Raw genomic sequence first — 107,416 nt, forward strand, 5'->3', positions numbered from 1 at the left:
GCGGCAACCTGTCATAGTGAGCAGTACAATAAAATCATGTAGATCGTTATTGTCTGTCTCCAATGCAGACTTTAAAAGCCTTTCATATTGTGACCTATTCAGGTAATTAGCAATATAATCATCTTCGATAAATTTAACATTTTCAAAAGGGTTATTAATTTTTAACTCGTAATCTTCATTCACTCGATTAATCGCAGCACGAGCAAAAGAACATTCACGGTTAATGGTGGCATTGGAGACAGTGACACGCCTAAATTGTGCATATTGTTTTACGTCTTTTTTCCTTAAATCCTTTAAATTATAGGCATCAAAAAAGCGGAGGTTATCCGCTCGATATTGATACTTGTTTTTGGTCAGATGATATTCTTGATAATACTCGATGACTTCTGATAATTTACTAAACATCGTTAAAACTCCTATATGCAAAATTGCGGCGGAATTTTAACTATTGTTTGGTAATGGGGGAGGTGGGTTGTTTACATAATCAGTATTTTGATTGTTAGCATTGACATTATTATTTGTGCTAGCGGTATTACTATTATTATTTGCAGCCATTGAAGAAGAACGCTTATGCGGTCTATTGTCAGGATTGGCGAGCATATCAAAACATTTCTCTTGTGTGATATTTAAACCATCACCATACATATTATAAGCCCGACAAGTGCCGTTCATTGACATGATGCTATCAGGTCGGATCAGGTCATGCTTGCCAACTTCGACCGTATAATCATTGAGATATTTTTTATATAACTCATCTAATTGGGCTTGCGTAAGCTCATCAGGATTGACCATAGCAGGGTTATTAAAACCACTGGCAGCACTGCCACCACTTGTTATCGTTTCGGTATTGTCTTTGGTACTACCTAGCATTTCTTCGCTACGTTCCTCAGCACCACCAATAAAGGCGTAAACTTTACCAACACCCCAAATACCGACAGGAATACCAATTAAGATAATAGCGATGACAAAGCCAATCATATACAAAACGCGCTTTGGTATCTTGCGCTTTTGGTCATGATTAGCACCATCTTCGACAGACTTATAAAGTTTGGTTGTTTCTTTATCTAGCTTATGCGTGAACGACTCGACAGCGTGAGCTTTCCATGCACCCTTATCATCAATGGTACTCATTGCGCCAGCGAACTGGAAAACTTTGGGTTTACCATCTTTGAAAGGGTGACTAATATGATAATGAACGTCAACGAGTTTACGTAGGGCAGAGTGTACGAAGGTCGGGTCTTGGGTCATGACAACGATGTTTAAGTTAGCATGGCGTATCATAGTCATATTTTTAATACGACTATCAGAGCTGATTTTGGTATTTGAGTTATCAGCCCATTCTAATAACTGGGCTTCGTCATAAAAGACGGTAGCGTTAGCGATACCATCTTCATTTAAAAGCGTTTGCCAGTCATCTGGTGACTTCTCGACACCTTCGATATTCAGACCAGCAATATCAGCATAGACAGGGTGGTCAGGGAAGTTATCAACGATATACTTTATTTGAGCGGTGGCAAAGTGCGATTTACCAGCACCTTTTTTGCCAGTAATCAGTACAAGCCCTTGACCCTTGATTAGGCCGTTGCTAACCGTAGCCATTATTTAGCAGCCCTAGATAGTGATATTTTAGTCGCTCCGATAGTAGCGCGAACGATGACAGCACCGATCACAATAGAGACAGCCGCGTCCATACCTGCAAGATGTAGAATTGCAGCCATATCACCAAGCGCACCAGCACTAACAACAATTTTATTTACATAGTAATTAATGACAGCAAAAACGATTGCGCCCGATGCTAAACCTAAGCCCATACCAAGCAAAACACGCTTACCCAATCCGCCAAACGTGCTAGTAATTGCCCCAGCTATAATTTTCCACATAGTAAAGCCCTCGATTATTTAGCCGACACAGCGCAAACAATCGGAGATTGCCCTTGCGCTTGTGTCGGCATTATTTATTCTCTACCTCTACCACCTGAGATAATAAGTAAGCCGCTAATCCATGCGCCCAATATGACAGCAGGGTTTATCAGACTGGCAAAATGACAAAATGGGGCATAACTGATATTTAGATTTTGAGACGCACCCATAAGACTAACTGGTATCAATACATTGTCAGGACATTGAGATTGAAAAGAGACATAACCAGCATTAACTTTGTCCTGCCAACCGTCCTCTATTGTTTCAGTTATAGATACGTTGTCATCTACTGACTCGACAGCTTCAAGCGTTAGCCACTCTTTCATTCCTGAATATTCCTGTTTAACCCATGTCATATAATCACACACAGGCGTAGCCCATGAGCAGAAAGCAGGGAGTTCAAAAGGCTTTGTCGCTTCGGCTTTGGCTTTTTCGGCAGCTTTTTCAGCAGCAGCTTGCTTTTCTTTGGCAGCAGCAACAGCAGCATCAGCAGCTTCTTTGGCAGCTTCGGCAGCAGCTTGTGCAGCAGTATCACCAGAGGCTTTTGCAGCAGCAACATCAGCGGCAGCTTTATCAGCGGCAGCTTGTGCGGCTTGTGTAGCAGCATCGGCAGCACGTTCAGCAGCAGCAGCGCGATCATTCGCAGCGGCAACGGCAGCATCAGAAACAGCTTTGGCATCAGCGGCGGCTTTTTCAGCAGCGGCAGCTTTAGCATTGGCGGCATCTATAGCAGCAGTATCAGCACCCGAATTGACTAAATCAGCAGCAGCATCAGCAGCATCAGAAGCAGCATTTGCAGCATCTTTTGCAGCATCAACAGCAGCTTGACCCGCTTTTTTTGCAGCATCGGCAGCATCTTTTGCAGCATCAGCTTGATCGCCAGGACTAGCACCAGACATACCACTATCACCAACGCCAATATCAGAACCGTGAGTTACGTTACCATTACCGGAGATTGGAACAGAAGGAACAAGAGGCTTGTTATCAGAAGTGGGAACAGCACCGGACAATAAATCAGCATCAAATTGACCACCGATAACCATTTCAGTCGCAGTTTCTAACGTGGCAGACTTAGAGGAAGCATGACCGGAATCAGCATTTTTAATAACTTGAGCAGCAGCAGCAGGGATAGAGATATATTCGGTTTTTGCTGGGATTTGTTCATCAAGTATCTGCCCGTTTGTGGGAATAATAGAACCATCTAAAACAAAATAACATGAAAAAGAATTTGAAGAAGTTTGGGAAACCTTATTATAAGTGGCGCGTGGGTACTTAATGGAAATGTAATACTTACAAGAGTCTTCCATGCTTACATAACTTTTACCCGCACTTGTTACATAAGCTCTTTTAATTTGTGGTTTAAGATCATAAGCAACTCTATCTTGTGCGTATTCAGGTCTAAAAGAATCAATATCAGCGAGGTCAGGGGCAAGCTGTATAGCAGCATAAACAAGAGCAGCCCAGTTAGCACCTTTACCAAGTTTTAAAGCAAGACGACCAGCAGTGGGAGCAATGTTAACAGCAGATTTATAACCAGCTTTTGAGGCAGAGACAACGGTACGAGAACCAGCAGAGACAGCGCTAGTGACAGACCAAGAGGAGGCAGCGAAAGCCGTTTGTGTGTTTGCAAAGACGATCAGTAACGATAAAAACACATAAAGAACTTTTCGATACAGTAGGTTAATGTGCATGAAAAGTCCTTTATATATTCTATTGGTTGATTTAGTTATAAATTGAGCGCGTCCCTAATTGCGACGATGATACAAACCATCGCAATTATTTGTAGGACGAATTCGGGCGAGAAGCTCATTAGAACGCAGCTTTAACCCATTTGAATACGCGACCAGTTGCGTAAACAGATAGAACAGCCATACCGACAGAAGCAACAACGGCGACCATACCAGTAATCATGGTAACAATATCAGTCATTGCAGGGATTTCGATAGCTTCGGCATGAGCACTAGACAACGTGAGAGCGTAAGCAGTGGTTGCACCCACTACAGTCGCAAACTTAGTTACGTTGCTTGGTGCTTTAGCATCAGTTACTTGTACGATTTGATTTTCTGACATGGTTAATTCCTTTTGTTTAAAAAAATGTACGTCTGACAATCTTTATCGCTGCTACGGTGGCGAAAAGTGCTGCGATTGAAAAAATAAAGGTCATCATCTGTTCATTGGTGAGTTTATAGCCACCGTAATCGGGTACAGCCTGCCATTGGACGCACTCGCTAGACTCTGAAAGCTCGACACATTGGTAAACCGTATTCATTATTTAAGCCTTAGCTTGTATTTGTGATGTAATCGGAGTGACTTCGAGAACAACAATTTTAGAGCTTTTACCAGAGGTGATAAGTTCCATATCAACATCAGCCTGAATAGGGAATTTAAGGCCAAGCAACTTGTCAAAGTTATCAGACAAGCCCCAGTTATATTCAGTAGTAGCAAAGCCCATCATATCGCCGCTATCGACGTTCATTTTGGTTTGTACATAAATTTTAGTGCTGTCGTATGGACGACCTTCCATTTCGCCTTTAGAGCGTTTAGCACCAGTTATCGTTACTCGTTGTTGCATGGGTTATACTCCTAGAATGGTATAGCGCACTTTTGATGATTGTCCGACCACGGCGCGTATGTTGGCGGATTTTTAATAAACTTTTCATGGACTCTTAGACGTTTTGGATAAAAATCCTTTTTTTCAGTTTGGAGAAGGTCAAGGATCAACGTATCATCAGGTATTAAATTGCCTTGACTGTCTTTTTTAACAAACAATTCACGATAGGCAGCGATGTAACGACCCGCTTGATGTTTCCAAATCTGAATAGATTTATTTAAACTGATTTCAGCTTCTTTTTTGGTACAGGGAACACGACTAACCGTGTCGAATATTTCACCTTTTGCGTGCTCTACAAGCTCCAAGCAGAAAGGGTAAGCACCTGCAAAATATTGAGTAGGGGCTATAAGCATTTCAAAGGGTAGGTGACGGCCCGCAGTACCAAACTCGACTTCACTACGAAACCAAAGACTGTCAACATCACCAAACTTTTTGCCTTTCTCATAACCTCGATATAGCTTGCCGTTTTCGCGTTTACCTACTTGGAGAGTACGACCCGCACCAGTGGGACGTTTCCAGTCGCCTAGATGCTGGACTGTAGGCATACGATTAGTTAGGGCAAACATACCTTGACTGTCAGCCTCATCGGCAATTTCAGGTGACGAGTAAATGCCTTCAAAGTCGTCATGTGCTAGGTCAATGCGTGTGAGCTTTGGATTAGTAGCGTCACACTTTAAAAAGTTGTATAGGTTATGCTCCCAATAGTTATCGGCATATTGGCAGCCAGTACCAGTTATCATGATTAGTACCGTATTGTTTTGACCACCTATTGCTATTGTGCCGAGCTTGGCATCGTTGTTGCCAATGCTAAAACCATACTTATAAAAGTGAATGCCTTTACCGTTATAGGTTGCATCTGAGAAATCAGAGCCGAAAATATCAGATAAAACCGTTGTTATCTCAAAGACAAATTCTTTGACAAGTTCTAGCCTTTCGGCTTCTGACATTTCTGTGTCGTTCAATACTTGGTCAAATTCTCCGAAGGTTTCTACAGAAGTAACAAAGTTAACAGCATCAATAATGACTTGCTCAGTACCTACAGGCATACGGATTGGCACTAATTCAACACCCTTAGCGGTGCGAATGGTAAGCTCTTGCTTAGATGCTATGTCAGAGATCTGTTTTCTGTAGTTAAGTGTCGTTTTCATGTCAGCCATCCTTCGTTACCCCCGTGTTACAAGTGGGGGTTTTTCGTTCCCACGATTTAACAGTCATTATTACTAAGTTTAAATATGCCCCCGCCGCCTTTCTTGACTCTCCGATATTTACGGCTTCGTGCATACGCTACCAATCACTACATTAAGTCGACTACATTCTCTGCGGTCATTCGTTCTTTGTTAACTTCACTCTTTATCACTTACATTTTCTACACCTGCAAACACCCTCAATTCTTCGGCGGCGGCGGGGGCGTTAAACTAAAGCAACAAGCCCTGTCAAAGCTACTCACCAAAGAACCTACTTATAAGCTCGTTCTCACTGCGAATTATTTCCAAGTAAGCCGAAACTGTCACTGGCGACAACTGATTTTCGACCGTCACTTCTTCCAAGTAGCCTAAGCATTCTTCTCCGATGTCAGCGACATTACCTGTCGCTATAACCTTACTGGCTTTATCGGAAACAAGACGCGCTACAAGATTAAAAGCGGCTTGCTTAAATTCGGTTTCAGTCGCATAAAAAATCATCAGCTAACGCCCTTCGGTTGTTGGGTCAATCATTAATCATTGATAACAGAAAAGACTGTTATCAATGATTAATAATTCGACCGTCTGTAAAACGGTTAAATTATTAATTCTTATCAACTCTTAGAACGTACCGAGATAAAAAGAGTTACAACACATACAACGGTTAGAACGACAGTAAGGAAAAATATAAACTTAAACATTAAACCTAATACTTTTGAGCGCTGCCGCTGATGCCAATAATAGGACAATGATTAAATACTAAAAATGTAATTTACTAATGCGATCTCTAAAAATCAAAAGAGCAATAGAAAGAAAAACAACTAAAAGAAATATAAAAAAAGCCTTAATGAATAACAATAATTCATCAGACAACAAGACATGCATTTCTAAGAAAGGCTGATAGTTCATAGCCATTACTCCAAGTTGGAAGGAACAGACGTTCCATTAACTGGATAAGCATTAGAACCATAAGAGAAAGCTAGTTTTTCAAGGTGCGAAATATTAAAGATGCCCCCGCCCACTTCATCAAGATCACATTTGACAGCGCATGACGAAGTTTCTGGAGGACAGGAGCAAAGGGTTAAGACCTCGACAGGACTATCAGAGATAGGCTGGACGGACTCAGAAAGACTTTTATATAATTGATACATAGTTGACACTCCAGAATAGTGTAAGATTGAATTAACGAAAACAACTATCTGTTCTCATTTTGAAATTTATAACAATTATGAGAATTATGCAAGCGGAGTAAATGACATGAAATTAGAAATGCTAATTGCAAGAGCTAAATATTTCGAGAAGTCACAAAAGAAAATGGCTGAAAAACTAGGTACATCACCTAGTCGTTTTAGCGACTGGAAAACAGGAAGAATAAAGCCAACAGCATTTGAGATATTTCAAATAGCAGAGATGGCAAGGCTTGAGCCTGAAAATACGTTCTATGATGTGATGACAGAAGTTGACAAGGATAATGCGGATTATTGGTGCGCTCGGCGGGAATCGAACCCACGACCCTCGGCTTCGGAGACCTACCGAGCACAATTATCAGTTACAATAAATTACATTGTTAATCTAATAAATCGACCGCTTCGACATATTGAGCATAATCAAGATGGGCGTAACGCATCGTACTCTCTATATCACCATGCCCCAATAAATCCTTAATTGTATAAATCCCAACGCCTTTTTGAATAAGCCATGACGCGTAAGTATGGCGCAAATCATACATAGTACAATTAACGCCAGCTCTTTTTTTGCATAATTGAAAACCTTTGCTATAACTTTTCACCCTGTCGCCAGTCTTACAGTTAGCAAAAACATAATCACTTTTTGCTTGCTCGTGTCTCTCCAATAGCACCATCAAAGCGGTATTATTCAAGTATTTATACATGGTGCGCTTAGACTTACTATAATGATTTCTAACAATAAATTGATGTTTGTCTAAGTGTACGTTTGACCATTTCAGAGTTAATAGCTCAATAGGGCGGCAACCTGTCATAGTGAGCAGTACAATAAAATCATGTAGATCGTTATTGTCTGTCTCCAATGCAGACTTTAAAAGCCTTTCATATTGTGACCTATTCAGGTAATTAGCAATATAATCATCTTCGATAAATTTAACATTTTCAAAAGGGTTATTAATTTTTAACTCGTAATCTTCATTCACTCGATTAATCGCAGCACGAGCAAAAGAACATTCACGGTTAATGGTGGCATTGGAGACAGTGACACGCCTAAATTGTGCATATTGTTTTACGTCTTTTTTCCTTAAATCCTTTAAATTATAGGCATCAAAAAAGCGGAGGTTATCCGCTCGATATTGATACTTGTTTTTGGTCAGATGATATTCTTGATAATACTCGATGACTTCTGATAATTTACTAAACATCGTTAAAACTCCTATATGCAAAATTGCGGCGGAATTTTAACTATTGTTTGGTAATGGGGGAGGTGGGTTGTTTACATAATCAGTATTTTGATTGTTAGCATTGACATTATTATTTGTGCTAGCGGTATTACTATTATTATTTGCAGCCATTGAAGAAGAACGCTTATGCGGTCTATTGTCAGGATTGGCGAGCATATCAAAACATTTCTCTTGTGTGATATTTAAACCATCACCATACATATTATAAGCCCGACAAGTGCCGTTCATTGACATGATGCTATCAGGTCGGATCAGGTCATGCTTGCCAACTTCGACCGTATAATCATTGAGATATTTTTTATATAACTCATCTAATTGGGCTTGCGTAAGCTCATCAGGATTGACCATAGCAGGGTTATTAAAACCACTGGCAGCACTGCCACCACTTGTTATCGTTTCGGTATTGTCTTTGGTACTACCTAGCATTTCTTCGCTACGTTCCTCAGCACCACCAATAAAGGCGTAAACTTTACCAACACCCCAAATACCGACAGGAATACCAATTAAGATAATAGCGATGACAAAGCCAATCATATACAAAACGCGCTTTGGTATCTTGCGCTTTTGGTCATGATTAGCACCATCTTCGACAGACTTATAAAGTTTGGTTGTTTCTTTATCTAGCTTATGCGTGAACGACTCGACAGCGTGAGCTTTCCATGCACCCTTATCATCAATGGTACTCATTGCGCCAGCGAACTGGAAAACTTTGGGTTTACCATCTTTGAAAGGGTGACTAATATGATAATGAACGTCAACGAGTTTACGTAGGGCAGAGTGTACGAAGGTCGGGTCTTGGGTCATGACAACGATGTTTAAGTTAGCATGGCGTATCATAGTCATATTTTTAATACGACTATCAGAGCTGATTTTGGTATTTGAGTTATCAGCCCATTCTAATAACTGGGCTTCGTCATAAAAGACGGTAGCGTTAGCGATACCATCTTCATTTAAAAGCGTTTGCCAGTCATCTGGTGACTTCTCGACACCTTCGATATTCAGACCAGCAATATCAGCATAGACAGGGTGGTCAGGGAAGTTATCAACGATATACTTTATTTGAGCGGTGGCAAAGTGCGATTTACCAGCACCTTTTTTGCCAGTAATCAGTACAAGCCCTTGACCCTTGATTAGGCCGTTGCTAACCGTAGCCATTATTTAGCAGCCCTAGATAGTGATATTTTAGTCGCTCCGATAGTAGCGCGAACGATGACAGCACCGATCACAATAGAGACAGCCGCGTCCATACCTGCAAGATGTAGAATTGCAGCCATATCACCAAGCGCACCAGCACTAACAACAATTTTATTTACATAGTAATTAATGACAGCAAAAACGATTGCGCCCGATGCTAAACCTAAGCCCATACCAAGCAAAACACGCTTACCCAATCCGCCAAACGTGCTAGTAATTGCCCCAGCTATAATTTTCCACATAGTAAAGCCCTCGATTATTTAGCCGACACAGCGCAAACAATCGGAGATTGCCCTTGCGCTTGTGTCGGCATTATTTATTCTCTACCTCTACCACCTGAGATAATAAGTAAGCCGCTAATCCATGCGCCCAATATGACAGCAGGGTTTATCAGACTGGCAAAATGACAAAATGGGGCATAACTGATATTTAGATTTTGAGACGCACCCATAAGACTAACTGGTATCAATACATTGTCAGGACATTGAGATTGAAAAGAGACATAACCAGCATTAACTTTGTCCTGCCAACCGTCCTCTATTGTTTCAGTTATAGATACGTTGTCATCTACTGACTCGACAGCTTCAAGCGTTAGCCACTCTTTCATTCCTGAATATTCCTGTTTAACCCATGTCATATAATCACACACAGGCGTAGCCCATGAGCAGAAAGCAGGGAGTTCAAAAGGCTTTGTCGCTTCGGCTTTGGCTTTTTCGGCAGCTTTTTCAGCAGCAGCTTGCTTTTCTTTGGCAGCAGCAACAGCAGCATCAGCAGCTTCTTTGGCAGCTTCGGCAGCAGCTTGTGCAGCAGTATCACCAGAGGCTTTTGCAGCAGCAACATCAGCGGCAGCTTTATCAGCGGCAGCTTGTGCGGCTTGTGTAGCAGCATCGGCAGCACGTTCAGCAGCAGCAGCGCGATCATTCGCAGCGGCAACGGCAGCATCAGAAACAGCTTTGGCATCAGCGGCGGCTTTTTCAGCAGCGGCAGCTTTAGCATTGGCGGCATCTATAGCAGCAGTATCAGCACCCGAATTGACTAAATCAGCAGCAGCATCAGCAGCATCAGAAGCAGCATTTGCAGCATCTTTTGCAGCATCAACAGCAGCTTGACCCGCTTTTTTTGCAGCATCGGCAGCATCTTTTGCAGCATCAGCTTGATCGCCAGGACTAGCACCAGACATACCACTATCACCAACGCCAATATCAGAACCGTGAGTTACGTTACCATTACCGGAGATTGGAACAGAAGGAACAAGAGGCTTGTTATCAGAAGTGGGAACAGCACCGGACAATAAATCAGCATCAAATTGACCACCGATAACCATTTCAGTCGCAGTTTCTAACGTGGCAGACTTAGAGGAAGCATGACCGGAATCAGCATTTTTAATAACTTGAGCAGCAGCAGCAGGGATAGAGATATATTCGGTTTTTGCTGGGATTTGTTCATCAAGTATCTGCCCGTTTGTGGGAATAATAGAACCATCTAAAACAAAATAACATGAAAAAGAATTTGAAGAAGTTTGGGAAACCTTATTATAAGTGGCGCGTGGGTACTTAATGGAAATGTAATACTTACAAGAGTCTTCCATGCTTACATAACTTTTACCCGCACTTGTTACATAAGCTCTTTTAATTTGTGGTTTAAGATCATAAGCAACTCTATCTTGTGCGTATTCAGGTCTAAAAGAATCAATATCAGCGAGGTCAGGGGCAAGCTGTATAGCAGCATAAACAAGAGCAGCCCAGTTAGCACCTTTACCAAGTTTTAAAGCAAGACGACCAGCAGTGGGAGCAATGTTAACAGCAGATTTATAACCAGCTTTTGAGGCAGAGACAACGGTACGAGAACCAGCAGAGACAGCGCTAGTGACAGACCAAGAGGAGGCAGCGAAAGCCGTTTGTGTGTTTGCAAAGACGATCAGTAACGATAAAAACACATAAAGAACTTTTCGATACAGTAGGTTAATGTGCATGAAAAGTCCTTTATATATTCTATTGGTTGATTTAGTTATAAATTGAGCGCGTCCCTAATTGCGACGATGATACAAACCATCGCAATTATTTGTAGGACGAATTCGGGCGAGAAGCTCATTAGAACGCAGCTTTAACCCATTTGAATACGCGACCAGTTGCGTAAACAGATAGAACAGCCATACCGACAGAAGCAACAACGGCGACCATACCAGTAATCATGGTAACAATATCAGTCATTGCAGGGATTTCGATAGCTTCGGCATGAGCACTAGACAACGTGAGAGCGTAAGCAGTGGTTGCACCCACTACAGTCGCAAACTTAGTTACGTTGCTTGGTGCTTTAGCATCAGTTACTTGTACGATTTGATTTTCTGACATGGTTAATTCCTTTTGTTTAAAAAAATGTACGTCTGACAATCTTTATCGCTGCTACGGTGGCGAAAAGTGCTGCGATTGAAAAAATAAAGGTCATCATCTGTTCATTGGTGAGTTTATAGCCACCGTAATCGGGTACAGCCTGCCATTGGACGCACTCGCTAGACTCTGAAAGCTCGACACATTGGTAAACCGTATTCATTATTTAAGCCTTAGCTTGTATTTGTGATGTAATCGGAGTGACTTCGAGAACAACAATTTTAGAGCTTTTACCAGAGGTGATAAGTTCCATATCAACATCAGCCTGAATAGGGAATTTAAGGCCAAGCAACTTGTCAAAGTTATCAGACAAGCCCCAGTTATATTCAGTAGTAGCAAAGCCCATCATATCGCCGCTATCGACGTTCATTTTGGTTTGTACATAAATTTTAGTGCTGTCGTATGGACGACCTTCCATTTCGCCTTTAGAGCGTTTAGCACCAGTTATCGTTACTCGTTGTTGCATGGGTTATACTCCTAGAATGGTATAGCGCACTTTTGATGATTGTCCGACCACGGCGCGTATGTTGGCGGATTTTTAATAAACTTTTCATGGACTCTTAGACGTTTTGGATAAAAATCCTTTTTTTCAGTTTGGAGAAGGTCAAGGATCAACGTATCATCAGGTATTAAATTGCCTTGACTGTCTTTTTTAACAAACAATTCACGATAGGCAGCGATGTAACGACCCGCTTGATGTTTCCAAATCTGAATAGATTTATTTAAACTGATTTCAGCTTCTTTTTTGGTACAGGGAACACGACTAACCGTGTCGAATATTTCACCTTTTGCGTGCTCTACAAGCTCCAAGCAGAAAGGGTAAGCACCTGCAAAATATTGAGTAGGGGCTATAAGCATTTCAAAGGGTAGGTGACGGCCCGCAGTACCAAACTCGACTTCACTACGAAACCAAAGACTGTCAACATCACCAAACTTTTTGCCTTTCTCATAACCTCGATATAGCTTGCCGTTTTCGCGTTTACCTACTTGGAGAGTACGACCCGCACCAGTGGGACGTTTCCAGTCGCCTAGATGCTGGACTGTAGGCATACGATTAGTTAGGGCAAACATACCTTGACTGTCAGCCTCATCGGCAATTTCAGGTGACGAGTAAATGCCTTCAAAGTCGTCATGTGCTAGGTCAATGCGTGTGAGCTTTGGATTAGTAGCGTCACACTTTAAAAAGTTGTATAGGTTATGCTCCCAATAGTTATCGGCATATTGGCAGCCAGTACCAGTTATCATGATTAGTACCGTATTGTTTTGACCACCTATTGCTATTGTGCCGAGCTTGGCATCGTTGTTGCCAATGCTAAAACCATACTTATAAAAGTGAATGCCTTTACCGTTATAGGTTGCATCTGAGAAATCAGAGCCGAAAATATCAGATAAAACCGTTGTTATCTCAAAGACAAATTCTTTGACAAGTTCTAGCCTTTCGGCTTCTGACATTTCTGTGTCGTTCAATACTTGGTCAAATTCTCCGAAGGTTTCTACAGAAGTAACAAAGTTAACAGCATCAATAATGACTTGCTCAGTACCTACAGGCATACGGATTGGCACTAATTCAACACCCTTAGCGGTGCGAATGGTAAGCTCTTGCTTAGATGCTATGTCAGAGATCTGTTTTCTGTAGTTAAGTGTCGTTTTCATGTCAGCCATCCTTCGTTACCCCCGTGTTACAAGTGGGGGTTTTTCGTTCCCACGATTTAACAGTCATTATTACTAAGTTTAAATATGCCCCCGCCGCCTTTCTTGACTCTCCGATATTTACGGCTTCGTGCATACGCTACCAATCACTACATTAAGTCGACTACATTCTCTGCGGTCATTCGTTCTTTGTTAACTTCACTCTTTATCACTTACATTTTCTACACCTGCAAACACCCTCAATTCTTCGGCGGCGGCGGGGGCGTTAAACTAAAGCAACAAGCCCTGTCAAAGCTACTCACCAAAGAACCTACTTATAAGCTCGTTCTCACTGCGAATTATTTCCAAGTAAGCCGAAACTGTCACTGGCGACAACTGATTTTCGACCGTCACTTCTTCCAAGTAGCCTAAGCATTCTTCTCCGATGTCAGCGACATTACCTGTCGCTATAACCTTACTGGCTTTATCGGAAACAAGACGCGCTACAAGATTAAAAGCGGCTTGCTTAAATTCGGTTTCAGTCGCATAAAAAATCATCAGCTAACGCCCTTCGGTTGTTGGGTCAATCATTAATCATTGATAACAGAAAAGACTGTTATCAATGATTAATAATTCGACCGTCTGTAAAACGGTTAAATTATTAATTCTTATCAACTCTTAGAACGTACCGAGATAAAAAGAGTTACAACACATACAACGGTTAGAACGACAGTAAGGAAAAATATAAACTTAAACATTAAACCTAATACTTTTGAGCGCTGCCGCTGATGCCAATAATAGGACAATGATTAAATACTAAAAATGTAATTTACTAATGCGATCTCTAAAAATCAAAAGAGCAATAGAAAGAAAAACAACTAAAAGAAATATAAAAAAAGCCTTAATGAATAACAATAATTCATCAGACAACAAGACATGCATTTCTAAGAAAGGCTGATAGTTCATAGCCATTACTCCAAGTTGGAAGGAACAGACGTTCCATTAACTGGATAAGCATTAGAACCATAAGAGAAAGCTAGTTTTTCAAGGTGCGAAATATTAAAGATGCCCCCGCCCACTTCATCAAGATCACATTTGACAGCGCATGACGAAGTTTCTGGAGGACAGGAGCAAAGGGTTAAGACCTCGACAGGACTATCAGAGATAGGCTGGACGGACTCAGAAAGACTTTTATATAATTGATACATAGTTGACACTCCAGAATAGTGTAAGATTGAATTAACGAAAACAACTATCTGTTCTCATTTTGAGAATTTATAACAATTATGAGAATTATGCAAGCGGAGTAAATGACATGAAATTAGAAATGCTAATTGCAAGAGCTAAATATTTCGAGAAGTCACAAAAGAAAATGGCTGAAAAACTAGGTACATCACCTAGTCGTTTTAGCGACTGGAAAACAGGAAGAATAAAGCCAACAGCATTTGAGATATTTCAAATAGCAGAGATGGCAAGGCTTGAGCCTGAAAATACGTTCTATGATGTGATGACAGAAGTTGACAAGGATAATGCGGATTATTGGTGCGCTCGGCGGGAATCGAACCCACGACCCTCGGCTTCGGAGACCGATACTCTATCCAACTGAGCTACGAGCGCATATAACGACTGAATGCTGTACTGATAAAACCATGCTGAGAAGCATGAATAAAAAGTACGAGGTGTCGATAAATTAAGACCGCCTAGTCTATCAAATAAAAACCATAAAGCCAATAAATGACGCTCATGATTGATGTTTTTTGAGAAAAAACAGCCAAGTCATTAAACAAGCATGGCAATTTACCTGCCTTTTCCCTTATAATGTTGGGGAGAATTCATATTTATAATCACCGATTGCAAGTGTGCTAGCACGCGGGATGGCTGTCTGCTATTGATGACTTAGAGGTCATCGAACGAGGACAGACAGAATGTCTGAGCCGTGCAAGCCATTGTATACGTAATAAGAGAACGTGACGAATGAGAAAAGTAGTTATGTTATCGGCAGCTGCCATTCTAGGAATCGCTAGTATCGCGGTGAGCCAAGCTGAAGATGTTGTAGAGACTCCTGTAACTGTATCAGATGTGGCAGAAGGCCAAGAAGCTGCAGAGGCCGCACCTCAAATGCTAGGTGACGAGACTCAAGCTGCCGCAGATACGACTGATGGCGAAGCGCCTGCTGATGACGCCGCCGTAGCAAAGGATGGAGAAGCAACCGCAGCAGCAGCCCCTGCCCCTGCCGCTGAAGAAGTACCAATCCCACAAGATACGCCGCAAGTACAAAAGCTGATTGCTTTGTATCCCAATTTGATCGCTCGTATTCAACCTGTTGCGACCATTTGTTTTGAAGACGATGAAGTCTGTGATGTGACAGCACGTTCATCTGGCCCAGCAGCTGGTGACGGTCCTCGTGAAGGTAAAGATGTATACAACGCGGTCTGTCATACTTGTCACGCAGCTGGTCTGCTTGGCTCGCCTATCTTTGGTGATGCAGGTGCTTGGGGTCCACGTATAGCAAAAGGTAAAGATACTCTTTATACTCATGCTATCAATGGCTTTAACGCGATGCCTGCCAAAGGTGGTGCTGACATCCCTGATGAAGAAGTCCAAAATGCTGTCGATTATATGGTTGCAGAAGCAAGCTAATGGTTATTTAGTATTTTGTGAAGCTTTGCTTTGACCATAATTATCCAAAAAGCGCCTATTTCAGTGATGAGATAGGCGCTTTTGCATGATGAGTATTATTAATATGGTACTTCGAATATGATGCAGTTGAAATCTGCCATCAGCAGCCTCACTTTATGAGATTACACCGCCGATTGTTTCAAAGAGTAGAGTGTGTTGAACATTTTTATACTGTTACATCCTTATAGGGTCTCTGTCAGTATGATCGTTGAATGTTCAACACGGCCTATTATTCCAAAATCGCTTTTTATAAATATTTATGACAAACAAAGAGGTCTTCATGTCTGATGTGCCAGCACTTACGATAAAAAACTTGTCTAAGACCTATGATAATGGGTTTTCGGCATTAAAAGGGGTTGATTTAACCGTTCCTCAAGGTGGGTTCTTTGCGCTACTCGGTCCCAATGGTGCTGGTAAATCAACCATGATTGGCATTATCAGCTCGTTATTTAAGCCGACCACAGGCAGCGTGCATATTTTTGGGACGGATTTATTAGAGAATCCATCGATTGCCAAGCAATATCTTGGCATAGTGCCGCAAGAGTTTAATTTCAATATGTTCGAAAAAGTCGAAGATATCTTGATTACCCAAGCGGGTTATTTCGGTATTCCGGCCAAAGAAGCTAAACCTCGGGCAAAACGGTTATTAACAGCACTTGGACTATGGGATAAGCGCGATAGTAAGTCACGTGAGCTATCTGGCGGTATGAAGCGCCGTTTGATGATTGCCCGTGCGCTGATTCATAAGCCAAAATTATTGATTTTGGATGAACCAACAGCAGGTGTAGATATTGAACTGCGCCGCTCTATGTGGGAGTTTATGCAGCAGATTAATATTGAAGAAAACACCACCATTATTCTGACGACGCATTATCTCGAAGAAGCTGAGCAACTGTGTAAGCGTATCGCTATCTTGGATCATGGTGAGATTCGTATCAATACAGAAATGAAAGACTTGCTCGCACAGCTGTCTGTTGAAACGTTTGTCTTTGATTTGGAAACACCGCTTACTCATCAATTGGTTTTGGACGGGGTAACAGGGGTCGCGCAACCTGATGATCAGACAATTGAGGTAACCTTGACAGAAGGTGAGTCAATGAATAATGTCTTTACTCAATTATCGAAGCAGGGTATTACCGTAGGCAGCATGCGTAACAAAGCCAATCGATTAGAAGAATTGTTTATGCGCTTAGTAGATAAAAATATTCAGAGTGCAGACAGTATGAAGGAGGCGGGATTATGAGTCAGGACATGATAGATCCTAATAAAACCATGTCATGGAGCAAAAAGTGGATTGCTTTTCGCACCATCTTATTAAAAGAAGTGCGCCGGATAATACGAATTTGGCCACAGACATTGCTGCCACCAGTTATCACGATGAGCTTGTACTTTGTCATCTTTGGTAAAATGATCGGCTCACGTGTGGGTGAGATGGGCGGGGTGCCGTACATGCAGTTTATTGTACCTGGCCTGATTATGATGTCGATCATTACCAACAGCTACTCTAACGTGGTGTCGAGCTTCTTTAGTGCTAAGTTCACCTCTAGTATCGAAGAGCTACTGGTCTCGCCAGTATCCAAGCACGCGATTCTGATGGGGTATATCAGCGGCGGTATCTTCCGTGGACTGGCCATTGGGGTTATCGTTTCAATCGTTGCGCTATTCTTTACTGACCTCGGTATTGAGCATGTATTCGTGACCATATTTACGGTACTTGGCACCTCTATTCTATTTTCGCTTGGCGGCTTTATCAATGCCGTGTTTGCGCGCTCATTTGATGATATCTCTATTATTCCAAGCTTTGTATTGACGCCACTGACCTATCTTGGCGGCGTGTTTTACTCAATGGAAAACCTATCACCATTTTGGCAAAATATCTCGCTATTGAATCCTATCGTCTATATGGTTAACTCATTCCGTTACGGTATTTTGGGCTATTCTGATGTCAATGTTTGGTATTCAATGGCTGCTATTTTTGTGTTCTGTGCGATATTTTATACCATTGCTTATCGCTTACTCAGCAACGGTTCACGCGTGCGCTTGTAACCAAAATTGTTATAAACAAACAAACCGTTTTACTATCAAAGCCTGACATTGTTGGGCTTTTTTATGGCATCTCTTTAGGGATTGATGCGGCTAGCAAGTTTAGACAGGCTATGGAAACACTGTCTTTAATAAAATATCTTTGATAAGCCGATTGGGCAATTAAGTGCTGATGCTTGCTTAAGCCAAATTCATTATCGACCAGCGTGTTATTGCTGTAAAATAACCCCTTTATTATTTAAATATATTCTATAGTTTAGAAGGCAATTTATGAGCATACACGGTATTTTAGGCGAGCAAACCACAGATTATCCGACTGAATATAGCCCGCAAACGTTATATCCCATTGCCCGTAGTATTGGTCGCGATGCCATAGGTTGGCAAGATGACAAGCTGGCTGTAGGTGTCGACTGGTGGCACGCGTTTGAGGTATCTTGGCTGAATCTGCAAGGGATATCACAGGTTGCGATGGCACGTTTTAGTATTCCGGCACACTCGCTTTATATTGTGGAGTCTAAATCATTAAAACTGTATTTAAACAGCTTTAATTTTACAGAATTTGCCAGTTGGGATACCGTACAGCAATTGGTTGCAAAAGATCTCTCTGCTTGCGTACAAGCAGAGGTAACGGTTGAACTATTTGCATTAGAAGACAGCCAGTCAAGATTGCTGATTACTCAGCCTGAGGGTGTGTGTATCGACAGCGCTTTGATAGACAGCGCAGACAAAGTTGCGCTAGTGGCTCATCCCGATGCTTCTCTATTGAATGATAGTAAAACAGATACCTGTGATGTCACAGCAGAGGTTGGTAGCCGTGCGCCAGTGACTTTTTATTCTAATTTATTACGCAGCAATTGTCCGGTCACCAATCAGCCTGATTGGGGCACTCTCTCTGTTACCATCACCAGCCAAGCGCCTGTTAATCACGCTTCAATGCTACGCTATGTACTGAGTTTTCGTCAGCATAATGGCTTTCATGAGCAATGTGTCGAGCAGATATTTGCTGATTTGAGTCGATATTATGAGCCAAGCGCATTGTTGGTTCGCGCATGGTATACGCGCCGTGGCGGTATCGATATCAACCCTTGCCGCGTGAGTGATATAAATTTACTGCCACAGCCGAGCCGTTTAATTCGTCAGTAAATAAATATCGATGTTGTGAGTCACGGTGACACCCTATAATCAATCAACTTTATTCATCTAAGGTAAGGATACCAGTATGAAATTGAGAACGCATGTTGTAACGGTAGTGGGCGTAGCTGTGCTATCGTTTTCTACGATGTTATCAGCGCAGGCAGCAGCTGATAATGAGTATGTTTGTGAAAGCCTGTACATGGAGCAGTCATACGACTGTGCCAAAGAGGCCGTTATAGTAGAAAAAAACAGGCTAAATAAAGTTTATATGACGGCTTATCGTACGCTATCACCCACTCAAAAGCAGCAGCTTGATAAAGAGCAAATACTCTGGCTAAAGGCTCGTAATCATCAATGCGACTTTGATTATGATGGGGAAATGAACAACTCTGTGGTATACGCCATGATTGGTGCTGATGTGTGTACAGCTAATGAGACACAGAAACGTAGTAAGGTAATTGCTAAGAAATATCATATCAAATAGCAATTTGCAGTTAGCCATAAATAAAAAGCGCCTACCTCATTATTTGAGATAGGCGCTTTTTATATGGCTGCTTTTACTGGTAATGCTATTTGTTCATCACAGTGGCCAGTACTTCTTCGCGGCTTAATAACTGCTTTTCGGTATCGCGGCGATTCACGTATTCATACTTATCTTCAGCCAAGTTGCGGTCTGATACCACGATACGATGCGGAATACCAATCAGTTCAAGATCCGCAAACTTCACACCAGGACGCTCGTTACGATCGTCTAGCAACACATTGACACCTTGAGCTTTTAGCTCTTCGTACAATGCCATGGCCGTTTGCATGACAGTATCTTCTTTTGACTTCATGGGTATGATGGCGACTTCAAAAGGCGAAATGGAGTCTGCGGTATGCGGCGTTTGTGGCCACATGATGCCATTTTCATCGTTGTTCTGTTCGATAGCAGCAGCGATGATACGGCTCACACCAATACCGTAGCAACCCATCATTAGCGTGACCGGTTTGCCGTCTTCGCCTGAAACTCGGCAGTTGAGCGCTTGTGAGTACTTATCACCTAACTGGAAGATATGACCCACTTCGATACCACGTTTGATTTTCAGCGTGCCCTTACCATCAGGAGAAGGGTCGCCTTCTTGCACATTGCGCACATCAACAATACGTGTGATGCTGGCATCTCGTACCCAGTTCATGCCAATGGTGTGATGGTTGACTGTATTGGCACCAGCCACAAAATCGGACAATGTGGCAGCCGAGCGATCAACGAAAACTGGCATGTCTAAGTCGACGCCGATATAGCCTTTGTGCAAACCGGCCGCTTTTAATTCTTCATCAGAAGCTAATGTCAGTGGTACGTTGGCTTCTTCGATTTTTTCAGCTTTGATGGTGTTTAGCTGATGGTCACCGCGCAATACAATAGCAATCAGCTGTGGTTGATCGTCTTCGGTATGGCCATGCACAATCAAGGTTTTAACCGTGTTCGTGAGTGGGATGTCCAGATGTTCAGCTACCATCTTACAAGTGGTCATATTCTCTGTTAGCACATTTTCACGTGCCACGCTCGGCGCTTGACGCTCTGCTGTGCTTACCGATTCGGCAAGTTCAACATTGGCAGCATAGTCAGAGGCATCTGAGAAAGCAATGTCATCTTCGCCGCTGTCTGCGAGCACATGAAACTCATGTGATGCAAAGCCACCAATAGAACCCGTATCGGCTTGCACGGCACGAAAATCTAGACCCAAACGGGTAAAGATGCGCGTATAAGCCTCATACATATCATCGTAAGTCTTGGCCAAAGACGCCTGGTCAACATGGAACGAATAAGCATCTTTCATGGTAAATTCACGGGCGCGCATCACCCCAAAACGTGGACGAATCTCGTCACGGAATTTGTTTTGAATTTGAAAGAAAGTAATCGGTAGCTGTTTATAACTACGAAGCTCACCTTGTGCTAGGTTGGTAATCACTTCTTCGTGCGTAGGACCCAGTACAAAATCGCGATCATGACGGTCTTTGAATCTTAATAATTCAGGGCCATAATCGTCGAAGCGTCCGGTCGTTTGCCAAAGCTCAGCAGGCTGGGTCATGGGCATGAGCACTTCTTGTGCACCAATGTTTTGCATCTCTTCGCGAACAATGCGTTCGACCTTTTGTAAGACGCGTAAACCCATGGGCAACCAAATATATAATCCAGAAGCGATTTTACGGATAAGACCCGCGCGCACCATCAATTGGCTTGAGGCGATATCGGCGTCACTTGGGGTTTCTTTTAGTGTGGCAAATAAAAATTGACTGGCTTTCATAAATAAAGCGGAACCTTATCAACGATAAAAAAATAAGAAGAAATAGTAGGATGTTGAGCGTACGGTCAATCGTTTCACTGCCGCGGCAAACTTACCTTTATTACTTAGCAAGAATCTAGGGTATTCCCTAGTGACGAACATGCTCATATAAAAAGCATATTAGCAAAAACCACCCTTATGAAAGAGGGGTAGATTTGAATTGAGATATCATCATGTCGAAATGCAAAGTATTCAGATCAAAAGTCTGATAAATGCATTTACACTGACATTTTATGCATACAATCTGACTATGTTAGGTAAAGTTGGCCTAAGACGCAATGACTTTTTGTTTTTTCAGACCGAACGTTACGTAACGGCGAAAATAAGGCTCAAATAACGGAGACGTTTATATAAATTTACGACAAAAAAGCGCTATATTTCAGAGGTAGCTTAATACGTCATTATGTAGAAGATTGGTAGCGATTACTTGAAGTTATAGCATGACAGTCATATCTAAACTGTAGACGTTGATTTTGGTTTTGCGGACTCTAGTTTTATAATGGCTCATAAAAAACGATACAACATAAAGGTAGCTTCTATGAATAGTCCTGATATGAATAATACAACTCGCCAGCCTACCAAAACCCCGATCGCAAAGATGTCGTGGGTGGTTTTGCTTATCGGCCTAGCTGCCATTGTATTTGCAATTTATAGTATTCAAAACAGTACCAAAGAAGCACCGATAGAAACCATTACCCGCGAAGGTGTAGTCACTCAAATCCAAAATTTGAATCGTTTGGAAACGGTCTCATTCAGTGTTGATACGGTTATCACCAGTGAGCGCAATGGCAGTTGGCAAAAGCTGTGGCAAGATGAGCAAAAAGGGCTGTTCATCGCGCATGGTCGCGTAGAGGCAGGGGTAGATCTGAGTGCATTGACGCCAGAGATGGTGCAAGTGGTGCCAGCAGTTCAATCTGATGAGACAACAGAAGGTGAACTAGGAGCAATGAGTAACACAGCTATGCCGCAAATCAATATTACTTTGCCGCCCTCAGAGATATTCTCAGTATATCTAGACGATATCGAGATTTATGATTGGCAGACAGGGGCATTTGGCATGATGCAAGTTGACCCCAAGATATTTGACCAAGCACAGAGCATGGCCAAAAAAGAAGTCCTAGAGCGTGCTTGTCGTGGTGATGTCATGACCATGGCACTACAAAACGCCCAAACCCAATTGCAGCAGCTATTTGCATTAACAGGGGCAGTAGTGACTGTCACTACCCAAGGCGCAGGCGCGTGTCAACTGCCCGCCACTGCGAATGGCTAGTCTGCTAGTTGTTTTCTAAAACTTAAGCTTCTTTTTTAAATTCAGCAATAGTCAATTGACGAGCTACTTTATGTTCAACCATCGGCGCAGGGTAATCAACATCGTTAAACTTACCACCTTTTCCTAATTCTTTACGCATCTTATCTTCGCTATGCAAAATAGTAGCAGGGACATCCTGTAGTTCAGGAAGCCACGTTTTGATAAATTCGGCTTTGGCATCATGAGTATTGGCTTGACTAAAGGGATTCATAATACGGAAGTAGGGCGCTGAGTCAGTGCCCGTAGAAGCGCTCCACTGCCAGCCACCATTATTGGACGCAAAATCCCCATCTATGAGCTGCTGCATAAAATAACGCTCACCCAAGCGCCAATCAATCAATAAATCCTTCGTCAAAAACATCGCTGTGACCATACGCAGTCGATTATGCATAAACCCCGTCGCATTCATACAACGCATCGCAGCATCTACGAGCGGCACGCCTGTCATGCCTGTGCACCATGCTTCAAAAGTATCAGTGTTATACGACCAGTTAATCTTGGTATCTGTCGCTTCTTTATACGCCTTATGACGAATCAGGTTTGGCTTTTCGACCAGCACGTGCCGATAAAAGTCTCGCCAGGCAAGCTCGCTTATCCAGCGATTGATGTCCTCATTGTCGCCATCATTGCCATGTAGTTTCTCTTGTGCTGCGTTTGCCTGTAGATAGCAAAGCCTAGGGCTTATAGAGCCGATAGTCAGATAAGCCGATAACTGACTGGTGGCATGTAGGTGCGGTACATCGCGGCTGACATCATAATCATTGATGTCATCATTGACGAATACCTCTAGGCGCTGGCAAGCGGCAGACTCACCTGCAGGATAGGCGTCTCTTGCTTGGTTAAGCTGAGCTGTCATATCGATATGTCGCAAAGACTCGTTCTTTTCTAATGTCTGCTGGTAGTGACTCAGCATTTTTTCACTGAGTGCTTTGATATCGTCAATTGTATTAGCAAACGTTTGCGATGATTTTAGCTTGATTTTATAATCACTATCCACTGCGGGTGCTTCATGCATTTGAATGGTGCTGACGTCCAACGTATGTCGCCACTTTTTATAAAACGGCGTAAAGACCTTATACATACTATCGCCATCATTGGTCGTGATGCTTTGCGGTGGCAAAATGCATTGATCATGCCAGCGGACAAACTCGATATTGTCTTTTGCCAGTTGTTTGCTTAATTGTTCATCACGATCAATCTCATTGCCCTCGTACTCATGATTGGCCATGACGCAGCTGATTTCATTTTCATTGCATAAGGTTGTGAGCGCCTTTATACAGTCTGAGAAGTTTGGACAAACTTGAACGATCAAGGTGATGTTTAGTTTTTCTTGCAATGTCTTTGCTAAGATAGGTAACGTGCGGGCAATGTGCTCGACTTGGACAAGGGAGGTATCATGCGCTTGCCACTGCTCAGGCGTCAAAAAGAATACGGCAGACACTGAGGCGTTGTCCTCTTTTGCACGTTCGCAAAGCGCTGCTAAAGCGGTATTGTCATGGATACGTAGGTCACGGCGAAACCACATCAAGTAATGGAGTGGATTTTTGCTAGTAGCGTTGTCGTCAGTATCAGTATCAGTATCAGTAGCGGCTGTCTGTGCAGTCTTAGACATCGAAGTATCCCTATATTAATCAATCGCAATCATAAACAAAACTAAGGATAAAAGTATGCTAGGATAAGTTTTTGGATGCAATGGCTTTGCCGTTTGGTTAACAAAACCTCATCACATCTAACGATTTATCTTTAGCTTGAACCTATCTGATGCCGCTATAATCGGTGTCATATTCAGTACCATGAAACGCAAGGTCACAAAATGCACGTTAAGTTTTGCGGGTTTACTCAGCTTAGTGATATACAGACTGCGGCACAGCTAGGTGCAGATGCAGTGGGTTTGGTGTTTTATCCACCAAGTCCACGTGCAGTCACGATAGAGCAGGCGCAAACCCTGAGCGCTGCTGTACCTGCTTTTGTCAGCGTGGTGGCGTTGGTGGTCAATATGTCTGAAGATGAGCTGATTAAATTAGCAAACAACGTCTCTTTTGATATTATCCAGTTCCATGGTGATGAGACGCCTGAGCAGTGCCAACAGCTAGCAGGTATAACCAATAAACGCTGGATTAAAGCGTTACGTATCAATACAGAGCAAGATACCCTCGATAGTGTCCGCGCTCAGATTAACCAGTTTGCGACCGCAGGTGCCAGTAGTATTTTACTGGATGCTTATCATCAAGATGCATACGGCGGTACAGGGCAGCGTTTTGACTGGAGTCTCATTCCACATGACAGTGCACTGCCGATCATATTGGCAGGTGGTCTCGATGCCGACAATGTCGCAGCTACGTTGGACTTGCCTATCTATGGCGTCGATGTGAGCGGTGGTATCGAGGTTGATAAAGGTAAAAAAGACGCTGCCAAAATGCGTGCCTTTATGAAAGCGGTCAAGCGCGATCGATGGCAAAACGCTACGGTCACTGGCGCCATCTAAGTGGGTTTGTATCAAGTTGTTTGCTATACATAATCTGCTTAGTTGATCGTTATTCCGATTTTCTGCTTGAATCTTATTACGTTGTTATCCCTTTTATTATTTTCTCTCTAGTTATCTAAAGTTATCTAAAAAATACCACTTATTACAGTAGGAATTATCATGAGTCATGTCGAGAACAAAGATTTATCTGCCACTGCACAATCTGTAAACACCTTTACCAATCCTGAAAATGTACAGGATTTTAACCAATACCCTGATGCACGCGGTCATTTCGGTGTACATGGGGGTCGTTTTGTCTCTGAGACGCTAATGGCTGCTCTAGAAGAGCTAGAAGCGCTTTATACTAAAGTCAAAGCCGATCCAGCATTCTGGGAAGAGTATCACAACGATTTGGTCAATTATGTTGGTCGTCCAACGCCGCTTTATCATGCTAAGCGTTTGAGCGATGAAATCGGCGGTGCGCAAATTTATTTCAAACGTGAAGATCTAAACCATACAGGCGCGCATAAAGTAAATAACACCATTGGTCAGGCATTGCTTGCCAAAATGTGTGGCAAAAAACGTATCATCGCTGAGACTGGCGCAGGACAGCATGGCGTAGCCACGGCAACGATTGCGGCACGCTTAGGGCTAGAATGTATCGTCTATATGGGCGCGGACGATGTCGAGCGCCAAAAGATGAACGTCTATCGTATGCGTCTGCTTGGCGCAACAGTAGTGCCAGTAACCTCTGGCTCACGTACGCTCAAAGATGCGATGAATGAAGCGATGCGCGACTGGGTCACCAATGTCGATAGCACGTATTATATTATTGGTACGGTTGCAGGCCCGCACCCTTATCCGCTATTGGTTCGTGATTTCCAAGCGATTATCGGTAAAGAAGCACGTATTCAGCATTTAGAAAAAACAGGCAAAATGCCTGATGCATTAGTTGCTTGTGTCGGTGGTGGCTCAAATGCGATTGGTTTGTTCTTTGACTTCTTGAACGATACTGACGTTAAGATGTACGGTGTCGAGGCAACAGGCGACGGTATCGAAACAGGTCGCCATTCAGCGCCACTAGCAGCTGGTCGTATCGGTGTACTGCACGGTAACCGTACTTACCTGATGGCAGATGATGATGGTCAGATTCAAGAGACACATTCTATCTCAGCAGGTCTTGATTATCCTGGTGTTGGCCCTGAGCACAGCTTCTTGAAAGACATGAAGCGCGTTGAATACGTGGGCTGTACGGATAAAGAGGCGCTAGAAGGCTTCCATGAGGCAACTCGCAAAGAAGGGATCATTCCTGCGCTTGAGACTGCTCATGCCGTCGCTTATGCATTGAAACTGGCTAAAACCATGACACCAGATCAGACGATCATCGTCAACATGTCAGGTCGCGGTGACAAAGACTTGCATTCAGTGATGAAGGCAGAAGGGATTGAGATGTAGTAACGAGCATTTGCAATAAGTTACTAGATTATTCTTTATAGGAAAAATTGTTTGACCTTTTATTGTTCAATATAGATTATTAAATGAAAGGTCAAACAAGCCAGTTTATAATAATTAAGAGACCATTATGACAAGAATTGAAATTACCTTTGAAACCTTAAAAGCGCAAAATAAAAAAGCCCTGATTCCTTATGTGATGGCAGGCGATCCTAATCCGACCACTACCGTAGGTCTGTTGCACGATTTAGTGAAGCACGGCGCAGATATGATCGAAGTTGGTCTGCCATTCTCTGACCCAATGGCTGACGGCCCTGTTGTCGCTTTGGCTGGTGAGCGTGCATTGGCCGCTGGTACGAGTACCCGTGATGCGCTAAAAATGGTTGCAGAATTTCGTCAAACAGACACGCAGACGCCAATCATCTTGATGGGCTATCTCAATCCTGTTGAAATCATCGGCTATGACAACTTTGTGGCGCTATGCGAACAGTCAGGCGTTGATGGTTTATTGATGGTAGATTTACCGCCAGCAGAAGCGGGCAGCTTTACTCAGCATTTGACAGATCATTCGATGAATGAGATTTTCTTGCTGTCGCCAACGACCTTGCCTGAGCGCCGTGAGCAAGTATTGACTCATTGTGGTGGTTATATTTATTATGTATCGCTAAAAGGTGTGACAGGTTCAGCGACGCTAGATACTGATGCTGTGGCAACTCAAGTTAAAGCAATTAAAGCAGAGACAGACCTGCCAGTATGCGTTGGTTTTGGTATCCGTGATGGCGCATCAGCCAAGGCAATTGGTACTCATGCAGATGGCGTAATCGTCGGTAGTGCGTTGGTGCAGAACTTTGCCGATATCGATGCCAACGACGCGGCTGCTGTTGCAAATGCTCAGCAAAAAATCATGGAAAAAATGGATGAGCTGCGCAGTGCTTTAGACAGCTTAAGCGCATAGTAGTGGAACTTTAGTATATAGATAGCAAGATGACCAAATGTGGTCATCTTTGGTTTACAAGCTTACATGGCTATCAGTGCCGACCCAAGACAATATCAAATGACTTTGCTAAATTTAGTTTACGAGTGTAAACTAATACGACTATTATATAGGGTCTAGTAGCTGTTATTTGTCACGAGCGGCTATTGATAAGCACACAGTCAACCTATCAGTGCGTAAGTGAAAAGTTAAACACGTAATCGTGCTGTATAATGGCTCATGTTATGACTGAATGTAATGCTTAGCGCAGACCACTATGACACTTTCAATGACAAGCGAATGAGCCAACTTGTCAGTAAGCCTTTTATGATGGCAAATAATATGACTGATACAATAACAACACCCGATAACACGACTGCTACCACCGCGCCAAACAGCAATGCGGGGCAGTCATGGTTCAATCGTCCGATACCAGGTATCAAGCAGCAATTAACTGCCCAATTGACAGCGGTAGAGACCGAGCCGTCGACCAAATGTAGTAATTGTCATTCGATGATTACCAACACCGCGCTTATCTTTAACTGCTATGTGTGTCCACACTGTGATCACCATCTGCCGATGAGCGCTCGTGAGCGTTTGAATTGGTTGCTGGATCAAGTCGAAGGCGAGACAGGGCAAGAGTTCACGGCAAAAGACCCACTCAGATTTGTGGATAGCAAGCCATATCCTGCACGTATGAGTGAAGCACAAGAAAAAACAGGCGAGTCTGAGGCGCTGGTTGCTATGTATGGCAAACTGCGTAATCTTGATATCGTTGCTTGTGCCTTTGATTTCCGCTTTATGGGCGGATCAATGGGGTCAGTCGTTGGTGACCGTTTTGTGCAAGCAGCCGAAAAAGCGCTAGAACAAAAGATACCTTTAGTGTGCTTTGCTGCTTCTGGCGGTGCGCGTATGCAAGAAGGCCTGTTGTCATTAATGCAAATGGCAAGGACTGCTGCAGCTATCGAGCGTTTAAGAATCGCTGGTATTCCTTATATTGTGGTATTGACCAATCCTGTGTACGGTGGTGTTACCGCGTCACTCGCGATGCTAGGTGATATTCATTTAGCAGAACCAAAAGCCATGATTGGCTTTGCGGGTAAGCGAGTGATTGAGCAGACCGTCCGTGAGACGCTAGAAGAGCCGTTCCAGCGTGCCGAGTTCTTGTTAGAGCACGGCGTAGTAGATGAAGTGGTGCATCGTCATCAGCTAATTGATACGATCTATCGTCTGCTTGCAAAACTATGCCGCGTACCAAACGTAGATGCTCAGTAAAGTGAGATGCTCGATAAGGTAAGTTACTCAGTATATCGAGTCATTTATTGAGTGCATAACAGCTTAGCCGCGTGCTAACATCTACTGCATATGCAAGACCTTCTAATAGCATTTATCGTCATTGCGCGGTAAATGCTATTTTTGGTTTTAGCTAATACATATATTTTTATCTCTTATTAAATTTTATATAGGTTTTATTCATGTCTGACCTTTTAGCACCCAACCCTAGTAGCCCTAATAACGAATCTAGTCTGACTGAGTGGCTAGACTATATGCAGCAGATTCATGTGTCTGCGATCGATATGGGATTATCACGTGTGTTTCCTGTCGCAGAGGCATTAGGAGTAGTGCAATCAGCCAAAGATGACGCTTATGTATTTACCGTGGCAGGCACTAATGGCAAAGGCTCTACAACTGCTGTCATCGCCGAAATGTGTAAAGCTGCAGGATATAAGACAGCACTGTACCAATCGCCACATCTCAGTGCCTTCAATGAGCGCGTACGTGTGAATGGTGAGATGGTTAGTGACCAGACTCTGATTGCTGCCTTTGCCAAAGTAGAAGTTGCCCGCTTACAGTGTGATTTGACCTTGTCATTCTTTGAGATGACAACGCTCGCAGCCTTGTTGATATTTGCTGAAGCAGACTGCGATGTATGGGTATTAGAAGTAGGATTAGGCGGACGCTTGGATGTGGTCAATATCATTGATCCTGACATGGCAGTGATTACCAATATTGGCATCGATCATGTCGACTGGCTAGGTGATAATGTTGAAGACATCGGCCGCGAAAAAGCAGGTATATTACGTAATGGGATTTCTGTAGTTTATGGGTCAAGCGAGATGCCAGACAGCGTGCAGCACGGCATCAATACTCAGCAAGCGACTTGCTATCAGATAGGGCGTGACTTTAGCTATCGTGATATCAGCTCAGATACTTGGCAGTATAGTAATGCAGCAGTGACTTTGCAATTACCACGTCCAGCGCTATCACTGACCAATACAGCCAATGCACTATCAGCAGTACTCGCCAGTCCATTGGATGTCGATATCCATGCCATCGAGCAAGCACTACAAACAGTCAAGCTGGCAGGGCGTTTTGATTATCGTGAGAGCCGCAGTCGTCATTGGCTATTTGATGTGGCGCACAATGAGCAAGGCGTTGAGTTCTTACTAGCACAGCTATTACCTTTTTGGCAGCAGCATGTAGACAGTCAGCTTAATCAAAATAGCTCAGCGACTGTCACCCCGCCAAAGATTAAAATGCTGTTCTCTATGCTTGGTGATAAAGACATCGATAAGGTGGTACAGCGTTTGACTGCGGCAGGGTTGCCCATTAGCGAGTGGTTCATCGCTGAGATTGATTATCCACGTGCGGCAAGTACCCAGCAACTACAGAGCATTTTGGTCAATTATATTGATAGTGATGCTATACATGTGTTTGATGGCCTAAAGTCGGCAACGAATGCGGTAATAGAAGCCAGCCAAGCGCAAGACTTAATCGTCGTATGCGGTTCGTTTCACACCATTGGTGAGGCATTGGCTGCGCTAGGGCTCTGATCATATGAGTTAAAGTAAGGCGTGTTTAGTGTTAACCTTAGTCGTCGCCTGATAGCAGACAGCAAGAAAAATATGCTTTATAATCAAAATGATTTATAAGATTGAGTCTAGAAATTGGGCGCATAAAAAGTCAGCACATATCTAACCATTGATAACCGTAATTGGCGTTAAGAGAGTCTGAATAAAGCAATTTATCATGTTGCTTTGAGAGATTTTCGGCGCTGCCGGGTCAACCTTATTACCAACTAAGAGACGTAAACGGATGAACTTTTCGAGACAAGCCTTATTGGGCATTGGGATGATTATAGGCGGTAGCGTCATGCTATATGCCATGGTGCAACAGATTGGTGAGAGTGATATACCGCAGCCTGAATCAGTGATGGTAGATAAGCCAGATGTAGAGCAAGCAGCGTCACAGCCGTTAACGACTGATATCGAAACAGAAAAGCGCATCCTTGCCCAAAAACAGAAAGAGCGTGCCGCGCGTGTGGCAGAACAAGAAAAACGGGCAAAAGAGTTTTTGACAGAGCAAGAGATGGCAGAAGCGGAGGCGTTGGCAAAAGCCCGTGCCGAGAGCCAACAATATGTGGCAAGTCGCACACCTGACGTAGAAGACAGCACAGATACTGCAAAAGATATCAACAAAGACCTAACTGTTCAGCCTCGTACTGATAATGTATCGGCTGTCGACGCTAAGAAATCTAGTGATGCTGAAAAGCAAAAAGCAGCTCAAGCGCAACAAGAAGCAAAGCGACAAGCTACGATTAAAGCAGAAGCCGCTGCTAAAAGGCTAGCTGACAGTAAAAAAGCCGCTGAAGCAAACGAGCAAGCCAAAGTAAAGAGGCAAGCAGAGGCCAAAAAGCAGGCTGAAGCACAAGCACTGGTAGAACAAAAGCGAGAAGCTGCCGAAGCGGCTAAGGCTAAAAACGAGCCACCAAAATCACCTTCTGACTATGAAGTAAAAAGAGGTGATGGGCTCATTAAGTTAGCAAGACAATATAATATACCTGTCGAAGTGCTGGCACAAGCCAATGATATCTCTCCGTCAGCATCATTACAATTGGGGCAAAGTATAACGATTCCGTCACGTGCTCAAGTACAGCGTCTAGAGCGTGAAGCAGTCGCTGCCGAGCAAGCGCGTGAGAAAAAGCGCCAACAAGAAGAAGCCCTTGCAAAGAAATCTGCCGATGCCAAGCGTGATGCCCAGCAAAAGCTCAGTGCCGCGCGTAAGGAAGTTAAAGAGACGGATGCCAAGGGTAGCTTTGGGGTACAAGTTGCGCTAGCTGACAATCAAGCCAAAGCTGACGAGTTGGCAAAGAAATTCAAATCGGCAGGCTATCAGGTGAAGACCAGTGCAACCAGCCGCGGTGTCCGTGTAGTGGTTGGGCCTGAACGCGGAAAAGTAGCCGCATTGGCACTAAAAGACAAGATCAATAGCGACCCGAAAGTAAATACGACCAGTGCGTGGGTACTATACTGGCGTTAATACAGAAGCTTGAGTGAGCGTTTTATAAAACTAGAACGCGCATCGATATCTTTTATGAAAACACGACAATTAATGTCGTGTTTTTTGTTTTTAGGTTTGCTGATTGGCGCGCACTTGGTTAGGATAAGCACGATTTTTATTATCTATTTTTATAACCTGTCGGCCTGTAGAGGCTGACCTGTTGTGATCGGCCAGTTAATGACTAAACGAAGTTATCGCACTTATACAAGTTATCGCACTGATAGAAGTCATGATACTGATAGAAGTTATAACACTCGGCCAATCACCCTCATATCGTATAAGGTAAAACCATGTCATTTGGTGTTATATTTTTAATATTGGCCGTTGGGTTTTTAGGGGTGATAATATTACCCAAGCTGTTAGCAAAGCCGCCAGCCGCTGAGCCTGATCCAAAACCAGTACGCGGTGATGAGTTGGCTATTTGGCCATTTGCGCCCATGCCCATCATGACTGATACTGAAGTCATATTTTTTGATAAGTTAAAAAAAGCACTGCCTGAGTATCATATATTTGTCCAAGTTCAGCTGTCACGAATCATCGAGGCCAACAGCAGTGAGACCTCAGAGCGTAACTTTTGGTTCAATCGTATCTGTCGCCAGAGCGTTGATTATGTGATCGTAGATGTCGATGCTCAGACCACGCTGGTGGCTATCGAGCTGGATGACTGGACGCATAGCAGTAAAGCGCGCCAAAAAGCCGATGATAAAAAGGATAAGGCGCTTGCCAGTGCAGGTATTGCGATGGTGCGTTTCCATGCTGAGCGCATGCCGAGTGCTGAGATACTAAGAGATGAGCTGATGCATGTCATTGAAAGGTATTAATCAAGTGAGGTAAGTATTGCTAAATCGTTTTTAGCTACGTACCTCGCTTAACGGATCAGAGCAACCAGCGATGAATCATTCGATCGTTCGAGTTGAATACAGCTATTCGTTTGTCTACCTTAGGTAAATGACAATCGGCCTATCACCTTCAAAATATAATCCTGTCTTAAGCAGCTCATCATCCGACCACGCCGACTGCTGCTGACCATCATAATTATGTCGCTCATCATAAAAGCTGCGCTTGGTAAACCATTCAATATAATGCGCAGCTCGCAACGTCGTCGTATCGATGGTTGCAAGACCAGCCTCGTCCCTCTTATCGCACCATTCATGTAGTGGAAAGCTGGATGCTAGCCAAGCAGGGTAGCTAAAGTTATTGATATTTATTGGCAGAAAAAACCGCCCTTTTATGATGCCATAACGCTTATCAATTTTAACCTGACCTTTATCTTCGGTATCTACCCATACTGTCCGAAATTGCTTGGTCTGCATGTGCGTCATCTTGCGCTGTAGATTGTCATTGGCATTAATGCCCACCCAGTTCACAGGCTCAAACGGTGCTGACCCCATAAAAAACTTAATGGCCAGCTCCCAATGTTCGACCAGATTCTCATCATGATTATACAAAATCAAATCAAGCTCACCGACGGTCTGCTTGCCATTATAGAGCTGCACATTATTCGCAAGTGTCTCATACGGATGCAGCTTGCGCGCAAATCCATCCTCTAACCAAAATGACAGTAATCCTTCAAAATGAAACCCTAATCGATTGGGGCTAGGGCGCTTGAGTAAATAACGAGTCAGCGCTTGATAGTCAGTAGTGGTATCGAGCTCTGTTAATCGCTGCTCATACGCCTCAAACTGTGCTTGCCAAAAGCTAGCGCTATGCACTGCAATAGCATGTGTATTCTCATGCGGTGCAAAATCTAACCACTGTGTTAAGACGTTAGGACAAGCAAGCGCATAAGCCAAATCACGCACATAAGGTCGGCGGTAACGCTCCCAAGGGGCATCATCTATAAGGCGGGTAGAGGTGGGCTGAGCGATAGGCTCGGACATAGGGTAAACCAGTGTAAAGGTGTAGCATTTACCCTAACGGCTCGCTCAATAAAAGTCTATAGGACACGAGTATCAGCTAGGGTAGTGCTGGATTGTGCTAATGCTACATCATTATGTTGATGACATAGAAATTAAGCTGAATGTTTGGTGCATTTGATAATAAAGGTAGTAGAACGATGATTAGAAACCTCAATATATCAAAGTAGGTTTGTGGCGATTTGTTGCATAGCTTTTGTGCTGACATAGTAATATTGTTTGAAGGGTTTGCTTTAGTTAGCTTGGTATCGTGCGTGGTGTTATCAGTAAAAGGAGTTACTGAGGTATTTTGGTTTGGGTGTGTCATATTCATATCTCCATGTCAGCTGTAGCGGTGTACTAGGGCTTTCAACATAGGTCTATGGTATGTGGTAGTAAGGGGGGCTTATAAGGGTATATAGCGGTGATATACCCCTATTTTTTTAATTATTTTTTTCTGTGTCTATTCTTAGTTGCTGTACCTGTTTTATCCAATGACTTACGGGCTTTTCGGTTATTTTTGCATTAAGGCTTATTGAGGAATTAACTATATTTTTATTGGTCGTTCCTTTATGAGCTGTAATATCTAATTGTGCCTTATGGAATAGAACATTTAATAAACGTGTGACAGCTGTTTGAGTTTTAGGGTTTAATTCCACTTCATCAGCTGTATCATCTGCTATTTCAGCCTTGGTTTGATTCAGCTCATCATTGAGCTTGGCTTTAAGTATTTCATTTTCAGCTGCAAGTCTTTTTACTTTTTCTCTCAAGGCTTTAACTTCGTTTTGTTCAATGTCACTATCGTCTTCATTAGACTTCTCGAATAACTGTAACTTTCCATTATCAAAGGTAGATATAAACTGATTTTTCTTAGGTGTGAAATCATCTATGCTCAACAAAACTAGGCTATCGAACCGAATAATAAACTGATAAAAAAATCGTGATATTAGCTCTGGGATTTCATTTATGCTTATTAGCCCATTTTTATCAATCTTAACTTGGCTGTTTAACGCAAGATCATGAAGTCTTTTACGCACAATAACTTGTTCATTTGCATAGTTTTCATTGAATAATTTATCCATCATTTGCATATCTGTAAAATCAGGGTAGCCAAATTTTTCGAAAACATCTAGGTTAGTCAGTTCGTCTGAAATGAAATATATATCACCTAAACGACCTGCCAATTCTATAGGCATTTCTCTAATAGTATTCAAAGTTAATGGTGCATTCTTAATATCTTCAAATAAAGAAATAATTACTTCACTCTGATTGTAGATAGGTAATACCTCTGCACTGTTAACGTCTATGTAGTAGGCTTTGGCTTTGGTATGAAATTTATGATATTTGAGATAACTGGCAATATAGTATGAAGTAAGCTCAGTAGATACAAGGCACAAAATATCGATAATGTTTGATAAACATATATATTTGTCAAATTTACCTTCTTCTAAAGCAATAACATAATCCATATTCACACCTTTATACCCTTTATCAAAGTAGCTTCAATGTAGTGATAGCACAAGAGTATGAGTAAATACCTTTTACTTGATCATTTCTAGCCCTACCCAAATTTCTATCATTTGTTCTTTGAATACATCATACAATCCCTAGCCAAATTTAGCACAAAAAAAAGCCAACCATTGAAAACAATGATTGGCTTTTCTCTTTACTGCTATGTTTGGTCGGAACGGCAGGATTTGAACCTGCGACCACTACACCCCCAGTGTAGTGCGCTACCAGACTGCGCTACGCCCCGAATGACTGACTATTTTACGCAAAATTGCACATATTGCAAGAGCTATTTATTTTGCCCAAACTCTATTGCGCAATTTTACGTATAGCCATCAGCATAGCCATTTAGTCGTTTACCTTAACCTAATAACTCTTTTAGAATTTGGTTCACTTGCTGCGGATTGGCACTACCGCGACTGGCTTTCATGACTTGACCGACCAGACCGTTAAAGGCTTTTTCTTTGCCGCCGCGATACTCATCAACCATCGCTTGATTTTTTGCAATGACTTCTTCAACGATGGCTTTGATAGCGCCAGTGTCCGTTTCTTGCTTGAGGCCTTTTTCTTCAATGATCTTATCGGCTGCATCATCAGCATCGCCGCCTTCACGCTCGTATAGAGCACTAAAGACTTTCTTAGCCAATTTGCCAGATAGCGTGTCGTCTTTGATACGTTTTAGCATGCCAGCCAATTGCTTGGCACTGATAGGGGAGTCGACGATGTCTTTGTCATCTTTATTCAGCGCGCCGAGCAAGTCGCCCATGACCCAGTTGCCAGCCATTTTGGCATCTGCTTGACCAACTTCTGCGACGACTGCTTCGAAGTAATCAGCAATTTGACGACTACCAGTTAAGATACGAGCATCATATTCTGATAGACCAAGTGCTTCTTCAAAACGCGCACGACGGGCTACAGGTAGCTCAGGCATGGCGGCTTTAATCGCATCAACCGTATGCTGCTCGATACGGACAGGTAGCAGGTCAGGATCAGGGAAATAGCGATAGTCGTTGGCGTCTTCTTTGGTACGCATCACACGAGTTTCATCGCGCTCTGGATCATACAGCATCGTTGCTTGAACGACTTTGCCACCATCTTCTAAGATATCGATTTGACGCTCGATTTCACGATTGATAGCACGTTCGATAAAGCGGAACGAGTTCAAGTTTTTGAGCTCAGTACGCGTACCAAGCTCATCACCTGGTCTGCGCACAGAGACGTTACAATCGCAGCGGAACGACCCTTCTGCCATGATAGCGTCAGAAATACCGAGCCAAGTGACCAACTGATGAATCGCTTTGATGTATGCAAGCGCTTCGTGAGCAGAGCGCATATCAGGTTCAGAGACGATTTCAATCAGCGGTGTACCAGCACGGTTGAGATCGACACCCGTCATACCATCGACGGCATCATGTACTGATTTACCAGCATCTTCTTCCAAATGCGCGCGGGTGATACCCATACGCTTTGGATATTCGTTCTTATCCCCTTCATTGACCACGACATCGATGTAACCTTCACCGACGATAGGGTTGGCCATCTGAGTGATTTGATAGCCTTTCGGCAAATCAGGGTAAAAGTAGTTTTTGCGGTCAAACGTATTAAATAGACCCAGCTCAGCGTTGACGCCGATACCGAATTTTAAGGCACGATCGACCACGCCAGCATTTAGCACTGGCAATACACCAGGTAGACCCAAGTCTACAATGCTGGCTTGGCTGTTTGGCTCATGACCGAAGTCAGTCGGCGCGCTTGAGAAAATCTTACTCTCCGTATTGAGCTGGCAGTGAATCTCGATGCCGATGACGACTTCATAACCATCAACGAATAGCTCTTTACGCACTGCGTGCTCGCGGACGGCATTGTTATCAGTAGTAGTTGCTGTATTCATTATACCGTCTCCTTTGCGATGGCAGAGTGTTGTAGATGATGATCCGTATGCTGCTGGAACAGATGCGCAGTCGTGAGCAGTTGACTCTCTTGCCAGTGCTTACCGATTAATTGCAAACCAATTGGTAGACCGTCTGAGGTCAGACCAACTGGTTGGCTGAGCGCAGGCAGACCCGCTAAGTTGACCGCGATGGTATAAACGTCACCTAAGTACATGGTCGCAGGGTCGAGATTATCACTGAGCTTGTAAGCAGCGGTTGGTGCGGTCGGACTGGCAATCACATCACAGCTGGCAAACGCTTCATCGAAGTCTTTGACGATTAAGCGGCGGATTTTCTGTGCTTTCGTATAGTAAGCATCGAAGTAGCCTGCCGATAGCGCATAAGTGCCGGTCAAGATACGGCGCTGTACTTCAGGGCCAAACCCTTCAGAACGTGAGCGCGTGTATAGATCGATCAGATCCGTTGGGTTCTCACAGCGATAGCCAAAGCGTACGCCATCGAAGCGTGATAGGTTCGATGACGCTTCTGCAGGCGCTAGCATATAGTAAGTGGCAAGCGTGATTTCAGGATCAGTGATGTTCACTTCTACAATGGTCGCGCCCAGCTCTTCGTATTTTTTCAGTGCTGCACGTGCTGCTTGCTCGACTTCTCTATCAAGCCCTGTACCGAAGTATTCTTTAGCCACACCAATACGCAAACCAGCAAATGGTTTGTCACCAGCAGCGGCTTGGGCATCATTGATGTCTTGTACGTAGTCAGGCATGTCATATTTGATAGAAGTCGCATCGCGTGGATCATGACCAATCATTGGCTGTAGCAAATAAGCACAATCTTTAGCGCTGCGTCCCATGCTGCCAGCTTGATCCAGACTTGAAGCGTAGGCAATCATACCGAAGCGTGACACTCGGCCATAAGTAGGCTTAATACCCGTTAAGCCGCAGAATGAAGCAGGCTGACGAATAGAGCCACCCGTATCACTACCGGTTGCGACTGGGACGAAACCGGCGGCAACAGCGGCAGCACTACCACCTGACGAGCCACCAGGGACACGTTCTAGGTTCCAAGGGTTTTGCACCGTGCCGTAGTATGAGCTGCTATTGTCTGAGCCCATCGCAAACTCATCCATATTGAGCTTGCCTAAGCTAATCATGCCAGCTTTGTCGATGTTAGAGACGATAGTCGCGTTATATGGTGAGACAAAATTATACAGCATCTTTGAGCCGCAAGTGGTCAATACGCCTTGGGTACAAAAGATGTCTTTGTGTGCCATAGGGACGCCAAGTAGTGGACGCTGATCGCCCTGTGCCCGCATCTCGTCTGCCGCTTTTGCTTGTGCGCGTGCTGTCTCAGAGGTATGAGTGATAAAGCTGTTAATCTTGCTGTCTAGCGCATCGATACGCTTTATATAGTGTTCGGTCAGTTCAAGACTACTAAATTGTTTGTCTTGTAAGCCCGTAATAAGCTGCTGGGTACTTAATAAATGAAGTTCAGACATAAGGTGTCGTCCGTCAAAATGTGAATAACAAAAGTAAAATGAGATAGAGGTCACAATAGCGTTCATTGGCTATTTAATAAGCGACCACTTGAAATAGGCGGCTGTATAACAAGTCGCTATTCGATTACTTGCGGTACGAGATACAAGCCTTCTTCAACCGCTGGGGCAACTGACTGATTACGCTCGCGATTGATATTATGTTCGGCCACGTCAACACGCAGTTCTTGGCAAGCTTCATGGATATTCGCTAGTGGTTTGATGTCTGTGGTATCGACATTGGATAGCGTATGCATGAGTTTTAATACTTTACTGATATCATCGGCATAACTGTCGGCAGTACTTTCATCGACACCTAAACGTGCAAGGTTGGCCACTTCTAGGATTTCTTCACGGCTGACATGATCAGACGTTGCTGGTTGCTGTGACATGATTTCTCCAGTTAAGGACAGTTTTTGTTAGAGTAATTAATTGCGAAAACGAAAATACATGAGCCTTAAAACAAAATTGGCTACAGAGTTAGCTTATTATAAAGCATCTGACCCAAGTTTACAGAACATGACGCTTGATTGATGCACAATATCAACCAATACATATTAGTGGTGCAAAGTATCAGTCAATAAGCAGAAATGCACACAGATTTGCAAAACTGACCCTATAATTCATGATTGATTTTCAATTGCGCCCCAATTAGGTTCTAAAATACGTTACAGTATGCACTTGCTACCAAGCAAAACCATTATCTGCTTGTAGAGCCTTGTTAGTTATAGAATTAAGTGATGTTCCATTGAGTTGAATGATAGTCCCTACTATTTCAAACTTTGTAACAACTTTTATCGTCTCAGACAAAAATCCTTACTTACTGATGCAAATACCTATGTTTTTTTTGAGCTAAATCGGTATAATTTAGCTCAGTTTTTTCATTTCATCATTATTGCTTAGGTTTGACTGGTTGCGATGCGTTATTTTCGTGATCGTTGATGTCTAACGACGACCTGCTAAACACTGACGAGTAACACTTTAGTCAATCTCATTCGCCTCATTCGCAAGACGCTGGATATATTAGTCATGAACCTGTTTGGATTTTTATCAAATAATATCGCTATCGACCTCGGTACTGCGAACACCCTCATTTTTATTCCTAATAAAGGCGTCGTGCTTGACGAGCCTACGGTGGTCGCGTTACGAAGCAATCGTACTCAAAACCCAACCGTTGCTGCTGTCGGTATTGATGCCAAGCAGATGCTGGGTCGTACGCCTGCCAACATCACCGCGATTCGCCCGTTAAAAGACGGCGTGATTGCGGATTTTGAAGTCACGCAAAAAATGCTGAAGCATTTTATTGCCAAAGTAAAAGCCAAGCGTTTTATGGCACAGCCCAATGTGGTGGTTTGTGTACCATGCAAGTCTACGTTGGTTGAGCGTAAAGCGATTCGTGAAGCAGTCTCATCAGCGGGTGCAAGTAAAGTGCTGCTATTAGAAGAGCCAATGGCGGCAGCGATTGGCGCAGGCTTGCCAGTTCATGAAGCCAGTGGTTCTATGGTAGTCGATATCGGTGGTGGTACGACTGAGATTGCGGTTATCGCACTGTCAGGCTGTGTCTACGCTGAGTCGATTCGTATCGGTGGTGACATGTTTGATGAGGCCATTATCACCCATGTACGCCGTACCCACGGTTGTGTCATCGGTGAAACGACGGCAGAGCGCATCAAAAAAGAAGTCGGCTCTGCATTGAATGAAGACAGCCAGCTAGAAGTTGAAGTTCGTGGTCGCAGTATGGCAGAAGGTGTGCCAAAGACATTCACCGTTAATTCAGAAGAAGTGCAAAAAGCCTTGGCCGATCCATTAAGTGGCATCGTGAGTGCGGTAAAAGTAGCACTTGAGCAAACGCCGCCAGAGTTGTCATCAGATATCGCTGAGCGCGGTATTGTACTGACTGGTGGTGGCGCATTATTGCGTGACCTAGACAAGCTTATCTCACAAGAGACTGGCCTACCAGTGACTGTGGCAGAAGACCCATTGACCTGCGTCAGCCGCGGCGGTGGTATTGCGCTTGATTTCATCAATAACAAAAGCTTAAACATGATTTTTGTCTAATCAGTTTCGCTTAAATGGTGTTTGCTTATCACGACTTTGTTATTGCTGTAGAATTTGCAGTATTGATCTGTCGCTCGCAATGTCATGCGCTTATAAAGATATAAAATTAAAGGTAGCCGATTGTGCTGCCTTTAATTGCATTAATCCATGCTAGAACCCAATGTCCTCGATAAACACTCATGCTATAAATAAGTGCTATTGCTCATTTTAGATCTTTTAAATTAGACACCTTATGACTCCAAGTATTTTTGCGCGCCAAGCATTATCACTTCGTAAGACTGCCATCGTCTTGATAGCAGCCTTAATACTGATGTGGTTTGATAGCAAAAATTCGGAGTGGTTCAATCCTATACGTAGCACCAGTCATGCCGCTATGCAGCCCATCTATGAGTTGTCTCTATTACCGAGCTATGCCAAGCACTGGGCGAGTGGTAGCCTGCAGTCAAAAGAAGCACTGCGCCGCGAAAACATGCAATTGAAGTCGCAGCTGATTCATGCCCATGCCAAACTGCAACAGCAAGACTATATCTTGGCACAAAACGCCCGCCTGCAAGGTATCTTATCGACCACCAAGCCTGAGCAGTTTGATCTTAATTTGGCTCAAGTCATTGGTACAGACACCAATTTGCTCCGCCAGATTGTGGTGCTAAACAAAGGTGCGCAAGACGGTGTGCAAGTTGGACAGACTGTGATTGATGAAAATGGCGTTTTGGGTCAGATCATCAATGTCTACCCTAATACCAGCCGTTTGCTACTGATTACGGATGAGCAGCAGTCGGTTGCGGTCACAGTCAAACGCACAGGTCAGCGAGCTATTGTGACAGGAGAAGGTATTCCAACATCCTTGAGTTTGAACTATGTTTTTAAGACCTCCGATGTACGTGTGGGTGATGAGCTAGTATCCTCAGGGTTAGGTGGCCGTATTCCAGCAGGTTACCGCGTCGGTCGCATCGCCCATGTCAGAGACGGGCAAGCTGACAATTTCAGAAGCATTGAGGTCACGCCAGCGGCAAACTTCGTTGACAATGCTTATGTGTTGATACTTCAAGACAAGCTTTTAGAGCAAGACAACACATCTGTGCCTTAATCTCATTGCATAACGCCTCGCTGGTCAATGCCGAGTCATCTGCTCACCAAATCGTAATACCTGTAAATCCCTAACCAATCAAATCATCAGTCACCACACTCGCTAAGGTAAGTACTCATGTCGTATCCTGATTCTGAGAATGCAACAGGACTATTGATTGTCGTGATTGCCTTGAGCTTTATTATTGCGTCATCACTCAGTGTCTATCCACTCAGCCCAAGTATGGCTGTGCTGCGCCCTATGGTCATGATTATGGTGCTGATTTTTTGGTTACTGTTTCAACCACGCTATGTCGGTATTTTTACCGCATTTACCATTGGGCTTATCGCTGATTTGTTGATGGACACTCACCTAGGGCAGCAAGCCTTTGCCGCTGTTGTGGTTGCACTGGTTGTCAAAATCACGAGTGTCTATGTCAGGCAGCTCAGTACGGGCAGTGCTTGGTTTATCGCCAGTCTAGGATTGGTCGTTTTTCAGCTAACGCTGTGGATGCTACAGATGTTTGTACAAAATATCTTTGTGACAAAGTCTGCGTTTTCATTGATCATCAGTATCATCAGCTGGCCACTTATATTGCTGTTCTTACGCAAGTTTTCGCGTTAATCACTCAGCTGTCATTAGCATCATAAATAGCAAGTATCTATACCCCGTATTTATTTATTGAGAGAGTCATCATGAAGGTCATCCTAGCATCTGGTTCGCCACGTCGCCGAGAACTGCTAGCAAGAACAAAGTTAGATTTTACTATCTTGAGCGTCGATGTTGATGAGACATGGCACAATGATGAATCACCAGCAGACTATATCGAGCGTATGGTCGCTACAAAAGCCAATGCCGCTATACAGCAGTTAAATCAGACTACAAACATCAATCAAGATGGCGCGACATCTTGCATGATTTTGACTTCTGATACGATTGGTGTATTGGCAGATGGTAAGACGGTATTGGTCAAACCAACTAATCGTGAGCATGCCTATACGATGTGGCAGCAGATGTCCGATACCGAACACGAAGTGTGGACAGCCGTACAGGCGACTCTATTAGCGTTAAAGCCTAGAGCATTAGACAGCACATCAGAGGGTACATTAGACAACGCCTCAGAATACGGTCCTGTTTTTCAAATAACTGACCAGCAGCATATTCTTGAGCGCACTTCAGTGACTTTTATTGCCTTGACGCAAGCGATGATGAGCGACTACTGGGACAGTGGAGAGCCAGCTGATAAAGCGGGTGGGTATGGTATCCAAGGGCTAGGCGCTGCTTGGGTTAGCCGTATCAATGGTAGCTATACCAATGTGGTTGGATTACCGCTGGCGCAGACACTGGCGCTTATCAAAGACATGACCCCAGATAGTGAAAAGTCAGTAAACTCCTTATAGTGAGATATGCACATAATGACACGGTAGGCTGATGGGCAAGAGCCAAGCGCATTTGTTACACTGTCACTCTAATAGACGATGAACGTCTAATAAAAAGCTAAGAGATAAGAGAAAACTATGTCCGAAGAGCTGCTGATTAATATTAGTCCAATGGAATCCCGCGTTGCTGTTTTAGACAACGGTATTTTGGGCGAGATCTATATTGAGCGACATCACAAGCTGGGTTTGGTCGGCAATATTTATTTGGGCACAGTCGTTCGTGTCCTTCCAGGTATGCAAGCCGCTTTTGTTGATATCGGTCAGTCACGGACAGCGTTTTTGCACGTCAATGATATGCAGAGACTACCTCGTCTAGTGGCAGAAAATAAAAACAAAGCTGCCAAAGGTACCAATAAAGACATTGATAGTGGCGACGCTATCCTAGCGACAGCTGATGAGAGCTTGGCAATGACGCCGCCAGTCGTCAGCACGCAAAGCTCTGAGATCATCCCTGTGTCCAAGACCCTGATTCAGCACCGTTTGCATGAGAGTCAGCGTATCTTGGTACAAGTGACCAAAGATCAGTTAGGCAGTAAAGGCGCGCGTCTAACGACCAATATCTCGCTACCATCACGCTATCTGGTGTATTTGCCATCGAGCGAACATATCGGTATCTCACAACGTATCGATGGCGAAGAAGAGCGTACCCGCTTAAAAACAGAGCTTAGCAGCTTGATGCAGACCGTCAATCTAAAAGGCGGGCTGATCGCTCGTACCGCCGCTGAGCGTGTCCCTGTCGATAAGCTCGAAGAAGACATCTATTACCTACTGCAGCTGTGGCGTACCATCTGTGCCCGTCGCCAAGAGATCAATCATCACCAAAGCTCAGAGCTTATCTATCAAGAGCTGGCTCTACCGCTGCGCTCTATTCGTGACTTGGTTCATGCCGATACCGAAAAGGTGATCGTTGATAATGTGCAAATCTATGAGCAAGTCAGATCCTTTGCCAAAGAATTCGTGCCTTTTGTCTATGATCGCATCGTGCACTACACTGCAGAGCAGTCTCTCTTTGATGTGCACCGTGTTGAAGATGACTTACGTGATGCGTTAAAGCGCCGCGTCGATCTAAAGTCGGGTGGTTATCTGATCATTGATCAGACTGAAGCAATGACCACAATTGATGTTAATACTGGCTCTTTTGTAGGCGGTCGATCGCTAGAAGACACCGTCTACAAAACCAATCTAGAAGCCACACATGCCATTGCCCGTCAGCTACGTCTACGTAATCTGGGCGGAATTATCATCCTAGACTTTATCGATATGCTAGAGCAGCAGCACAAAGACGATGTGCTAGAGAGTCTACAGTCGCAGCTCACCCAAGACTATGCGAAAACCAAGATCACGCAGGTTAGTGAGCTTGGCTTGGTAGAGATGACCCGTAAGCGTACCCGAGAGTCGTTAGGGCAGCAGCTCTGTGAGCCTTGTTCAACCTGTCAAGGACGCGGCTTTGTTAAAACGGCCGAAACCGTCTGCTTTGAGATATTTCGTGAGATCATGCGCTGCGCTCGTACGTATAACTCTCCCAAAAAGTTCACTGTCGTGGCACATGCCGCTGTCATTGATTTACTGCTAACCTCAGAATCTGATACCGTCGCAGATTTAGAGTACTTGCTTGGGAGAGTCATCACCTTTGACGTAGAAAACCTTTATACGCAAGAGCAGTATGATATTGTGCTAGATTGATTTCATTAAATAGAATCAGTCGGTTTTCATAAGGTTGGCTTATCTAAGAAGTTACCTTAATTACTTGATATCTTTAGCCGTTCTAGATATTGCCCTTGCAATCGGTAGAATACTATGTATAATATACACCACTGAATTATATATGCGCAGCTGACTAAAAAAGCTAGCGCTATGACAGCCAGAGCATCGTTTCTGGCACTATTTCATTATGCCTTTGCTGCTTTCCAATTATAGGAGGGTCGGCGGGGCTTTAAACTATTTTGCTTTTGGCACGCTACAAGTTCGGATAAAGAACTCATTCTGGTTAAGAACAGAAGGCCGCTTTAAGTGAATATTTAACCAAACTGCTTTTGATCATGATCTTGCAACGCAAGAATGACGAAAGCACATATTAGGAGCTTGCTGGCATGGCTAACCAGAGAATCCGTATCCGTCTTAAGTCTTTTGATCATCGTCTGATTGATCAATCTGCACAAGAGATCGTTGATACTGCAAAGCGCACCGGTGCGCAAGTTTGTGGTCCTGTACCGTTGCCGACTCGCATTGAGCGCTTCAACGTTCTAACTTCACCACACGTAAACAAAGACGCTCGTGATCAGTACGAAATTCGTACTCATAAGCGTATGGTTGACATCGTTCAACCTACCGACAAAACTGTGGATGCGCTAATGAAGCTTGACTTGGCGGCGGGTGTTGACGTTCAAATTGCTTTGGGTTAATGCACATAAACACCCAACCCATTAATATAAGATATAAAGAGGTCTAAAATGGCGATCGGTTTAGTCGGTAAAAAATGCGGCATGACCCGTGTCTTCACTGAAACAGGTGCTTCTATCCCTGTAACAGTGGTTGAGATCAGTGCTAACCGCATTACTCAAGTAAAAAATACTGATGTAGATGGCTATCAAGCCATCCAAGTTACCACAGGTACCCGTCGTGACAGCCGCGTAACAGCAGCTCAAAAAGGTCACTTCGCTAAAGCCGGCGTTGCCGCTGGTCGTGGTGTTTGGGAATTTCGTGCCAACGAAAGCGATCTTGAAGGTCGTGAGATTGGTGGCGAGATTCTAGCTGACTTGTTCGAACAAGGTCAGATGGTTGATGTGACAGGAAACAGTAAAGGTAAAGGTTTCCAAGGTCCTGTAAAGCGTCACAACTTTAGTATGCAAGATGCTACTCATGGTAACTCAGTGTCTCATCGTGCACATGGTTCAACTGGTCAAAACCAGTCACCAGGTAAAGTATTCAAAGGCAAAAAGATGGCGGGTCAGATGGGTAACAAACGTGTTACTGTTCAAGGCCTAGAAGTGATTTCGGTTGATGCCGAAAAAGGGTTACTTGTCATCAAGGGTGCTATCCCAGGTGCCACCGGTGGCGATGTTATCGTACGTCCGTCAGTCAAAGCCTAAGCAAGGGGATTAACGTGGATTTAAAAACAGTTACAGGTGCTGCGGTTGAGCTTTCTGATACGGCATTTGGTCGTGAATTCAACGAAGCACTAGTGCATCAAGTCGTCACCGCTTATTTAGCTGGTGCTCGCCAAGGTACACGCGCACAAAAAACCCGTGCCGAAGTTTCTGGCGGTGGTATTAAGCCATGGCGCCAAAAAGGTACTGGTCGCGCTCGTGCGGGCTCTATTCGTAGCCCAATCTGGCGTGGGGGCGGTCGTGCATTCGCGGCTAAACCACAAGATTGGACACAGAAAGTTAACCGTAAGATGTATCGCGGTGCAATGCAGTGCATCCTAGCCGAATTGATTCGCCAAGAGCGTCTGATTTTGGTTGAAGAGCTAAGCGTTTCTGGTCCTAAGACCAAAGAGCTGATCGCAAAGTTAAATGAGCTTGGTGCACCTCGTGCCTTGATCGTCACTAAAGAAGTTGACGAAAACTTATACTTAGCTGCTCGCAACATCCCACATGTCAATGTACTTGGTACAAGTGAAGTGGATCCAGTGAGCTTGATTGCTTTTGATAAAGTAATCATGTCAGTTGAAGCTGCGAAACAATTTGAGGAAGCACTAGCATGAATAACGCAAGACTTTATCAGATCCTAAGAGGACCTGTATTCTCAGAGAAATCTCAAATGCTTGGCGACTCACTTGGTGTGCAGGTATTTAAAATTGACTCTAAGGCTACTAAGCTTGAAGTTAAAAAAGCAGTTGAGATGATGTTTGAAGGTGTTGAAGTTTTAAAAGTAAACACTTTGAATGTTAAAGGTAAGACAAAGCGTTTTGGTAAAAGTATCGGCCGTCGTAACGACTACAAAAAAGCCTATGTTACCTTAAAAGCTGGTCAAGATGTACAAATGGCTGATGCTGGTGAAGAGGTCGCTAATACGACTGCTTCTACTAGTGAAACAGCGAATAACGAATAAGGATTACACTCATGCCTATCGTAAGAGCAAAGCCAACATCACCAGGCCGTCGTTTTGTTGAAAAAGTAGTGCATCCACACCTTTACAAAGGTCGTCCGTTTGCAGCACTTCTAGAATCAAAAAGTAAGACCGGTGGTCGTAACAATAATGGCCGTATCACTACTCGTCACATTGGCGGTGGTCATAAGCAGCATTATCGTATTATCGATTTCAAACGTACTAAAGACAATATCCCAGCAACGGTAGAGCGTATTGAATACGATCCTAACCGTACTGCACATATTGCATTACTTAAGTACGCTGATGGCGAACGTCGTTACATCATCGCTGCTAAAAAACAAGCAGTTGGCGATACAGTAATGTCAGGCGAAGCATCTCCAATTCGTCCAGGTAACTGTTTACCACTAAAAAATATCCCATTGGGTACTGTGATTCACAATATCGAACTTAAAATCGGTAAAGGTGCACAGATGGCTCGCGCAGCGGGTGCTAGTGTTCAGTTATTAGGTCGTGATGGTATTTATGCTATTCTACGTTTACGTTCTGGCGAAACTCGCCGTGTACACGTGAATTGCCGTGCTGTTATTGGTGAAGTTTCTAACACTGAAAATAACTTGAAATCACTTGGTAAAGCCGGTGCTTCACGTTGGCGTGGTGTTCGTCCTTCAGTTCGTGGTGTCGCTATGAACCCGGTTGATCACCCACATGGTGGTGGTGAAGGTCGTAACAAAGGTCGCCATCCAACTAGCCCTTGGGGTCAGAAGTCTAAAGGACTTAAAACGCGTAGCAATAAGCGTACTGACAACATGATCATCCGCCGCCGCGCCAAGAAGAAATAAAGGAAGAATTTCATGCCTCGTTCATTGAAAAAAGGTCCATTCATAGACGCGCATTTGTTTGCTAAAGTTGAGAATGCATTAGAAACCAACTCACGCAAGCCAATTAAAACTTGGTCGCGCCGCTCGATGATCCTGCCACAAATGGTTGGCCTAACTTTATCTGTTCACAACGGCCGTACTCATGTACCGGTTATCGTGAGCGAACAGATGGTTGGTCATAAACTAGGTGAATTTGCCCCGACTCGTACGTATCGTGGTCACGGCATTGACAAAAAAGCTAAGAGATAAGGTGCTTACCATGGAAGTAACTGCAAAATTACGCGGTGCCGCCATATCGGCACAAAAAGTTAGACTCGTTGCTGATGAAGTTCGTGGCAAATCTATTGAGCGTGCTTTGGATATCCTAACGTATAGCAATAAGAAAGGCGCTGTGTTTGTTAAGAAATGTCTTAACTCAGCCATCGCCAATGCCGAAAACAACAACGGTTTAGATATCGATACGCTTAAAGTATCAACTATCTACGTTGATGAAGGCATTACGCTAAAACGTATCCTACCACGTGCCAAAGGCCGCGCTGATCGTATCAGTAAGCGTACTTGTCACATCACTATAAAGGTAGGAGAATAAGTTATGGGTCAAAAAGTACATCCAATCGGAATTCGTCTTGGTGTTGTAAAAAAGCATAACGCAAACTGGTATGCTAGCCCTAAACAATACTCAGAATACCTAATCAACGACATTCGTGTTCGTGAATATCTACGCAAAAAGCTAGACAACGCTATGATCAGCAACATCATGATCGAGCGTCCTACTGGCGCTGCTAAGATTACCATCGCCACTGCGCGTCCTGGTATTGTTATCGGTAAAAAAGGCGAAGATATCGAAAGACTTCAAAAAGAATTGACCAAAATTATGGGCGTACCTGCTCAGGTCAACATTGAAGAAATCACGTCACCTGATCTTGATGCACGTTTGGTAGCAGACGGTATCAGCAGTCAGCTTGAGCGTCGTGTTATGTTCCGTCGTGCGATGAAGCGCGCGGTACAAAACAGCATGCGCTCTGGTGCTAAAGGTATTAAAGTTGAGCTGTCTGGTCGTCTTGGCGGCGCTGAGATTGCTCGTACTGAATGGTACCGTGAAGGTCGTGTGCCACTGCATACACTCCGTGCTGATATTGACTATGCGTCAATTCGTGCAGAGACAACTTACGGCACTATCGGTGTTAAAGTTTGGATTTTCCGCGGAGAGATCCTTGACGGTATGAACAGCGTTTATAATCCGGTCAAAGAAGAGCAGGCTCGTGCGCCAAAACGCCGTGGTCGCGGAAACGGAAACCGTCGAAACTCAGACAGAGGTTAAACTATGTTACAGCCAAAACGTACCAAGTTTCGTAAAATGCACAAAGGTCGTAACACTGGGCTAGCTCATCGTGGAAGCACCGTTGCATTCGGACAAATTGGTCTAAAATCATTGACGCGCGGTCGTATGACAGCACGTCAAATCGAAGCAGCACGTCGTACCATCACTCGTAAAATTAAGCGTGGCGGTAAGATTTGGATTCGTGTATTCCCAGACAAGCCTATTACCAACAAGCCTTTAGAAGTACGTATGGGTAAAGGTAAAGGTCCTGTAGAGTATTGGGTATGCGAAATCAAACCTGGTAAAGTGCTATATGAAATTGAAGGGGTACCAGAAGAGCTTGCACGTGAAGCTTTCACGCTTGCTGCAGCAAAACTGCCCTTTAAAACTACCATTGTTAAGCGGACGATAATGTAATGAAGATCAGTGAATTACGTGATAAATCATTAGAAGAACTGACCCAGTTACTTGATGAAAAGCAACTTGATGCTTTCCGTATTCGTATGGCTAAAGCAACTGGTCAGTTGGGTAATACCCATGAAGTACGTGACAATCGTCGCACGATTGCTCAGCTTCAGACTTTGATTAACGAGAAACAACGAGGCGACTCATGAGCGATAACAATCAAACAGCTACCAATGCTAGCGTATTGACAGGTCGAGTTGTTAGCGACAAGATGGACAAGTCCATCACAGTTTTGATTGAGCGTCTGGTTCGTCATCCTTTGTATGGCAAGCAGCTTCGTCGTTCTACAAAAATCAAAGCACATGATGAGAATAATGTTTGCCAACAAGGCGATCTTGTCCGTATCAAAGAAACGCGTCCAATCTCAAAAACCAAGTCTTGGACTTTGGTTGATGTGGTTGAAAAAGTAGAAAAAATCTAAGTAAATTGCATTAAAAGCCAGAAGCTGTTAAAATAGCCGCCTTTTTAAGGATGCTGATTGCGCCGAGCGTATATCACTCACATTAAGAGTAAGTCGCGGTTATTTATATTAAAATGCCGTCTACTCATACTGTGCTAGCGGCAGCAACTGGTTTTTATTGCTCATACGTGTGGAGTAACGCTATGATTCAGGTTGAGTCAATGCTGGAAGTTGCAGACAATAGCGGTGCAAGAAGAGTTCAGTGCATTAAAGTACTGGGTGGTTCTCATCGTCGTTATGCATCAGTTGGCGACATTATTAAAGTAACGGTTAAAGAAGCCATTCCGCGTGGTCGTGTTAAAAAAGGCGACGTGATGAATGCAGTAGTTGTACGTACCAAAAAAGGCGTTCGTCGTCCTGATGGTTCTGTGTTACGTTTTGATGACAATGCTGCGGTATTGTTGAACCAAAACAAAGCGCCGATTGCAACTCGTATTTTTGGACCGGTAACTCGTGAACTACGTGGTGATCAGTTTATGAAAATTGTATCACTAGCACCAGAAGTATTGTGAGGTAATCCATGTCAAAATTACGTAAAGGCGATACAGTTATCGTGATTGCTGGGAAAGACAAAGGCAAGCAAGGTACTGTACAAGCTGTAAAAAATGATCGTATCAAAGTTGAAGGCGTTAACATTGTCACTAAACATCAGAAGCCAAATCAGGCAACTGGCGTTGAAGGCGGCATTCTTAAGCAAGAAGCTTTCCTACATATTTCAAATGTCGCAATATTAAATGCGCAAACCCAAAAAGCTGATCGTATTACTTATCAGTTCGGCGAAGACGGCAACAAACAACGCGTCTATCGTTCGAACGGTGAAGTAGTGGCGACTGCGTAAGACACTAAGGGTGTAATGGTAATGGCAAGATTAAAATCTTTATATAACGAAGAACTAAAGCAGCAAATCAAAGAAGAGCTTGGTTTGGCAAATGTGATGCAAGTGCCTAAAATCACTAAAATCACACTTAACATGGGTGTTGGCGGCGCGTCTCAAGACAAGAAATTGCTTGAAGGTGCTGTAGCCGATATGACAGCGATTGCTGGTCAAAAACCTGTCGTCACCAAAGCGCGTAAATCAGTTGCTGGCTTTAAGATTCGTGAAGAATGGCCAATTGGCTGTAAAGTAACGCTACGCGGTGAGCAAATGTACGAATTTTTAGATCGTCTCGTTGCCATTGCAATTCCTCGTATTCGTGATTTCCGCGGTTTTTCACCTAAAGCCTTTGACGGACGTGGTAACTACTCATTGGGTATCAAAGAACAGATCGTGTTCCCAGAAGTAGATTTCGACAAGATTGATCGTATCCGCGGTATGGATGTGACAATCACCACGTCAGCTCAATCTGATGAAGAAGGTCGTGCGTTGCTTAAAGCATTCGGCTTCCCATTTAAATAAGGTAAAGACGTTATGGCAAAGAAGAGCATGATTAACCGCGAATTAAAGCGCGAAAAAATGGTTGCTAAGTACGCTGATAAGCGTATCAAGCTAAAAGAAACTATCAGTGATATGACTGCAAGTGACGAAACTCGTATGGAAGCAATGTTAGAGCTACAAGCTCTTCCACGCAATTCATCACCAGTACGTCTGCGCAATCGTTGTGCTATCACCGGTCGTCCTCACGGTTACTTCCGCAAGTTTGGCTTATCACGCAATATGCTGCGTGAGCGTGTCATGCAAGGCGATGTGCCTGGTGTTCGTAAAGCAAGCTGGTAAGGGGTAACTATATGAGTATGCAAGATACCGTTGGGGATATGCTAACCCGTATTCGTAACGCACAAATGGCTAACAAAGTATCGGTAGCAATGCCGAGTTCTAAATTACGCAAATCAATCGCTGATTTGCTAGTTAGCGAAGGTTATGTGGCCACTGCTGTTGTTGCTGAAGAAGAAAACAACAAAGCAACCCTAACTATTGAATTGAAATACTTCGAAGGCCGTGCTGTCATCGAAACGATTCAACGTTTTAGCCGTCCTGGTTTACGTCAGTTCCGCGGTAAAGACGCTATCCCTACTGTTAAGCAAGGTATGGGTGTTGCTATCGTATCAACTAGCCAAGGCATCATGAGTGATCGTGCTGCACGCGCTGCTGGTATCGGTGGTGAAATCGTCGCATTTGTAGCGTAAGCTACACGACGATAAAGTCTACTTGACGTTGTTAGGCTTCTATTGATGTGTTAATGATAAGTTATTTAACATTGGTAGGTGTCTAACGCGGTCAACTATGCTAAACTAACACGCTTTTTAGCCTGTTAGTTTTTTCGCTAATATAAAGAAGTTAAATTTTTTAAGGAATATTCCTATGTCTCGTGTGGCTAAAGCCCCAGTGACGCTGCCAAATGGCGTAAGCGTTACTTTGAACGATCGGCAGGTCGAAGTTAAAGGCAAGAATGGCACTTTGTCTTTACGCCTGCATGCATTGGTCGAGCTGAAACAGGAAGATGATGCTATCATTTTCTCACCTACAGTCGATTCAAAAGAAGCTATGATGCACACTGGCACCATGCGCGCTCTTGTTAACAACTATGTTAAAGGCGTGAACGAAGGCTTTGAAAGACGTCTTCAGTTAATTGGTGTTGGTTATCGCGCACAAATTACTGGTAACAAAGTAACTTTGAACGTCGGTTACTCTCATCCAGTAGAATATACGTTGCCTGAAGGTGTGTCAGCTGAAACCCCAACGCAAACTGAAATTGTTTTGAAATCAAACAATAAACAGCAGCTTGGTCAAGCAGCGGCTAATATCCGTGGTTTCCGCCCACCTGAGCCTTATAAAGGTAAAGGTATTCGTTATAGTGACGAGCATGTGATTCGCAAAGAAGCCAAGAAAAAATAAGGTGAGTTGAAATGTTTGATAAAAAAGCAGCTCGTCTGCGTCGAGCTAAGAAAACCCGCGCGCATATCCGTTTCTTAGGCGTACATCGTCTAACGGTTACCCGCACGTCGAAACATATTTATGCCCAGATTATCTCTCCGAACGGTGGTGAAGTGATTGCTCAGGCATCTACCTTAGACGGCAGCTTGCGTTCAGGCGCGACTAGCAATGCTGATTCAGCAACGTCTGTGGGCCAAATGATCGCAGAACGCGCAAAAGCAGCTGGTATTACTAAAGTTGCCTTTGACCGTAGTGGTTTTAAATATCATGGTCGAGTTAAAGCTTTGGCAGAAGCTGCTCGCGAACACGGATTGGAGTTTTAATCATGGCTAGAAATGATAAAAATGATAAAAATGAACAGACTGACGGTCTAGTAGAACGCTTAGTTACCGTTGATCGCGTTGCAAAAGTTGTTAAAGGTGGTCGTATTTTCTCTTTCACTGCACTAACTGTAGTGGGTGATGGCAACGGTCGTGTGGGTTTTGGTCGCGGTAAAGCACGTGAAGTGCCAGCTGCTATCCAAAAAGCACTAGAAGCTGCTAAACGTAATATGATTACTGTTGAGCTAAATGATGCAACTTTGTATCATCCAATCAAAGCACGTCATGGTGCTAGTAAAGTCTACATGCAACCTGCATCTGAAGGTACTGGCGTAATCGCCGGTGGCGCAATGCGTGCTGTATTAGAAGTTGCTGGTGTTAAGAATGTTTTGACTAAATGTTATGGTTCTACCAATACTGCTAACGTTGTTCGCGCAACGTTTAACGGTTTACGTGATATGTCAACTCCAGAGAAGATGGCAGCTAAACGTGGTAAATCTGTAGACGAAATCTTGGGTTAACTTAGACTAGGTGAGTTACGATGAAAAAAATGAAAGTCACTCAATTTAAATCGGGTGCCCATCGCCTAAAGAGCCACAAAGCGAGCTTGAAAGGATTGGGTTTACGCCGTATTAATCATACTGTTGAAGTAGAAGATACTCCTTCAACTCGTGGTATGGTAAATCGCGTTAACTACATGGTAAAAGTGGAGGAAGCGTAATGGGTCTTAGATTAAATGAATTATCACCAGGTGTTGGCGCAAAGAAAACTGCACAACGTCGTGGTCGTGGTATCGGTTCTGGTCTTGGTAAGACTGGTGGTCGTGGTGTAAAAGGTCAGAAATCTCGTTCAGGTTCGAGCGTACGCTCAGGATTTGAAGGTGGTCAGATGCCTTTATATCGTCGTCTTCCAAAATTCGGTTTTACCAGTAAAATGGCTATGAAGACTGCTGAAGTACGTCTTTCTGAACTGAATAAAATTGAAGGTGATGTGGTTAGCGTTGAAACACTTAAAGCTGCTAACCTTATCCGTCATGATATGAAGCGTGCCCGTGTTATGCTATCAGGCGAAGTTACTAAAGCTTATACTTTCAAAGGTATCAAAGTAACTAAAGGCGCTAAGCTAGCAATCGAAGCTGCTGGTGGTAGCATCGAGGAGTAGTAACGTGTCAAAGCAATCAATGTCATCGTCTGGTATTCCGCTTAACCCATTTGCCTTCATACGCAAGTATGATGAATTATGGACGCGTTTATTATTCTTAATCGGCGCATTGATTGTTTATCGTTTGGGATCACATATTCCAGTGCCGGGTATCAATCCGGTTAACTTGGCTGATCTGTTTTCGCGCAACGAAAACACCATTTTGAGCATGTTTAACATGTTCTCAGGTGGTGCGCTAGAACGTATGTCTATTATGGCACTTGGCATCATGCCGTATATTTCAGCATCAATTATTGTACAGATGATGTCTGCAGTATTGCCATCGCTTGAAGCTCTCAAAAAAGAGGGCGAAGCGGGACGGCGTAAGCTAAACAAGTACACCCGTCAAGGGACGCTTGCATTAGCACTAGTACAGTCATTAGGAATGTGTGCTGGCCTAATTAGCCAAAATCTTACCTTATCCTCTGGTCTTACCTTTTATATTCCAGCAGTTACTTCTTTAGTAGCGGGCGCTATGTTCTTAATGTGGCTTGGTGAGCAGATTACAGAGCGCGGCGTAGGTAATGGTATTTCAATGCTCATTTTTGCGAGTATTGTGGCTGGTACGCCAGGTATGATTTCGCAGTCAATTGAACAGGTCAATCAAGGTCAAATGAATTTGATTGTACTGTTTATTTTTGTGTTACTAGGTATCGCGGTAACTGCTGGTATTGTTTATATTGAACGTGCCCAGCGCCGTGTTCCAGTGAACTATGCACAAAAGCAGCAACAAGGTCGCAAGATATACGCTCAGCAGCAATCACATTTGCCGCTTAAGCTAAACATGGCAGGGGTTATCCCCGCTATTTTTGCCAGTTCTTTATTGTTGTTTCCAGCGAGTTTGGGGCAATGGGTCGGTCAATCAACTGATCCTACTTTCACACAAAAAATATTACAGAATATGGCATTGGTGTTGTCCCCAGGACAGCCGCTATATTTGGTATTATTTGGCGCAATGATTATTTTCTTCTGTTATTTTTACACGGCATTGGTATTTAGCCCGCGTGAAGTAGCAGAAAACCTTAAACGTAGTGGTGCGTATATCCCAGGTATTCGCCCCGGACAACAAACTCAGCGTTACCTCGATCATGTATTAAACCGACTGACCTTTATTGGCGCGATGTATATGACGGTTATTTGTTTAATGCCGATGGTCGTCCAGTCATCGTTTGGTGTGCCGTTTCAACTCGGTGGTACGTCTTTACTGATTATGGTGGTTGTGGTAATGGATTTCATCTCGCAGATTCAAGCGCATTTGATGACCCATCAATATCATGATCAGACGTTAATTCAATCGCCCACTCAACCTTAAATGAGCGGTACGATATTTCAAGGAGCATGCTATGAAAGTTCAAGCATCAGTTAAAAAGATTTGTGGTAGCTGTAAAGTTGTGCGCCGTAAAGGCCGTGTACATATTATTTGTACAGCTGAACCTCGCCACAAGCAACGTCAAGGTTAATAATTAAGATGAGAAAGTCCATGACTTTCTCTATTAATTAAATTAATGCTTGAAAAATAACGGCGGATGCGATATCATCCGCCACTTGCCGTGTTTATACGAAATCTTTTATAATAAAGTCAACGAATAAGCTTGTAACCAAGTTAAAGCAATGACCCTAGTTATAAAAGCTCTAGTATTTACAGCAACAAATCTGAAAAATAATGCCTTATCGATAGATAAAGCCCATTTTTCTTTAATGGAGAGAAATCAATGGCTCGTATTGCCGGCGTAAACATTCCGGATAATAAGCATGCTGTTATTTCACTAACTTACATCTTTGGTGTAGGTCGTACCACTGCTCAGAAAATCTTAGAAGCAGTTGGCATTGCCCCTACTACTAAAGTCAGTCAGTTAGATGATACACAGTTAGATGCTATCCGTGCACAAGTTGCAGAATACATGACTGAAGGTGATCTTCGTCGTGAAGTGTCAATGAATATCAAGCGTTTAGTTGATCTTGGTTGCTACCGTGGTATCCGCCATCGTCGTAACTTGCCAGTTAGAGGCCAGAACACTAAGAACAACGCTCGTACTCGTAAGGGTCCGACACGCCCTCTCAAAAGATAATTAACTTAGGAAGCTAAAAGATGGCAAAAGACACTCGCAGTCGCAAAAAGGTGACTCGTCGTTCAGTATCGGAGGGCATTGCCCATATCCATGCGTCTTTTAATAACACCATTGTTACGATTACCGATCGTCAAGGTAATGCATTGGCTTGGGCCACTTCAGGTGGACAAGGCTTCCGTGGTTCACGTAAATCTACACCATTTGCAGCTCAGGTTGCAGCTGAAGTCGCTGGTAAAGCGGCCCAAGAATATGGTGTTAAGAATATCGATGTTTTGGTCAAAGGACCAGGACCGGGTCGTGAGTCTGCGGTAAGAGCACTAGGTGCATTGGGTTATAAAGTTAACAGCATCTCTGATGTAACCCCAATCCCACACAATGGTTGCCGTGCGCCGAAAAAGCGCCGCGTCTAATATTAAAGACGAAGCTTTTTATATCAAAAGCTTATAGGAGACATAACAATGGCCCGCTATATTGGACCAAAATTAAAATTATCACGTCGTGAAGGCACGGACTTAGGTCTTAAGTCTGGCGTTAAACCATACGACGTTAAAACTAAGAAAGCTGGTCGTCCACCTGGTCAACATGGCGTAAGCCGTAATAAGACCTCAGAATATGCTCTACAGCTGCGTGAAAAGCAGAAAGTTAAGCGTATCTATGGTGTACTAGAGCGTCAGTTTGCTAACTACTATAAAGAAGCTGCTCGTAAGCGTGGTGCTACTGGTGAGAACCTACTAGCTATGCTTGAGAGTCGTCTAGACAACGTTGTTTATCGCATGGGCTTTGGCTCAACTCGCGCAGAAGCACGTCAGCTAGTCAGTCATCGCACTGTTATGGTAAAAAAAGCTGGCCGTGATGAGTTTGTTCGTGTGAACATTCCATCAATTCAGCTTCAAGATGGTGATGTCATCGCTATCCAAGAGAAGTCTCGCGAACAGCTACGTATTAAAAACGCTATTGAACTAGCGACACAACGTGGTATTCCAGAATGGCTTGATGTTGATCACAGCAAACTACAAGGTACTTTTAAACAAGCACCTGATCGTATTGATCTACCTGCTGAAATCAACGAAAGCTTGATCGTTGAGCTATACTCTAAGTAATGACGTAACTGCTCAATGTCATGTAAGTGGCATTGGGCAATCAACGTTAATTAAACCAGTTTAATAAATCGAGGTGACATCATGATGCTAAATGCAACTGAGTTTCTAACGCCGAATGCCATTAACGTGGATACGGTTAATGAAACGATTGCGAAAGTCACGCTCGAACCGTTAGAACGCGGCTTTGGGCATACTTTAGGTAATGCCCTGCGTCGTATCTTGTTATCTTCATTACCTGGTGCTGCAGTCATTGAAGCTGAGATTGATGGTGTTGACCATGAATACTCTACGCTTGAAGGACTACAAGAAGACGTGCTTGACTTGCTTTTGAACCTAAAAGGCTTGGCAATTACCCTTCATGACCAAAATGAAGTATTTTTGACCTTGGACAAACAAGGTCCAGGCACTATTACTGCTGCAGATATCTCGTTACCACACAATGTCGACATCATCAATCCAGAATTGGTATTGGGTACATTGAGTGACCGTGGTCATCTTAAGATGCGTTTGCGCGTAGTAATGGGTCGTGGATATGAGCCAGCAAATCAGCGCCGTGAAGATGGTGATACTAAAGCGATTGGACGCTTAAAACTTGACGCAAGTTTTAGTCCAGTACTTCGTGTTGCTTATCAGGTTGAGAACGCTCGTGTAGAGCAGCGTACTGATCTTGATCGTCTTATCATTGAGCTTGAAACTAATGGCACTATAGATCCAGAAGAAGCAATTCGTAAAGCAGCCACTATTTTACAACAACAGATTTCTATCTTTGTTGACCTAGAAGCTGAAGAAGCGCCTGAGCCTGTGAAAGAAAAAGAAGAGGTTGATCCGGTGCTATTACGCCCTGTGGACGATCTTGAACTAACGGTTCGCTCAGCCAACTGCTTGAAAGCTGAAAACATTTACTATATCGGTGATTTGGTACAGCGTTCAGAGACTGAACTTCTAAAAACCCCAAATCTTGGTAAGAAATCATTGACGGAAATCAAGGACGTGTTAGCGTCTAAAGATTTAGAGCTCGGTATGCGCCTAGATAACTGGCCACCAGCTGACCTTCGTGTTGATGATCGCTTTTCTTATCGTAGCCGTTAAACTTTAAGGATTTTTGACTATGCGCCATCGTAAGAGTGGAGTCAAGCTGGGTCGTACCGGCAGTCATCGTAAGGCAATGTTTCAGAACATGACTAACTCATTATTTGAGCATGAACTGATCAAAACAACTTTACCAAAAGCTAAAGAACTACGTCGCGTTGCCGAGCCATTGATCACTATGGCTAAAGAAGACAGCGTTGCTAATCGTCGTTTAGCATTCAGCCGTATGCGTAGCAAAGCTATGGTAGGCAAATTATTTGGCACGTTAGGTCCTCGTTACCAGACGCGTCCAGGTGGTTATTTGCGTATCGTAAAATGCGGTTACCGTGATGGTGACAATGCGCCAATGGCTTATGTAGAATTGGTTGATCGCGACTAATTTTGCACTAAAGACATATTTTATAAAAAAAGCTCCAATTGAATTGGAGCTTTTTTTTATGTCTCAAATTTGGTTAATCGTATTACTCGTTTATTAGAGAAGTAGGTCATCGACGTTAGCAGCACCTTGTCTAATAACTTCAGGTTTGCCACTGGTCATATCTACGATAGTAGTCAGTTTGGTGGTTTTTATGCCCGCATTAATAAGGCCATCTATTTGATTACCTAGTAACTCTTCGATCTCAAAGGGATCGTCGAGAATATCGTCACGGTTAGGCAGTATCAACGAGCTGGTCAAAATAGGTTCATCCATTGCTTCTAATAATGCTTGGGCAATCGGATTGCTAGGAACACGAATACCAATGGTTTTTTTCTTAGCATGTGCCAATTTCTTCGGCACGTCCTTTGTCGCTGTCAAAATAAAGGTAATTGGCGCGGGTGTATGAGCTTTAAGCTGCTTAAATTGGACATTATCCACTGCGGCATAATTGGCAATCTCGCTTAAGTCGCGACACAGTAAAGTAAATTGGTGCTTGTCATCGAGTTCACGAATCTGTTTGAGCTTTGCTAAGGCATCTTTTGCACCAAGGCGACAGCCAAAGGCATAGCTGGTGTCGGTAGGGTAGATGATCAACTGGTCTTTACGTAATAAATCAGCAGCCTGCTCAATGAGACGTGGCTGTGGGTTTTCTGGATGAACATAGAATACTTGCATAACAGTTCCTTATTTTATAATTATTGATTTTTAAATTAAAACAAATGCTTCATGGTTTAAATAAAAGCGTTTATTAGATAGCTATATCAGCCAATACATATAATATTAACCAATATAATCTATCTAATGACACGGTCCCAGTCATCAGTATAGCTCAAAGCATCACTATGTTTAGTGGCAAGGGGTTACCAAGCGTAGAAAATCGTTAACGAACAAAGCGCTACCATCATGAATAGAGCTATTATGGCTATAAGTCACTAATCAGCCGCACAGATATTGAGTAAAGCATGTAATAAAGTCTTGGCATCGCGTGGTAGAGTATGCGGATCAGCTATATAGCGTTCTACTTGCTGATAGACATCATCAGCAAAAGTACTGCTACTGGTATCAAAATCTGCAAACAAGTTGTCTTGTGAGACTTGAAACTGCCGCCCGCAAGCCAAAGTAAACAAACACTCTAATGCCTGAGGTTTAATCTCTACGCGTTCAAATGCTTGCTGCTGTGCTGCTGTACGACCATCAGGCGCATACCAATAGCCAAAGTCGGGTAAGCATCTACGAGCGTCACCAGCTACGCACCAGTGACTTAGCTCATGCAACGCACTGGCAAAAAATCCATGGGCAAATTCAATTCTCGCAGGGTGAGTATCTTGTGCAGGAAAATACTCTGGTTCACCATTACTGCGAACCAATACGACATGTTGATCGATAAATAAATCATTGAATAAGTTTATCAGCCAATCAGTCGCTACTTGTTCGCTGTCCGTGACCGAATTTGCCTCTATTTGCAGAGTCTTATCTGCATGCTCAACATGAATTTGTCGCCATTTATTTGAGTAGTGATCTCTTTTAGAACTTAAAAAGGTATCAATCGAAGAGGCTTCTACGTTACTGCTCAGTTGTTCGATTCTTTGTAGCAATACTTGAGCTTTAGTAGGGGGAAGTAACTTATAAAAATCGACTGGGTTATTAGACAGATTCATAGATAAAAAACAGACTCAATAAAGACTAAAGACAGAAAATCTCTAGAAAAAATGGGAAGATGAAAGGAGCATGAGTAAATGCACCATCAAAAAATATTAACATACTAGCGCTAGCGTAGCAGGGCGCTTTCCGTTAGTATGGCAGGCAATATTATACACCGTTTTTGATCAATGAGGCCGCGTATGTCAAGCACCCAAGATAACAAGCCGTCAGCGCTTCATGCTAGTAAAATACAGGTGCCTGCGTCAAACAGCATGCCTGATAACATCTCTTTAAATAAGTGGGAAGATACGGGCTTTGAATGGGCAGGTGAAGCAGCCCCCAGCTCTTTTGAGCGTCTCGCGACTGTTTTAGCTGGTGAACATGAACAATCGAATATCGTATTAAATACCAACTTGTATCGCCGTAACAATGTACTGCATCTGGCTTTTACATTGACTGGTGAAGTCTGGTTGACGTGTCAACGCTGCCTACAACCGATTGCTGTTGATTTGAGTGATGAGTATGATATCGCGCTGCTTGATGATGAAAGCCAAATGCGCTTAGTTAATGAAGAGCAAGATTATTTATTGTTAGATGAGATTGTCACTGAGCAATCACCAGAGCGACTATTACCATTTAAAAAACTGGTAGAAGACGAGATATTGCTCAAAACACCAATGGCACCTAAGCATGCTGATTGTGAGATGTCAGTTGAGCAGTTTGGTGAGATACCAGAGGAAGAAGAAACTGAAAATCCTTTTGCGGCTCTAGCCTCTCTCAAAGGCAAATTATAAGCGTCAAAATGATTTATGGCATGCATTTATTGAGCCTTTTATCTGCTTTGTACCGAAGAGTGCTAGGCAGGGCTTTATTAATCCAATAAACATGCGTATAATGTCCGGTTTATTGCATTCTAGCAACTTGTTGCTTGCTGATAGAAACTGACTAAGCAGATTTTTTATAAATCTTAGACATAGTCAGTGGTTTATGTGAGTGGCAATCTATTTAACTAATGATGCTTAAGACTTAGGTTGTTGTGATTATATAGCCTCTGTCAGTATCGACTAAAGCTGAATTTTAAGCTTATCCCTTTTAAGTATAGGAGCTATATCATGGCTGTTCAAAAAAGTCGTAAAAGTCGTTCTCGTCGTGACATGCGCCGTTCACATCACCGCATGGAAATCGCTGAGATAAGCGTTGATGCTACTACTGGTGAAAAACATCGTCGTCATCACATGACTAAAGATGGTTTTTACCGTGGTCGTCAGTTGTTTAAAGTTAGTCAAGACGCCTAAGATATTGTTTATGTAATGGCTTTAGCAGACTAATGACAGTCATAGTGACTGTTGTTTGTTTGCTGAGCTAATACTGAGCAATAAACTTTGAGCTAAAAAAAGCCAAGTTATTTCGCTATCATATATTATGTAGCCGGATGACTTGGCTTTTTGTTATTTGCGTGACGGCTAATTGTAAGGTGGATCTGTCTTTTTAGTTTTTGATAGAGCAAAAATTGTGCTGATATAATCTGCTAATGATATTAAAATAGCGTGCTTTGATTTTGATACGCTATGATAATAGTGTGCGTCAGTGTATAGTTTATCGACACGCTGTTCGTTTGACTGAGATAGCGGCGTTGTCTCACATCCAATAATATAATATACCCCATCATTTTTAGGGATATCTTCAATCAGATAAGGAATATTGGTTATGGCTTCTGTACCCGATACGGTAAAAAAGCAACCTGCTCGTATTGCGGTTGTTTTTCCTGGACAAGGCTCTCAAGCTGTCGCTATGACAGGTGAGCTTGCCGAGATTTATCCAGAGATACGCGATACTTTTACCGAAGCGAGTGAAGCGCTTGGCGAGGACTTGTGGGCAATCTGTCAAGATGAAGAAAAACTTGGTCAAACTCATTACACGCAGCCAGCACTGCTCACGGCTAGTATTGCGATTTGGCGTGTCTTACAACAAAAAATGACCGACACGCCTTGCTATCTAGCGGGTCACTCTTTGGGCGAATACAGTGCCTTGTGTGCTGCCAATGTGCTATCACTTGGCGATGCGGTAACCTTAGTTCATAAACGCGGTCAGTTGATGCAAGAAGCCGTTGTCGGTATCGATACGGCTATGGCTGCTGTGTTAGGACTTGAAGACAATCGAGTCGAGAACTTGTGCGAGCAAGCCACTGAGCATGTTGAAGGAGCGATCGTTGGTGCAGCCAACTTTAACAGCCCAGGGCAGGTCGTTATCTCAGGCAATGCCGATGGCGTTAATGCTGTGATTGATAAAGTAAAAAATACTGGCAAAAAATCTGTTCCGCTAAAGGTGAGCGTACCCTCACATTGCGCGCTGATGGAGCCTGCAAGTAATGCATTGGCTGAAATATTGGCTGGGATTAAGTTTGATCAAGCAACTATTCCGGTGATTCAGAACCGCCATGCCCGTGTTGAGACAAGCGCGGTAGGTATCAAGCAAGCCTTGACAGAGCAGCTGAGTGAGCCTGTGTTATGGTCAAAAACCATGCAAGAATTGGCTGATAAACAAATTAATATATTAATCGAATGTGGCAGTGGCAACGTGCTCAGTAATTTAGCTAAGCGTCAAGCGCAACCAATCACCAGCTACCCTACTGACAAGCCTGCCCGTCTAGAAAAATTATTTGAGGTGTTATCATGAGTCGTACGATTACATTAGTGACAGGCGCAAGCCGCGGCATTGGTAAAGCAGTTGCCAAACGTTTTGCGAAAGAAGGGCATTTTGTCATTGGCACAGCCACTACCGAAAAGGGTGCTGAGCTGATTGATGATTATCTTCATGACACAGGTGGCATTGGCCGTGTGTTAGACGTACGTGATACCGCTCAGATTGACAAGTTATTTGAAGAGATTGAGAGTGTCTATGGTGCTGTGCAAGTACTGGTCAATAATGCAGGCATCACTCAAGATGGATTACTCATGCGTATGAAAGATGAGGATTGGGAAAACGTGATCGATACCAATTTGACCTCAGTTTATCGTATGAGCAAACGCGCGGTACGCGGGATGATGAAAGCTCGCCGTGGTCGTATCATCAATATAACCTCTGTCGTCGCTCAAATGGGCAATGCAGGTCAGTCTAACTACGCTGCTACTAAAGCTGGTGTAGAAGGCTTTAGCCGTACGCTAGCGCGCGAAATTGGCTCACGTCAAGTGACCATCAACTGTGTGGCGCCTGGTTTGATCGAGACAGATATGACAGATGAGCTGGATGAGCGCTTGTTGAATTCTATGCTAGACGCTGTGCCTATCAGCCGTTTAGGCCAACCAGAAGACATCGCAGCAGCCGTACATTTCTTAGCCAGCGATGAAGCCAGTTACATCACTGGTGCAGTGCTTGCTGTCAATGGCGGCATGTATATGTAGTCAATATACGAGTGTTACACAGTTATAATAAAAAACTGTGTGAACGAGTGTAAACTATAATAAAGGGTGCTATAATAACGGATACTTTTGTGTCAGAGCCCTGTATGATAGCAGGGCTTTATTAGGCATTAGACAGACTGTATAACGTGTCATATGGTAATCAGACAGCAGTATCGGTCTGGCAAATACATTTTATATACTATGCTATAGAGCTGAAATACGGTGCTATAACAGTTTATTAAAAATAATAGATGATAAAGGAGTAATCTACATGAGTAATGATATCGAGCTAAGAGTAAAAGCAGCTGTGGCTGAGCAACTAGGTATGAATGTTGAAGAGATCAACACTGATGCTTCATTCATGGAAGATCTAGGTGCGGATTCATTGGACTTGGTTGAGCTAGTTATGTCTTTTGAAAGTGACTTTGGCATTACTATTCCTGATGAAGATTCTGCAGAGCTAACAACTGTTCAAAAAGCAATCGATTACGTACAAGCACAGCTATAATTTGTTTGTAATGTAGCGACGCTTACTAAGCCGCTTAACTTATGGTTAAGCGGTTTTTTTATGGCTAGATTTTGGAAACTGCACGTTCTAATTTACCAGATGTATTAACATAAACTACGTCAATTAAACATTACTCAACATACTATTACTAGCTACTTCAACCACCTATGTTTATACTCGTTTTGGTAAGCCGTAATAAAGCATGATGTAAGTTAGGTACATGCATTAACAAAAAGAACGATTAATAATAATATTCCAAGGAGTAGTTAAATGGGTATGTTCAGTTTTGCAAAAGATATCGGTGATAAAATTTTTAATCGCGATGATGCTAAGCATGACGCGGAAACAGAAACGAAAGCCGACGCCAGCACGCCAGTACAGAGTAGTGAGCCGTCAGCACAATCAGTTGCCAATATCTTATTGCGCCGCATACAACAGCAAAATCTCAATATCAGTAATCTGAAAATCAAGTATAATGGCTCAACAGATACGGCAGAAATTAGCGGTAATGCTAAAACTCAAGCTGATCGTGAAAAAGCCATCATTGCTATCGGTAATGTACAGAACGTCGCAAAAGTTATTGATAATATCGATATTGAAGAAGATGCACCAGAGTCGACGATGTATACCGTGAAGTCTGGCGACAGTTTGTCTAAAATTGCCAAAGAAGTTTATGGAGCATCTGGTAACTACATGACAATCTTTGAGGCCAATAAGCCAATGTTGTCTGATCCAGACAAAATCTATCCAGGTCAAGTCTTACGTATTCCTAAGCCATAGTTTTTAGACAATATTAAACTAGCATTTGAAATGATGTATTAGCAGTTAGATACAATAAGTACAACGCAAAAAAGCCTCTTAATCATTAAGAGGCTTTTTTAATGCATAATTTCACAGAGAGTTTTTTTATTGCTCTGCTAATTTATTATGCTGCTCAAGCAACGCCCATTTGATATGCTCATCAAGCATAGGGTTATGTATGCCCAATTTGGATTGCAGTTGTTCGACTGTCTCTAAGCTGGCATTTGCATTACCAAGTCCAATGGCAATATTGCGTAAAAAATTGACGTAACCTGTGCGTCGCAATGGGCTACCTTGTGTATTTTTCAAAAACTCAGCTTCTTGCCACTGCCACAGTTCAAGTAAACTACTGCTATCCAGATTGTGGCGCGGGGCAAAGTCATCGATGGTAGTCAAATTGGCATATCGATTCCATGGGCAGATAAGTTGACAATCGTCGCAGCCAAAGACCCGATTGCCAATCGCACGTCGATACTTGGTATCAATAATACCGTCATGCTCGATAGTCAGGTAAGAAATACAGGCAGCAGCGTTTAATTGGTGAGGTGCTACGATGGCTTGGGTAGGACAGATATCGATACAGGCGCTACAACTGCCACAATGCTCTTTGACAGGCGCATCATCAGGCAGCTCAAGGCTTAAAAACAACTCGCCAAGTACAAAGAACGAACCCGCTTGTTTATTAATTAGCAAGGTATGCTTTCCTGTCCAGCCAAGCCCTGCCGCATCGGCAATAGGCCGCTCAAAGATTGGGGCAGAGTCGCTAAAAGGTCTAAAAATAAATTCTTTTTCTGAGCCAATATTTAAATGTTGCCACTCAGGTAGCATCGCTTCAATATTCAGCGCCAACTGTTTTAAGCGACTACGCATTGTCTTGTGATAATCGCGCCCTCTTGCATAGCGGGCAATGATACCTTGATTGGGCTGATCGTTATCCTCGACAGTGCGAGGTGTGGGCGCTTGGGTCAAGTAGTCCATCCGTACGCTAATGATGGTCTTTGCACCCTCTACCAACTGGTCAGGATTCGCTCGCAAATGATGGTTGTTGTGCATGAACTGCAATTGGCCCTCAAAGCCTTTATCAAGCCATTGCTGTAATTGATCCATTTGCTTGGCAAACAAAGGATGATGCACAGACAAGAATCCACAGTCAGCAAACCCTAATGCTTGTGCTTGTTCTGTGATCCATCGCTTTACATCTGCTGCTGTTACAAACTCGATGGACGCTTTAACTGCAATCTTGTTTTTACTTTTCTCGCTTTTAACGGGCGTGTGCTGGGTAAGCTCGGTGGAATTATTCATGTCTGATCGTCAGTGATTGTATTAATACCGCTATGATAAGCCAGTGAGTCATGAGCGCAAGTATAAAAGAGCATAAACTTACCTGCATATTGATACATAAGTGGATGCAAGGGTTTGATAAGCTGATATCAAAGAACATACGCTCTATCCCAATATTACAAAAACATCAGTAAAAATAGCGAGACTTAAATAAAGGGGCTTAGTCATGAAAAATCAGCTGCACTTATCATCTGCCAAAAGTACCAAGCCCGTTGCGCTGTATAGTAGCGAGCAAGTTTATGCGATAGAACAAGCATGGTTTGCACAAGGGTATGACAGCTTTGGATTGATGCAACAAGCTGCGTGGCAAATGACGCAGCAAATAGAACTGCTATTTGAGGAAAGATATTTGAGCCATGACTCTTCGGCTAACAATGATGTTTATCATCGCAGTGCTTATTTGCCACGCGCAAGTATCTGGGTAGGAAAGGGCAATAATGGTGGTGATGGCTGGCTCATTGCTCATTATTTGCAGCAAGCCGGCTGGCAAGTGGAAGTCATAGCAGTAGGGTTTAGTGAGCATGATCTAAGCAGACATCGCCAGTCAAAGACATCCAAGCAAGAGAATATCAGCAGTGATGTCGACACTGACGCTATCAAAGCGTTAAAAATAGCCCTGTCTGCCAGTATTAACTATAAAAGTTTTGACACGTTTGATAGGGACAAAATTAGTGATGCTGAATTAAGAGCGATGGCTTTGCCAGCAGATATATATATCGATGCTTTGTTTGGTATTGGGCTTGACCGTGTACCGACAGGTATTTATGAACAGGCGATTCACGCGTTTAACCATGTCATTCAGCAGCATCGTGCGCTCTCAGTCGCCGTTGATATCCCAAGTGGGTTGGTAGCCTCTACAGGGCAAGTGTTTGAGCGCATAGCCATACAAGCTGATGTAACGTTGTGTTTGATTGCGCGAAAAATTGGTCTACACACCAAAGATGGCACTGACTATAGCGGAGAGGTAATCGACATACCACTGATCCCTATTCAACACTCACTATATCAAACAGCTGATCACTGTATAGCGCCTGACAAACCATCTGTACAAGACCACTCTCAAGTAGGCGTGCCAGTGGCCACCTTATTGACAGCGGCACACAGTATGAAGCCGCGACGCCAAAACAGTTATAAGGGTAGCTATGGACATGTGCTGATTATCGGTGGCAATCGTGTCAATGGCTCTCAAGGTATGGGCGGTGCTGCAATACTTTCTGCAAGTAGTACAATGGCAACGGGCGGGGGGAAGATAACCGTTGCCTGTCATGAGGACTCCCATGGTGCCCTACTAACCTCATTGCCAGATGCGATGACCATCAATTTACATGATGCAGAGGGGGTAAAGACGCTGATTGAGCAAGCCAGCGTCGTGGCTATTGGCATGGGATTGGGCCGTGATGAAAAAGCAAAAGCGCTATTTATCGACTACATACAGACTGCCATAACAGAGCAAAAATCAATCGTGATTGATGCCGATGGACTTTATCATTTGGCATCGCTGCACATATGCAATCATGCACTGGTAAAAGAGCTTCGAGAATATAGCGCCAATTATCGAGTCTGCCTGACACCGCATAGCGGCGAAGCGGCTAGATTACTCGATCAAAAAATAAGCGAGGTAGAAAGAGATAGGCTAAACGCTATCAAATATTTGGCTGATGTTTATGGTGGCGACTGGGTGCTAAAAGGGGCAGGGTCATTGGTTCTAGAGCAAATAGCAGAACAACAGCAAATATATATATGCAATGTTGGCAATGCTGGTATGGCCACTGCTGGCATGGGAGATGTACTATCTGGAGTAGTGGCTGGTCTGCTCGCACAACGAGACTTAAGCGAATTATCGCGTTGCTTGCACCAAGCGGTGATGATTCATGGGTTTGCAGGAGATACACTGGTTAATCAAATATCAGGAAACCATCATAACCAGCAGCTTTTGGTTGGTCAGCGAGGACTGCAAGCGCAAGACATGCCAGCAGCCATTCGCCATGTGATGCAATTGATGATCAATTGATCACTATTATATCTTGAAGAGATTAAGTTGCAGCATTACCACAGTATTGGCTTATTGCTTGCTGAACACGCTCACGTTTCAGCTCGATTTCGCGACCATCCAAGTATTGACGTTTGCCACTGGCATCCATCTCATAAATACGTCCACCAACGTTTAAGTTGGTTAGGTTATTACGCAATGACTGACAGCGCTGAGCATTTGCCTGAGCTTCTTGCTCTTTAATGCGTGTCTCAAGCGCTGCCACTCTTTGCTCTTCTGCACTAGGGGCGTTGCTCTGACTAGCATCTGTTTTACCAGCTAACTGTCCTGCATTGTTCTGTCTACCATCACTACGAAACTCGATCAGCTCAATATTTTTACCGACCTGCGGGGCATGTTGGCTATATTTAACTTCACCATGCGCTCCAATCGACTTATAGACTTGAATGGCCTGACTGGCATTCATAGACAGCATTAGCATACACGCAGTACTTGTTAATAATTTGACAGCGGTGTGTATCTTAGACGCATATGCCATAGTAGCAATCCTCTTTTTTGGTCAAAAAATAGATGTGGTCAGTCTTATATAACTTGAATAAGGTATCAGGCTTGTATGTTCTACTATTTATTTAGTTCGCTGAACACTAATAGCGATATTATTTGCCTTTTTTATATCCAAATTATTTTGAACGAACGATGTATGAAAATAATATTTCGATGTCTTGGTGATAACGGTAACGTACTAGCACTTGATTCTAACAAATAATACTTATCAATGTATATTATTTAATAACCAATAGTTAGGGGTAGGGTTTATAAGTTTTTCTTGACAATACGGCGCAAACCACCGAATATAATAGCTGTTGATTGGTCAGTGAGCGGCTTTTATGATATTGCCGTGGCACTTGAAAATAAGCGCTATAAGTTGCTTATCGGTGACTTAAGAAGTTCTATTTTCTTTGTGATAATGATAGGGCGTAGGTAGTAGGTACGATGACTATTATCGATCGCTGTATCCATTGTCTCCGGACTTATCCGTCTACAATGACTGAGATAAACTTATTATTTAAAATGGCTAAATGCGAACATTCAGTGGCGTTAAACGAGATATAAACACATAGCTTTGTGGTTTCCTAAATCGACTTATAAGATTTAATATTCTTATAAATCAATATTGGCGACTAAAATATGGCTATCAGTATTTATAAATCTGTCGCAATGATTCGCTCAGTATTGGCTCGTCGTAATCCTTAATAATAAGTCTCTTTATAGATGCGCTCGCATCTTGTCATTATATATCGATAAATCTGTCACAAACCTGACCATACATATATTGCTGTATTTGAGTAATATGCTACCTCGAAAGGACGCATTGCTTGAGTATAATAGGCAGAAATTCTTGATATGGACAAGGATTGGCTGGTGTCAAATGAGGGCAAAATAATGCTGATATTGGATTGTTTTGGCCCTAAGATACCGCGAATTCTCGCCGCAAAAAAAGGTGATGACAGTGACTCAAACCACGCAAAGTCCGAATATGACAGGACATACCCAAACGGGTAATGCCGCCAAAAATTTTGAAGAAAAGCAACAACGTCTGGCAGAAGGCAGTGCACAGCCTGTGATGCTATCGGGCGCTGAAATGCTGGTACAAGCGCTGACTGACGAAGGTGTCAAATATATCTTTGGTTATCCAGGCGGTGCTGTTCTGCACATCTATGATGCGCTGTTTCAGCAAGAAGCCATCGAGCATATCTTGGTGCGTCACGAGCAAGCAGCTGGCCACATGGCAGATGCTTATTCACGAGTAACGGGTAATACGGGCGTCGTATTAGCCACCTCAGGCCCTGGTGCAACCAACACTGTTACCGCTATTGCGACAGCCTTTATGGACTCAGTACCGATGGTAGTGATTGCAGGTCAGGTGCCAAGTAGCCTAATCGGCGAAGACGCTTTTCAAGAAACGGATATGGTCGGTGTGTCACGTCCTATCGTTAAGCATAGTTTCCAAGTACGCCATGCTAGCGAAATTCCGATGATCGTCAAAAAAGCCTTCTATATCGCACAGTCTGGACGCCCAGGCCCTGTTGTCATTGATGTGCCAAAAGATATGACTGCCCCTAGCGAAAAATTCGCTTATGAGTACCCAGAAGAGGTATTTATACGCTCTTACCAGCCTTCACTTAAAGGCCATAGCGGTCAGATCAAAAAAGCGGTTGAGACTTTATTAGCCGCGCAGCGTCCTGTCGTATATGCAGGCGGCGGTGTGATTTGGAGTAAGGCCCACGAAGAGTTGACCGATCTGGCTCATCGTCTGAATTTACCAGTGACCAACACCTTGATGGGTCTTGGTACGTTCCCTGGCTCAGATGAGCAGTTCTTGGGTATGCTAGGTATGCACGGTACCTATGAAGCCAACATGAGCATGCATCATGCTGATGTTATTTTGGCAGTTGGTGCGCGTTTCGATGACCGCGTAACCAATAACGTCAAAAAATTCTGTCCTAACGCGACTATTATTCATATCGATATCGATCCCACGTCAATTTCAAAGACCATTCTTGCGCACATTCCTATCGTTGGTGATGTAAAGTCTGTCCTAACCGATATGTTAGAAATCGTTGGTGAAGATAAGCAACTAGAGCAGCATGCATTGCTAGATTGGTGGTCACAGATTAATGAGTGGCGTAAGCGTCATGGTCTGCGTTATGACACCAGTACAGATAATGGTATCAAGCCACAAAGTGTCGTACAAGCTCTAGATAAAGTGACTAATAGTAACGCTATTATCACGAGTGACGTCGGTCAACATCAGATGTTTGCAGCGCTTTACTATACCTATAATGAGCCACGTCAATGGCTGAACTCAGGTGGTCTTGGTACCATGGGTGTTGGTCTGCCGTATGCAATGGCAGCAAAGCTTGCTAACCCTGAGCGTGACGTGGTGTGTATCACGGGTGAAGGCTCTATTCAGATGAACATCCAAGAGCTATCGACTTGCCTACAGTACAATTTACCAGTCAAAATCTTGAACTTAAATAACGCACAGCTAGGTATGGTGAAACAGTGGCAAGACATGCTGTATGAAGGTCGCCACGCCCAGTCTTATATGAACTCCTTACCAGATTTTGTCAAATTGGCTGAAAGTTACGGTCACGTCGGTATCAAAATTACTGACCCTGCGACCATGGAAGCACAATTGGCTGAAGCGATGGCAATGAAAGACAAACTGGTATTTATCGATGTTTATGTCGATCGTAATGAGCATGTATATCCGATGCAAATCGCTGGACAGGCTATGCGTGATATGTGGTTAACAAAAGGGGAGCGTACCTAATGCAACAACAACATCTGATTTCGGTATTGATGGAAAACGAAGCGGGTTCGTTGTCGCGTCTAGTCGGCTTGTTCTCACAGCGTGGCTATAATATCGAAACGCTCAACGTCGCGCCTACTGACAACCCAAGCATTTCACGCTTGACGTTGACGACCATTACTTCACCTGAAAGAATTGAACAGATCACCAAACAATTGCATAAATTGATTGAAGTGGTTAAAGTGCTTAATCTAACGGATAACGTACACGTTGAGCGTGAATTGATGCTGATCAAAGTACGGGCGACTGGCAGTATACGTGAAGAGATTAAACGCAGCGCAGATATTTTCCGTGCACAAATCGTCGATGTAAATGCCAACTTGTATACGATTCAAATCGTCGGTGACAAGGCCAAACTTGACGGCTTCATTGATGTGCTTGGACGTGAGCGTATTATGGAAGTGGTTCGCTCGGGTGTTATTGGTATTGCTCGCGGTGAAAAAACGCTTAGCATTTAATCATTATTACGACTGATTTTGATCAAGATCTATTTTAATCAAAAATTATTCTAATCAAGAATTATTTATCTAAATCAACAAAGCGCTTATCTTAGTTATTATATTGGCTATAGCATAAGCGTTTACTATCCATGGCAAGCCATGATTGAAGACAAGGACTCTATTTATGAACGTTTTTTATGACAAAGATTGTGATTTATCAATTATCCAAGGTAAAAAAGTTGCCATTATTGGTTACGGTTCACAAGGCCATGCGCACGCACTTAACCTACAAGAATCAGACGTCGATGTGACGGTTGGCCTACGCGCTAACTCAGGATCATGGAAAAAAGCTGAAAATGCTGGACTTAAAGTTTCTGAAGTAGAAGAAGCGGTAAAAGCTGCTGACGTTGTTATGATTTTGACGCCTGATGAGTTCCAAAAAGAGCTTTATAATGACGTGATCGAGCCAAACATCAAAGAAGGCGCTACGTTGGCTTTCGCTCATGGTTTCGCGATTCATTATAACCAAGTCGTACCACGTGGCGATCTTGATGTCATCATGGTTGCACCAAAAGCACCAGGTCATACTGTACGTTCAGAGTTTGCCAAAGGCGGCGGTATCCCTGATCTTATCGCAATCTACCAAGATGCTTCAGGTCAAGCCAAACAATTAGCACTATCTTATGCTGCTGGTGTTGGTGGTGGTCGTTCAGGTATCATCGAAACCACGTTCAAAGACGAAACTGAAACGGATCTATTCGGTGAGCAAGCCGTACTTTGTGGCGGTGCAGTAGAGCTGGTTAAAATGGGCTTTGAGACGCTAACAGAAGCGGGCTATGCACCAGAAATGGCTTATTTTGAATGTCTACATGAGCTAAAGCTTATCGTTGATTTGATGTATGAAGGCGGTATCGCTGACATGAACTACTCAATCAGTAACAACGCTGAGTACGGTGAATATGTCACAGGCCCTGAAGTCATCAACGAGCAGTCACGTGAAGCCATGCGTAATGCACTAAAACGCATCCAGTCTGGTGAATACGCAAAAATGTTCATCTCTGAAGGCGCTACTAACTATCCATCAATGACCGCGCGTCGTCGTAACAATGCTGAGCATCAAATCGAAATCACTGGCGCTAAGCTACGTGGCATGATGCCTTGGATCGGTGGCAACAAAATCATCGATAAAGAAAAGAACTAAGTCTAATACAGATAAATATCTGATTTAGAGTAAGTTGCCCGTGTTATCAGTAGATAGCACGGGTTTTTTATGTGCAATTTTTGGTAGATGTCTGTAACCTTGTATATATTGGTTGAAAACGGGTAGTCGTTACCCAATATAAAATGTCTCTCTAATATGAGCCGGCACCTTGGCATTGACCAAAGCGCTTTTACGATCAGCATTTGTCTCTGAATGATTAAGGCAAATGAGTTCCCTACACTCTCTTTCTATAGATTACAGGTTGTATGTTGTGCAAATATCTTATTCAGACTGGCTAACGCCGCAATTCGTCTATGTTATTTTTAGCGCTGTGGTAGCAGTTTTAATTTGGATAGAAGGGGAGATGCTCAAGCAAACTGACGGCAAACTGCCTCAATCTAAATTTTTTAAATTCAGCTCACTCTTAGATACGATGTGGTTTTTTATCTCGGTGTTGATGTTATACGTGATTGAACTGACACCATTGGCCATAACGATTCCTGCAGCCTACGGTCTGTATACGACTTTTGGTTGGGTATATGGCACAAAGCTACTAAAGCGTAAAGGCATTCCTGATTCTCCAAAAGATCTCGTTATACCAGCCAAATATATCGCCTACAGCCAATCGTTTTCCTTAGTGTTTTTTGCATTATGTTTATTGGTACTCAGTTCAGCATGGTTACCGGTAGCACAGTAGGCACTATTAAAATGTCTATCCCATAATTTTCTATCATATTTGGTTAGAGTGAGTATTTATCGCTAGATGATGAATGCCGATAGTTCAGAAAAATCTTTTATATCAATATGATATATGACTGTCTTCTGCCTATATTGATTCATAAAGACAGTTAGAATTTATTTACAAAAATCAGTAATTTAGACTGTTACCTGCATAGAAAACTGTTATAATCAGATTATACCAAGAGTGTTTGAGGTGAGAATTTTAAGTTTTCTTTAAGAATATTTTAAATTTTGAACTGCCGCATTTAGCACAAGATGCTCAGGTATATATCAATTAATCGGTGATGACACAAGTCTCGCCAACAGTTAAAGAGTCAGGAAAATTTATGTCAGATAAAGTTGAAGGCACTGTAAAGTGGTTTAATGAAGCTAAAGGTTTTGGTTTTATCGCTCAAGACAATGGCGGACAAGACGTATTCGCTCACTACAGCGCTATCCAAGGTGGCGGTTTCAAAACCCTAGCTGAAGGCCAAAAAGTATCTTTCATCTTAGGTGATGGCAAAAAAGGCCCACAAGCTGAGCAAATCGAAGCACTATAATCTCATTCGTTATTGAGTAAACTGATTTTCAGTGAGCTTAATGACAATAAGATTATCAATCTGCATTGATAGCTTTGTTTGTTAAAACAATAAAAATACTGTACCTATTTTAAAGAAAAGCAACCTCTCATCAGGTTGCTTTTTTTGTGTCAGTTTTTTGAGAGAAACGAAATGCTATTGATTTTTTCACCGTCGTCATCAACTAATAAAAGAGATTAATTCAAAAAAATAATAGTAATAGATAAGGGCTTATTATGAAATGGGAGACTTGGCTTTCAATTGATTGGCAACAAGTTATAGGCATCTCTTTGTCGGCGGTGGGATTCTATATAGGACTGATGCTCTTTACTCGGCTGATGGGTCTGCGTAGTTTTTCTAAGCTATCGAGTCATGATTTTGCCATGACAGTGGGTATCGGTAGTATATTAGCCTCGACTGTGCTGTCTGATAAACCCTCTTTGCTACAAGGATTGTGTGCTGTGGCAGTGCTGTTTTTGATTCAGGGCGTTGTCTCACTGATCAGACGTAAAGTAAAACCACTAAAAGCTCTGATAGACAATCAGGCGATTATACTGATGGCGCATGGCGAGTATTTCTCAGATAATTTAAAAGAAGCAAATCTAAGTAGGAGTGATGTTCAAGAAGTGCTGCGTAAGAACGGCATCAAAGCTAAAACTGAGGTGTTTGCAGTTATTATGGAAACGACAGGTGATATGAGTGTCATTAAGCACAACGATGTGGCACCTGACTGGTCACTTTTCGATGACATACGTGACAGTGAATTGTTAATTGATGCTAACAAGAATGGCAAGCAATAAGCCTCGGTTACTCAATCATTTTGAATAGTTAATCTCAAAGAGAGAAATAATAACAAAATACTAAGTACGTCTAGCATACAGAATGTTATAAAGGTGCAGACGCTAAAGTAAATCAATCTAAGAAAATCACAAAATTTTGGACTTATAGAAGGTTTATTATAGAGTGGTGACAAATTTATGACGCATTATTCACGGCAGTGTCTTGACCTTATGGGCCTGCTCACGCAAGATACATAGGTCTGATAATAACGGTTGGCTTAGCCTTAGCAGATTTATTATTATTTATTATCGAGAGATGCAGTGTTACTATTATTTTGATAATGGCCCATCTTTTTAATGAACAATATATTTGTTGATGTAGTAATAACCTTTAGCACAATTTTGAACGACAGTTTGAACAACGATGAACCTTTGGTTCTTAACTGATAATTTTTAATTCATAACATTAATAAACGAGGAACGTATGAAAGCATTAGTAGCGGTCAAGCGTGTCATTGATTATAACGTAAAAGTTCGTGTAAAAGCCGATAACTCTGGCGTTGACTTATCAAACACTAAAATGTCAATCAACCCTTTTGATGAGATTGCGGTAGAAGAAGCCGTTCGTCTAAAAGAAGCGGGCGTCATTGATGAAATCATTGTTGCATCAATCGGTCCTAAAGAGTCGCAAGAGCAGATCCGTGCAGCATTAGCACTGGGTGCTGACCGTGGCGTATTGGTAGTGAGTGATGAAAAACCATATCCGTTACAAGTGGCTAAGATTCTAAAAAGCATCGCTGAAACCGAAGGCACAGATATCATCTTGCTAGGTAAACAAGCGATCGATGATGACAACAACCAAACGGGCCAGATGCTAGCGGCATTGATGGGTATCGGTCAGGGCACGTTTGCATCAGAAGTGAAAGTTGAAGGCGATAAAGTAAACGTCACGCGTGAAATCGATGGCGGCCTGCAGACGGTTGCTTTGGCTCTACCAGCGGTTATCACCACTGACTTGCGTTTGAATGAACCACGTTATGCTAAATTGCCTAACATCATGAAAGCGAAGAAAAAACCACTTGATGAAAAAACGCCAGCGGATTTCGGTGTTGATATGACGTCTAAGCAAGAAATTATTAAAGTCGTGCCACCTGCTGAACGCAAAGCTGGTATTACAGTTGGGTCAGTGGATGAGTTGGTCGATAAGCTAAGAAACGAAGCAAAAGTCATCTAATTTTTAATGATTGGATACTTCGTTACGGCATATCAGGTACAGGGCTATATATCCAGCGTGTTTATTTGACATAGACCATAGGCATAGCATCGATACAATTGGCTCTGTACACAAACAACCGCATGAATAGATGATACGAATAAATAAAGGATTAAAATCATGGCAATTTTGGTATATGCAGAACATGACAATGTCAGTCTAAAAAAGGCAACCTTAAATACAATCGCTGCTGCTAAGCAAATGGGCGATGATATCCATGTATTGGTCGCAGGTAGTGGTGCTCAGGCAGTCGCTGATGAAGCAGCAAAGGCTGAAGGCGTGACGAAGGTACTGCTTGCTGACAATGCTGCTTACGAGCACCAAATGGCAGGTAACATCGCGCTATTGGTTGCAGATATCGCGGGTGACTACAGTCATATCTTAACGGCTGCGACAACCACGGGCAAAAACTTTATGCCACGTGTTGCCGCTCTGCTTGATGTGAGCATGCTGTCAGAGATCTCTGGTGTGGTAGATGCGCAAACGTTTGAGCGTCCTATCTATGCAGGTAACGCGACGGCAACTGTGAAAACCTCAGAAGCTAAAGTAGTATTGACTGTACGTACGACAGCATTTGATCCTGTTGCAAGCGAAGGCGGTTCAGCCACTGTTGAGACTCTCGACAATGTACAAGAAACTGGCAAAGCAAGCTTTGTTAGTGAAGAGATGGCTAAGTCGGATCGTCCAGAATTGACCTCAGCAAGCATCGTGGTTTCTGGTGGCCGTGCATTGGCAAATGGCGAAAACTTCACTAAGTATATTGAACCATTGGCTGACAAGCTAGGCGCTGCTGTTGGTGCATCACGTGCCGCTGTTGACGCAGGCTATGTACCAAACGATATGCAGGTTGGTCAAACGGGTAAAATCGTTGCACCAGACTTATATATTGCTGCTGGTATTTCAGGCGCGATTCAGCATTTGGCTGGTATGAAAGATTCTAAAGTGATTGTTGCTATCAACAATGACCCAGAAGCACCTATCGCGAGCGTTGCTGATTATTTCTTAGAAGCGGATTTGTTCGCAGCATTACCTGAGCTAACCAGCAAGGTTTAATATATCAGTAGTAATAGACGTACATAAAAAACCCACTATCAATTGATGGTGGGTTTTTTTTATCATAGGGTTTTGATATCAGCTAGGAGTAGTTCCGTTGACGCAAAGTCTCATATAGACATAACGACCCTGCAATCGCTACGTTTAAGCTCTCTTGACCGTTTGGCTGCGGTAAAGCGATAGGCGTTGCACACTGCATTAGCTCATCACTGACGCCTTGACCTTCGTGTCCCATAATCCAAGCCACCGGGGCAGATAAATCATGATCGTAAATCAAGGTATCGGTATGTGAGCTGGTTGCTAAAAGTGGCACTTGTACATAATCTAAAATGTCTTGTGTGCTCAGACCCTCATAGATAGTCAGCGCAAACTGTGCGCCCATACCTGCTCGTAGCGTCTTAGGAGACCAGGCTTGAGCAGTTGCACTGGTACATAGGATATTCTTTATACCAATGGCCGCTGCTGTGCGTAGTAGGGTACCGACATTGCCGCTGTCTTGTACGTCATTTAGGATCAAGCAGTCCTCATCAATCATGGATAAGCTAGGCTCAGGTACTTTAATGATTGCCATGATGTCGATGCCTGTACCCAAACTGCGGATACTCTCATAAAGTGCATCTGATAAAGTGAGAATGGGCGTGTAAGTGGGCAGGCGAGTAAGCACCTGCTGAACTTCAGCGTGACTACGTGCCGATTCAGACAATAGTATCTGGACGAATGGATAATCGCTACGAAGTGCGGCATCAATGAGATGAACGCCCTCTATGACTGTCTGACCGTGCTTTTTACGCTGGCGAGCCTGTGCGAGCAGCGCTTTTACGAGCTTGACGGTCGTATTCTTATCTGAGGTAATCAGCTCGGTGGGATTTGTTACCATGGTGAGTCACTTAGAGAAGAGAGTGGGAGTAATGTAGATGACCAGCCTAATATTGATTATTCAACATTAGGCTGATCGTACTTAATAATTATTCTAATTATTTATCAGAATAGTTAACGTGCAAATCTTTAACGTAATTGACTTCATTTTTGCTACCAAGTACCACAGGGACACGCTGATGAATGTCAGTCGGTTCGATATCTAGGATACGATTGACCGCATCGGTTGCGCCGCCACCCGCTCGCTCAATCAATAGACTCATTGGGTTGGCTTCATACATCAAGCGTAATTTGCCAGCTTTATGAGCGTATTTGGTGTCAAACGGATAAGTGAAGAGACCGCCACGGCATAAAATGCGATGGACGTCACCAACCATGGCGGCTACCCAACGGGTATTAAAGTCGCGACCACGTACACCAGTTTCACCTGCGATGAGCTCATCAATATACTGCTGCATCGGAGCACGCCAGTAGCGATAGTTTGAGCTATTGATGGCGTATTCGCTGGTATCGGCATCGATTTGGACGTTGTCTTCTATCAACACATAGTCGGACGTCTCTGGGTCTAGACTGAACATCACAACCTTGTCAGCGATAGTCAGCGCTAGTACAGTAGAGGTGCCATATAATAGATAACCAGCTGCTAGCTGTTTATTACCTGCTTGCAAATAGTCGCTGTTTTCACTGGTTTGACCTTGGCGCTCATACGGCAGAACAGAAAAAATCGTGCCCACTGCCATATTAATATCGATGTTTGATGAGCCATCTAATGGGTCAAATAACACCAATAGGCTACCATCATCATTAGCAGCGGTAGCGTCATCGAGCTCTTCTGAAGCAACACCGGCACAATGAGCATTTTTTGCCAAGGCATCTAGCAATAAATCATTGGCCAATACGTCAAGTTTCTTTTGATCTTCGCCTTGGACGTTTTGATTGCCAGCTTCGCCCAAGATATCTGCTAAAGCGCCTTTTCTAAGCAGCTGTGAAATCGTCTTGCCGACATCAGTGACAGTAGTAATCACGTCATTGAGTGCAGGAGTAGGGGCATGTTGGTTTAGATAGTCTGCTAAGGTCGTCATAAGGCTTCCTAATAAAGGGTATGGAAAGTAAAGAAACGGATAGGTGTCAAAGTAAAGAAGCATGTGGTATTCAGCACACGTGATAGCACACCTGAAATAGGTAAATTCTTAAATAGCTAATACGGCATCTTTGTCCCGACCACAAAATCAGCTACACTATATCTATTGTTATTCGTTTATAGTTTTGACAAAATCATTGGCGATAAGCGTACTGCGTGTTTGTTTACTCTGCCTGATAGGCTGCTTTTTTGGCGGGTTTGATTACGGTGAATTGTAGCAAATAAGCGTGAAAATGTCCTTGTCTCTGTGTATATCCGTGATAAATGTTCGAAAAACGATGAATAAGCGATTAATATAGACCCATATAAACCTACTATAAAGACTTGTCATTATGTCAAATTCTCTCGATAGCAGCTCTATGCATACGATTTCGCCGACTGATTATGCAAAATTTGATCCTAGTACCATTCATCAAAGGCTCAATACGTCACTCAGTCGTCCGCAGCTCAATACTGATGGTAGTATTCGCCACTTTTTGGGCGTTGAAGGTCTCAACAAGGCCCAACTACAGGCGATCATTGCAAAAGCAGAGACTTTCTTTGATGACAATGGGCAGCTGATCAATCGTCCTGAGTTAGAGGGCTATACAGTAATGAACCTGTTCTTTGAACCATCGACGCGTACGCGCACAACGTTTGAAGTGGCCGAAAAACGACTAGGGGCAAACGTACTCAATATCGATATCGAACGCTCTAGTACCAAAAAAGGCGAGAGCCTACGCGATACGCTGTGGAATCTACAGGCAATGACAGCCGATATCTTTGTGGTACGCCACTCGGCATCAGGTGCCGCGCATTTTATGGCGACAGAAGTGACGCCTGATATTGCTATCATTAATGGCGGCGATGGCTGGCATGGACACCCTACTCAAGGAATGCTCGATATGTTGACCATTCACCGTGAGGCACCGCGTTCATTTGAAGAGCTGTCTATCGCAATCGTTGGGGATATTAAGCACTCACGCGTAGCACGCTCTGATATCAGTGCATTGCAAACGCTAGGTGTGACAGACATCCGTGTTTGTGCGCCGCGCACTCTATTGCCCAAAGGCATTGAGCGTTTCGGTGTGCAGGTATATGAGAACATGGATGAGTGCGTCACTGACTGTGATGTCATCATGGGATTAAGAATACAAAATGAGCGTATCGGTTCGCCGCTATTGGCGTCATCAAGTGAATACTATAAGCATTACGGAATCACACCAGAGCGTATGGCGCTTGCCAAGCCTGATGCATTGGTTATGCACCCAGGGCCGATGAACCGCGGTGTTGAGATTGCCTCTAGCGTGGCTGATGGCGCACAATCCGTGATTTTAAAGCAGGTAAATAACGGTATTGCCATTCGAATGGCGGTCTTATCGCTTGCGATGGAAGGTCAGCGTGCTCATCAAGCGGCTGGCAAGTAACAGTCTATCGCGCGACCTTATTCTCATTTATTTCATTTTATTGATACGGTAATAACGTTATGTCTACCATGCTGAATACTGATGCACCCATTATTGACCAATTGCCAACCGCCTTTAAAAAGTCGCTGTCTCAAACCACAATAGAAAAGCTATCCACACTGGAATTGGGTCGTGAGATGTGGCTATTACCACCATTGGTTGATCTATGTGCACGCTTGCGTGAGCCAGGCCAACAGCAACACGGCACGCTAAAATCAGAAGGCAGTGCTGCGCGTGGTAATGGGTTCTTACATGTGGTGACGCCACCTGATACCAACCCTATCTTAGAAAATGGCTCCCTCTTAAAAGGGCTTCGTGAGCGAGCCTTGGAAGATGGCGGTATCTACTTACATATTTTGGGCGCATTGACTGCGGGGCTAGAGGGCGAACGGCCGTCTAATATCGCAGGTCTTAAAAAAGGTGGCTGTATCGCGGTATCTAATGCGCGTAGACCTTTTCGTAATGACCTAGTGCTCCTACGTACATTAGAGTATGCAGCGACGTTTAGTATGAAGGTATTCTTTTATCCTGATGAGGCCAGTCTGTCTGGAGATGGGGTGGCACATGAGGGCTACATTGCGTCTTATCATGGCTTGCAAGGGATTCCTTGGATTGCAGAAACAGTCGCTTTATCTACGCAGCTACTGATGGTTGAAGAGACTGGTATTGCGGCTCACTTTAGTCAGCTATCATGTAAGTCATCTATCGAGCTTATGCGCTGGGCAAAAGACAAAGGTCTGCCAGTCACTTGTGATGTGGCGATGCATCAGCTGTACTTAACCGATGATAACTTAGAAGGCTTCAATGCTCAGGCTTATGTATTGCCACCACTGCGTAGTAATACGGACCAGCAAGCCATTCGCCGCGGACTAAAAGACGGCACTATCGATGCAATTTGTAGTCATCATGAGCCACTAAACAGTACGGCCAAAAAAGCGCCGTTTGCTGAAAGTACGCCAGGTATATCAAACTTTGATACGTTTATGGCGCTGGCATGTCAGCTAGTGAATGATGATGTCTTAACACTCGCGCAACTGGTAGATAAAATCTGTCTCAACCCTGCCAAAATTGCCGGTATTAGTGAGCAGTATGAAGCCATCGGTGGTGCAGTATTGGTCGACCCTAATCTTGAATGGCAAGTGACGGCACAATCAATGCTTTCAAACGGTAAGAATACACCGTTTTTCAATCAGCAGTTGCAAGGACGTGTTGTGGAGACATTCTTTGGCTAATTTGCCCCGACAGGATGACCATTTGCCGCCATCCTTGAGTGATAAAAGGGGTGTTGAGAGTAGTCAACAAGCCAAACCGCCCAGCACAGCCAGCGAATCTATCAAAGCAGTGGCCATTTATGAGGTAGTCAAAGGTGTTGGTGCGTTATTGGGAGCAGGGGCATTATGGTGGTGGCATACCAATCTTGAGCATTGGCTGACGACGGCAACGGTCACTTGGCAGCGCAGCTTTGGTCATCTGCTCGCACCGCAAATCGACAGTGCTGTACGTATTGCTCAGCAGGCAAGCAAAAACTGGCCGATGTTCTTATTACTGATATTTGCTTATGCCAGTTTGCGCTTTCTCGAAGCTTATGGCTTGTGGCATGACAAAACATGGGCATATTGGTTCGGGGTGCTAGGATACGGGGTATTTATTCCTATAGAGATTTACTATTTAATCGTTAGCCCTTTTGATTGGTTTAAGCTTGGGATACTGGTCTCTAACCTGCTCATTATTATCGTGGTCTATCGTAATATGAAACAAAAAGGCTTGATATAGCATTGAAACTTAAGTTAAAAAAGCCAGCATAAGGTAATTATCTTATGCTGGCTTTTTTTACCTGTTATATTTGCAGCTTATACCTCTACTGTTTTTTCATCTTTACGAATGCTTTTGGCCACTTTACCAACGCTGAGGCCTTGTACCAAGATAGAGAAAATCACCACCGCATAAGTGAGTGCCAATAATATATCGCGCTCAGTGCCCATAGGTAATTGCAATACTAGGGCAACGGAGATACCACCACGTAGTCCACCCCAGGTCAGCACTTTCCAAGCACCGGTGGGCAAATCCAATTGACGATGAAAGGTCTTAGTCGTCATGCCTACCACGATGAATCGAGCAACCAAAGCTATCAGAATGGTTAAACCTGCTGCGATAAATAAATTGCCTGAATAAGCAATCATAACGACTTCTAGACCAATGAGTACAAACAAGATGGCATTTAGAATCTCATCAATCAATTCCCAAAACAAATCAATGTAGTGACGTGTTTTATCACTCATTGCCAGCGCTCGGCCTCGATTACCAACCATTAGGCCCATCATGACCATGGCAAGTGGGCCAGACAGATGCCAGTGACTAGCCAGCGCATAGCCACCGATGACGCCTGCTAATGTCAACAGCACCTCTTCTTGATAGCTATCGATGCTTTTGAGCATGTAATACAAAATTGCCCCGAGTACCAAGCCAAAGACAATGCCGCCACCAGCCTCGACTGCCAATGTATGTGCAACATAATTGGCAGTTGGGATATCGCCGCTCGATAAAATACCAAGTAGCAGCACAAAAATAACCACGCCAATACCGTCATTAAATAATGATTCACCTGCGATGACAGTCTCGATACTCTTTGGCGCACCGGCTGATGAGAGAATGCCCATCACAGCAATGGGATCAGTCGGCGATATCAGAGCACCGAATAACAGGCACCACAGAAAGGGTAAACCGAAACCCAGTAGTGGCAACATAAAGTAAATTGCGGTGGCAATCAGCATCGCCGACACGATAGTGCCGATACCAGCCAAAATACCGATAGGCAATTTATAGCGCCTCAGATCACTAATATTGACATGTAGTGCTCCAGCAAACAGCAACATGGATAGCATGCCATCTAATAACACTTCGGTAAAATCAAGCTGCTCCAATAAGCTGACTTCGTAATCAATCAGTTGATCAAAGCCCAAGAAGCCCAAAAATATCGCGCCGATAGACAGTAAAATAGAGATGACCATCACGCCAATGGTGGTGGGTAAGCCGATAAAACGGTGATTGACATAGGTCAGTAGGGCAGTGATCGATAAAAATATGGCGCTGATTTCAAGGATGGTCAGGCTGGTTGCGGGTGCCATAAAGTAGGTCTCGTATAAAAATAAAAAGTATTCTAAGTACAAGGCTCATAAAAACTAGCGTTGTTGATGTGGATTGATAGCGGCTTTATTCATAATCAATAGCATGTTTGAATATCTAACATGCCCTTATACTAGCAACTGAGTATTGTATTAGCTGGACTGCGTTTGTAATGCCTGACGAATATCAGCTGCAAACTCACTGATATAATCAAAGTGTTTGTGCTGCGCATCATCATCAAGAATAAATTGCTTAGCCTGCTCACACATAGCGGTTAAATCTGTGATGAGTTCTGGATAGCTCAGATTATCCTCTCCCGCCCGTTGAATCAGATTTAGCTCATGCAATAGCGTTTGCTGTTGTGCCTGATTGACCCGTGCATAATTCAAATTGACCATAGCCTGACAGAGCGCTTTTAGTACCATCAAATCTGCTGCTGCATAACGACGTATTTCACCGATTGATACGTCAATAAAGTCAGATATTGTAGGCGTATGGGTAACCAATGCCAGTATCGCTAGGCGCTGAGGCTCGATCATATCATTGGTGAAAGTATTATCTGACTGCGATATATGAACATCTGGCTGCGGTATATAAAAATGATAAGCGCTTGGTGGCTGTCGACGCATCATGATACTCAAGCAGCTGGTCAATGATTGCACACAGTTGACGGCGGTCTTTGGATCATTGATACCAGGGGACAATGCTCGTACGGCAATCTCAGTCATTTGACCTAAACTGTAGGCAATGTCATTAGAATGCGCCAGTCGTTGCTCGAGTCGCACGCAGCCTGTAAAGCGCTGCCAAAACAAGCCGTCAGGTGCTCGCGGTATCACTGCCAAATGCGGTGTGGCTGTTTTTTGTTGATTATTAGGGTGGTCGACTGGTCGCTGATAAAAATAACCAATGACATTTTTGTCAGTGACATACTCACCCAAATTAACATGCATTTGTACCACACCGCCATAATCCTGAGACAGTGTGATCAAGGACTCAAGATATATTTGCTGCAAATAACCAGTTTGCGGGGAATAGATAGGCGTGGCAGACCAGCGATGAAACTGATCAATATCATGGTGCTCAGTGTCGCGCTGATGCTGAATATCGCATCGATCGTCGTACCAGTAATCGATATTGAGAATGGCATCGTTACTGGCGTTTTGGATGACGTGAGACGCTTGAATGGCATGTACCATATGCTGTACAAAGTACACCAATAAGAGGGCACAAATAATCGCCATAATGATGGCAAAGGTGACAGCTAATTGTGGCACACCAAAAGACACATCATATTTATGAATGGATTTTAATACCAGTAAACTATAACTAAAGGTACCGATAAAAGCACCCAATACGAACTGATTTGGTGTGTCAGTCAAAAAATTGCGCAATAACCGAGGGCCAAACTGTGACGAGGCCATAGACAGCACTGCAATCGTAATCGAAAATGTCGTGCCAGCCACACCCAATACAGCACCAGCAATGGCAGTCATGATGGCGCGTGCTGCATCATCATCACCAGTGAAAGCAAAGGAGATCTCTCGCACCGTCTCGCGATCAAAGTGCTGATCAATAGTCACCAGTAAAGGCGCCAGTAAAATACCAACAATCACACAAGCGGTTGGAATAAACCAGTAAGAACCGATCAGCCATTGCCATAAGTTCCTAAGGCGGTCAGGCAAGTCAGTTAATGTCTGTATCGACCACAGCTGAGTCAACTGCTTTAGCTTCGCTTGGCTGGCATGAATCGTACTTTCCCAGACACTTTTTTTATTGTTTTTATTTATGGCCATCAGTTTTAAGGTCTCCAAAAACAGTTTTTTATGACTTGTTTATTCATTTACCTTAAACAGGCTCTCACATATCAAAACGTCATTATCTTGGTCAATTTGCTTCAAATCATACACCTCAACTCAGATAAGTCACTTAAGAGGCTGTAGGGTTGTCTGCTTCTGTAATGATTGCGTTTTTATGAGTACGTCTGGTCGTATCCGACTCGCTAGGTTGCTCAGCAGATCCTATTGGAATAATGGCTTCGTTTTGATGATCATCGTAGTCAACGTCGCTGTCTTTATCATAAGCCATTGGATCTAAATGTGCGGATGACTCAAGATTGGCATCACCTCTTGTCAACGAGGCATCTGTTGCAGCCTTTGTCTTTCTAAAAAATTTGGCATCATCATGTTTACCAGATGATTTTTTGCGCGGTTCGCTGTTGGCAAAAATAGCGCTCAATGGCAGATGCAGCTGCTGCTTAGCATAGGCTTCAGTATGCTCAAAACGATCTATCAATAAGCTAAGCCAAGGTTTTTGGTCTTCTGGCTTCATCTCATCGAGCTCATCCTTGATCGGTAACGGATAAGGCAGGGTGCGATAAAAATCCCATAACGTCATTGCGTTCAGATCTTTTTTGAGCACATAGTCATTATCTTCTGTCATGGTAATGAGATTGCTGTCTTGTAGGTAATTGATATAGGTATACCACTTTGGTAGCTCTTTTCGTCCTAGTACGCTGCGCAGCGCCTGCTCGCTGACCGCTTCGCCTGTTAAGTGGTGGGTATAAACCAAGTTCAGCATATCGAGTAAGCTAAGTAATGGGTGGCGAGGGTAGACCTCTTTTGTCTCAAAAATCGTCAAGGTATAGCTGATTTCAACGCCCAGTAAAATCAGATTCCATGACAGGTAAATCCATAACAAGAATATCGGTAGAGCAGCAAAAGCGCCGTAAATGGCTTCATAGCTGGTAAAGTTGGCCATGACTGTACCAAACAGATGCTTCATCAATTCAAAAACCACAGCCACAAACACGCCTGCGATGACAGCATTCTTTGCAGGGACGCGCGCTTTAGGGATAAACCAATACATACCGATGAAACCTGCCATGGTGATACCAATCGATACCATCTGTACCCAAAAACCCCAATCAATGCCATAACCTGCGATTTGTCGATTGAGAAAACTCAGGCTCTGCACGGCACTTGAGGCGATAAAGGCAGTACCTAATACCAAAGGTCCCAAGGTTACAATAGTCCAATAACGCAGCATGCTTTTAAGACCACCTGAGCGGTCTTCTACCCGCCAGATTTGGTTAAAGGCACGCTCAATAGTGGTCAATGTCATGATGGTCGTGAGGAATAAAATCATGGCACCGATGATAGTCAGGTTGGAAGACTTTTCGGCAAAACTGTTGATGTACTCACTGACCTGCATACTCGATTGCGGCAATAGATTGCTATAGATCACTTCATAGATCTGTGCCCTAACCAACGCGAGTGCTGGTACGGAGGACAGGATCATCAGTAGTACCGTCAATACAGGTACGATTGATAACATAGTAGTGTAGGTCAGAGATGCGGCTTTTTGCTGGCAATTATCCTCAAAAAAATGCCGAGTCAAAAACCGTAAGAACTGAAACCAACGTTGTTGTAAAAACGGGAGTTTTTGTGATAATTTTTCCATGTCGACCATTTAGCAAGAGTAGTAGTGACAATAGTGTAACAAACATGAGACGTTATCATCTGCGGTTTAATTGTGTCAAAATGCACAAAAAGCAGTATCAGATCAAGGCCCTCGATACCATATAAGCTCCGATACAATATAGTTGATTCAATTTAAAAGTAGTACAAGGCAACCGAGTGTAGAGGTATATTAAATACTTTAAGCGAGGTTAATGCAGTCACACTTTTATAGTGGAGTGACTCTATAAGCTAAATTATGAACCACATAAGTCATGTTATAAACTAAGGTTATTTGCATGTCAGTGAATGACTCGGGCATAATGTGCACATGTTCTACAATGCCAGTTATACGTTATGTTGTAGCAGTATTAGATTGTAGATGACTGCTATTAATTACCACGTGAACGACTTTATGAGGAAGTGTTGCTAATGAGTCAGACCGCCCCTTATGTTTTGGTGCTTTATTATTCTAATTACGGTACGACGAAGACATTGGCATATGCTATCGCTCAAGGTATTGAAGATGCTGGTATGACCGCTCGTATCCGCACTGTACCGACAGTTGCGCCCGAAACCACTGCCCACAAGCCTGCGATACCTGATGAGGGTGACTTGTACTGTACGATGGATGATCTAAAAGACTGTAGCGGTCTGGCGCTTGGCAGCCCAACGCACTTTGGGAATATGGCAGCGCCTATGAAGTACTTTTGGGATAATACCGTCACGCTATGGCTAGCAGGAAACTTGCAGAACAAACCAGCCTCGGTATTTACGGCGACGGGCTCCATGCATGGCGGTCAAGAAACGACTTTACTGACCATGATGTTGCCGTTGATGCATCACGGTATGGTCATCGTGGGTGTGCCCTATGCAGAGCCAGCGCTCAATCGTACTCATCGTGGCGGTACGCCTTATGGTGCCAGTCATGTTAGTGGGGCATCTCATGATCAGCCAATATCTGCTGACGAGCGTGAGCTAGGGATTGCACAGGGTCGTCGTTTGGCAATTGCTGCTACTGCATTAGCGCAAGCAAACTGGGGTCGATAAGCAATTTTTATAAACCTGCTACCTAGCATTGTCTAGGTCTCAAAGTCTATGATTGAATACTTATAACCACTTGATTATAAGCACTCACTAACTATTTATATTCAGCAGTATATTATTCATTTAGGAAATTAAAATATCTAATGGCCACAAACCGCTCCAATAGTAAGCTCCCTAAAGGCATTAAGCCGATTGCACCTGTTGCGCAGCGCTTGATGGTCACTTGGTTGATTTGGCTAGTGTATAGACTGCTTGGACTACCTATTTTTATCAGTGTCTTTAACCCAAGTAGCCCTGACATTATTGGCGGTATCGCTTGGCAAGCATTATGGCTAGTCCCAGCATTTATTTTGACGCCATGGATATTACGTGGACGCTCACCCTATGCATTATTGATAAGCAGTATGTTTACCCTTGTATATTTGGGGGCGAGTGGTGTGGTGCTGTTTACTCGTATATATGGCAGTAGCTGGGCCGAAATAACCGTATATTTAACGGATTTCTTACTATTACTTGCCATCAACGTTTGGTTGTTTATTTTGCTCAAACGCCTGCCTTCGATGAACAACGTGGTCAAACAGCCTCGTCGTTAAATAGTTAAACTAATAGCTTGAGCAATCTGTTTCTTATCAAGTCGTACCTATAGTTTTAATACCATAAAAAAGCGGCGCTCGATTTAGAGCACCGCTTTTTTGTTTAATAATACCAATTAAAAACAATTGGATTAGTTGATCTTAGTCAATTCTAGATCCATTTTCTTACCATCATTAATTTGACTGACTTTCACTGGTAGATAGTCTAAGCTCGGCGCCAACCAAAAGCTGGTAGAGCGGCTATCGTCATCATGGACACGGTCAACACGTACGGTATCAAAAGTGCCCGCTGGTACGGTAATTTTGGTGCTGCCAGACTTTTTGAAGGGGGTCTTTTCAATTTTGTCTTTCTTCGCCATGTAATAATTACCAGAGAATTTACCGTTCAGCAGGTCTTGGCGAATTTGCACTTCAAGACTCAAATCGTCAAAGGCCTGTTGCGACATAGTCATAGTCGTCGACTTACCCTTATAGTTACTGGTAACTATCTTACTACTTGGATTAAAGTCAAGTTTGAGGGTACGGCCAATGCCCAATAGTTTATACGTCGTACTGGCTTGGGTCGGACTGACATTATTGCCATTGATGGTAAAGGTGCTGTTTTGTGAGGCACTCGCCACGCCTGCTACTCGAGCACTGACATTGTATTTCCAAGTATTACCAGATTTGCTGAGTGCACGAGTCGCAGTTCCTTTGTATTTATCCTCAACCGTAAAGCTATAATTGGCGGTTGATGGTTGAACGGTCTTAGCGCTGGCGATGGTAGGGGCGGTCATACTCAATGCTCCAATGGCAGCAATACTAGCGCCTGAAGTTAAGGCGGTCAAAAACTTAGACTTACTGCGTTTTGTGTTATTAGAATTTTTATTCGATGATAAAAAACTCATAGATGTTCCTTAAGTAATATAGTGTTGGCATATCAGATGCTATTGACCACTATTATTGTGTTTACAATCACCATAATGGTCATAATTGGTTACATTTTCAAGCGTGTTTGCTGTCTATGGTGTGTTGCTCTTGTAGTCAATGTTGCTACAAAAACGCTCCAGATAAGAATAAATAATAGGCAATTGGTATAACGATGTGAAATCGCGATAGCAGTAGGCGGCTATCTGAGATAATTCTTGTAAATTTTTGGGCTTTACACTTGAAGCCAGTCCCTCTTGCCCCCACTTTTTGTTACAAGCTCAAAGCGTATCTTTGACTGGCTACTATTAAATGGTAGCGCTTATAGATACTGGTATTGAGACTATTAATTCAAATAAACCCTTAATTCAAATAAACCCTTAATTCAAATAAACCCTTAATTCAAATAAACCCTTAATTCAAACAACCCATTTTTTGGAGTCATATCGATGAACATTCGTCCTTTACATGACCGTATTGTCGTCCGCCGTATAGAAGAAGAAACAAAAACTGCTGGTGGTATCTTGCTTCCTGGTTCAGCTCAAGAAAAGCCATCACAAGGTGAAGTGCTTGCAGTGGGTAACGGTCAGGTTCGTGACAACGGCGAAACCCGCGCGTTAGATGTAAAAGCTGGCGACAAAGTATTGTTCGGTCAATATGCTGGTCAAACTGTCAAGGTTGACGGCGAAGAACTATTGATTATGAAAGAATCTGACGTATTGGGTGTGCTAGAAGGCTAGTCCTTTTGAGTATAATTTTATACTCAGCACATCTTAATCACAGTTTTTGATAACCGCTTTTGATAAGCAAATATCAAATCATTCAATTGCATTCTCATACTTATAATAGTGGAGTAATTTAACATGGCAAAAGACGTAAAATTCGGCATAGATGCCCGTAAACAAATGATGGACGGCGTAAACGTTCTAGCAAATGCAGTACGTGTCACCCTAGGCCCTAAAGGTCGTAACGTTGTTATTGATAAATCATTTGGCGCGCCTACCATCACTAAAGATGGTGTATCGGTTGCCAAAGAAATCGAGCTTGAAAACAAATTTGAAAACATGGGTGCACAGTTGGTCCGTGAAGTTGCTAGCCGTACAAATGATGTCGCTGGTGATGGTACTACTACTGCAACTGTATTGGCTCAGTCAATCTTGCAAGAAGGCATGAAGTCAGTGGCTGCTGGCATGAACCCAATGGATCTAAAACGCGGTATCGACAAAGCGGTACGTGCTGCTGTTGAGCAAATCCATTTGTTATCAACGCCAGCTGATGATTCAAAAGCCATTGCCCAAGTTGGTTCTATCTCTGCTAACTCAGACACCAAAATTGGTGAGTTGATTGCTCAAGCGATGGAAAGAGTCGGTAAGCAAGGCGTTATCACGGTTGAAGAAGGTTCAAGCTTCGAAGATACCCTAGAAGTAGTAGAAGGTATGCAGTTTGACCGTGGTTATATCAGCCCGTATTTTGCTAACAAACAAGATAGCCTAACGGCTGAATTTGAAAACCCATATATCTTGCTAGTTGACAAAAAAATCAGCAACATCCGCGAAATCGTGCCATTACTTGAGCAAGTCATGCAGCAAAGCAAACCATTGCTTATCATCGCTGAAGACGTAGAGAACGAAGCATTGGCAACTCTAGTTGTAAATAACATGCGTGGCGGCTTGAAAACTTGTGCAGTTAAAGCACCAGGTTTTGGTGATCGTCGTAAAGCAATGTTAGAAGACATCGCAACCCTAACTGGCGGTACGGTTATCTCTGAAGAGATTGGTCTGAGCTTAGAGACTGCTACTCTAGAGCAACTTGGTACTGCTAAGAAAGTGACTGTTGGTAAAGAAAACACGGTAATCGTTGATGGCGCTGGTAACAAAGCTGATATCGAAAACCGCGTTGAATCTATTAACCGTCAGATCGAAGAGTCTACTTCTGACTATGACAAAGAAAAGCTACAAGAGCGTGTTGCAAAACTTGCTGGCGGCGTAGCAGTTATCAAAGTCGGCGCAGCGACCGAAACTGAAATGAAAGAGAAGAAAGATCGTGTTGACGATGCGCTACATGCAACTCGTGCAGCGGTTGAAGAAGGCGTTGTACCTGGCGGCGGTGTTGCACTAGTACGTGCGATGAATGCATTGTCTGAACTAACAGGCGACAACGATGACCAAAACGCGGGTATCAATATCCTACGTCGTGCGATGGAAGCCCCATTACGTCAAATCGTGACCAACGCTGGTGAAGAAGCCTCAGTTGTGGTCAACGAAGTGAAAAGTGGCAGTGGTAACTATGGTTACAATGCAGCTTCTGGTGAATACGGTGATATGCTAGAGATGGGTATCCTTGATCCTGCTAAAGTAGCACGTTCAGCACTAGAAAACGCTGCATCTGTTGCAGGCCTAATGCTCACGACCGAAGTCATGATTACTGATTTACCACAAGGTGATGACGGTATGGCTGGAATGGGCGGCGGCGCTGGAATGGGCGGTATGGGTGGAATGGGCGGCATGATGTAATTTTACTCCTACTGCAAAGTGATTTCTCTTTGTCGGATACGCTCAATGTACGATAGGTACTATTTTCGCTCATCTTCCTCGACAAATCACTTTTCGTAAGAAGTATGACCAACGTCATAAAGTTCGTTTAACCACTAAAGCTCTGCTATCGAAAGATAGCAGAGCTTTTTTGTATCTAATCTCTAAGAATTTCAATACTCACGGTGCAAGTGAGATCAAAGAAGTCGACCTCATATTACCAAAGGCATTGAATATATAAAGTTTTTTATATATGGTACTATTTGAATGTATTCAATGGACTGATACTTTATCAAAGGAAAATTGAGCACCTGCTATGGCTGAACAGCCACAAACTTTTGCGCAATTCAAGGTGATGATGATGAAAAAAATTAGGCTTGGGATTCTCGTCGAAGAGGAAACGTTGGCATGGTATAAGTTCAGACCATTAAAATCTCTCGTCGATGAAGGCAAGGTTGAGGTTTGTATTGCTGTACAACGAGATAAAAAACAAGCATCTAACCTGTCTCGGCTATCCAAAGCCATTCCTTCCATCAATCAAAAGCTATTTTCTTTGCTTTCTCGAAATAAGAGTAATACCAAGCGTTACTCTATCCATGACTTAGTGGCTGATGGCGATATGCCTGTCATAACATCAGTGGCACATCAGGATAAGATTTATGATGAGATTGAGGATTCAGTAATTGAGAAGCTTGAAGCTGCCAATCTAGATTATCTGGTAAAATTCGGCTTTCGAACCTTGGCAGGAAGGATTTTGAGTGTTTCAAAAAAAGGTATTCTTTTATTCCGTTATGGCGATGAAACCACACAAAGAAATGGATCTGTATTGTACTGGCAGTTTGCCGAACAATGGGAAAATAGCGTAGTCACGCTACACTTGTTAAATGAGCATCTTAATGTAGATAAAGTGGTTGGGAGAGGTTACGGCTCTTTATTTTATTGGGACTATAATTTAACCGAGCATAAAATAAATGGTGTCGCGGCATCCATACTATATTGGTATTTTCATAAAAATAAAGTCGGTGTTGAACGTGCAGATTTTACGCATTCAATCAATGACCGCCCAAGCTATGAGGCGGTGCAACAGCGAACAGCCGTAAAGCACTTGGCGAGTTTTTTGAAAAACTATACGATAAAGACGTTCTATAAGAGTTTTTATCTGAATCAGTGGAGCATATTTATTGGTCATATTGATCAATCGATACAGACCTATACAGAAATACTGCCTGAAAAAGGATGTTTTTGGGCTGACCCTTTTTACATTGAACACGACTCAAAGCGCTACATATTTTTTGAGAGCTTAAATTACAAAGAAAATATCGGCCGTATAGAGTGGGTGGAGCTCAACGAGAGCGATCAAGTGATTAACTCGGGCCCAGTAGACTTAGGTATTCGCTCTCATCTAAGTTTTCCGAATGTATTTAAACATAACAATACTATATACATGATTCCAGAAGCCGCAGAGACTAAGTGTATTAACCTATTTAAAGCAAAAGAGTTTCCTCAGAAGTGGGAAAAGGTCAATGAATTGGTTTCAGGAGTCTCAGCAGCAGATAGTGCCGTTATCGAACACGATGGACTGTGGTATCTGTTTACGACGCATGGTTCGATTTCAACGCTTACCATGGATTTAGAGTTGCATATTTATACATCTGATACATTGGAGTCCGACGATTGGATAATTCACCCTTGTTCACCCTTGAAGATTGATGTACGTGGATCACGATTAGCCGGGGCATTATTCCGAAAAAATGGCCAGCTGTTTCGTACGGCTCAGGATGGTACTATCAGATATGGGCGCAGAGTTGCTTTATATCTGGTAGAAGAGTTGACGCCGACCTCCTATCAAGAAACCTTTGTGCGTTATATCGAACCCAATTGGGAGGCTAATATTGATCGCCTCCACACCTATAATGTCTATGATCAGACGGTCGTCTTGGATGTCTCAAGAGATGAATTACGCTTTAGAGTCTAGGGCATGTTTTCAACTCACTCGCTAGCCATCTCAATGGTCTAAGAATGGCTAAATCTTGCCAAACATCGTCAACTAGTTGGTTAATATTCCGATATTAGATGCAATCGTTGTTTGATAATAAGAAGCGTAATACCAGTGAAAATAGAGATTAAACTCTCTTTATAGTGATTTCACTCTATGACTGATTTCTTATAAGCCATAATTTATGAATAACTTACTCTATATACATAAAATGAACCCCTGATAGATCTTAAGACTATCAGGGGTTTATCATCAGAGATTAATCACAGTTATTACTACTGCTACTGATCCACTGCATCACGTCGGAACGTCCACGTCTTATCATCAGAAGCGGCTGCGCAATAGTAATATCCTGCTAGATCAAACTGCTTTAGCTGCTCAGCATTGGTCAGCTTATTATCTGCCGCATACTTCACCATCAGTCCACGTGCTTTTTTGGCATAAAAGCTAATCACTTTATATTGACCATTTTTTTCATCTTCAAATCGTGGTGTGATGATGTCAGCATTTAATGCTTTTTTCTTTACAGACTTAAAGTATTCATTAGAAGCGAGATTAATCAATGTTTTATCGTCGCTATCAGCCATCCGCGTATTGATAACCTCAGTCACTTCCTCACCCCAAAACTCATATAAGTTATTACCGCGCTCATTTTTCAGCTTGGTGCCCATCTCTAAGCGATACGGTTGAATCAAATCTAAAGGTTTTAAAACACCATACAGCCCAGACAGAATGCCTAAATGTTCATTGACGTAGATAGTCGTATCTTTATCCATGTGATACATATCAAGACCAGTATAAACGTCACCATCGAACAAATACCCTGCAGGTTTTGCTGTATTGCCAGAGATGTCTTCAGTAAATGGCTGATCCTGACTCCAATTCCATTGCTGATTGCGTGTGGCATTTAACTGGGCGAGATCATCGGATATGCTCATCAGTTCCTGTAAATCGAGGGGCTCTTTTGACTTGAGTATTTTCATCAATGATTGTGAGTGTTCGATAAGTTCAGGCTGACTGTAATAATTTCCCAGATTTACGGCTATGGCCTCGTTTTCATTCAAAGATTTGGCAGGAGAAAGTAAAAAATACATCATGATTCCTTATTATAGGGTGTCAATAATCAGGTTATGAGAGTGTCAAGCATGCTTATTATACGGTAGTCATGAGTTTTGCTTTGCTTATCTATCACTACTTTATCTATTTTCTTGCTATATTTTTGATCTTTAGATAGTGAGATGAGTGCTCTATTATACAGTTTACGCCTTGTTGCATAAGGGGTAAGTATTTTCTGAAAACGTAAAAAGCTTAAATATAACAATAAAAGTTATGTGATTGTTGTAAATACCAAAAATTTTATCTTACTTGTTGGTCATCATTAGTCAATGAAAATTGCACAATGATATCTCTATAATAAAAAGGCATGATGGTAAATCAGCTATCATTTATTAAATTGATAATCTTTAGTCGTAAAGTTGCATAAACCATGACATAAGGTTTTTTGTCCCCTGTGCTTTTTAGACGTGCGTTGAGGGTATTAAAGGTATTTATTTGACATAAGTAAGGAGACGGTATGAAAATCGGTGTAATCAGTGCAGATAGCGCGAGCGAGAGCCGTGTCGCACTAACCCCAGACGCGGTAAAGAAATTGCGTAAGCTTGGGTTTAACGTTGTCATTCAGTCAGGCGCAGGTCAAGCAGCGTACTACGCTGATGAGTTATATCAAGCTGCCGGTGCCGACATTGCCAGTAGCAGCACCGAGGTCATTACCCAGTCTCAGATTATTACCACCGTCAATGACCTACCAGCTGAAGCCATTGATGGCTTGTCATCTGGTCAGATTGTCATTGGCATGCTCGATCCTTATCGTAACACTCAGCTTGACACTTATGCGGCTAAAGGTGCAACCGCCTTTGCCATGGAGTTATTACCCCGCACCTTGTCACGCGCTCAGAATATGGATGTCTTGTCATCACAAGCCAACCTTGCGGGTTACAAAGCAGTACTGCTAGCAGCTAATGAATACTCACGTCCATTTCCAATGTTTATGACCTCAGCCGGTACGGTTAAACCCGCCAAGGTCGTTATCCTAGGTGTCGGTGTTGCAGGTTTGCAAGCCATTGCAACCGCCAAGCGTTTGGGTGCTGTCGTTGAAGCCAGTGATTTACGTCCGACGGCTCGCGAGCAGGTGGAGTCACTCGGTGGTAAATGGCTGGATGTGCCGATGAGTGCAGAGGAAGCTGAGACCGCTAAGTCTACCGGTGGTTATGCTTGGACGCCATCCGAGCAATATGTCAAAGATCAAGCGGCTGTCGTGGACAAAGCGCTCAGCAACGCGGATATCGTCATTACCACAGCGCAGATTCCTGGTCGTAATGCTCCGCGTCTGGTGCACGGCGCAACCCTTGCTAAGATGAAAGCAGGTTCAGTATTGATCGATATGGCGGCTGGTACCGGTGGTAACGTCGAGGGCAGCGTGCCTGACCAAACCATTACCACGGACAATGGCGTACGTATTGTCGGTGCTGCCAATATTCCATCGATGCTTGCAGCACAGTCTTCAGATTTGTATGCCAATAACTTGGTTAACTTTATTACGACCTTGATTGCACCTGCTGGTGATGACACTTCAGCAAGTGACGCATCAGCTAAGCTGGCACTTAACGTAGACATGGAAGACGAGATTCAGGGCGCACTGGCGGTGACACATGACAATCAGGTACGACTGACCAAACGCTAGTTTGACGGTCTACCACGATAAACTTTGTCACCACACATTTGCCAGACATGAATAAATTTTAGGAGGATTAGATGATTGCCACTATTTTAGCGTCAGCACCCGCCGGTGCCGCCATGGCCAGTACACCATTTGTCGCGATTTTTACCGTATTCGTACTCGCTATTTTTGTCGGATACTACGTCGTTTGGGGCGTTACGCCTGCACTACACACGCCATTGATGGCGGTAACCAATGCACTATCAAGTATCGTCATTGTTGGTGCCATGCTACAGACCGTCACCATTGATGGTTCTATCTTTACACCGACCAGTATCCTTGGCGCTTTTGCGGTATTTTTGGCCAGTATTAATATCTTCGGTGGTTTTGCCGTGACCGAGCGTATGCTTGCGATGTTTAAACCGAAAGTAAAAAAAGCACCAGTAGCAACCACTGATGTTGGAGGTGACGCATGAACGATTTCTCAGCAATGATTGCGGCAAATGCAGATTGGTTCTATCTGGTCGGCGCGATTCTTTTCGTTTTAACCTTGCGTGGTTTATCCAGCCCAAAGACCGCTATCAGAGGTAACCGCTTCGGTATGGTCGCGATGGCGATTGCGGTCGTCACGACCTTCTTTTTAGCAGAAGGCCCTGTGCTGTGGTTAATTATTGGCGCGATGATTTTAGGTGCCCTCGTTGGTATGTGGAAGGCAAAAACAGTCGCGATGACCCAAATGCCAGAAACCGTTGCCTTGATGCATTCATTTGTCGGTTTGGCAGCAGTTGCCATTGCACTGGCGACAGTATTACACACTGAACAACAGCATGGTGCTGTTGCCCGTGTAGAGCTATTTATCGGTTGTTTCATCGGTGCGATTACGTTCTCAGCATCCGTCTTTGCCTTTGGTAAATTAGCAGCTAAAAGCTGGGCTAAAACACTGGTCGGCGGCTGGGTAAAACCTGTCCAAGCACTATTATTCATTGCGATGATTGGTTTCGGCGGCGTCTATTTCGTTACTGACTCATTACCCGCATTTTATGCGATGGCAGTGATTGCCGTTATATTCGGTTGGATGTGGATTGCGCCAATCGGCGGCGGTGATATGCCAGTAGTGGTATCGCTATTGAATTCATTCTCAGGTTGGGCGGCAGCAGGCATTGGTTTCACACTGGGCAACTCAATGCTGATTATCGCAGGGTCGCTCGTTGGCTCATCAGGTGCGATTTTATCTTACATCATGTGTAAAGCCATGAACCGCTCATTACTTAACGTTTTGTTTGGCGGTATGGGTACAGGCGCTGTGGCAGCGGGCGGCGATGATGGCGCACCAAAGAACTACAAGGCTGGTTCGGCAGAAGATGCGGGTTTCTTAATGGCCAATGCCAGTAGTGTTGTGATTGTACCGGGTTATGGTATGGCACAGGGCCGTGCACAGAATGCGGTAAAAGAGTTATATGAGCTGCTAAAAGAAGAAGGTGTGAATGTACGTTTTGCGATTCATCCAGTGGCGGGTCGTATGCCAGGTCATATGAACGTCTTATTGGCGGAAGCCGATGTACCTTACGATGATATTTTAGAGATGGATGAGATTAACTCGGACTTCGCGAGTACAGATGTGGTGTTGGTTATCGGTGCGAACGACGTGGTAAACCCATCTGCGAAAGATGATCCAACCTCGCCAATTTTTGGTATGCCGATTCTAGAAGTCACTAAAGCGCAAACGGTCATGGTCATCAAGCGTTCAATGAACACGGGTTATGCAGGTCTTGATAACAGTCTGTTCTACATGGACAAAACCATGATGATCTTTGGTGATGCCAAGAAAATGGTCGAAGAGATGGTTCGTAGTATCAATGGCGCAGGTCACTAATCTCTGACCTATATCTTTAAATATACGCTTTTCAATAAAAAAGTCACTGAGGTGGCTTTTTTTGCGTTAGAGTGTGCGGCATTTATGGCCGAGATGGCATTACCAAATATTATCGCCAATGATAACTATAATGAAATAAAATTAGAGAGTTTTTTATGAATATGTTACTGCGTTTTTTTATTATGGTCAGTTTGCTCAAACAACAGCTCAAGCAGCAATCGACGAGTGAGACAATTAGTATAGAGTCATTGATGGCACCCACTGTTCGCCACTATCGAGTACTACCACACGACATGGGGTTTCGCGATCACTTGCCAAACTATCGCTACTTGTCATTTATTGAGCTAAATGTCACTCGCTGGGTAATGAAGCACTGCCATGAAAAAGGTATCAAACCCCTAAACTGGGTCATTGCCATGCAAGAGATGGTTTATCTAAAACAGATAAAGTTTTTGGATAAAATGACGCTGAGTAGTGTCGTGGCAGGGTGGGATCACAAATATGTGTATTTTGAGCATCACTTCTTTGTAAAAAACCAGCTGATGGGTGTTGGCATGACCAAGTTTGTTTTTACCAATAATAAAGGGATGTGTACTCCTGAAGTCCTAGACATGACAGGCGAACATTTGACGGATATCATTACTACTTGGAACGCACACCAAGTCGCCATTAAGTCAAACAAGTCAGCTTAAGAAATAGCAGAGTAAAACAACTTGGCTATAATCCTTGGGTGAATTTTGGTAGGATAGCGCTTATCAAGGTGACGTTATCAAAACGAACGCATCGTCTTTTAAACGACTGGTTTTAACACTGCTAAAAAAAGGTACCGTTATGATTCCACAAAAACTAAAATGGACAGACAGCTTAGATATCGCTATTGAGCTTTATGAGAAATTCCCAGAGACTGATCCACAGTACATACGCTTTACCGACTTGCATCGCTGGGTGACTGAACTTGAAGGCTTTGATGATGATCCACAGAAGTCAAATGAAGGCATCTTAGAAGCCATTCAGATGAACTGGATTGATGAAGCAGATTAATTGACTTTATTATTTTAGATATTGCATCAAAAAATTTATGAAATAAAAATCAAATCAAAAAACACAAAAGGCCGAATCATGACATCAGAAGTTAAAGAGCTACCAGAAGCGATAGCGTGCAATGGTATTAGCGTTCGTACTACCAATAATGCTGAAATCAGCGAAGACACGGCCAAACTGGGTCGTTTATGGCAAAAGTTTTACCAAAACCATGCCAGTGATCTTCCTAAAGGCGAAGACATCTATGGTGTCTATCACAATTATGAGAGTGAGGATTTGGTCGGCGCTTTTGACGTGGTTGCCAGTTGGAAAGTAGCCAGTGAGCAAGAGCCATCAGACAGTGATAATATCGCTAAGGCTGCAAACCTAGTGACAGTAGATATTCCTGCAGGAAAGTATTTGGTATTCTCTGAGCAGGGCAGAATGCCATACACGGTGATGAATGCTTGGGAAAAGGCTTGGACATACTTTAATGATCGCAGCTGTGAGCACACTCGAACTTTTGATGTCGATTTTGAGCATTATATCGATGGCAATCTAGAATATGGTCAAGTTGATGTCTATATTGGTATAGAATAAAACCAAAATAAAATAGATCCGTTAAAGCAATAAAAAGCGCCAAGTCTGCTATCAGACTTGGCGCTTTTTTTAGTGATAATAAGAAGTTAATCTAAGAGTAAGTTCTCTAAAATACCTTCATAAATCTGTGCCAGTTTGCCCAAGTCATCGACTTCTACTTTTTCATCAACCTGATGAATGGTGGCATTACGCACACCCAGCTCAACCACTTGTGCACCAGTTGGCGCGATAAAGCGTCCATCGGAAGTACCACCAGAAGTAGATAGGGTAGTATCAACATCGGTCACTGATTTAATAGCTTTTTGACAGGCAGAAACCAGCTTCCCTTCAGGGGTCAAAAACGGCTGACCAGACAATTTCCAATTGATAGTATAGTTTGCTTTGCTATCAGCAAAGTGTTTGTCAAAGATAGCATGCGTTTTTGCTTTTAGCTCATCTTCAGTGGTTTCAGTAGAAAAGCGAAAGTTAAAGACCGCCTCAAGCGTTTCAGGGATGACGTTGGTCGCACCCGTGCCACTATTGATATTTGAGATTTGCAGTGATGTCGCAGGGAAATAGTCATTGCCATTATCCCAAGTCGCTGAGGTCAATTCTGCCAAAGCTGACATGGCGGCATGGATAGGATTACAGGCCAAATGCGGATAGGCCACATGACCTTGTTTACCAGTGACGGTAAGCTCTGCGCCTAGTGAGCCGCGACGACCATTTTTGATAATATCGCCAAGAGTATCAGTACTTGATGGCTCACCCACGAGGCAATAGGTGATTTTTTCTTGACGCGCTTCTAAGGTCTCGATGACTTTGACTGTGCCATTGATTGATGGGCCTTCTTCATCTGAGGTGATTAAAAAAGCAATCGAACCCTTGTGTTCAGGGTGATTGGCGACAAAACGTTCTGCTGCGACAGTAAAGGCAGCAATACCTGTTTTCATGTCAGCGGCACCGCGTGCCCATAGATACCCATCAGCAATGGTGGGAGTAAACGGTGGATAAGTCCAGTTCTTCGCATCACCAGTTGGTACAACATCAGTATGACCTGCAAAACAAATCACAGGATCAGTCGTGCCTCGACGTGCCCACAAGTTTTTGACTTCAGCGTGTTCGCCCTTTGCCTGTCTATCACCATAATACATAAACTCACAGTCAAAGCCCGCTTTTTCCAATCGCTCCGATAGTATGTCTTGGCAACCATCATCATCTGGCGTGACAGAAGGGCGTTCTAGCAGTTTGATGCTTAATGCCAATGTTTCTTGCTGGTGGTTTTTGCTATGATTTTCTGAACTCATGACGGTCCTAGTTAAGTTGAGTTAATGTCTTTTGCTATAAAATCGAGCTTATTTTTATCAGGTTTTTCTAGTCATCATCATTTAACGATGTACTACAAACATATAGAAATTGAATGTTTTATGGCTAAAAAAATCTTAGTTTCTATCTAAGTAGATTTTTTCGTAATCGCCATAAAACTTTGCTAAATACTCTGTAATACAATGTTCGGCTGGGATATGACTATAAGATTGAGTGTTGTCTCTATCGTAAGGAGTCATATTGCCGCCAGCAAAAACAACTTCACCCATTTGATAAGTTACGCCTAATAAGTTTAGAGTTTTGTTAGTAGGATCAAAAGTTGCATGTCCTTCTGGAAATACTGGCGTCATCCATCTTGTTCCATCAAAGGCAAGTACGCACCCATTCTCATACTTAAATTCAGTGGTTATAGCTGTTGGTGTAACTATCATAGGTTTTTCAGGAGTGGATTTTAGTAAGTGATAGGTGAAGAAAGGCTTACTGACTTTTTGATTGGAGTTTTGATGATTAATCGTCTCGCAGCTTGCAAGTAAAGGCAACATAATAACTAAAATAGAATGTCTGAATAAATTTTTACGCATTACCATTGTCCTTAATTAACAAACCTTCTTTAAAGCCATAGCGAATGACAAATATACTCAGGGCGCAGCAAACAAAACCACAGCATCATCACGTCTTAACCAAGTAGCGATAGAGTAGCGTTGACGATGTGCAATTTGCACTTGATGGCGTAAGTCACTGTCAAAAATGATCAGTCTATTGGCAACTGGCATGACCTCATGATGGACACCATGCTTATCGACAACTTCTAGCGCACCGCCGTCAGTTGCTTCCCAGTCATCATTGAGATAAAACACCGCCGAGATTACACGTTCATCACGCCCAGCAGGATTGTCGCTGTGCCATTGATAGCCAAAGCCAATCGGATAGCAAGCATAATGCGCTTCACTATGACGAATACCCGCAAACAAACTACGATTAAACAGCGCAGCCAGCTCATTGATACTTTCCAGATAAAAAAAGCCTGCAAAGAAGTTTTCAGTGATCCAACGTATCTTATCACCGCGAATATCACTGATGCGAACACCAGCGGTCAAGGCAGCATCACGATAGTCAATAAAGCCGCTTTCTGCTTGTAGTGCTAATAAGGCAGTACTATTAAACACATCATCAATGATGAGCCAACCGTTAGTGACGAATGTATCAAGCTGTGGGTCCGTTAGCTTGTCTTCCCAACTCACAGCAAAATCAGACATTTGCAGGACATGTTGGGTGAGCGTTTCTTGGCTATTGTTATAAGCGTCTGGCAGCAGTAATGGGGGATTATCCGGACCTATCGGCTGATCGACGACCAACTCTGTCACATTAAGGTTGCTAATAATCTGCGTCATTTCATCTCATTATTATCAATCAGCTGTCAATAAATCATCATTGAATGCGTTTTTATTGAAAGCACTTACCAAAACCACATTATCTTTTACTCTGCCTATGCTACCATAGATGCAATTTTTCTTATTTAAACTTTTGAGATTATGAACTATAAACACGCCTACCACGCTGGTAACTTTGCTGATGTGGTCAAACACATTTTATTGGTACAACTGCTCAATCAACTGGGACAAAAAAACAAACCTTTTTATGTGCTTGACGCTTATGGCGGACGCGGACTTTATTCACTAAGCAGTGAAGAAGCACGCAAGACAGGTGAAGCCAAAGGTGGTATCCAAGCGTTATTAAATGCTGATACTGAAAAAGCACCTGCTGCTGTCAAACAGTATATGGAAGGTATCAAGCAAGCTCGATTTACTTATGACAATAAAGTCTATCCTGGTTCTCCTTGGTGGATTGCTCATCATATTGAACAAAATCCTACGGCAGGTGTTCGCGGCGAAGCGTTCGAAGCCAAAGCCAGCGAATATGATGCGTTGAACTATCAGCTACATAAATTGCCAATCGGTATCCATCACCGTGATGCTTTTGAAGGTATCACTGCGGTCATTCCACCAAAAGAAAAACGTGGCCTGATTTTTCTTGATCCTCCTTATGAGCAAGAGCACAAAGACTTTACCCGTCTTATCAACTTATTAGTAGATTCTTACAATAAATGGCCACAAGGCACTTACGCGCTTTGGTTCCCTATTAAGAATATTGAAGCCGTTGAATTGTTCTACAAAAAGCTGAAGCGTACTGAGATGCGTCGTCAGTTGGTGTGTGAATTGAATATTTATCCAAATGATGTTGCCGTTGGACTTAATGGAACAGGTCTGCTGGTTATCAATCCGCCATGGCAGTTTGACAATCATGCACGTGAGATCGTTCGTTTCTTACAGCCTGCACTAAAAGTGGCTGATGCCCCTGATTTGACACCTGATAGCGCGACCAATGTGCGCTGGTTAGTTGGTGAATAACTGGTTCGATGAGTAGCAATGTCGGCAAATAAGGATATTAAGATGACCAATACACCACCGCCCTCAGGTCAACCTAATCATGTGTCCTCAAAGGATACGGCTCTCAATGATGGATTGTTGAAAGACAGTGCAGCAACCCAGCCACCATTTATGGATGAGCATGAGTTCAATATTCGCCTAGCGGATAATGACAGCTACGATGGTTTGACCTTTGAGGTCATCGAGGCAGAGGTGGCAGAAGGCCAGCGAGTGGTCAGTCGCGGCGTATATCTAGCACCGAACTTGATCACGACTTTATCGCTACTATCAGGCTTTTACTCGATTTTGGCCAGTACGCAAGGCGAGTTTTACAAAGCGTCTTTGGCCATCTTTTTATCGGCTATTCTCGATGGTGCTGATGGGCGCGTGGCACGAATGCTTAATGCCCAAAGCCCATTTGGTGAGCAATACGACTCCTTAGCAGATATGCTTGCGTTTGGCGTTGCGCCTGCTATTTTGATTTATAGCTTTGCTCTAGAACCATTGGGTCGTATTGGTCTTGGCTGTGCATTTGTATTTACCGCTTGTGGGGCTTTTCGCCTAGCGCGCTTTAACGTCCAAGTCGGTATTGTCGATAAGAAATACTTCGTTGGTCTAGCAAGTCCTTTGGCAGCTATACTGGTGACGTCTGCTGTGATGGTTGCTATTGATCATAACGAGTGGATTGGTCAGTACGATACAGCAGTCATGTTGTTATTTGCTGCTTGGGTCGTTACTTGTGGCTTACTTATGGTCAGCAACGTTAAGTACTATAGCTTTAAAGAGTTTGATAAAAAGAAAGTTCCTTTTGTCGTGCTTATCATTGGTGTACTTGTCATGAGTATTGTGCTTTATGACATACCTGTTGGTATTCTAGCCATTGGTATTATCTATGCGCTATCAGGTATCGTTACGACGGTTAAAACCAAAGTAAGTGGCTAAAACAGCTTATAGTATTTATATGAAGGAGCTTACCGCTAGGTAAGCTCCTTTTTTATGTCTTATATATTTATGACGGACTCATGATGTACAAAGAGACGCAGTTGTATAAATCAATGCCATTATGTAAGAGTGATATTTCAAATACTAATAGAGCCACATTATCAGTGATAACAAATCATCAGATGACGTAATGTTACCTCCAATGCATAGATAAGAGCATTGAGCACAGCCTATTGTCTTCTGTTTGGAACGCCGCATATCGCCATCCCATTAAAACGAAAGCAGCGCAGCCATTTCACTAATTTCACTCAATCACCAAGTTTATTTGAATTAAATAAAAATAGGTCTTGACTCAGACTTTAAACCGTCTATAATACGCCCTCATCAAGACGGACTGGCAGTAACTGATGTGTGATTACACATTAATAACCCAGTTAACCTGATGAAACAATTTATAAAACAGCTTGACAAACCTAATCATTATGATAAGATAGTCGGCTCGCTAGATAGCTTAACCCGTAAGGGATTGAGACTAAACAGCAAGAGAGTTACCCTATATATCAGTTACTGGACGACAGTGATTGAGCACTATTTAAAAGCATAACTAAAGAAC

General features: G+C 43.2%; 116 protein-coding genes and 2 tRNA genes (1 of these 118 running past the window's edge). 77 read left to right on the forward strand and 41 right to left on the reverse strand.

Features of this window, described 5'->3' with window-relative positions; genetic code table 11:
* From IP510_RS12195 to IP510_RS12285, 19 genes are all read right to left on the reverse strand, one after another.
* Positions 1-405, reverse strand: the 5' portion of a protein-coding gene (locus IP510_RS12195) for a tyrosine-type recombinase/integrase (RefSeq protein WP_194365128.1). The gene continues 417 nt to the left of window position 1, outside the view; 405 of the gene's 822 nt are visible here — the first part of the coding sequence; its start codon is at positions 403-405; the stop codon falls past the left edge of the window.
* Between the two features lie 36 nt (positions 406-441).
* The gene (locus IP510_RS12200; RefSeq protein ID WP_194365129.1) at positions 442-1,599 is read right to left on the reverse strand and encodes a zonular occludens toxin domain-containing protein; all 1,158 of its coding nucleotides are present in this window, start codon (positions 1,597-1,599) and stop codon (positions 442-444) included.
* A complete protein-coding gene (locus tag IP510_RS12205) occupies positions 1,599-1,880 on the reverse strand; it encodes a DUF2523 family protein (RefSeq protein ID WP_194365130.1) in 282 nt (93 codons plus the stop codon). The genes IP510_RS12200 and IP510_RS12205 overlap by 1 nt, the downstream gene beginning before the upstream one ends.
* A gap of 74 nt (positions 1,881-1,954) precedes the next feature.
* Positions 1,955-3,610: a virulence factor TspB C-terminal domain-related protein gene (locus IP510_RS12210; RefSeq protein ID WP_194365131.1), complete on the reverse strand. Its 1,656-nt coding sequence runs from the start codon at positions 3,608-3,610 to the stop codon at positions 1,955-1,957.
* A 118-nt stretch (positions 3,611-3,728) separates the two neighbouring features.
* On the reverse strand, positions 3,729-3,989 hold the full coding sequence (locus tag IP510_RS12215) for a major capsid protein (RefSeq protein WP_194365132.1): 261 nt from the start codon (positions 3,987-3,989) through the stop codon (positions 3,729-3,731).
* Between the two features lie 16 nt (positions 3,990-4,005).
* Positions 4,006-4,188, reverse strand: coding sequence for a hypothetical protein (locus tag IP510_RS12220; protein ID WP_194365133.1), 183 nt, complete (start codon positions 4,186-4,188; stop codon positions 4,006-4,008).
* 3 nt (positions 4,189-4,191) lie between these two features.
* A complete protein-coding gene (locus tag IP510_RS12225; RefSeq protein ID WP_194365134.1) occupies positions 4,192-4,491 on the reverse strand; it encodes a hypothetical protein in 300 nt (99 codons plus the stop codon).
* An 11-nt stretch (positions 4,492-4,502) separates the two neighbouring features.
* Complete coding sequence (locus IP510_RS12230) at positions 4,503-5,678, reverse strand: replication initiation factor domain-containing protein (RefSeq protein WP_194365135.1); 1,176 nt, start codon at positions 5,676-5,678, stop codon at positions 4,503-4,505.
* A gap of 291 nt (positions 5,679-5,969) precedes the next feature.
* A complete protein-coding gene (locus IP510_RS12235; RefSeq protein ID WP_194365136.1) occupies positions 5,970-6,212 on the reverse strand; it encodes a hypothetical protein in 243 nt (80 codons plus the stop codon).
* Between the two features lie 1,066 nt (positions 6,213-7,278).
* Positions 7,279-8,100, reverse strand: coding sequence for a tyrosine-type recombinase/integrase (locus IP510_RS12240; RefSeq protein WP_194365128.1), 822 nt, complete (start codon positions 8,098-8,100; stop codon positions 7,279-7,281).
* A gap of 36 nt (positions 8,101-8,136) precedes the next feature.
* Positions 8,137-9,294 (reverse strand): zonular occludens toxin domain-containing protein, encoded by a 1,158-nt coding sequence (locus IP510_RS12245; protein WP_194365129.1) that lies wholly within the window; start codon positions 9,292-9,294, stop codon positions 8,137-8,139.
* On the reverse strand, positions 9,294-9,575 hold the full coding sequence (locus IP510_RS12250) for a DUF2523 family protein (RefSeq protein WP_194365130.1): 282 nt from the start codon (positions 9,573-9,575) through the stop codon (positions 9,294-9,296). The genes IP510_RS12245 and IP510_RS12250 overlap by 1 nt, the downstream gene beginning before the upstream one ends.
* Positions 9,576-9,649: 74 nt before the next feature.
* Positions 9,650-11,305, reverse strand: coding sequence for a virulence factor TspB C-terminal domain-related protein (locus tag IP510_RS12255; RefSeq protein ID WP_194365131.1), 1,656 nt, complete (start codon positions 11,303-11,305; stop codon positions 9,650-9,652).
* 118 nt (positions 11,306-11,423) lie between these two features.
* Positions 11,424-11,684, reverse strand: coding sequence for a major capsid protein (locus IP510_RS12260; RefSeq protein WP_194365132.1), 261 nt, complete (start codon positions 11,682-11,684; stop codon positions 11,424-11,426).
* Between the two features lie 16 nt (positions 11,685-11,700).
* Positions 11,701-11,883, reverse strand: coding sequence for a hypothetical protein (locus IP510_RS12265; RefSeq protein WP_194365133.1), 183 nt, complete (start codon positions 11,881-11,883; stop codon positions 11,701-11,703).
* 3 nt (positions 11,884-11,886) lie between these two features.
* The gene (locus tag IP510_RS12270) at positions 11,887-12,186 is read right to left on the reverse strand and encodes a hypothetical protein (protein WP_194365134.1); all 300 of its coding nucleotides are present in this window, start codon (positions 12,184-12,186) and stop codon (positions 11,887-11,889) included.
* An 11-nt stretch (positions 12,187-12,197) separates the two neighbouring features.
* Positions 12,198-13,373 carry a replication initiation factor domain-containing protein gene (locus IP510_RS12275; RefSeq protein ID WP_194365135.1) on the reverse strand — a complete coding sequence of 392 codons (1,176 nt, stop codon included), beginning with the start codon at positions 13,371-13,373 and terminating at the stop codon, positions 12,198-12,200.
* Positions 13,374-13,664: 291 nt separating this feature from the next.
* A complete protein-coding gene (locus tag IP510_RS12280) occupies positions 13,665-13,907 on the reverse strand; it encodes a hypothetical protein (RefSeq protein ID WP_194365136.1) in 243 nt (80 codons plus the stop codon).
* Positions 13,908-14,889: 982 nt separating this feature from the next.
* Positions 14,890-14,966: transfer RNA gene (locus IP510_RS12285), tRNA-Arg, on the reverse strand.
* A 357-nt stretch (positions 14,967-15,323) separates the two neighbouring features.
* Between IP510_RS12285 and IP510_RS12290 the strand changes: the two genes are divergently transcribed.
* From IP510_RS12290 to IP510_RS12310, 5 genes are all read left to right on the forward strand, one after another.
* The gene (locus tag IP510_RS12290; RefSeq protein WP_194365137.1) at positions 15,324-15,989 is read left to right on the forward strand and encodes a c-type cytochrome; all 666 of its coding nucleotides are present in this window, start codon (positions 15,324-15,326) and stop codon (positions 15,987-15,989) included.
* A gap of 319 nt (positions 15,990-16,308) precedes the next feature.
* Positions 16,309-17,271 (forward strand): ABC transporter ATP-binding protein, encoded by a 963-nt coding sequence (locus IP510_RS12295; RefSeq protein WP_194365138.1) that lies wholly within the window; start codon positions 16,309-16,311, stop codon positions 17,269-17,271.
* Between the two features lie 29 nt (positions 17,272-17,300).
* On the forward strand, positions 17,301-18,074 hold the full coding sequence (locus IP510_RS12300) for an ABC transporter permease (RefSeq protein ID WP_194365209.1): 774 nt from the start codon (positions 17,301-17,303) through the stop codon (positions 18,072-18,074).
* A 267-nt stretch (positions 18,075-18,341) separates the two neighbouring features.
* Entirely contained in the window at positions 18,342-19,214 is an 873-nt protein-coding gene (gene queF / locus IP510_RS12305) for an NADPH-dependent 7-cyano-7-deazaguanine reductase QueF (protein WP_194365139.1), read from the forward strand.
* Between the two features lie 76 nt (positions 19,215-19,290).
* The gene (locus IP510_RS12310) at positions 19,291-19,689 is read left to right on the forward strand and encodes a lysozyme inhibitor LprI family protein (protein WP_194365140.1); all 399 of its coding nucleotides are present in this window, start codon (positions 19,291-19,293) and stop codon (positions 19,687-19,689) included.
* 85 nt (positions 19,690-19,774) lie between these two features.
* Here the strand turns inward: IP510_RS12310 and IP510_RS12315 are convergent, their stop codons facing one another.
* Entirely contained in the window at positions 19,775-21,493 is a 1,719-nt protein-coding gene (locus IP510_RS12315; RefSeq protein WP_194365141.1) for a proline--tRNA ligase, read from the reverse strand.
* Between the two features lie 577 nt (positions 21,494-22,070).
* On the opposite strand from IP510_RS12315, the gene IP510_RS12320 reads away from it, so the two are divergent.
* On the forward strand, positions 22,071-22,802 hold the full coding sequence (locus tag IP510_RS12320; protein WP_227669753.1) for a DUF4230 domain-containing protein: 732 nt from the start codon (positions 22,071-22,073) through the stop codon (positions 22,800-22,802).
* Positions 22,803-22,824: 22 nt separating this feature from the next.
* Here IP510_RS12320 and IP510_RS12325 read toward each other — a convergent pair whose 3' ends face one another.
* The gene (locus tag IP510_RS12325; protein WP_194365142.1) at positions 22,825-24,453 is read right to left on the reverse strand and encodes a cryptochrome/photolyase family protein; all 1,629 of its coding nucleotides are present in this window, start codon (positions 24,451-24,453) and stop codon (positions 22,825-22,827) included.
* Between the two features lie 171 nt (positions 24,454-24,624).
* On the opposite strand from IP510_RS12325, the gene IP510_RS12330 reads away from it, so the two are divergent.
* From IP510_RS12330 to IP510_RS12360, 7 genes are all read left to right on the forward strand, one after another.
* Entirely contained in the window at positions 24,625-25,326 is a 702-nt protein-coding gene (locus IP510_RS12330; RefSeq protein ID WP_320154200.1) for a phosphoribosylanthranilate isomerase, read from the forward strand.
* 159 nt (positions 25,327-25,485) lie between these two features.
* Positions 25,486-26,760, forward strand: a complete 1,275-nt coding sequence (trpB, locus tag IP510_RS12335; RefSeq protein WP_194365144.1) for a tryptophan synthase subunit beta — start codon at positions 25,486-25,488, stop codon at positions 26,758-26,760.
* 127 nt (positions 26,761-26,887) lie between these two features.
* A complete protein-coding gene (gene trpA, locus IP510_RS12340) occupies positions 26,888-27,712 on the forward strand; it encodes a tryptophan synthase subunit alpha (RefSeq protein ID WP_194365145.1) in 825 nt (274 codons plus the stop codon).
* Between the two features lie 348 nt (positions 27,713-28,060).
* Positions 28,061-29,005: an acetyl-CoA carboxylase, carboxyltransferase subunit beta gene (gene accD, locus IP510_RS12345; RefSeq protein WP_194365211.1), complete on the forward strand. Its 945-nt coding sequence runs from the start codon at positions 28,061-28,063 to the stop codon at positions 29,003-29,005.
* Positions 29,006-29,205: 200 nt separating this feature from the next.
* A complete protein-coding gene (gene folC / locus IP510_RS12350; protein ID WP_194365146.1) occupies positions 29,206-30,564 on the forward strand; it encodes a bifunctional tetrahydrofolate synthase/dihydrofolate synthase in 1,359 nt (452 codons plus the stop codon).
* Positions 30,565-30,826: 262 nt separating this feature from the next.
* Positions 30,827-32,050, forward strand: a complete 1,224-nt coding sequence (locus tag IP510_RS12355) for a LysM peptidoglycan-binding domain-containing protein (RefSeq protein WP_194365147.1) — start codon at positions 30,827-30,829, stop codon at positions 32,048-32,050.
* 311 nt (positions 32,051-32,361) lie between these two features.
* Positions 32,362-32,892 carry a DUF2726 domain-containing protein gene (locus IP510_RS12360; RefSeq protein ID WP_194365148.1) on the forward strand — a complete coding sequence of 177 codons (531 nt, stop codon included), beginning with the start codon at positions 32,362-32,364 and terminating at the stop codon, positions 32,890-32,892.
* Positions 32,893-33,006: 114 nt separating this feature from the next.
* On the opposite strand, the gene IP510_RS12365 is transcribed toward IP510_RS12360, so the two are convergent.
* From IP510_RS12365 to gatC, 6 genes are all read right to left on the reverse strand, one after another.
* Complete coding sequence (locus IP510_RS12365) at positions 33,007-33,951, reverse strand: DUF1853 family protein (RefSeq protein WP_194365149.1); 945 nt, start codon at positions 33,949-33,951, stop codon at positions 33,007-33,009.
* A 458-nt stretch (positions 33,952-34,409) separates the two neighbouring features.
* Positions 34,410-35,435 carry a hypothetical protein gene (locus tag IP510_RS12370; protein ID WP_194365150.1) on the reverse strand — a complete coding sequence of 342 codons (1,026 nt, stop codon included), beginning with the start codon at positions 35,433-35,435 and terminating at the stop codon, positions 34,410-34,412.
* 210 nt (positions 35,436-35,645) lie between these two features.
* Positions 35,646-35,722 (reverse strand) — tRNA-Pro (locus tag IP510_RS12375).
* A gap of 114 nt (positions 35,723-35,836) precedes the next feature.
* Positions 35,837-37,366: an Asp-tRNA(Asn)/Glu-tRNA(Gln) amidotransferase subunit GatB gene (gene gatB / locus IP510_RS12380; RefSeq protein WP_194365151.1), complete on the reverse strand. Its 1,530-nt coding sequence runs from the start codon at positions 37,364-37,366 to the stop codon at positions 35,837-35,839.
* Positions 37,366-38,862, reverse strand: a complete 1,497-nt coding sequence (gene gatA / locus IP510_RS12385; RefSeq protein WP_194365152.1) for an Asp-tRNA(Asn)/Glu-tRNA(Gln) amidotransferase subunit GatA — start codon at positions 38,860-38,862, stop codon at positions 37,366-37,368. Before gatA ends, gatB begins: the two co-directional genes overlap by 1 nt.
* 116 nt (positions 38,863-38,978) lie before the next feature.
* Complete coding sequence (gatC, locus tag IP510_RS12390) at positions 38,979-39,290, reverse strand: Asp-tRNA(Asn)/Glu-tRNA(Gln) amidotransferase subunit GatC (RefSeq protein ID WP_194365153.1); 312 nt, start codon at positions 39,288-39,290, stop codon at positions 38,979-38,981.
* 637 nt (positions 39,291-39,927) lie between these two features.
* Here gatC and IP510_RS12395 point away from each other — a divergent pair.
* The 33 genes from IP510_RS12395 (at position 39,928) to rplQ (ending at position 59,667) form a co-directional block, all read left to right on the forward strand.
* Positions 39,928-40,956, forward strand: coding sequence for a rod shape-determining protein (locus IP510_RS12395; protein ID WP_194365154.1), 1,029 nt, complete (start codon positions 39,928-39,930; stop codon positions 40,954-40,956).
* 232 nt (positions 40,957-41,188) lie between these two features.
* Positions 41,189-42,043: a rod shape-determining protein MreC gene (mreC, locus tag IP510_RS12400; RefSeq protein WP_194365155.1), complete on the forward strand. Its 855-nt coding sequence runs from the start codon at positions 41,189-41,191 to the stop codon at positions 42,041-42,043.
* Between the two features lie 117 nt (positions 42,044-42,160).
* A complete protein-coding gene (gene mreD / locus IP510_RS12405) occupies positions 42,161-42,646 on the forward strand; it encodes a rod shape-determining protein MreD (protein WP_194365156.1) in 486 nt (161 codons plus the stop codon).
* A 71-nt stretch (positions 42,647-42,717) separates the two neighbouring features.
* Positions 42,718-43,422 carry a Maf family protein gene (locus IP510_RS12410; RefSeq protein ID WP_194365157.1) on the forward strand — a complete coding sequence of 235 codons (705 nt, stop codon included), beginning with the start codon at positions 42,718-42,720 and terminating at the stop codon, positions 43,420-43,422.
* 117 nt (positions 43,423-43,539) lie between these two features.
* Positions 43,540-45,144, forward strand: coding sequence for an Rne/Rng family ribonuclease (locus tag IP510_RS12415; protein ID WP_194365158.1), 1,605 nt, complete (start codon positions 43,540-43,542; stop codon positions 45,142-45,144).
* A gap of 407 nt (positions 45,145-45,551) precedes the next feature.
* Positions 45,552-45,863, forward strand: coding sequence for a 30S ribosomal protein S10 (rpsJ, locus tag IP510_RS12420; protein WP_010196670.1), 312 nt, complete (start codon positions 45,552-45,554; stop codon positions 45,861-45,863).
* A 48-nt stretch (positions 45,864-45,911) separates the two neighbouring features.
* Entirely contained in the window at positions 45,912-46,550 is a 639-nt protein-coding gene (gene rplC / locus IP510_RS12425) for a 50S ribosomal protein L3 (protein ID WP_194365159.1), read from the forward strand.
* Between the two features lie 14 nt (positions 46,551-46,564).
* Positions 46,565-47,167 carry a 50S ribosomal protein L4 gene (gene rplD / locus IP510_RS12430; protein ID WP_194365160.1) on the forward strand — a complete coding sequence of 201 codons (603 nt, stop codon included), beginning with the start codon at positions 46,565-46,567 and terminating at the stop codon, positions 47,165-47,167.
* Positions 47,164-47,514, forward strand: a complete 351-nt coding sequence (gene rplW, locus IP510_RS12435) for a 50S ribosomal protein L23 (RefSeq protein ID WP_011279789.1) — start codon at positions 47,164-47,166, stop codon at positions 47,512-47,514. Before rplD ends, rplW begins: the two co-directional genes overlap by 4 nt.
* Before the next feature lie 11 nt (positions 47,515-47,525).
* Entirely contained in the window at positions 47,526-48,353 is an 828-nt protein-coding gene (gene rplB, locus IP510_RS12440; protein ID WP_194365161.1) for a 50S ribosomal protein L2, read from the forward strand.
* Positions 48,354-48,365: 12 nt separating this feature from the next.
* Entirely contained in the window at positions 48,366-48,641 is a 276-nt protein-coding gene (rpsS, locus tag IP510_RS12445; RefSeq protein WP_194365162.1) for a 30S ribosomal protein S19, read from the forward strand.
* 10 nt (positions 48,642-48,651) lie between these two features.
* Positions 48,652-48,981: a 50S ribosomal protein L22 gene (rplV, locus tag IP510_RS12450; RefSeq protein WP_010196689.1), complete on the forward strand. Its 330-nt coding sequence runs from the start codon at positions 48,652-48,654 to the stop codon at positions 48,979-48,981.
* A gap of 3 nt (positions 48,982-48,984) precedes the next feature.
* Positions 48,985-49,713: a 30S ribosomal protein S3 gene (gene rpsC, locus IP510_RS12455; protein WP_194365163.1), complete on the forward strand. Its 729-nt coding sequence runs from the start codon at positions 48,985-48,987 to the stop codon at positions 49,711-49,713.
* Between the two features lie 3 nt (positions 49,714-49,716).
* On the forward strand, positions 49,717-50,130 hold the full coding sequence (rplP, locus tag IP510_RS12460; RefSeq protein ID WP_010196693.1) for a 50S ribosomal protein L16: 414 nt from the start codon (positions 49,717-49,719) through the stop codon (positions 50,128-50,130).
* Positions 50,130-50,327 carry a 50S ribosomal protein L29 gene (rpmC, locus tag IP510_RS12465; protein WP_102094164.1) on the forward strand — a complete coding sequence of 66 codons (198 nt, stop codon included), beginning with the start codon at positions 50,130-50,132 and terminating at the stop codon, positions 50,325-50,327. Before rplP ends, rpmC begins: the two co-directional genes overlap by 1 nt.
* A complete protein-coding gene (gene rpsQ, locus IP510_RS12470) occupies positions 50,324-50,599 on the forward strand; it encodes a 30S ribosomal protein S17 (RefSeq protein WP_021813375.1) in 276 nt (91 codons plus the stop codon). Before rpmC ends, rpsQ begins: the two co-directional genes overlap by 4 nt.
* A 182-nt stretch (positions 50,600-50,781) precedes the next feature.
* Positions 50,782-51,150: a 50S ribosomal protein L14 gene (gene rplN, locus IP510_RS12475; RefSeq protein ID WP_010196702.1), complete on the forward strand. Its 369-nt coding sequence runs from the start codon at positions 50,782-50,784 to the stop codon at positions 51,148-51,150.
* A gap of 8 nt (positions 51,151-51,158) precedes the next feature.
* On the forward strand, positions 51,159-51,476 hold the full coding sequence (gene rplX / locus IP510_RS12480; protein WP_194365164.1) for a 50S ribosomal protein L24: 318 nt from the start codon (positions 51,159-51,161) through the stop codon (positions 51,474-51,476).
* Positions 51,477-51,497: 21 nt separating this feature from the next.
* Complete coding sequence (gene rplE, locus IP510_RS12485; RefSeq protein WP_011279797.1) at positions 51,498-52,034, forward strand: 50S ribosomal protein L5; 537 nt, start codon at positions 51,498-51,500, stop codon at positions 52,032-52,034.
* Positions 52,035-52,046: 12 nt separating this feature from the next.
* Complete coding sequence (gene rpsN / locus IP510_RS12490) at positions 52,047-52,352, forward strand: 30S ribosomal protein S14 (protein WP_021813378.1); 306 nt, start codon at positions 52,047-52,049, stop codon at positions 52,350-52,352.
* An 11-nt stretch (positions 52,353-52,363) separates the two neighbouring features.
* A complete protein-coding gene (rpsH, locus tag IP510_RS12495; RefSeq protein WP_194365165.1) occupies positions 52,364-52,762 on the forward strand; it encodes a 30S ribosomal protein S8 in 399 nt (132 codons plus the stop codon).
* 175 nt (positions 52,763-52,937) lie between these two features.
* Positions 52,938-53,471 carry a 50S ribosomal protein L6 gene (gene rplF, locus IP510_RS12500; RefSeq protein ID WP_194365166.1) on the forward strand — a complete coding sequence of 178 codons (534 nt, stop codon included), beginning with the start codon at positions 52,938-52,940 and terminating at the stop codon, positions 53,469-53,471.
* 11 nt (positions 53,472-53,482) lie between these two features.
* Positions 53,483-53,833, forward strand: coding sequence for a 50S ribosomal protein L18 (rplR, locus tag IP510_RS12505; protein WP_194365167.1), 351 nt, complete (start codon positions 53,483-53,485; stop codon positions 53,831-53,833).
* Positions 53,834-53,835: 2 nt separating this feature from the next.
* Positions 53,836-54,351 carry a 30S ribosomal protein S5 gene (gene rpsE, locus IP510_RS12510; protein ID WP_194365168.1) on the forward strand — a complete coding sequence of 172 codons (516 nt, stop codon included), beginning with the start codon at positions 53,836-53,838 and terminating at the stop codon, positions 54,349-54,351.
* A gap of 20 nt (positions 54,352-54,371) precedes the next feature.
* A complete protein-coding gene (gene rpmD / locus IP510_RS12515; protein ID WP_010196714.1) occupies positions 54,372-54,551 on the forward strand; it encodes a 50S ribosomal protein L30 in 180 nt (59 codons plus the stop codon).
* Positions 54,551-54,991 (forward strand): 50S ribosomal protein L15, encoded by a 441-nt coding sequence (gene rplO / locus IP510_RS12520; RefSeq protein WP_194365169.1) that lies wholly within the window; start codon positions 54,551-54,553, stop codon positions 54,989-54,991. The genes rpmD and rplO overlap by 1 nt, the downstream gene beginning before the upstream one ends.
* 19 nt (positions 54,992-55,010) lie before the next feature.
* Positions 55,011-56,342, forward strand: a complete 1,332-nt coding sequence (gene secY, locus IP510_RS12525) for a preprotein translocase subunit SecY (protein WP_194365212.1) — start codon at positions 55,011-55,013, stop codon at positions 56,340-56,342.
* 31 nt (positions 56,343-56,373) lie between these two features.
* Positions 56,374-56,490: a 50S ribosomal protein L36 gene (gene rpmJ / locus IP510_RS12530; protein WP_010196721.1), complete on the forward strand. Its 117-nt coding sequence runs from the start codon at positions 56,374-56,376 to the stop codon at positions 56,488-56,490.
* A 252-nt stretch (positions 56,491-56,742) separates the two neighbouring features.
* Positions 56,743-57,099, forward strand: coding sequence for a 30S ribosomal protein S13 (gene rpsM, locus IP510_RS12535; protein WP_149490921.1), 357 nt, complete (start codon positions 56,743-56,745; stop codon positions 57,097-57,099).
* Positions 57,100-57,119: 20 nt separating this feature from the next.
* Positions 57,120-57,509 (forward strand): 30S ribosomal protein S11, encoded by a 390-nt coding sequence (rpsK, locus tag IP510_RS12540; RefSeq protein ID WP_045454458.1) that lies wholly within the window; start codon positions 57,120-57,122, stop codon positions 57,507-57,509.
* Between the two features lie 48 nt (positions 57,510-57,557).
* Positions 57,558-58,199 carry a 30S ribosomal protein S4 gene (gene rpsD, locus IP510_RS12545; protein ID WP_010196731.1) on the forward strand — a complete coding sequence of 214 codons (642 nt, stop codon included), beginning with the start codon at positions 57,558-57,560 and terminating at the stop codon, positions 58,197-58,199.
* A gap of 81 nt (positions 58,200-58,280) precedes the next feature.
* Positions 58,281-59,288, forward strand: a complete 1,008-nt coding sequence (locus tag IP510_RS12550) for a DNA-directed RNA polymerase subunit alpha (RefSeq protein WP_194365170.1) — start codon at positions 58,281-58,283, stop codon at positions 59,286-59,288.
* Between the two features lie 19 nt (positions 59,289-59,307).
* The gene (gene rplQ, locus IP510_RS12555) at positions 59,308-59,667 is read left to right on the forward strand and encodes a 50S ribosomal protein L17 (RefSeq protein ID WP_021813387.1); all 360 of its coding nucleotides are present in this window, start codon (positions 59,308-59,310) and stop codon (positions 59,665-59,667) included.
* Positions 59,668-59,760: 93 nt separating this feature from the next.
* Here rplQ and IP510_RS12560 read toward each other — a convergent pair whose 3' ends face one another.
* Both IP510_RS12560 and IP510_RS12565 read right to left on the reverse strand, forming a co-directional pair.
* Entirely contained in the window at positions 59,761-60,381 is a 621-nt protein-coding gene (locus IP510_RS12560; RefSeq protein ID WP_194365171.1) for an L-threonylcarbamoyladenylate synthase, read from the reverse strand.
* 257 nt (positions 60,382-60,638) lie between these two features.
* Positions 60,639-61,364 (reverse strand): elongation factor P hydroxylase, encoded by a 726-nt coding sequence (locus IP510_RS12565; protein WP_227669756.1) that lies wholly within the window; start codon positions 61,362-61,364, stop codon positions 60,639-60,641.
* 183 nt (positions 61,365-61,547) lie between these two features.
* On the opposite strand from IP510_RS12565, the gene IP510_RS12570 reads away from it, so the two are divergent.
* The 6 genes from IP510_RS12570 (at position 61,548) to lysM (ending at position 66,036) form a co-directional block, all read left to right on the forward strand.
* Positions 61,548-62,141 carry a YceD family protein gene (locus IP510_RS12570; protein WP_194365172.1) on the forward strand — a complete coding sequence of 198 codons (594 nt, stop codon included), beginning with the start codon at positions 61,548-61,550 and terminating at the stop codon, positions 62,139-62,141.
* Between the two features lie 318 nt (positions 62,142-62,459).
* Positions 62,460-62,642 (forward strand): 50S ribosomal protein L32, encoded by a 183-nt coding sequence (rpmF, locus tag IP510_RS12575; RefSeq protein WP_011512869.1) that lies wholly within the window; start codon positions 62,460-62,462, stop codon positions 62,640-62,642.
* A 412-nt stretch (positions 62,643-63,054) separates the two neighbouring features.
* The gene (fabD, locus tag IP510_RS12580) at positions 63,055-64,023 is read left to right on the forward strand and encodes an ACP S-malonyltransferase (protein WP_194365173.1); all 969 of its coding nucleotides are present in this window, start codon (positions 63,055-63,057) and stop codon (positions 64,021-64,023) included.
* A complete protein-coding gene (gene fabG / locus IP510_RS12585; protein WP_194365174.1) occupies positions 64,020-64,748 on the forward strand; it encodes a 3-oxoacyl-ACP reductase FabG in 729 nt (242 codons plus the stop codon). The genes fabD and fabG overlap by 4 nt, the downstream gene beginning before the upstream one ends.
* Before the next feature lie 271 nt (positions 64,749-65,019).
* Positions 65,020-65,256 carry an acyl carrier protein gene (acpP, locus tag IP510_RS12590; protein ID WP_194365175.1) on the forward strand — a complete coding sequence of 79 codons (237 nt, stop codon included), beginning with the start codon at positions 65,020-65,022 and terminating at the stop codon, positions 65,254-65,256.
* Between the two features lie 270 nt (positions 65,257-65,526).
* Complete coding sequence (gene lysM / locus IP510_RS12595) at positions 65,527-66,036, forward strand: peptidoglycan-binding protein LysM (RefSeq protein ID WP_194365176.1); 510 nt, start codon at positions 65,527-65,529, stop codon at positions 66,034-66,036.
* 126 nt (positions 66,037-66,162) lie between these two features.
* On the opposite strand, the gene queG is transcribed toward lysM, so the two are convergent.
* Complete coding sequence (gene queG / locus IP510_RS12600; RefSeq protein WP_194365177.1) at positions 66,163-67,359, reverse strand: tRNA epoxyqueuosine(34) reductase QueG; 1,197 nt, start codon at positions 67,357-67,359, stop codon at positions 66,163-66,165.
* A gap of 205 nt (positions 67,360-67,564) precedes the next feature.
* Between queG and IP510_RS12605 the strand changes: the two genes are divergently transcribed.
* A complete protein-coding gene (locus IP510_RS12605) occupies positions 67,565-69,409 on the forward strand; it encodes an NAD(P)H-hydrate dehydratase (protein ID WP_194365178.1) in 1,845 nt (614 codons plus the stop codon).
* A gap of 22 nt (positions 69,410-69,431) precedes the next feature.
* Here IP510_RS12605 and IP510_RS12610 read toward each other — a convergent pair whose 3' ends face one another.
* Positions 69,432-69,926 (reverse strand): DUF4124 domain-containing protein, encoded by a 495-nt coding sequence (locus IP510_RS12610; protein ID WP_194365179.1) that lies wholly within the window; start codon positions 69,924-69,926, stop codon positions 69,432-69,434.
* Between the two features lie 1,086 nt (positions 69,927-71,012).
* Between IP510_RS12610 and IP510_RS12615 the strand changes: the two genes are divergently transcribed.
* From IP510_RS12615 to IP510_RS12650, 8 genes are all read left to right on the forward strand, one after another.
* Positions 71,013-72,725 (forward strand): acetolactate synthase 3 large subunit, encoded by a 1,713-nt coding sequence (locus IP510_RS12615; RefSeq protein ID WP_197177696.1) that lies wholly within the window; start codon positions 71,013-71,015, stop codon positions 72,723-72,725.
* The gene (ilvN, locus tag IP510_RS12620; RefSeq protein ID WP_194365181.1) at positions 72,725-73,222 is read left to right on the forward strand and encodes an acetolactate synthase small subunit; all 498 of its coding nucleotides are present in this window, start codon (positions 72,725-72,727) and stop codon (positions 73,220-73,222) included. Before IP510_RS12615 ends, ilvN begins: the two co-directional genes overlap by 1 nt.
* 166 nt (positions 73,223-73,388) lie before the next feature.
* Complete coding sequence (ilvC, locus tag IP510_RS12625) at positions 73,389-74,405, forward strand: ketol-acid reductoisomerase (protein WP_194365182.1); 1,017 nt, start codon at positions 73,389-73,391, stop codon at positions 74,403-74,405.
* 271 nt (positions 74,406-74,676) lie between these two features.
* Entirely contained in the window at positions 74,677-75,102 is a 426-nt protein-coding gene (locus IP510_RS12630) for a hypothetical protein (RefSeq protein ID WP_194365183.1), read from the forward strand.
* A 370-nt stretch (positions 75,103-75,472) separates the two neighbouring features.
* Positions 75,473-75,685, forward strand: a complete 213-nt coding sequence (locus IP510_RS12635; RefSeq protein ID WP_194365184.1) for a cold-shock protein — start codon at positions 75,473-75,475, stop codon at positions 75,683-75,685.
* Positions 75,686-75,939: 254 nt separating this feature from the next.
* A complete protein-coding gene (locus IP510_RS12640; protein WP_194365185.1) occupies positions 75,940-76,503 on the forward strand; it encodes a DUF421 domain-containing protein in 564 nt (187 codons plus the stop codon).
* A gap of 463 nt (positions 76,504-76,966) precedes the next feature.
* Complete coding sequence (locus IP510_RS12645) at positions 76,967-77,716, forward strand: electron transfer flavoprotein subunit beta/FixA family protein (protein WP_194365186.1); 750 nt, start codon at positions 76,967-76,969, stop codon at positions 77,714-77,716.
* Between the two features lie 159 nt (positions 77,717-77,875).
* A complete protein-coding gene (locus IP510_RS12650) occupies positions 77,876-78,808 on the forward strand; it encodes an electron transfer flavoprotein subunit alpha/FixB family protein (protein ID WP_194365187.1) in 933 nt (310 codons plus the stop codon).
* An 82-nt stretch (positions 78,809-78,890) separates the two neighbouring features.
* Here IP510_RS12650 and IP510_RS12655 read toward each other — a convergent pair whose 3' ends face one another.
* Together IP510_RS12655 and IP510_RS12660 are read right to left on the reverse strand one after the other, a co-directional pair.
* Entirely contained in the window at positions 78,891-79,685 is a 795-nt protein-coding gene (locus IP510_RS12655) for a TrmH family RNA methyltransferase (RefSeq protein WP_194365188.1), read from the reverse strand.
* A gap of 97 nt (positions 79,686-79,782) precedes the next feature.
* Complete coding sequence (locus IP510_RS12660) at positions 79,783-80,766, reverse strand: class 1 fructose-bisphosphatase (protein ID WP_194365189.1); 984 nt, start codon at positions 80,764-80,766, stop codon at positions 79,783-79,785.
* A 391-nt stretch (positions 80,767-81,157) separates the two neighbouring features.
* On the opposite strand from IP510_RS12660, the gene IP510_RS12665 reads away from it, so the two are divergent.
* The 3 genes from IP510_RS12665 to IP510_RS12675 are packed head-to-tail and all read left to right on the forward strand — an operon-like array spanning position 81,158 to position 84,043.
* Positions 81,158-82,231 carry an aspartate carbamoyltransferase catalytic subunit gene (locus IP510_RS12665; RefSeq protein WP_194365190.1) on the forward strand — a complete coding sequence of 358 codons (1,074 nt, stop codon included), beginning with the start codon at positions 81,158-81,160 and terminating at the stop codon, positions 82,229-82,231.
* A 59-nt stretch (positions 82,232-82,290) separates the two neighbouring features.
* Positions 82,291-83,502 (forward strand): dihydroorotase, encoded by a 1,212-nt coding sequence (locus IP510_RS12670; RefSeq protein ID WP_194365191.1) that lies wholly within the window; start codon positions 82,291-82,293, stop codon positions 83,500-83,502.
* Entirely contained in the window at positions 83,495-84,043 is a 549-nt protein-coding gene (locus IP510_RS12675) for a DUF2127 domain-containing protein (RefSeq protein ID WP_227669759.1), read from the forward strand. The genes IP510_RS12670 and IP510_RS12675 overlap by 8 nt, the downstream gene beginning before the upstream one ends.
* A gap of 77 nt (positions 84,044-84,120) precedes the next feature.
* On the opposite strand, the gene IP510_RS12680 is transcribed toward IP510_RS12675, so the two are convergent.
* The 3 genes from IP510_RS12680 to IP510_RS12690 form a co-directional block, all read right to left on the reverse strand.
* Entirely contained in the window at positions 84,121-85,395 is a 1,275-nt protein-coding gene (locus IP510_RS12680) for a cation:proton antiporter (protein WP_194365193.1), read from the reverse strand.
* A gap of 150 nt (positions 85,396-85,545) precedes the next feature.
* The gene (locus IP510_RS12685; RefSeq protein WP_194365194.1) at positions 85,546-87,186 is read right to left on the reverse strand and encodes a DUF2254 domain-containing protein; all 1,641 of its coding nucleotides are present in this window, start codon (positions 87,184-87,186) and stop codon (positions 85,546-85,548) included.
* Positions 87,187-87,319: 133 nt separating this feature from the next.
* Entirely contained in the window at positions 87,320-88,852 is a 1,533-nt protein-coding gene (locus tag IP510_RS12690; RefSeq protein WP_194365195.1) for a YihY/virulence factor BrkB family protein, read from the reverse strand.
* A 428-nt stretch (positions 88,853-89,280) separates the two neighbouring features.
* Between IP510_RS12690 and wrbA the strand changes: the two genes are divergently transcribed.
* Both wrbA and IP510_RS12700 read left to right on the forward strand, forming a co-directional pair.
* A complete protein-coding gene (wrbA, locus tag IP510_RS12695; protein ID WP_194365196.1) occupies positions 89,281-89,898 on the forward strand; it encodes an NAD(P)H:quinone oxidoreductase in 618 nt (205 codons plus the stop codon).
* Positions 89,899-90,038: 140 nt separating this feature from the next.
* Complete coding sequence (locus IP510_RS12700) at positions 90,039-90,488, forward strand: hypothetical protein (RefSeq protein WP_194365197.1); 450 nt, start codon at positions 90,039-90,041, stop codon at positions 90,486-90,488.
* Positions 90,489-90,619: 131 nt separating this feature from the next.
* On the opposite strand, the gene IP510_RS12705 is transcribed toward IP510_RS12700, so the two are convergent.
* Positions 90,620-91,375, reverse strand: a complete 756-nt coding sequence (locus IP510_RS12705) for a DUF3108 domain-containing protein (protein ID WP_194365198.1) — start codon at positions 91,373-91,375, stop codon at positions 90,620-90,622.
* Between the two features lie 468 nt (positions 91,376-91,843).
* On the opposite strand from IP510_RS12705, the gene groES reads away from it, so the two are divergent.
* The 3 genes from groES to IP510_RS12720 all read left to right on the forward strand — a co-directional run bounded on the left by groES (position 91,844) and on the right by IP510_RS12720 (position 95,900).
* Entirely contained in the window at positions 91,844-92,134 is a 291-nt protein-coding gene (gene groES / locus IP510_RS12710; protein WP_057758860.1) for a co-chaperone GroES, read from the forward strand.
* 123 nt (positions 92,135-92,257) lie between these two features.
* Positions 92,258-93,907, forward strand: a complete 1,650-nt coding sequence (gene groL, locus IP510_RS12715; protein WP_194365199.1) for a chaperonin GroEL — start codon at positions 92,258-92,260, stop codon at positions 93,905-93,907.
* Between the two features lie 334 nt (positions 93,908-94,241).
* A complete protein-coding gene (locus IP510_RS12720) occupies positions 94,242-95,900 on the forward strand; it encodes a hypothetical protein (RefSeq protein WP_194365200.1) in 1,659 nt (552 codons plus the stop codon).
* A gap of 302 nt (positions 95,901-96,202) precedes the next feature.
* Here the strand turns inward: IP510_RS12720 and yaaA are convergent, their stop codons facing one another.
* Entirely contained in the window at positions 96,203-97,015 is an 813-nt protein-coding gene (gene yaaA / locus IP510_RS12725; RefSeq protein ID WP_194365201.1) for a peroxide stress protein YaaA, read from the reverse strand.
* Between the two features lie 479 nt (positions 97,016-97,494).
* Between yaaA and IP510_RS12730 the strand changes: the two genes are divergently transcribed.
* The 6 genes from IP510_RS12730 (at position 97,495) to IP510_RS12755 (ending at position 102,130) form a co-directional block, all read left to right on the forward strand.
* Positions 97,495-98,661 (forward strand): NAD(P) transhydrogenase subunit alpha, encoded by a 1,167-nt coding sequence (locus IP510_RS12730; RefSeq protein WP_194365202.1) that lies wholly within the window; start codon positions 97,495-97,497, stop codon positions 98,659-98,661.
* A gap of 113 nt (positions 98,662-98,774) precedes the next feature.
* Positions 98,775-99,113 carry a proton-translocating transhydrogenase family protein gene (locus IP510_RS12735; protein WP_197177695.1) on the forward strand — a complete coding sequence of 113 codons (339 nt, stop codon included), beginning with the start codon at positions 98,775-98,777 and terminating at the stop codon, positions 99,111-99,113.
* On the forward strand, positions 99,110-100,510 hold the full coding sequence (locus tag IP510_RS12740; RefSeq protein WP_370463038.1) for an NAD(P)(+) transhydrogenase (Re/Si-specific) subunit beta: 1,401 nt from the start codon (positions 99,110-99,112) through the stop codon (positions 100,508-100,510). Before IP510_RS12735 ends, IP510_RS12740 begins: the two co-directional genes overlap by 4 nt.
* Before the next feature lie 155 nt (positions 100,511-100,665).
* Complete coding sequence (locus tag IP510_RS12745) at positions 100,666-101,202, forward strand: acyl-CoA thioesterase (protein ID WP_194365203.1); 537 nt, start codon at positions 100,666-100,668, stop codon at positions 101,200-101,202.
* A 139-nt stretch (positions 101,203-101,341) separates the two neighbouring features.
* Positions 101,342-101,551, forward strand: coding sequence for a Fe-S cluster assembly protein IscX (gene iscX / locus IP510_RS12750; RefSeq protein ID WP_010196865.1), 210 nt, complete (start codon positions 101,342-101,344; stop codon positions 101,549-101,551).
* Positions 101,552-101,629: 78 nt separating this feature from the next.
* Positions 101,630-102,130: a GyrI-like domain-containing protein gene (locus tag IP510_RS12755; RefSeq protein ID WP_194365204.1), complete on the forward strand. Its 501-nt coding sequence runs from the start codon at positions 101,630-101,632 to the stop codon at positions 102,128-102,130.
* 86 nt (positions 102,131-102,216) lie between these two features.
* Here the strand turns inward: IP510_RS12755 and dapE are convergent, their stop codons facing one another.
* The 3 genes from dapE to IP510_RS12770 form a co-directional block, all read right to left on the reverse strand.
* Positions 102,217-103,416: a succinyl-diaminopimelate desuccinylase gene (dapE, locus tag IP510_RS12760; protein ID WP_194365205.1), complete on the reverse strand. Its 1,200-nt coding sequence runs from the start codon at positions 103,414-103,416 to the stop codon at positions 102,217-102,219.
* A 135-nt stretch (positions 103,417-103,551) separates the two neighbouring features.
* Positions 103,552-104,016: a hypothetical protein gene (locus IP510_RS12765; RefSeq protein ID WP_194365206.1), complete on the reverse strand. Its 465-nt coding sequence runs from the start codon at positions 104,014-104,016 to the stop codon at positions 103,552-103,554.
* A 57-nt stretch (positions 104,017-104,073) separates the two neighbouring features.
* Positions 104,074-104,826 (reverse strand): 2OG-Fe(II) oxygenase, encoded by a 753-nt coding sequence (locus tag IP510_RS12770; protein WP_194365207.1) that lies wholly within the window; start codon positions 104,824-104,826, stop codon positions 104,074-104,076.
* A gap of 141 nt (positions 104,827-104,967) precedes the next feature.
* Here IP510_RS12770 and IP510_RS12775 point away from each other — a divergent pair, with 141 nt between their 5' ends.
* The gene (locus IP510_RS12775) at positions 104,968-105,843 is read left to right on the forward strand and encodes a 23S rRNA (adenine(2030)-N(6))-methyltransferase RlmJ (RefSeq protein WP_194365208.1); all 876 of its coding nucleotides are present in this window, start codon (positions 104,968-104,970) and stop codon (positions 105,841-105,843) included.
* A gap of 150 nt (positions 105,844-105,993) precedes the next feature.
* Positions 105,994-106,803, forward strand: a complete 810-nt coding sequence (pssA, locus tag IP510_RS12780) for a CDP-diacylglycerol--serine O-phosphatidyltransferase (protein ID WP_194365214.1) — start codon at positions 105,994-105,996, stop codon at positions 106,801-106,803.
* Positions 106,804-107,416 lie beyond the last annotated feature (613 nt).

Origin of the sequence: Psychrobacter sp. NG254 (assembly GCF_015277735.1) — a bacterium.
GTDB lineage: Bacteria > Pseudomonadota > Gammaproteobacteria > Pseudomonadales > Moraxellaceae > Psychrobacter.

Bases quoted from the DNA above. Each gene is read 5' to 3' on its own strand.
- IP510_RS12230 (WP_194365135.1), bottom strand. From the start codon at position 5,678: ATGAAAACGACACTTAACTACAGAAAACAGATCTCTGACATAGCATCT.
- IP510_RS12660 (WP_194365189.1), bottom strand. From the start codon at position 80,766: ATGACGACCTTAGCAGACTATCTAAACCAACATGCCCCTACTCCTGCA.
- rplW (WP_011279789.1), top strand. From the start codon at position 47,164: ATGAATAACGCAAGACTTTATCAGATCCTAAGAGGACCTGTATTCTCA.
- IP510_RS12355 (WP_194365147.1), top strand. From the start codon at position 30,827: ATGAACTTTTCGAGACAAGCCTTATTGGGCATTGGGATGATTATAGGC.
- IP510_RS12270 (WP_194365134.1), bottom strand. From the start codon at position 12,186: ATGCAACAACGAGTAACGATAACTGGTGCTAAACGCTCTAAAGGCGAA.
- IP510_RS12685 (WP_194365194.1), bottom strand. From the start codon at position 87,186: ATGGCCATAAATAAAAACAATAAAAAAAGTGTCTGGGAAAGTACGATT.
- IP510_RS12245 (WP_194365129.1), bottom strand. From the start codon at position 9,294: ATGGCTACGGTTAGCAACGGCCTAATCAAGGGTCAAGGGCTTGTACTG.
- IP510_RS12700 (WP_194365197.1), top strand. From the start codon at position 90,039: ATGGCCACAAACCGCTCCAATAGTAAGCTCCCTAAAGGCATTAAGCCG.
- rplF (WP_194365166.1), top strand. From the start codon at position 52,938: ATGTCTCGTGTGGCTAAAGCCCCAGTGACGCTGCCAAATGGCGTAAGC.
- rpsD (WP_010196731.1), top strand. From the start codon at position 57,558: ATGGCCCGCTATATTGGACCAAAATTAAAATTATCACGTCGTGAAGGC.
- IP510_RS12315 (WP_194365141.1), bottom strand. From the start codon at position 21,493: ATGAAAGCCAGTCAATTTTTATTTGCCACACTAAAAGAAACCCCAAGT.
- folC (WP_194365146.1), top strand. From the start codon at position 29,206: ATGTCTGACCTTTTAGCACCCAACCCTAGTAGCCCTAATAACGAATCT.
- IP510_RS12370 (WP_194365150.1), bottom strand. From the start codon at position 35,435: ATGGATTATGTTATTGCTTTAGAAGAAGGTAAATTTGACAAATATATA.
- IP510_RS12645 (WP_194365186.1), top strand. From the start codon at position 76,967: ATGAAAGCATTAGTAGCGGTCAAGCGTGTCATTGATTATAACGTAAAA.
- rplN (WP_010196702.1), top strand. From the start codon at position 50,782: ATGATTCAGGTTGAGTCAATGCTGGAAGTTGCAGACAATAGCGGTGCA.
- IP510_RS12680 (WP_194365193.1), bottom strand. From the start codon at position 85,395: ATGGCACCCGCAACCAGCCTGACCATCCTTGAAATCAGCGCCATATTT.
- IP510_RS12250 (WP_194365130.1), bottom strand. From the start codon at position 9,575: ATGTGGAAAATTATAGCTGGGGCAATTACTAGCACGTTTGGCGGATTG.
- IP510_RS12260 (WP_194365132.1), bottom strand. From the start codon at position 11,684: ATGTCAGAAAATCAAATCGTACAAGTAACTGATGCTAAAGCACCAAGC.
- IP510_RS12365 (WP_194365149.1), bottom strand. From the start codon at position 33,951: ATGTCCGAGCCTATCGCTCAGCCCACCTCTACCCGCCTTATAGATGAT.
- ilvN (WP_194365181.1), top strand. From the start codon at position 72,725: ATGCAACAACAACATCTGATTTCGGTATTGATGGAAAACGAAGCGGGT.
- IP510_RS12650 (WP_194365187.1), top strand. From the start codon at position 77,876: ATGGCAATTTTGGTATATGCAGAACATGACAATGTCAGTCTAAAAAAG.
- rpsN (WP_021813378.1), top strand. From the start codon at position 52,047: ATGGCAAAGAAGAGCATGATTAACCGCGAATTAAAGCGCGAAAAAATG.
- IP510_RS12605 (WP_194365178.1), top strand. From the start codon at position 67,565: ATGAAAAATCAGCTGCACTTATCATCTGCCAAAAGTACCAAGCCCGTT.
- gatB (WP_194365151.1), bottom strand. From the start codon at position 37,366: ATGAATACAGCAACTACTACTGATAACAATGCCGTCCGCGAGCACGCA.
- iscX (WP_010196865.1), top strand. From the start codon at position 101,342: ATGATTCCACAAAAACTAAAATGGACAGACAGCTTAGATATCGCTATT.
- IP510_RS12290 (WP_194365137.1), top strand. From the start codon at position 15,324: ATGAGAAAAGTAGTTATGTTATCGGCAGCTGCCATTCTAGGAATCGCT.
- secY (WP_194365212.1), top strand. From the start codon at position 55,011: ATGTCATCGTCTGGTATTCCGCTTAACCCATTTGCCTTCATACGCAAG.
- IP510_RS12215 (WP_194365132.1), bottom strand. From the start codon at position 3,989: ATGTCAGAAAATCAAATCGTACAAGTAACTGATGCTAAAGCACCAAGC.
- rplP (WP_010196693.1), top strand. From the start codon at position 49,717: ATGTTACAGCCAAAACGTACCAAGTTTCGTAAAATGCACAAAGGTCGT.
- IP510_RS12670 (WP_194365191.1), top strand. From the start codon at position 82,291: ATGTCTACCATGCTGAATACTGATGCACCCATTATTGACCAATTGCCA.
- IP510_RS12205 (WP_194365130.1), bottom strand. From the start codon at position 1,880: ATGTGGAAAATTATAGCTGGGGCAATTACTAGCACGTTTGGCGGATTG.
- IP510_RS12765 (WP_194365206.1), bottom strand. From the start codon at position 104,016: ATGCGTAAAAATTTATTCAGACATTCTATTTTAGTTATTATGTTGCCT.
- rpsS (WP_194365162.1), top strand. From the start codon at position 48,366: ATGCCTCGTTCATTGAAAAAAGGTCCATTCATAGACGCGCATTTGTTT.
- rpmJ (WP_010196721.1), top strand. From the start codon at position 56,374: ATGAAAGTTCAAGCATCAGTTAAAAAGATTTGTGGTAGCTGTAAAGTT.
- IP510_RS12735 (WP_197177695.1), top strand. From the start codon at position 98,775: ATGGCCAGTACACCATTTGTCGCGATTTTTACCGTATTCGTACTCGCT.
- mreC (WP_194365155.1), top strand. From the start codon at position 41,189: ATGACTCCAAGTATTTTTGCGCGCCAAGCATTATCACTTCGTAAGACT.
- IP510_RS12300 (WP_194365209.1), top strand. From the start codon at position 17,301: ATGTCATGGAGCAAAAAGTGGATTGCTTTTCGCACCATCTTATTAAAA.
- IP510_RS12265 (WP_194365133.1), bottom strand. From the start codon at position 11,883: ATGAATACGGTTTACCAATGTGTCGAGCTTTCAGAGTCTAGCGAGTGC.
- IP510_RS12565 (WP_227669756.1), bottom strand. From the start codon at position 61,364: ATGAATCTGTCTAATAACCCAGTCGATTTTTATAAGTTACTTCCCCCT.
- rplC (WP_194365159.1), top strand. From the start codon at position 45,912: ATGGCGATCGGTTTAGTCGGTAAAAAATGCGGCATGACCCGTGTCTTC.
- fabD (WP_194365173.1), top strand. From the start codon at position 63,055: ATGGCTTCTGTACCCGATACGGTAAAAAAGCAACCTGCTCGTATTGCG.
- IP510_RS12395 (WP_194365154.1), top strand. From the start codon at position 39,928: ATGAACCTGTTTGGATTTTTATCAAATAATATCGCTATCGACCTCGGT.
- rpsC (WP_194365163.1), top strand. From the start codon at position 48,985: ATGGGTCAAAAAGTACATCCAATCGGAATTCGTCTTGGTGTTGTAAAA.
- rpsH (WP_194365165.1), top strand. From the start codon at position 52,364: ATGAGTATGCAAGATACCGTTGGGGATATGCTAACCCGTATTCGTAAC.
- gatA (WP_194365152.1), bottom strand. From the start codon at position 38,862: ATGTCTGAACTTCATTTATTAAGTACCCAGCAGCTTATTACGGGCTTA.
- IP510_RS12570 (WP_194365172.1), top strand. From the start codon at position 61,548: ATGTCAAGCACCCAAGATAACAAGCCGTCAGCGCTTCATGCTAGTAAA.
- IP510_RS12550 (WP_194365170.1), top strand. From the start codon at position 58,281: ATGATGCTAAATGCAACTGAGTTTCTAACGCCGAATGCCATTAACGTG.
- rpsJ (WP_010196670.1), top strand. From the start codon at position 45,552: ATGGCTAACCAGAGAATCCGTATCCGTCTTAAGTCTTTTGATCATCGT.
- IP510_RS12610 (WP_194365179.1), bottom strand. From the start codon at position 69,926: ATGGCATATGCGTCTAAGATACACACCGCTGTCAAATTATTAACAAGT.
- IP510_RS12770 (WP_194365207.1), bottom strand. From the start codon at position 104,826: ATGACGCAGATTATTAGCAACCTTAATGTGACAGAGTTGGTCGTCGAT.
- IP510_RS12240 (WP_194365128.1), bottom strand. From the start codon at position 8,100: ATGTTTAGTAAATTATCAGAAGTCATCGAGTATTATCAAGAATATCAT.
- rpsM (WP_149490921.1), top strand. From the start codon at position 56,743: ATGGCTCGTATTGCCGGCGTAAACATTCCGGATAATAAGCATGCTGTT.
- rpsE (WP_194365168.1), top strand. From the start codon at position 53,836: ATGGCTAGAAATGATAAAAATGATAAAAATGAACAGACTGACGGTCTA.
- rpmD (WP_010196714.1), top strand. From the start codon at position 54,372: ATGAAAAAAATGAAAGTCACTCAATTTAAATCGGGTGCCCATCGCCTA.
- IP510_RS12360 (WP_194365148.1), top strand. From the start codon at position 32,362: ATGTCATTTGGTGTTATATTTTTAATATTGGCCGTTGGGTTTTTAGGG.
- groES (WP_057758860.1), top strand. From the start codon at position 91,844: ATGAACATTCGTCCTTTACATGACCGTATTGTCGTCCGCCGTATAGAA.
- queG (WP_194365177.1), bottom strand. From the start codon at position 67,359: ATGAATAATTCCACCGAGCTTACCCAGCACACGCCCGTTAAAAGCGAG.
- IP510_RS12225 (WP_194365134.1), bottom strand. From the start codon at position 4,491: ATGCAACAACGAGTAACGATAACTGGTGCTAAACGCTCTAAAGGCGAA.
- accD (WP_194365211.1), top strand. From the start codon at position 28,061: ATGGCAAATAATATGACTGATACAATAACAACACCCGATAACACGACT.
- IP510_RS12410 (WP_194365157.1), top strand. From the start codon at position 42,718: ATGAAGGTCATCCTAGCATCTGGTTCGCCACGTCGCCGAGAACTGCTA.
- rpsQ (WP_021813375.1), top strand. From the start codon at position 50,324: ATGAGCGATAACAATCAAACAGCTACCAATGCTAGCGTATTGACAGGT.
- IP510_RS12255 (WP_194365131.1), bottom strand. From the start codon at position 11,305: ATGCACATTAACCTACTGTATCGAAAAGTTCTTTATGTGTTTTTATCG.
- rplO (WP_194365169.1), top strand. From the start codon at position 54,551: ATGGGTCTTAGATTAAATGAATTATCACCAGGTGTTGGCGCAAAGAAA.
- IP510_RS12690 (WP_194365195.1), bottom strand. From the start codon at position 88,852: ATGGAAAAATTATCACAAAAACTCCCGTTTTTACAACAACGTTGGTTT.
- trpB (WP_194365144.1), top strand. From the start codon at position 25,486: ATGAGTCATGTCGAGAACAAAGATTTATCTGCCACTGCACAATCTGTA.
- dapE (WP_194365205.1), bottom strand. From the start codon at position 103,416: ATGAGTTCAGAAAATCATAGCAAAAACCACCAGCAAGAAACATTGGCA.
- IP510_RS12730 (WP_194365202.1), top strand. From the start codon at position 97,495: ATGAAAATCGGTGTAATCAGTGCAGATAGCGCGAGCGAGAGCCGTGTC.
- lysM (WP_194365176.1), top strand. From the start codon at position 65,527: ATGGGTATGTTCAGTTTTGCAAAAGATATCGGTGATAAAATTTTTAAT.
- queF (WP_194365139.1), top strand. From the start codon at position 18,342: ATGAGCATACACGGTATTTTAGGCGAGCAAACCACAGATTATCCGACT.
- IP510_RS12775 (WP_194365208.1), top strand. From the start codon at position 104,968: ATGAACTATAAACACGCCTACCACGCTGGTAACTTTGCTGATGTGGTC.
- rplV (WP_010196689.1), top strand. From the start codon at position 48,652: ATGGAAGTAACTGCAAAATTACGCGGTGCCGCCATATCGGCACAAAAA.
- yaaA (WP_194365201.1), bottom strand. From the start codon at position 97,015: ATGTATTTTTTACTTTCTCCTGCCAAATCTTTGAATGAAAACGAGGCC.
- IP510_RS12640 (WP_194365185.1), top strand. From the start codon at position 75,940: ATGAAATGGGAGACTTGGCTTTCAATTGATTGGCAACAAGTTATAGGC.
- IP510_RS12720 (WP_194365200.1), top strand. From the start codon at position 94,242: ATGGCTGAACAGCCACAAACTTTTGCGCAATTCAAGGTGATGATGATG.
- IP510_RS12615 (WP_197177696.1), top strand. From the start codon at position 71,013: ATGCTATCGGGCGCTGAAATGCTGGTACAAGCGCTGACTGACGAAGGT.
- mreD (WP_194365156.1), top strand. From the start codon at position 42,161: ATGTCGTATCCTGATTCTGAGAATGCAACAGGACTATTGATTGTCGTG.
- gatC (WP_194365153.1), bottom strand. From the start codon at position 39,290: ATGTCACAGCAACCAGCAACGTCTGATCATGTCAGCCGTGAAGAAATC.
- IP510_RS12560 (WP_194365171.1), bottom strand. From the start codon at position 60,381: ATGCAAGTATTCTATGTTCATCCAGAAAACCCACAGCCACGTCTCATT.
- IP510_RS12210 (WP_194365131.1), bottom strand. From the start codon at position 3,610: ATGCACATTAACCTACTGTATCGAAAAGTTCTTTATGTGTTTTTATCG.
- rplE (WP_011279797.1), top strand. From the start codon at position 51,498: ATGGCAAGATTAAAATCTTTATATAACGAAGAACTAAAGCAGCAAATC.
- pssA (WP_194365214.1), top strand. From the start codon at position 105,994: ATGGATGAGCATGAGTTCAATATTCGCCTAGCGGATAATGACAGCTAC.
- IP510_RS12655 (WP_194365188.1), bottom strand. From the start codon at position 79,685: ATGGTAACAAATCCCACCGAGCTGATTACCTCAGATAAGAATACGACC.
- rpmC (WP_102094164.1), top strand. From the start codon at position 50,130: ATGAAGATCAGTGAATTACGTGATAAATCATTAGAAGAACTGACCCAG.
- trpA (WP_194365145.1), top strand. From the start codon at position 26,888: ATGACAAGAATTGAAATTACCTTTGAAACCTTAAAAGCGCAAAATAAA.
- rpmF (WP_011512869.1), top strand. From the start codon at position 62,460: ATGGCTGTTCAAAAAAGTCGTAAAAGTCGTTCTCGTCGTGACATGCGC.
- IP510_RS12325 (WP_194365142.1), bottom strand. From the start codon at position 24,453: ATGTCTAAGACTGCACAGACAGCCGCTACTGATACTGATACTGATACT.
- IP510_RS12280 (WP_194365136.1), bottom strand. From the start codon at position 13,907: ATGATTTTTTATGCGACTGAAACCGAATTTAAGCAAGCCGCTTTTAAT.
- IP510_RS12745 (WP_194365203.1), top strand. From the start codon at position 100,666: ATGAATATGTTACTGCGTTTTTTTATTATGGTCAGTTTGCTCAAACAA.
- IP510_RS12275 (WP_194365135.1), bottom strand. From the start codon at position 13,373: ATGAAAACGACACTTAACTACAGAAAACAGATCTCTGACATAGCATCT.
- IP510_RS12665 (WP_194365190.1), top strand. From the start codon at position 81,158: ATGTCAAATTCTCTCGATAGCAGCTCTATGCATACGATTTCGCCGACT.
- acpP (WP_194365175.1), top strand. From the start codon at position 65,020: ATGAGTAATGATATCGAGCTAAGAGTAAAAGCAGCTGTGGCTGAGCAA.
- IP510_RS12235 (WP_194365136.1), bottom strand. From the start codon at position 6,212: ATGATTTTTTATGCGACTGAAACCGAATTTAAGCAAGCCGCTTTTAAT.
- rplQ (WP_021813387.1), top strand. From the start codon at position 59,308: ATGCGCCATCGTAAGAGTGGAGTCAAGCTGGGTCGTACCGGCAGTCAT.
- groL (WP_194365199.1), top strand. From the start codon at position 92,258: ATGGCAAAAGACGTAAAATTCGGCATAGATGCCCGTAAACAAATGATG.
- rplX (WP_194365164.1), top strand. From the start codon at position 51,159: ATGTCAAAATTACGTAAAGGCGATACAGTTATCGTGATTGCTGGGAAA.
- IP510_RS12220 (WP_194365133.1), bottom strand. From the start codon at position 4,188: ATGAATACGGTTTACCAATGTGTCGAGCTTTCAGAGTCTAGCGAGTGC.
- rpsK (WP_045454458.1), top strand. From the start codon at position 57,120: ATGGCAAAAGACACTCGCAGTCGCAAAAAGGTGACTCGTCGTTCAGTA.
- IP510_RS12310 (WP_194365140.1), top strand. From the start codon at position 19,291: ATGAAATTGAGAACGCATGTTGTAACGGTAGTGGGCGTAGCTGTGCTA.
- IP510_RS12320 (WP_227669753.1), top strand. From the start codon at position 22,071: ATGAATAGTCCTGATATGAATAATACAACTCGCCAGCCTACCAAAACC.
- IP510_RS12415 (WP_194365158.1), top strand. From the start codon at position 43,540: ATGTCCGAAGAGCTGCTGATTAATATTAGTCCAATGGAATCCCGCGTT.
- IP510_RS12740 (WP_370463038.1), top strand. From the start codon at position 99,110: ATGAACGATTTCTCAGCAATGATTGCGGCAAATGCAGATTGGTTCTAT.
- IP510_RS12635 (WP_194365184.1), top strand. From the start codon at position 75,473: ATGTCAGATAAAGTTGAAGGCACTGTAAAGTGGTTTAATGAAGCTAAA.
- wrbA (WP_194365196.1), top strand. From the start codon at position 89,281: ATGAGTCAGACCGCCCCTTATGTTTTGGTGCTTTATTATTCTAATTAC.
- IP510_RS12295 (WP_194365138.1), top strand. From the start codon at position 16,309: ATGTCTGATGTGCCAGCACTTACGATAAAAAACTTGTCTAAGACCTAT.
- rplB (WP_194365161.1), top strand. From the start codon at position 47,526: ATGCCTATCGTAAGAGCAAAGCCAACATCACCAGGCCGTCGTTTTGTT.
- rplR (WP_194365167.1), top strand. From the start codon at position 53,483: ATGTTTGATAAAAAAGCAGCTCGTCTGCGTCGAGCTAAGAAAACCCGC.
- ilvC (WP_194365182.1), top strand. From the start codon at position 73,389: ATGAACGTTTTTTATGACAAAGATTGTGATTTATCAATTATCCAAGGT.
- IP510_RS12200 (WP_194365129.1), bottom strand. From the start codon at position 1,599: ATGGCTACGGTTAGCAACGGCCTAATCAAGGGTCAAGGGCTTGTACTG.
- fabG (WP_194365174.1), top strand. From the start codon at position 64,020: ATGAGTCGTACGATTACATTAGTGACAGGCGCAAGCCGCGGCATTGGT.
- IP510_RS12755 (WP_194365204.1), top strand. From the start codon at position 101,630: ATGACATCAGAAGTTAAAGAGCTACCAGAAGCGATAGCGTGCAATGGT.
- IP510_RS12705 (WP_194365198.1), bottom strand. From the start codon at position 91,375: ATGAGTTTTTTATCATCGAATAAAAATTCTAATAACACAAAACGCAGT.